Here is a 113,898-nt window from a genome sequence, read left to right on the forward strand (position 1 = left end):
GCCTGAAGGAGCTGGAGAAGCAGAACGCGACCCTGAAGCGTCTGCTCGCGGAAGCGGAGCTGGAGAAGGCCGCGCTCAAGGAGCTGGCTGAGGGAAACTTCTAAGCCCGGACAGGCGCCGCGCCGCCGTCGATCACCTCAAGCGCAAGTTGCGGGTGAGCGAACGGATGGCGTGCCGTCTGGTCGGGCTGAGCCGCTCCGCGTACCGGCGACCGCTCAAGGGCGACACGGTCGCGGACCCGGATCGGGCGCTCAGGGAGTGGCTGCGCGCCTGGGCGAAGGACCATCCCCGCTACGGGTATCGGCGGGCGTATCACGACGCCCGCGCCGAGGGGTGGGTGGTGAACCACAAGAAGATCCAACGCCTGTGGCGTGACGAAGGGCTCCGGGTCCCGCAGCGGCGTCGACGCAAGCGCGTCGGGTCCTCGACCGTCGACGCGCCGACGGCGGACGCGCCGAACGTGGTGTGGGCGGTGGACTTCCAGTTCGACGCCGACGAGCACGGACGACCGATCAAGATCTGCTCGATCGTCGACGAACACACCCGGGAGTGCATCGGCGGGCTCGTGGAGCGCTCGATTACCGCCGACCGACTCACCGCCCACCTCGAGGACCTCGTCGCCGCCCGGGGCGCCCCGGCGGTGCTCAGGTCGGACAACGGGCCGGAGTTCATCAGCGAGGCGATGGCCGACTGGGCCGGCACCCGCACCGGCCTGTCCTACATCCCTCCGGGCTCGCCGTGGCGCAACGGGTACGTCGAGTCGTTCAACAGCCGGATCCGCGACGAGTGCCTCAACATCAACAGCTTCTACTCGCTGCTGCACGCACAGGTCATCATCGGCGACTGGAAGGACGAGTACAACCACCACCGCCGGCACTCCTCGCTCGGCTACCTAACCCCAGCCGAGTACGCTCGGCAGTGCACCCATCAAATGGAAACCGGCGACTCACAGAACGTCCGGACCGAATGAAGGGGGCGGCTCACACCCATTTCAGCCGCAAGAGCGCTTGGTTCGAGGCTCGCACATCAGTCACGGAGAGTTTTCTTATGCGCGCTCAGCGACTCCTCCTCTTCCTGCCCCTCCTGCTCGTGGCCACCGGCTGTTCCGGTCAGGAGGGACCGGGGCCGTCTAGCTCCCAATCCTCATTGTCCTCGTCTTCTTCGGCGGTGTCGCCGACGCCCGCCGCCTCGGAGAGCCCCATGCAGCTGACGGCCACCGAGACGTGCGAACAGCTGGCAGGCAACCGCGGTGGTCTGGCGTTAGACGTCCTGGACTTCAGCGTGGACTTCTACATGGAAGACCTCGTCATGAGCGATAGGGATCGTCGCGTGGCGGGGTTGGTGGAGCAGGGCGATCAGCTGCGCGCGGTCGCCCATCCCAAGTATCGCGACACCTTGGACCGTCTGATGGCCGAGCCTGAGGAGATCCAGCGCATTGTGAAGTCGGGCGGTGGCAGGTACACGATGCCAATGCAGGACATCGTGCAGTCTGTGACCGGTGCAGCCACCGACTGCTACCAGCCCGGTGAGGAACTCAACAGGTTCGTTGAGAACATGACGCCCATCATTAACCGCATCCCGGAGTATGCGGCGCTGGAGGTGGACGGCGCGTCCGGGGGCGCATCCTCCACGCCGGCTGCATCGTCGACCTCGACCCCTACTGCGGGGTCTGCTCCTGCATCGGAGCCCACGCCCACCCCTGAGCCCACGCCGACGCTCTCGGAGGAGACGGAAGCGGCAGCCGAGCATGAGGCCGGGGATGTGCCGATGGAGTACCAGTCGGCGCTTCGCAAGGCGTACAGCTACGAAGAGAACATGGACATGTCCAAGATGGGCATCTATGGCCAGCTGGTCTCCGAGTACGGTGAGCAGTTCTCACCAGAAGCGGCGCAGTACGCGATCGACAACATGACGGACGTGGACTGGAATGCCAATGCGCTGGCCAAAGCGAAGAGCTATCAGGAGATGATGGACATGTCGCCGTCTGCGATCTACGACCAACTGGTCTCGGAGTACGGCGAGGAGTTCACGCCCGACCAGGCGCAGTACGCGATCGACAACCTGTCCCAGTGACGCCCGGCCATGCCCGGCGCGTTGAATGAACGCGTCGGCAACGGTGTCGCCAGGTGGTCCACCCGCCGCCCGCATATTCTGGTCCTCCGCAGCCCGCGGAGGACCAGAATATGCGGGGCTGTGTTCCGCCTGACGCAGGGCCGGGGTGATCTCTAGCAGCGGCGCCAGGTCTTAGCGTCCCGAGCGCCAGATCTTCGCCATCTTCTCCGCCGCCGCGGGGTCCACCGAGGCCCCCAGAAGCTGTCCATGCGGGGTCGGGGCAAGTCGCCGTTCGCGGTGGAACAGCTCAGAGTGGTTGATGTCCTGCACGCCGCGGTTCCACAGGTGCAGTTTGGACTCGTAGGTGAAGCTGCCCCTCATGGATGCCAGCCGCTGGGGGTCGGTGACCCAGGCGTACTTGGACGAGTCGTTGAGCTGGTGATCGACAGCGCGTGTGACGGCGGCGGCGACCCAGTCGGCGAACTGCACGTTGGAGCTCAGCGAACTGTCCACGTGCATGGGCGGTTCCACGATGCACCGCATCTCCGGAAAGTCGCTGGCTCGGCTGAAGATGTGGGCATACATCGATGCAACGCGTTCGACTCGCGTCTTCTCATTGATTTGATCGATGATCACCATGAGGTTATGTCCGTGATGGTGGGCATGGCGGGCCAGACGGTTCAGAGTCTCTCGCATGGCGTCGGCTTCGCGTTTCTCGACGTCGAGGCCGATCTGCTTGGGCGTCCCACGCTGCTTCTCGTCGGCGTAGTAGAACAGCTTGCCGCCGTGGTCGACGACGACGGACCGCACGAGCGCATCGAACACGCGGAGCTGCTGCGGAAAGCGCGCGGGGGTATCCGGCCGGAACAGATTGGCCCCCTTGAACTCCCACCGTCCGGGGTGTTTCGCTCGGTCGATCTCCGAGGCGAACAGCTGACGCTTCAGTGCGGTGAACTTCGCTCCAAAGCCTCGTGCGGCAGACTCCGGCATGACGAATCCGGCATAACCGAAGGCTGGGCTTGTCCGGAAGCGAGGATGGTCCGGGCCGACGTAGGCGCCCGGCTCGCCGATCTCGTCGATGTACGCCAGCAGCATCTGACCATTGTGCAGGGCACAGCGGACACTGCAGACAAGCGCAGAGGCCCACGCAAGCGTGGGCCTCTCGAATTGGTGCTCGGGGCACTGTCTCAGCCCTAGCTACCACACGCGAGCGTACTCGCGCGCGCAGAGCATAGGCAAGTGTGGTTGTGTATGATCCGTCGCCCTGTCGGGTCGCTGCGGGGTCGGAATGGGTCCCGTCCAGCGGCCCGCCCCCACCATTCGAAGGACCCCATGACCACCCCCGCCACGCGCGGCGCTGCCTCGGCGCCCCACCGCTCTCCCCGGAACCTCTCGAACTTCGTGTGGGGGATCGCGGATCAGCTCCGGGGCGTGTTCAAGCCGAACCAGTACGGCACGCTCGTTCTTCCGCTCACCATCCTCCGCCGTATGGAGGCGGTCATGGCCCCGCACCGGGAGTTCTTCGCGGAGCTGGCGGCCAAGGGGCATCCGGACTTCGTCCTGGACAACCTGGTGGAGTCCCGCACGGGCCTGACGTTCTACAACCTCAGCCCCTTCACCCTGGACCGCATCCTGCAGGAGCCGGACCTGCTCCGCACGAACCTGCTGGCCTACGTGGACGGGTTCTCCCAGAACGTGGCGGACCTGTTCACCTACTACGAGTTCGACAAGACGGTCGCCAAGCTGGACGAGCACGACCGCCTCTTCCTGGTCCTGCAGCAGTTCGCCTCCATCGACCTCTCCCCGGATGCCGTCTCCAACGCGGAGATGGGGACCCTCTTCGAGGACCTGATCCGCCGCTTCGCGGCCGCCTCCAACGAGACCGCCGGTGAGCACTTCACCCCGCGCGATGCAGTGAAGCTCCTGGTGGACCTGCTCACCGCCAACGACGACGACGTCCTCACCGGCTACCCGGTCCGCACCGTCTATGACCCCACGGCCGGCACCGGCGGCATGCTGTCCCTGTTGGACGAGCGCCTGCGCCGCATGAACCCGAACGCGGAGGTCCGCCTGTTCGGGCAGGAGCTCAATGACCAGTCCTATGCGATCTGCAAGTCCGAGCTGCTCGGCAAGGGCCAGGCCGCGGACGGCATCGCTCGCGGGGACACCCTCAAGAACGACGCCCACCTGACCGAGCGCTTCGACTACGTCCTCTCCAACCCGCCCTACGGCGGCGACTGGAAGGCCTCCCGCACCGCGGTGGAGAAGGAGATCGCCGCCGGTGGCGCCACGAACCGCTTCCCGGGTGGCACCCCCGCCATCAGCGACGGCCAGATGCTGTTCCTGCAGCTCGTGGCTTCGAAGCTCCGCCCGGTCTCGGAGGGTGGAGGTCGGGCCGGCATCGTCCTCAACGGCTCCCCGCTGTTCACGGGCGGGGCGGGCTCGGGCCCGTCCGAGATCCGCCGCTGGCTGCTGGAATCAGACCTGGTGGATGCGATCGTCGCGCTGCCCACGGACATGTTCTACAACACCGGCATCGCCACCTACGTGTGGGTGCTGGACAACAACAAGTCGGCAGAGCGCCGCGGCAGGGTGCAGCTGATCGACGCCCGCACGTTCTTTACCAAGCTGCGCCGCAACGTGGGCTCGAAGAACAAGGAGCTGTCCAAGGCGGACCGCCAGCGCGTGCTGGACATCTACCGGGACTTCGACGCCCAGTCCGAGGACAACGCCGAGTTCTCCAAGGTCCTCACCGCGCAGGACTTCGGTTACCGGGAGATCTCCGTGGAGCGCCCGCTGCAGCTGCGTTTCGAGGTGGAGGACGTCACCATCGCGGCGGCGCTGGCCACCAAGCCGGTGGACAAGCTTCCCGACGATGGCCGCTCGGCTCTCGAGGCCGCCCTCGCTTCCCTGCGTGGCCGGGTCTGGGACCACCAGCCCACTTTCGTACTGGACCTGAAGAAGGCGCTGAAGGAGCACGGTGTGACCGCTGGCGCTCCACTGGTGAAGGCCCTGACCGGGGCGATCGGCGTGCACGATCCCGAGGCGGAGGTGGTGAAGAACAAGAAGGGCGAGCCGGAGCCGGACACCTCGCTGCGGGACACCGAACTGGTGCCCTTCGGCCGGGACATTCACGAGTACTTTGAGGCCGAGGTGGCCCCGCACGTGCCCGGCGCCTGGATCGACGAAGCGAAGACGAAGATCGGCTACGAGATCCCCTTCACCCGGCTGTTCTACACGTACGTGCCGCCGCGCCCACTCGAGGAGATCGACGCCGAGCTCAAGCAGCTCACGGCCGAGATCATCGAGCTGCTGCAGGAGGTGGAGCGGTGAGCTTTGCGAAGCTGCCGATCTCACGGGTCGCAGACGTCGAACTCGGGAAGATGCTCAAGACCTCCCCGAGTGACGGAGATGTGCTCATGCCGTATCTGAGGGCAGCTCATGTCCAGCCCGGAGGGCGTCTGATCGACCTGGGCGACGAACAGAGCATGTACTTCTCCCCGAAGGAGGCTGCGGCGCTGACGCTGAAGGCCGGCGACATGGTCGTGGTCGAAGGCGGCGCCGGCTATGGCCGGTCTGCCGTCTTGGAGCGCGACTACGACGGCTGGGCATTTCAGAACTCAATTCTGCGAGTCAGACCACGACCGGGACGAGCAGATGCCAGGTTCCTGTCCTACGCGCTTCGGACGGCATTGGACTGTGGCGAGATCGATCTCTTCGTCAACACTGCGACGATCCCCCACTTCACGGCAGAAAAGGTCTCGCGGTTCGTCCTGCCCATGCCGGCCGCAGAACAACAGGGGCGGATCGCAGATTACCTGGACCGCGAGACCGCCACGATCGACGCCCTGATCGAGAAGCAGTCGGAACTCATTCGTCTGTCAAAGATGCGTCGTGTGCTGATGATTGACGCTGTGCTCGAAGAGTCTTGGTCATCGAGCCCTCTTACCAGTATCAAATCGTTGACCAGAACTCATGGCCTCGTCGATGGGGACTGGGTAGAGAGCAAGGACCAGGATCCCGAGGGTAGGGTTCGACTAACGCAGCTTGCTGACGTCGGCGACGGCTTCTTCCGTGACAGGTCTGATCGATGGGTGAATGACGAGACTTTCGATCGATTGCGGTGCTTCGCCTTGAATGCTGGCGACATTCTGATTGCTCGGATGCCTGATCCGATTGGCCGTGCGTGTGTTGTTCCAGCGTTGCCCTACCGGGCGATCACCGTGGTGGACGTAGCAATCTTGCGGCCAGTTGGACACGCTGATTCTCGCTACCTCGCATACGTACTGAACGGTTCTCGTGTGAGAGGCGCCTTTGAATCGCTTCAAGATGGTGCGACGCGACAGCGAATCACTCGAAAGAACTTGGACAGGACCTTCGTGCCCTTGCCGTCTCTCGAGCAACAGCGCGAGATCGCCGACCACCTCGACCGCGAGACCGCCAAGATCGACGCCCTGATCGCCAAGGCCGAACGCTTCATCGAGCTCGCCCAGGAGCGTCGCGCTGCGCTGATCACCGCCGCCGTCACCGGCCAGATCGAGATCCCCACGGAGGACTGACCGCCATGGCCATCCACAACGAGAGCGAGCTCGAGACCTACATCTGCGAGTACCTGGAGCAGCACGGCTGGCTCTACTCGCCCAACGATGCCAGCTACGACCGCAAGAACGCGATCTTCCCCGAGGACGTCCACACCTGGCTGGCCGAGAACCAGCCCGAGGACTACGCCCGCCTCGTCAAGCCGGACGCCCCGGCCTCCGCGCAGCAGGCGCAGCGGGACCAGATCACCACCCGCCTGATCGACGTGCTCAACAAGCCGCAGGACACCGGTGTCGGCGGCACCCTCAACGTGCTCCGCAAGGGCTTCAAGATCGGCACCTCCGCCACCCTGCGCATGGCCGAGCCGCGGCCGGCCACAAACCTGAACCCGGCCGCCGTCGCCTCCTACGAGCGCATGCGGCTGCGCGTGATGCGTCAGGTGCACTTCAACCCGGCCACCAACCAGTCCGTGGACCTGGTGCTGTTCGTCAACGGCCTGCCCGTAGCGACGATCGAGCTGAAGACCGACTCCACCCAGTCCATCGGCCACGCGAAGAAGCAGTACCGCGAGCGCAACCCGAAGGCCACGCCGCTGTTCGGGTTCGGCACCCGCGCCGTGGTCCACTTCGCCGTCTCCAACCGCGAGGTCTGGATGACCACCAAGCTGGCCGGGAAGGACACCTTCTTCCTGCCGTTCAACCAAGGCGACGACGGCCACGCCGGCAACCCGCTCAACCCGAACGGCGGTTCCTCCACGGCCTACCTGTGGGAGCGGATTCTCCAGCGGGACACCTGGCTCGAGATCCTCCAGAAGTTCGTCTTCCTCAAGAAGGAGACCGTGGAGGACGAGCACGGCCGCTCGCACCGGAAGTCCACGCTGATCTTCCCGCGCTTCCACCAGTGGGAGGCCGTCACCACGATGCTCGCCGCCGTCCGCGAGGAGGGCGCCGGCAAGTCCTACCTGATCGAGCACTCCGCGGGCTCCGGCAAGACCAACACCATCGCCTGGACCGCCCACCGCCTGCTCTCCACCTACGGGGCGGACGAGCAGCGGGTGTTCGACTCGGTCATCGTGGTCACGGACCGCACCGTGCTGGACGACCAGCTCCAGGAGGCTGTCCGACAGATCGAACGGACCTCCGGCACCGTGGTGGCCGTGGACCGAAAGAATCTTGGGGGAGAGGCCACCAGCAAGTCCGCCCTGGTGAAGCAGACCCTGCTGCAGGGCAATCGGATCATCGTGGTGACGTTGCAGACCTTCCCCGCCGTGCTTGAGCTCCTCAAAGGCGACTCGACGCTCGCCGGCCGCACCTACGCAGTGATCGCGGACGAGGCGCACTCCTCCCAGACCGGCTCCGCCGCAGCCAAGCTCAAGCGCGTGCTCACCCCGGACGAGCAGACCGACCTCGACGACGGCGGAGAGGCGGACACCGAGTCCATCCTCGCCGCCGAGGTCGCCGCCACCGGACGCCCGGAGAACATCAGCTTCTTCGCCTTCACCGCCACGCCGAAGGACAAGACCCTGCAGATGTTCGGCCGCCCCTCCGGCGAGTACGACGAGAAGGGTCAGGAGATCCCGGCATCCTTCCACCGGTACACCATGCAGCAGGCCATCGAGGAGGAGTTCATCCTCGACGTGCTGAAGAACTTCACCAACTACGACACCGCCTTCAAGCTGGCCCTGGCCGGACAGAAGGGCGAGTTCCGTCCCGAAGGCGACCGGGCCGCCGTCGGGAAGCAGACCACCGAAGTGGACCAGACCGAGGCGAGCAAGAAGCTCATGCGGTGGGTCAAGCTGCACCCGACGAACATCGCGCAGAAGGTCAAGATCATCGTGGAGCACTTCCGCGCCAACGTGGCCGGACTGCTCGATGGGCAGGCCAAGGCCATGGTGGTCACCGACTCCCGCGCCGCCGCCGTCCGGTACAAGCGTCAGATGGACCAGTACATCCAGGACATGGGGTACACGGACGTGGGCACCCTGGTGGCCTTCTCCGGCGAGATCACCGACGACGACTTCGGGCTCGAGAAGGTCACCGAGCGGTCCATGAACCCGTCCGTGACCGGCGACCTGGCCAAGGCGTTCGACGGGGACAGCTACCAGGTGATGATCGTGGCCAACAAGTACCAGACCGGCTTCGACCAGCCGAAGCTCTGCGCCCTGTACGTGGACAAGAAGCTCTCCGGCGTGCTGGCCGTGCAGACGCTGTCGCGCCTGAACCGTGCGGCACCCGGCAAGGACACCACCTATGTGCTGGACTTCGTGAACTCCGAAGATGACATCCAGGCCGCCTTCGAGCCGTACTATGCCGGCGCGAAGCTGGAGACGGTGACGGACCCGAACCTGATCCATGACCTGGGGACGAAGCTCGACGCCGCGGGCGTGTACGACTGGGACGAGGTCGACGCGTTCGCCGATGTGTGGGTGGCGTGGAAGCCGGGGAGCGGGCAGGAGGGCCTGCAGGCCGCGCTGGAGCCCGTGGCATACCGGTTCCGCAAGGAGCTGGCGCATGCGCGGATGAACCAGGACGAGACGCGCGTGAACGAGCTCGTGCTGGTGCGCAAGGACATGCGGTCCTTCGTCAGCCTCTACGACTTCCTCTCCCAGATCTACGAGTTCGGGGACACCGAGCACTACAAGCGGGCGCTGTTCCTGCGGCACCTGGTGCAGCTCGTGGGCGATCAGCCCGGCGGTGAGGAGCTGATCGACCTGAGTGATGTGCAGCTGGTGAGCATCCGGCAGAAGAAGACGTCCTCGGGGGACATCGGGCTGACCGGCGGGGCCGCGCTGAAGGGGACCACCGCTGTGGGAGGCGGGCAGGTGCGTGAGAAGCAGCGCGGGCCGTTGGAGGAAGTGATCGAGAAGATCAACGAGATCTTCGCCGGCGAAGGCGTGGATGCCTCCCCGTCCCAGCAGGAGGCGTGGGTCAGTGCCCTCGTGGCGCCGCTCATGGAGGACGAGAAGCTGCTGGGGCAGGCCGGAGCGAACTCGCTGGAGCAGTTCCTGGCGAGCCCGAACCTGGAACGGTCAGCGATGGGCGCCGTGTACGCGAATGAGGACGCCTTCGCGAAGATGACGGACATCGTGGGCAGGGGCGGGGACCCGTCCAAGATGATCGTTGCCGCGATCGGGGAGTACCTGTACTGGAAGGTGCGGAGCGAGGGGGCCGGGCCGGTGGACGTTGCCCATGGACGGTCCGCCGTTTTCGTTGACGAAACGGCCCCTTCGCAGGGCACTTCCGTCGATGAGAGGGCGAGTGCGACGCCGTCGCGCGTCCGGAAGGGGAACTGAGATGGCACACCCCAAGACACTGCAGGTCTTCCTGATGGACGGTGCACCCACCGGCCGGCTGAAGTGCACCCTCGACAACTGGACGGGCCTCGTCTATGTAGTGCCTCGGACCAATCTCAATGTGCGGCCGCGGCCTGAAGCGTTCGACTCGACGGGTGTGTACCTCCTGCTGGGCCAGGACGCAGACTCCGGCGACGACGCGGTCTACGTGGGTCAGGCCGTGGGCCGTGCCAACGGCAACGGGTTGGTGGGCCGCATCCAGGAACACGTTGCCAACGGCCGGCATGACTTCTGGAACCGTGCCATCCTTCTCACCACCCTGGGTAATTCTTTTGGCCCCACCGAAGTGACCTTTCTGGAGAACCACTTCTTCGAGCTGGCGAAGACAATCGGCCGCTATCGCGTGGACAACGCGAACACGCCCTCGGGCGGTAATGTGACTGAAGAAAAACGCGCCGAACTGAATGAGTACGCAGAAAAGGGCCAACTGGTCATCAGTGCGCTCGGGCACCGCGTCTTCGAAGAAGTCGATGAACAGCTAGACCCATCCTCAGCACCCCAGCCCGGGCAGCGGTTGGACGACACTGTCTACTCGATGTCGATCAACGACGGTAATGCCACGGGACGTCCGACATCTGAGGGTTTCGTGGTCTTCGCCGGGAGCCGCGTGGCCAAGGGCCTGAGGGACAGCGCCCCTGTCGGGGTGCGTGCCAACCGTGAGAAGCACCGGGAAGTGCTGACCCCGGACGGAGTTCTGACCTCAGATGCCCTGTTCAGCAGCTCATCCGCAGCGGCTAGCTTCATCGCCGGAGGAAGCATGAGCGGTCCTGCCTCATGGAAGGGCTCGGATGGCAGGAGTCTGGGCGAGCATGAGGCAAGAACTTCCGCTCTCGAGCGAGGCCTGCAGGCAGACGCTGGCGCTGTGGTGGACGCCCCCTCGGAGGGGTCATATGCAGACTGGGGCTCATGAGCTGGGTCAACGACGTCATCCCCCAGATCCCGTCGATCGTTTCGGCGGCCGCAGCCGCGGCAGCAGCGTACGCGGCGGGCCGGTCTGCGCGTCTGGCCGGACAGCAGGTCACGAACCAGCAGGCGCAGTTCGAAGCCTCCATGCAGCCTTACGTGTGGGTGGACATCCGCCCTAGGTGTTGTGGGTCATGAGGTTCTTGACACGAGGCACGGGCTGAGATGAGACGAGCGGGCTCCGCCCCGCAGGATGGGAATTGCGACATCCACTCATCCGCGGAAGGAAGCCCGCTCGTGACTCACGCTAACGCACCTCTGACCCCCACCGGCCGGCTGCGCATGGTCCACCGCCACCTGAACGACGGGATCCCGCAAGCACACGTGGCAGCCGAGTTCCGCGTGAGCCGGCCCACGGTGGCCACCTGGGTGGCCCGCTACCGCGCCCAGGGAGAAGCCGGCCTTCAGGACCTGCCCAGCCGGCCGCACCGTTCACCTGCCCAGCTCGATCCGGTCCTGGTCGCCCAGATCCACGCCCTGCGGCGGGAGCGCAAGTGGTCCGCCCGGCGCATCCATCACCATCTGGTCGGCGAGGGCCACCAGGTGTGTCTTCGCACCGTGGGGCGGTGGCTGCACCGACTCGGGATCTCCCGCCTACGGGACCTGACCCCGGCCGGAGAAGACCTGCGCCAACGACCCCAGAAGATCACCGCCCGCGGCCCGGGGCACATGGTGCACCTGGACGTGAAGAAAATCGGGCGCATCCCCGAGGGGGAGGCTGGCGTGCTCACGGCCGGGACTCCGAGAACGCGCGAGCGGCCAAACGCGGGCCTGGCCGACGGGTCGGGTACACCTACCTGCACTCGGCGATCGACGGGTACACCCGCCTGGCGTACACCGAGGCGTTGGAGGACGAGAAGGCGGTGACCACGATCGGGTTCTTCTGCCGGGCGAGGGCGTTCTTCGCCGCCCACGGCATCACCGTGGACCGGGTGATCACGGACAACGGCAACAACTACCGGGCCGTGGACTTCACCCGGAAGGTGGTCTCGCTCGGGGGCCGGCATCACCGGATCCGCCCCTACACCCCGCGTCACAACGGGAAGGTCGAACGCTACAACCGGCTGATGGTGGACGAGGTCCTCTACGCCCGCCCCTACACCTCAGAGCGGGCTCGGCGTGAGGCCCTTCAGGTGTGGGTGAATCACTACAACTACCATCGGCCGCATACCTCCTGCGGAGATGCTCCACCGGCCTCGTTGGCCCCGGTGCGTGTCAACAACGTCATGCCCTCCTACACCTAGGGATGAGGACGGCCAGCTGCTCGTATTGGTGGTGGGTAATTCAGGACCTACCGTGGCGACCAACGTGCGGATTTGGGTGGATGAGGATGTCCCACACGCTCCTCGGCATCGGGAGCACCTCCAGCGGGCACTTGACCGTTTCAATTCCGGTCACGCATCGCTGCCTCCAGGGCGCAGCCACTCCTGGGGACTCGGGACCGCTGTGGAAATCCTGAACGATCCAGAGGTGGATCGACGGATCACGGTCACCATTGAGGCCGACGGACCGTACGGGCCAGTGGAGGCCCTGAGTTACCGAATCGATCTCAATGACTGGCGTGAGACGTCTGTGCAGGCCCGAGGCAGTATGTACCGCCTAGAGAAGGCGCTGCAATCGATGGAGAAGGCGCTCGTCAAGACGCTGCGGAAGTAATCTCGCAGGCCGGGAAGGGCTTGCGGCCCCTGTCCCCGTCGCAAGAGTGGCGCCTTCCGTGGCCTCACCTATCACGGTCGGGACGTCTCCTGTTGACCACTGGCTCGCTCCGCCGCGAAAAACATCCCGGGGCCACCTCCACGCAGCCGAGCGTGGCGACGCCGGGCGGTACGGTGGCCAGCAGCCAGGAGACACGATGCATCTCCCGTGGGCACTGAAAGGCCGTCGGCGGAGGAGTGAACCTGTCCACACCCGTGCCCCACAGGGGCTGCTTGTGGGATAGACTGGTTGCAACAGAGCCCCCGCCAAGCTTCCCGTTGCAGGCCCCGTTCCAGCGACGCAGCTCAAATGCGCGGGGGCCGTGTTCGTCTCGGAGGAGCACGTGAAAGATAGCCGCAAACCCTGGATCTCCTACGCGCAGCAGGTCGACCTGCTGCGCTCCCGGGGGATGGAGATCGACGACGTCGGCGCAGCCCATGAAGAGCTCCGAAGAGTCGGCTACTACCGGCTCTCCGGGTACTGGCGCTTCTTCCAGCACGACCCTGCGTTCGGAGACAACCGTTTCCGAGACGGCACGCGATTCTCGGAGATCGCCTCTCTGTACCGCTCGGACGAACAGCTTCGTGAGCAGTGCGGCATGGCGGTCGCAGAGGTGGAGGTGGCTCTCCGCACGTCGTTCGCCCACGTGATCGCAGAACGGCATGGGCCGTACGGCGTCTTCCTGAAGGCTGATTCCTACACCCAGCCTCCGGCACGCCAGGTGCCCGTGGACCAAGCGATTCGGGATGACCTGGATCGTGCTCGACAGGCTTTCGTGGTCCGTCATCGAGCCGATGCCTATCGCGACCTGCCGGTGTGGGCCGCCGTCGACGTCCTGTCCTTCGGCACCCTCTCCAAGGCGATCGACTTCGTCCGAGATGAGGACGTTCGGCGCGGCGTCGCCGACACCTGGGGGCTCCGGCAGATGGGATTCTCCTCCACAGTCCGGAGCCTCGCAGTACTGCGGAATGCCTGCGCGCACCATTCGCGGCTGTGGAACACGGTCCCGCCGAATCTTCCCGACCTCGGCGTGAAGGCGAGGAAGATCAAGCGGCAATGGGGTCAGTACGAGAGCCAGAGCATGGTCCCTCTCCTGGCTGGCCTCGCCACCTACTCTGAGGCCGTGTCCGGCAGCACCTGGTTCCAGGAAAACGTCCAGGAGCTACTCGCAACGGGTGGCCACTTCGCCGAAGGCCTGCGCGTTCCTCGCCCATACGTTTCTGCCGACCGCTAAGGGAGTCACGGGCTACCCCGTCCACCCCACCCAGTACGCTCGCCCCATGAAGATCGGTCTCCGCAAGCCCAGCCTGAAGAAGTCCATCAAGGCCCGCACCACGGGCCGCGCCAAGCGCGCGATCAAGCGCAAGGTCATCCCCGGCTACGGCCGCAAGGGGATGGGCTGGCTGCGCGATCCGAAGCGCGCCGCCTACAACGCCGTCTACCGGCGCACCACGGTCGGCCTGGGTGACGTCCTGAAGATGTTCAAGTGACCTCCACGCCCTCGCGGACCCGGCCGGGGGCGGCCCGCTGAACACGCGCCGCCGGCCTGGCCGCTCACGGCCCGGTCCGCGGCCCCCGCTCACCGGCCCACCTCTCACCGGCCCGCGAACGCCTCCACCCGCCGCACGGCCTCCGGGTGCTCGGACGCCGCCGCGATCGACGCCGCCTCCTGCCGCACATGCGCGCGCAGCGCCTCGACGTCGGCCCCGCGCGCCAGCGCCTTCGTCGGCCCATAGGTGTGCGCCGGACCGGCCACCAGATCGTCCTCGAGCTCCGCCAGACGCGCCGCGAACGCGCCGCCGGCCACCGCCTCGGTCGCCAGGCCCCATGCGACGGCCTCGGTCCCGTTCAGGCGCCGCCCGCCGAGGAGCAGCTGCGTCGCGCGCACCGGCCCGAGCACCCGCGGCAGCCAGTAGGACACGCCCGTGTCCGGTGTCATCCCGAGCGCGGAGAACGCCGTCACCAGCTGCGCGTCCTCGCGCACCAGCACGACGTCGCCGCCCAGCATGAGCCCGAGCCCCGCCCCGGCGGCCGTCCCGTTGACGCCGGCCAGCACCAGCAGGCGAGAGCCCGTCAGCGCCACCGCGACCTCGCCCGCCGCCTCGCCGAGCTCCTGGATCATCGCGCGCCGCTCCGGCCCGGCAGGCGCGGCGGCCATGGCCTGGACGTCCCCGCCGCCGCAGAAGATCCGCCCGGCGCCGGTCAGCGTGAGCACGTGCACGGACTCGTCCGCCTCGGCCTTGGCGATCGCCGCGAGCACCTCGCGCGCCATCGTCAGTCCGAGCGCGTTGCCCTTCGCGGGCCGGTTCAGCGTCAGCCGCACGACGCCGGGCCGCGTCTCGACGAGGACGGCGGGGGCGTCGTCGGAGGAAGAAGGGGTGGGTGCGGTGCTCATGTCAGCTCCTGGGGTTGGCGGGTGCGGTGCACGGGTGCCGGCCGCGAGGACGGCCGGCCGGGCATGGGGTGGGTGCGCGATCCGAAGCGCGCCGCCTACAACGCGGTCTACAAGCGCACCACGTTCAGCGTCTGGGACCTGTTCCGCTGAGTCTGTTCCTCACGCGGGCTGGTCCGCCTCGTCCTCGTCATGCTCCTCCACGCTGCGGATCAGGGCCCGCAGGAACGCGGCCGCGCCGGCGAGCTCGGCCGGGGTGAGGCCCTCCACCGCGGCGAGCATACTGCGGTGCATGGCGCCCAGGGTGGCGCGGACCTCGTGGTCCGTCTTGGCCGTCGGCTCCACCACCACGGATCGGCGGTCCTGTGGGTGGGGCGCCCGTCGGGCGTAGCCGTCTCGGACCAGTCGGTCCACCAGGGCGCTGGCGGAGGCCGGGGTGATCTCCAGGGCGCTGGCCAGATCCCGCTGACGGACCTTGTGGCCGCGTCGGTCGGCCCGCAGCAGGTAACGCAGGGCTGACAGGTGGGTCTCTCCCATCCCCATGCTGTTCCGGGTGCGGGCGCGCATGCGCCGTTCGGCCTCCCGGTAGCGTCGCAGCAGGTTGAGCACGTCCACAGGTTCGATCTCGCGGGCGCCGCGGGTGTACCAGTAGCCCGACGTCGGTTCGCCATCCGTGCTGGTCAGCGTGGTGTGCTCCTCACCCATGCGCTCTTGAACCTCCCTGTTCACGTCACCCCGAAAATTTGGTTAGTCTTCCTAACGCATAGTTAGACTAACATTTTCCAGGTCACGGCGATCTCTGTGAGGGGGCGCCCGGGCCGCGGCGAGAGGAATGTCATGACAGCAACGCTGGAGGCCCCCCAGGCCATGGGGCGGACCCTGTCCGCCGTCCCGCCCGTCCTCGAGTCCCCGGCGCCGCAGCCCGCCGCCTTCCGTCAGCGCTGCGCCCTCCTGGCCATGAGTGCCGCGCGGGCCGTCACCGTGTTCCCCGAGGTCGCTGAGGCCAGGTTCGCCATCACCGGCACCCCCTCCGCCCCCGCGCTGGAGGTGGACTGCATCCTGCGGGACGGAGAGGACACCGCGGCGGTCATCGAGACCATCACGGTGCACCTCGTCGAGGACCTCGAGGAGCTGCTCGGCGCACGGTTCCACGAACGTCGGCTGGAGCTGGTCGTGGACCGCAGCCTGCCCCGGGTGGGCGTGGGGGTCGTCTCCGCGCCCTGAGGGAGGCGCTCACGCGAACGCGCTCATCCCGGTCAGGTCCCGGCCGAGGATCAACGCCTGCACGGACTCGGTGCCCTCGTAGGTGTGCAGCGCCTCGACGTCGGCGAAGTGCCGCATCACCCGGTGCTCGAGGAGGATGCCGTTGCCGCCGAGCATGTCCCGGGCGATCTGCGCCACCCGCCGCGCGCCCCGCGTGCAGGCGTACTTCAGCAGGGACGCCTGCTCGTCGCGCAGTAGCCCGGCCGCCTGCAGGCGGGCCACGGCCACGCAGCGGGTCTGCATCGCGGTCACCTCGTCCAGCATCTGCGCGAGCCGTTCCTGCACCATCTGGTGCGCTCCCAGCGGCTTGCCGAACTGCTCGCGCTGCCGGGCGTAGGCCAGCGCGGCCTCGAACATGGCGGTCGCGTGGCCCAGCGCGGACCAGCCCACGTTCACGCGGGTGGCCACCAGCACGCGCGCGGCGTCCTTGAACGTCGCCACGCCCGGCAGCCGCGCGTCGTCGCCGACCCGCACGTCGGTCAGCGTGATCTCGGCCTGGTGGATCGCCCGCAGCGCGCCCTTGCCCGTGATCACCTCGGCCTCGTACCCGGGCGTGGACTGCTCCACCACGAACCCCTTGACCTGGCCGTCCTCGGTGTCCCGCGCCCACACGATCGTGATGCCCCCGGCGGCCCCGTTGCCGATCCACTTCTTGGCGCCGTTCAGCACCCAGCCGCCGGCGCCGTCGGGCCGCGCGGACGTCTCGAGGGACACCGAGTCCGAGCCGTGCAGCGGCTCCGTGAGCGCGAACCCGCCCGGCAGCGTGCCGCGCGCCACCGGCTCGAGGTACCGCTCCTTCTGCTCCGGGCCGGCGCAGTGCACCAGGGCGCGCAGCACGAGCCCGCCCTGCACGGCCGCAGCCGCGGCCATCGACCCGTCCGCCCGGGAGATCTCCATCGCCACCAGGCCCGCGGCCAACGGCGACATCACCGGGTGCCCCGGCACCTCCAGCCCGTCGGTGAGCAGGTCCAGCTCGCCCGCCCGCGCCACCAGGTCCAACGGGTACTCCGCCCGGTCCCAGTGCCCGTCGATCCGCTCGAGCACCTCCCGGCCGTAGGCACGGGCGCGGTCCCAGTGCGCGCGGTCCTCGTCCGTGGCCTCCCCGAACGCGTCCAGGTAGTCGACGTCCAGGGGCGTGACGACGTCGTAGGTCGGCTTCTGCGTGCGCGTCACCGGGCCTCCTGCGTCCGCTCGGCGCGCAGCGCGCGCTTGAGCAGCTTGCCCGACTGGTTCCGCGGCAGCTCCGCCACGAAGTCCACGCGCTTGGGCACCTTGAAGCCCGCCAGCCGCTCCTTCACGTGGGCGCGCACGGTCTCCGCGGTCAGCTCGGCGCCCTCCTTGAGCACGACGACGGCGGTCACCGCCTCGATCCAGCGCTCGTCCGGCAGGCCGATGACGGCGACCTCGGCCACCTCGTCGAGCTCGTAGATCGCGTCCTCGACCTCCCGCGGGGCGACCAGCACGCCGCCCGTGTTGATGACGTCCTTGATGCGGTCCACCACCTGGATGTAGCCGGCCGCGTCCTGGGTGACCTGGTCGCCGGAGCGGAACCAGCCGTCGTCGGTGAACGCGTCCGCGGTGGCGTCCGGGCGGTTCCAGTAGCCGGAGAGCAGCTGCGGCGAGCGGTACTGGATCTCGCCGGGCTCGCCGGGCGCGGCGGGGGCGCCGTCGGCCGTCATCACCCGGGCCTCCACGTGGAACACGGGGCGGCCGCATGAGGCCGGCCGCGCGTCGTGCTCCTCGGGGCGCAGCACGGTGCACAGCGGGCCCAGCTCGGACTGGCCGAAGCAGTTGTAGAAGCCGATGCCCGGCTGACTCTGACGGAGGCGCTGCAGCACGGTCACCGGCATGATCGAGGCCCCGTACTGGGCCTTGTGCAGCGAGGAGAGGTCACGCGTGGCCAGGTCCGGATGGTTCGCCAGCGGCACCCAGACGGTGGGCGCCAGGAACAGGGAGCCGATGTGCTCGGTCTCCACGAGCTCGAGCATCCGGGGGATGTCCGGGGCGGCCAGCAGGCGCACCGTGGCGCCGAGGCTCAGGTAGGGGAGCAGGAACACGTGCATCGCGGCCGAGTGGTACAGCGGCATGGCCACCAGGGGGCGGTCCTCGGCCGTGAAGTCCAGCGCGATGATCGCGGAGAGGTACTCCGCCACAAGCGCCCGGTGGGACATCATGGCGCCCTTGGGGGTGGAGGTGGTGCCGGAGGTGTAGAGCAGCTGGGCCAGATCGGTGGCCGACACCTCCGCCTCCGGGGCGGCGGAATCCAGCGCCTCGTCTTGGGCGGTCTGAAGCACGGAGGGCTCGGCGTGGCCCGCGGGGAGCATGGTCCACACGTGCCGCAGAGCCGACGCGCGGCCCTCGGCCCGGACCTGGTCGACCCGCTCGAGCATGCCGGCGTCGGCCACGAGCAGCTCCGCGCCGGAGTCCTCGAGGGCGTGCGCGAGCTCGCCGCCCTTGAGCGCGAAGTTCACGGGCACGTGCACGTAGCCGGCCGTGACGCAGGCCAGGAAGAGCAGCGCGTAGGCGTCCGAGTTGGTGGCGTAGGCGGCCACCCGGGTGCCGGCCGGCAGGCCGGTGTCCTGGAGGCGGCGGGCCACGCGGTGCGCTCCGTCCCGGAGCTGGGCGTAGGTCCAGTCGCGGTCCTCGAAGCGCAGGGCGACGGCCTGCGGGGAGCGGGCGACCGCGCGCGCGAACACGCGGCCGATCGTGTCCTCCGGGGCGGGGGAGAGGTGGGCGGCGGTGTCGGTGGGGTGGGTGATCTGGTCGGGCATGGGAACCTCCGGGGGATGGGTCAGAGACGTTCGATCACGGTGACGTTGGCCTGGCCGCCGCCCTCGCACATGGTCTGCAGGCCGTAGCGGCCGCCCGTGCGCTCGAGCTCGTGCAGCAGGGACGTCATCAGGCGGGCGCCGGTGGCGCCGATGGGGTGGCCCAGGGCGATCGCCCCGCCGTTGACGTTGACCTTCGCCGGGTCCGCGCCGGTCTCGGTCAGCCAGGCCAGCACGACGGCGGCGAACGCCTCGTTGATCTCCACGAGGTCCATGTCGTCGATGGTCAGGCCCATGCGGTCGAGCGCGTACGCCGTCGCCGGGATCGGGGCGGAGAGCATCATGACGGGGTCGGCGCCGCGGGCGGAGAGGTGGTGGATCCGGGCTCGCGGGGTGAGTCCGTGACGACGCACCGCCTCCTCGGAGGCGAGCAGGAGGGCGGCCGCGCCGTCGGACATCTGCGACGCCGACGCTGCCGTGTGCAGCCCGCCGGGGACGATCGGGTCGAGCGAGGCGATCTTCGCGGCGTCCGGGGTGCGCGGCCCCTCGTCCGCGGTGAGGCCGGCGACGGGCAGGATCTCGCGGTCGAAGCGACCGTCGGCCTGGGCGGCGAGCGCGCGCTCGTGGGAGCGCACCGCGAACTCCTCCAGGGCGTCACGGTCCAGGTTCCAGTGCCGGGCCATCATCTCGGCCCCGCGGAACTGGGAGATCTCCTCGTCCCCGTAGCGGGCGGCCCAGGACTCGGAGCCGGTGAACGGGTCGGGGAAGCCGAGCTCGCGGGCGGCCGTGTTGGACCGGGAGAGCGGGATCGCGGACATGGACTGCACGCCACCGGCGACGACGAGGTCCGCCGTCCCGCTCATGACGGCCTGCGCGGCGTAGTGGACCGCCTGTTGGCCGGAGCCGCACTGGCGTTCGACCGTGGTGCCGGGGACGTCCTCGGAGAGCCCGGCCGCGAGCCAGGCGTTGCGCGCCACGTCCATGGCCTGCGGGCCGAGCTGGTCGATGCAGCCGAGGATGACCTCGTCGTACTCGGCCGAGTCGATGTCCTGGCGGGCGACGAGCTCGCGCAGCGGCGCGGCCGCCAGGTCGAGGGGATGCACGCCGGCGAGCCCCTTCCCTCGGCGACCCACGGGGGTGCGGACGGCGTCGATGATGTAGGCCTCGGGCATGGGGGGGCTCCTCCGGACGGCGGGGACGTGACGCCGATCACGCTATTGCTTGGACGTCCAACGATCAAGAGTGTGACGGGATCCGTCGTGGCGGCGTGGGCGTGGCGGAGGGCGCCGTTTCGTCAACGAAAGCGGCTCGGGGCGCGCCGTTTCGGCCACGAAAGCGCTGGGGCGGGCGTCGCCTCGCCCTGGTCAGGACCCCTGCCCCGGGCCTACCGTGAGGGCCAGCGGCGCGCACCCGTGCCGCCGAGACGAGAGGAGCCGGCCATGGCCACCCCGCACACCCCCGACCCCCAGGACGCCCGGCGCGCACGCGAGGCGACGGACGAGACCTCCGGGGTCGCGTTCGACGGCGACACGCCCCCAGCCGAGGGCGCGGGCGTCGGCCCGGACAACCCGGGCATGGACGTGGAGCAGACCGGCGAGCGCTCGGCCGGCAAGATCGTCCTTGGGCTGATCACCGCCCTCGTGGTCATCGGCGTCCTGCTGTTCATCCTGGGCCGCGTCGCCGGCCTCGGCTGAGCCGCGGCGCAGACCCCTCGGGCACGCCACCGGCCCACCACGACCACGGGGCGGGCACCGATCCGTCGGTGCCCGCCCCGTGCCGTGTCCGCTCCGCGGTGATGGTGTTCAGCGGCGACTCCGCACCGTCGCAGCGGTCAGAAGCCGCCGCCCACGGTCCGGCGTCCGCCCGCCGTGCGTCGGCCGGCGGCACCGGACCGGCCGCGGGAGGCGAGGGCCCCGCCGAGCAGCCCGCCCAGCAGGCCGGTGCCGAGGCCGCCCGTGGACCGGGCCGAGGGTCCGAAGCCGCCCCGGTACGCACCGGAGCCGCGTCCGCGCGTCGTGCCCCCGGCGCCGCGGCGCGAGAGCTCACGCAGCGCCAGACCGCCGAGCGTGCCCAGGAGGGCACCGCCCAGGCCGCTGGAGCGGCGTCGCTGAGAGCGGGCCTGTCGGCCGAAGTCGGGGGACCGGCCGATGTGCGCACCGATGGTGGGTCGGCTGGAGCGGCGGCCGCCGCCACCGAGGGTGCGGGTGATGCTGGAGAGGATGCCCATGGTGTCCTCCTCGGACGTCGTGCCAGCCACTCGTGCGTGGCCGGTCGGGTGCGCCTCAACCTAGGCGTCGACCCCCGCACGGTGTCCAGACCGGGCCTCCTCATGCATCGAGGCGGGATATCCACCCCACGGCCGCCCGCGGCAGCCGGATGAGGTCGATATCCCGCCTCGAAACGCGCGGGCGGGGGCGTCAGTCCTGGAGCGGGGAGGTCTTCGGCTCGTCCCGCCAGAGGGCCACGTTCCGCGCCTCGGGCAGGTCGGAGAGGTGGAAGCCCGGATCCATGCCCGCCTTGAGCTTGCGCTCGTAGTCCCGGAGCAGCTTCACGGCCAGCCCGCCCAGCGGGATGATCGCCACGAGGTTGATGGTCGCCATGAGGGCCGCGAACGTGTCCGCGAGGTTCCACACCAGCGCCACGGAGCCCAGCGCGCCGCCGACCACGCACACCAGCACGAGCACGCGGAACACGGTGATGGCCGGGCCCGCGTGGCGGCCGGCCAGGTACCGGATGTTGGCCTCGCCGTAGTAGGTGTTGCCCAGCACGGAGGACCAGGCCAGGAAGAAGATGATGACGGTCAGCGCCGGGCCGGCCCACGCGCCCACGGCCTGCTGGAGCGCACCCTGGGTCACCTGCATGCCGAGCGCCTCCCCGCGTCCGTAGGCCGGGTTGGAGAGCAGGACGACGAACGCGGTGGCCGAGCACACGATCAGGGTGTCGAAGTAGACGCCCAGGGACTGCACGAAGCCCTGCTTGGCCGGGTGGGAGACGGCCGCGGTGGCGGCGGCGTTCGGGGCGGAGCCCATGCCGGCCTCGTTGGAGAACATGCCGCGGCGCACGCCCTGCATCACCATCGTCATGCCGACGGCGGCGCCCGCGACCTCGCGCAGGCCGAAGGCGTGGCCCACGATCAGCGCGATCATGCCCGGGACCTCGGTGATGTTGACGACCATCACGATCAGGGCCAGGAAGATGTAGAACGTGGCCATCACGGGGACCAGCACGTTGGTCACGGCCGAGAGCCGGCGCACGCCGCCGAAGATCACGAGGCCGGTGAGGGCGGCCAGGCCCAGGCCCACGATCCACGCGGTGGTGGAGGACGCGCCCCAGTTGGCCTGCACGGACTCGGAGATCGAGTTGGACTGCACGGCGTTGAACACGAAGCCGTAGGTCACGGTGATGGCGACGGCGAACACGGCCGCCAGCCACTTCGCGCCCAGACCGTCGCGGATGTAGTACGCGGGCCCGCCGAAGTAGCCGTCCGCGCCCTTCTGCTTGTACAGCTGGGCCAGCGTGGACTCGACGAACGCGGTGGCGCCGCCGATGATCGCCAGCAGCCACATCCAGAACACGGCGCCCGGGCCGCCGATCACGATCGCGATCGCCACGCCGGCCACGTTGCCGGTGCCCACGCGCGAGGCCGCCGAGATGGTGAAGGCGCGGAACGGGCTCACGCCGTCGTTCTCGAATCCGGTCTGGGACTTGGCCGTCACCGACCGCAGCATCTCCGGGAGCATGCGCACCTGCACGCCCACGGTCCGGATGGTGAACCACACCCCGGCCACGAAGAGCAGCGCCATCACGACGTACCAGTACTTGTCGTTCAGGGCCGTGATGGCCGCTGTGATCTGTTCCACTGTCGCTTCCACAGCCCCACCCTAGAGGCTGGGGCGGAGGACGGGGAATCGGGGCCGGGGTCAGCCGGCGGCGGCGTCGTCCTCGACGCGGAGCTGGATCAGCTGCCCCATCCGCTCGGGCAGGTCCCCCTCGGGGGTGCCGACGCTGGCGTGGCGGGCGGCGGCCCGGGCGAGGTCGTCGGCCAGTTCGTTGCCGTGCACGCCCACGTGGCCCTTGACCCACGTGGTGTCCACCTGGACGTCCGCGGCCTGCGCCAGGTCGACGGCGGCCAGCAGGCGCCGCAGGGTGCGGCGGATGCGCTCGCCCCGGGCGCCGCCGAGGGTGAGCCGCTCGCGGCGGGCGGCGTTGAGCAGGGCCAGCGCGGCGCGCGAGTCCGAGTGGATGGTGACCCGGCCGCCGGGGGTGCCCGCCCACGCGCAGATCACGTGCCCCAGCACGAGCGCCTCGAGTTCCACCTCGAGCGGCATCGTGGCCCCGGCCACGGCCTGCACGGCCCACATGCTCGGCCCGGCGACGGCGGCCGCCCCGCCGATGCGGGAGCCGCGCAGCACGGAGCCGTCCACGTACACGTCCGTCACGTCCGCCTCGTCCGCGAACGTGAGGCTGTGGGTCACCCCGGGCAGGTTGCGGCGCAGGAAGCGGTCCGTGCGGCGGCGGGAGAGGAAGACGCCGGAGGAGCGGCGCAGCGCGTCCTCCTCCTCCTGGGCGGCCTCGATGGCCTCGAGCGGGATCCGGGCCGCGCCCGTCTGGGCGACCGTCTCCGGGTCCACGTCCGGCAGCAGGTAGCTGGAGCGCTGCGTGCCCACGGGGGACTCGTCGAGCCGGTAGGAGACCACGCGCGTGTCCACGGGGGCGAGGACCTCGAGCAGGGAGAGCAGCTCGGCGTCCCGGTCCGAGCGCAGCCGCACGATCACCGGGCGCTCCGGTGGCAGGTCGACGGTGACGGTGGACCAGAAGACGCTCAGATGCGCCGTGCCGACCATCCCGGTGTAGACGTGGCCGCGGACGTCGTCGCCGAGCTCGCGCAGCTCGAGCTCGCGGGCCACGTAGACGATGCCCCCCGTCGTCGGATGCAGGTCCAGGCGGAGGGCGGGGCCGTGGTCCACGCCGGGCAGCATGGCCAGCGGGCTGGCCACCACGCGGACGCCGTCCCGGCGGATCCGGGTGCGCGGCGGGGAGGGGCGGGGGACGACGGGGCCGGTGCGCGTGAGGTCGACGCCGTTCCGGTCCCGCGGGGTGCCCCGAGGCCGGCGGGCACGGACCACGCGCAGCGGGCGGTGCTGCTCCTCCGCCTTGGCGCCCGGGCCACGGAAGTCCCAGCCCACGTCGACGAGCGCCGCGGGGTGTGCGGGCTCGACGTCGTGATGCAGCGTCCGGTCCACGACCGTCCGCGGGTGGTTGATCCGTGCTCCCATGGCTTCGCCGGCTGTGTCGAAGGGGACCGCGCCGGAACTGTGAGCCGGGTCCGGCGGGCCATGCTGGTCCTGTGGCGGTCGGGCGGGATCGCCGTGGACGAAGGGGACGACCCGTCCCGACCTGTTCTGCTCTGGGCGACCTTACCGAGCGTACCTGTGAGGAGGCAGGTCTCCTCTCCTCGGCCTCCCGCGCGGCCGCGTCGGACGAGGCGTCAGAGCGGGTCCGTGCGGTGCCGCTGCACGTCCGGGCCGGTCGGCACGCCGAGCGCCTGCGCCTGCGCGCGCTGCTGCCGCAGGGACACGGTGCCCAGCAGCAGCGCCAGGGCCCGCTCCCCGTCCTCCGGGGTGTCCGCCGCCTCGGTGAGCAGACGGTGCAGGCCGAGGCCGCCCAGCCCGAGCGCGAGGGCGGAGAGCACCACGTCCGCCCCGTCCCGGTGCCGCAGCAGGGCGGCCTCCGCGGCCTCGGCGCGGCCCGCCAGGTCCGTGACGCGGCGGGCGCGCACGGTCTCCTCCGCCTCGGCGACGATCCGGTCCGCCACCCGCGCCAGCAGCGACTGCTTGTCCGGCACGTGCCAGTACAGCGCGGAGGCCTGCACGCCCAGCACCCCGGCCACGCGCCGCATGGACAGGTCGCCCATGCCGAAGTCCTGCAGGATCCCGACGGCGGCGTCCACCACGTCCTGGGCGGTCAGCCGGGGGCGGGGTGCGGGCGGGGTCATGCCTGAGAGGCTACCGCCGGGCCGTCCTCCTCCGCCGCGATGCGTCCCCCCGCACCGAGGCGCACGGTGCGGTCGGCCATCACGGCGGCCTCCGCGAGGTCGTGGGTGACGACGACGCCGGTCGTCCCCGCCGCCCGCAGCACCGCCCGGATGTCCTCGGCCAGGCGCCGGCGCAGGTCCGCGTCGAGCGCGGACAGCGGCTCGTCCAGCAGGAGCACCCGCGGGGCCGGGGCCAGCGACCGGGCGAGCGCCACGCGCTGGGCCTGCCCACCGGAGAGTCGCTGCACGGGCCGGTCCGTGAGCTCGGTCAGGCCCACCAGGTCCAGCAGCTCGGCCACGCGTGCCCGCCGCCGGGCCCGGTCCCAGCCGGCGGACTCGAGGCCGTACGCCACGTTCCGGCCCACGGTCCGGTGCGGGAACAGCTGCCCGTCCTGGAACACCATCCCCACGCCCCGGCGGTGCGTCGGCACCGCCGCCACGTCCCGCCCGTCGAGCTCCACCGTGCCCGCCACGACGTCCTCGAGCCCGGCGATCCCGCGCAGGATGGTGGACTTGCCCGAGCCGGAGGCGCCCACGAGCGCCACGATCTCCCCGGCGGCCACGTCCAGGTCCGTCCCCCGCACGGGGGTGGAGCCGTCCGGATAGCGGATCGCCACGTCCCGGAGCCGGAGGGAGGCCCCCGTCGTCGTCGGCGTCATCACAGACCTCCCGCCCCGGCCGGGCCCCGGGGGCGCAGCCGCTCGCACACCAGCATGATCCCGGCGCTCAGCACGGCCAGCACCGTGGCCGCCGCGAGCGCCATCCCGTAGTTGTCCGCGCCCGGCCGGCCCAGCAGCCGGGCGATCAGCACCGGCAGGGTGGGCGCGGACGGGCTCGCCAGGAAGCTCGTGGCCCCGAACTCGCCCAGGGACACCGCGAACGCGAAGCCCGCGGCCACACCCACGCCGCGCGCGAGGAACGGGCCGTCCACCGTGGCCAGCACCCGCCACGGGCCCGCCCCGAGGGTGCGCGCGGCCTCTCGCAGCCGCGGGTCCACCGCCGCGAGCACGGGCACGAGCGCCCGCACCGCGAGCGGCAGTGCCACCACCGCCTGGGCCAGTGGCACGAGCACGCCCGAGGCCGCCAGCTCCGGGAACGCGGCCCGCAGGGACACGACGAAGCCGAAGCCCACGGTCACCGCGGACACCCCGAGCGGCAGGAGCAGGGCGCCGTCGAGGGCCCGCTGGGCCACCAGCGCCGCGCGTGAACGGAAGGGCCGGGTCAGCAGCAGGGCCAGCGGCACGGCCACCACGAGCGTCACGAGCGTGGCGTCCACGGCCACCCGCAGGGACTGTTCGAGCGCCTGGGCCGGCGTCGACCCGCCCACGAACCCGCTGCCCGCGCTCGTGGACAGCAGCCGGTAGTTGCCCAGCCCCCAGCCGTGGCGGGTGTGGAAGGAGCGCACCACGAGCGTCAGGATCGGCGCCACCACGAGCGCCACCACCGCGAGCATCACGGCCACCGGGACCGCGTCCGCGCGCGTGAGCCGGGCCGGCGGCGTCTCCCGCAGGCGCAGCGCCCGCTGGGTGCGCGCCGCCGTCACGCCGGAGACCACGACGGCGGCCAGCACCACCGCGAACTGCAGCACGGAGAACACCGCCGCGGTCCGCAGGTCCAGGTAGACGGAGGTCTGCACCCAGATCTCCGACTCGAGCGTGCCGTAGCCGGGCCGGCCGAGCGTCTGGACGATGCCGAACGCGGACGCGCAGAACAGGAACACCAGCGCCGCGCTCGCGGCGATCGCCGGGGCGAGCTGGGGCAGCGTCACGGTGCGGAACGCCCGCCACGGCGAGGCGCCCAGGGTGCGGGCGGCCTCGGTCTGGCGCGGGTCGAGCGCGTTCCACAGCGCGCCCACCTGGCGCACCACCACGGACACGTTGAAGAAGACCATGGCCAGCACGACGGCGGTGGTCGTCTGGTCCAGCCCGGTGAAGCCGAGCGGTCCGCCGGGGGCGAGCAGGGCGCGGAACGCGACGCCGACCACCACCGTGGGCAGCACGAACGGCACGAGCACGAGGGCGCGGAGCACGGCCCGCCCCGGGATGCGACGCCGGTGCAGCACGAACGCGGTCGGCAGGCCGAGCGCCACCGAGACCACCGTGCCGGCGGCGGCCATGCCGAGCGTCTGGCCGAGGATGCGCCACGTGCGCTCGCGGGCGAGGGTCTCCCTGAAGGCGGTGAGGTCCACGGCGCCGGTGAACGCGTCGGCGTCGCCGCCGATCCCGCGCCAGAGCATGGCCGCCACGGGCCACGCGAAGAAGACGAGCAGGAAGGCGACCGGCAGGACGGCGGCCACCAGCCACCACGGGCCGAGCCCGTCCCCCCGGCCGCGGGCCCGCCGGCGCGGCAGGTCCGTGCCGGGGGCCGCGACCTCGGTGAGCGCGGACATCAGCGCCGGGAGGCCTCGGCCAGGGCGGTCCACTCCTTCAGCAGGTCCTCGCGGCGCTCGTCGATGCGGGCGGGGTCCGGGGTGATGGCGTCCTCGACGAGCGGCGCGTTCTGCGCCCACTCCTCGGGCAGCTGCACCGACTCGTCGATCGGGTACATGTACATCGACTCGGGCAGGGCGGACTGGACCTCCTCGGTGAGCATGAAGTCCACGAACGCCTGCGCGCCCTCGGGGTTCTTCGCGCCCTCGAGCACGCCGGCGTACTCGACCTGCGGGGTACAGGAGTCCTCGATCACCTCGGTCTCGGGGGCGAACGCGGGGGAGGAGGAGTAGGAGAGCACCACCGGGAACCGACCCTTGCCCTCGCCGCCGGAGAAGTCCGAGTTGTAGGCGTCGGACCAGCTGTCGGCGACCTTGCCCCCGTTCTCCATCAGGCCCCGCCACCAGTCCTGCCAGCCGTCGTCGCCGTACTTCTCCGTGGTGGCCGCGAGCAGCGCCAGGCCGGGGGAGGAGGCCACGGGGGAGGTGGCGACCGTCAGCTTCGCGTACTCGGGGTCGTCGAGCTGGTCGATCGAGGTGGGGGCCTCGACGTCGTGGGCCTCGAACCATGCCGGATCCGTGTTGAAGCACACCTGGCCCTGGTCCACCGGGGTCATGCGGTCCTCCACCATCCGGTCCTGTGCGGAGGCGGGCAGGTCCTGCGGGGTGTATTCGGCGACGACGCCCTCGCGGACGAGGCGGTGCGCCGAGTGGTCCTCCACGCCGTAGACGCCGTCCACGGTGGGCTCGTCCTTGGCCAGCAGGAGCTGGTTCACCACGCTGCCGGCGTCGCCGGGGGCCGTCGTCTTCAGGGTGTAGCCGGACTCCTGCTCGAACTTCTGGACGAGCTCCTGGGGCAGGTTGAACGAGTCGTGCGTCATGATCGTCACCGTCGTCGGCTCGCCGCCGGCGCCGGCGGCGGACGACGACGCCCCGTCGCCGGACGAGCCGGACACCGAACAGCCGGTGAGGGCGAGGGCGGCCACTGAGAGGGCGGCGAGGGCGCGGTGCGGGGTGCGGGACATGGCGGTTCTCCTCTGGGACGGCAGAGGGGCCGGGACGAGGCCGCCACCGGAATCCCGGGACGACGTCGACCGGGAGACTCGACTTCCTTCGCCGGTGCGGACCGGAGCAGGTTCGAGGGTCTGCGGCGGACCGCACTCTCAGCGCCGCGCGGGCGCTCCCCTGTCGATGTGGACTGGTCCCGACCCTACCCCGTCCGGCCCGCGCATAGACTGCCCGCGTGAGCGCCGCACAGCCCGCGGGGGTGACCCCGCCGCCCGCCTCGTCCAGCCCCGCCTCCGACTGGGACATCCGCCGCCCCCACCGCATGTGGCCGCGCATGCTGGTGATCGTCCTGACGCTCGCGGGCCTGGTGCTGGTGGTGCAGTTCTTCCAGGGGATCGCCTCCATCGCGGCGCCTGTGTTCCTGGGGCTGAACCTCGTGATCGTGGCCTACCCCCTGCAGGCCTGGCTCATCCGCCGGGGCCTGCACCCCGTGCTCGGGGCCGCCACCACCGTCCTGCTGGTCGTCGCGGTGATGGCCGTGTTCGGGGGCATGATGGTGTGGTCCGGCCTCGAGCTGGTGGCGGAGCTGCCCAAGTACGCGGACCGCTTCCAGCAGATCGTCCTGGACGTCTCGCACTGGCTCAACGAGCGCGGCGTGACCCCGGACATGGTGTCCCAGCAGCTGGCCTCGATCGACATGAGCGCCGTCACCGGGACGGCCGTCAGCGCCATCACGAAGATCGCCACGAACGTCTACGCGGTCTTCGGCCTGCTCGTCACCGTGATCATGGGCATGTTCTTCTTGGCCATGGACTCGATGGACGTCGAACGCCGCGTCCGCCTGCTCAGCACCGCCCGCCACGAGTTCGGCCACGCCCTGGTCGAGTTCGCCCAGGGCGTGCGCCGCTACTGGGTGGTCACCACGGTGTTCGGCCTGATCGTGGCGGTGCTGGACGTGATTGCCCTCATGCTGATCGGCGTGCCGCTCGCGCTCGTGTGGGGCGTGCTCAGCTTCCTCACCAACTACATCCCGAACATCGGCTTCATCATCGGCCTGCTGCCGCCGGCCGTCCTGGGCCTGGCGGCGGGCGGCTGGTCCGACTTCCTGTGGGTGGTGGTCAGCTACTCGGTGCTGAACTTCGTGCTGCAGTCCGTGATCCAGCCCAAGGTGGCCGGCGACGCGATCGGCGTGATCCCCACCGTCAGCTTCCTCTCCCTGCTCTTCTGGGCCTGGGTCCTCGGCCCGCTCGGCGCCATCCTCGCGCTGCCCTGCACGCTGCTGGCCAAGGCCGTGCTGATCGACGCCGACCCGAACGCCCGCTGGATCAACGCGCTCATCGCCTCGGACCTGAAGGGGATGGAGCGCCGTCAGTCCTCGCTCCTGGAACGGCTGCGCCCGGCGGCCTGGCGCTCGGACGCGCACGGGAAGGACGAGGACCGCGCCCCGACGGACGGCGGGGACGACGACGGCCCCGCGACCGACGAGGTCACGGGCGGGGCTGGAGCAGCACCAGGTCGTTGAGCGCGCCGGCCAGCCGCAGCAGCGGCGGGGCGGGGAACGACAGCTGGGGCAGCCCCGGGTGCAGTGCCGCGCACGCGGCGGCTGCGGCCTCCTCGCCCGCGGCGTCCTCGAACGCCGGCCGCAGCACCGCAGCGCCCAGCGGCAGCGTGTCCAGGAGGGAGCGGGGGCCCCGCTCGGCCGGGTCGTACGCGGCGGGCTGCGCCGCCCCGGTCACCGTGCGCACGCGCAGGGGCCGGCCGGCGGCGTCGTCGGCGCCCTGCAGGAAGCGCAGCGCCGCCGCCGCGTAGGGGTGCTCGGGGTGGAACCGGTCGCCGCGCCAGTGCACGGCGGCCTCGCCGTCGCCCCCCAGCCGCACCCACGAGGCCAGGTGGCCGGGCCCGCCCCACGGCCCGGTGTCCGGCCGCGGTGCCGGCGGCACCCACAGCACCCGGGTGATCCCCAGCAGGGCGGCGAACTCGGCGGCCACCTGGCCGGGGGTCCACGCGCCGTTGATCCGCCCGTCCAGCACGGGGTCCGCGGCCACCACGGCCGTCCCCTCGCCGTCGCTCACCCAGGCCCCGCGCGGGGCGCGCAGCAGGGGGGTGAGCAGCGGCAGTCCCGCCGCCTCCGCCACGGCCGTCGCGGCCGCGCCGTCGAGCGGCCCGGTCCCGGTCAGTCCCGCGGCGCTGCGCCAGGCGACGGCGGCCAGGCCCTCGGGGCGGCGGACGAAGCTCGGCCCGGTGCGGCCCAGCAGCGGTGAGCCCACGGGCGCGCGCAACAGGTCCACCTCCGGGGGCACCAGCCGCGCCGCCCCGGCGTCGCGCGGGTGGGCGAGCACGGTGACCGGCAGCACGGCGGCGAGCGTCTCGGCCAGGCCCACGACGGCGTCCCGCGTCTCCTCCAGCAGCGTCGGCACCGGGTGGCGGTGGGGCAGGACGAGCCAGGCCCGCTCGGGCGGGTCCTCGGGTCCGGGCACGGGCACGACGAGGTCCCGGCGCTCCCGCGCGTCGGTGGGGGCGGGGTCGACGGCGGCCATGGCGGACGGGCTCCTGGGAAGACGGCGGCGACGCGCGGGCGCGCGGCGAGGGGATGTCCATCGAGCATAGGCGTCTGACAGGAAGCCGCGGCGGTTTGACCTGTGACCCGGAACACGTGCAGAGTGCGGCCATGACCGCGATGTTCTCCGCCCAGGACCATGACGATCTCGACCGGGTCCTCGGCGCGACCGGCGGGATCCCCGACCCCGCCGACCTGCACGCCCTCGCCGACGATGCCGTCGTGCAGGTGCGGCGCTGGCTCGCCGAGTCCCGGGACCACGAGGCCGACTTCGCGGCCCGCCAGCTGGCGGGCGCCCTGAAGGAGCCGGGCGGCCTCGACTTCATCGTGCGCTTCGTGGACCACGTGGTCCGCCCCGAGGACCCCGCGATCGCCGCCCGGGCGCTGCGGGAGCTCGCCGGCCGCGCCCCCGGCTTCCTGCCCCCGGCCCTGCGCGCCGTCCTCGGCGTCGGCGGCCGCGCCGCCCCGCTCGTGCCGCGCATCGCCGTCCCCACGGCCCGCCGCGTGCTGCGGCACATGGTCTCCCACCTGATCGTCGACGCGCGGGACCGACAGCTCGGCAAGGCCATCGCGGCCCTGCGCGACGAGCACACCTGGCTGAACATCAACCTGCTGGGCGAGGCGATCCTCGGCCAGGGCGAGGCGGACCGCCGGCTCGAGGGCATCGCCGCGCTGATCCGCCGCGACGACGTCGACTACGTGTCCGTGAAGGTCTCTGCCGCCACCGCCCCGCACGCGCCCTACGCGTTCGACGAGGCCGTCGCGGACATCACCGAGCGGCTCACCCCGCTGTTCGAGCTCGCCCGGGATCGGGACACCTTCATCAACCTGGATATGGAGGAGTACCGCGACCTCGACCTCACGCTCAACGTGTTCACCGCCCTGCTCGAGCAGCCGGGCCTGCGCGACTACGAGGCCGGCATCGTGCTGCAGGCCTACCTGCCGGACGCGCTCGCGGCCATGGTGCGCCTGCAGGAGTGGGCCGCGCGCCGCGTCGCCGCCGGCGGCGCCCCGGTCAAGGTGCGCGTGGTCAAGGGCGCCAACCTGCCCATGGAGCGGATGCAGGCCTCCCTGACGGGCTGGCCGCTGGCCACGGTGGGCTCGAAGCAGGAGGCGGACACCAACTACAAGCGCGTGCTCAACTACGCGCTCACCCCGGAGCATCTGGCCCACGTGCGCATCGGCGTGGCCGGGCACAACCTCTTCGACGTCGCCCTGGCCCACCGGCTGATCGAGCGCCGCGGGCTCGACCCGGCCGCGGTGGAGTTCGAGATGCTGCTCGGCATGGCCACCGGCCAGGCCGCCGCCGTCCGGGCCGACGTCGGCGCCCTGCTGCTCTACACGCCCGTGGTGCGGCCCGAGGAGTTCGACGTGGCGATCTCCTACCTCGTGCGCCGCCTCGAGGAGGGCGCCTCCCCGGAGAACTTCATGTCCGCCGTGTTCGACCTGGACGCGGACGCGGACCTGTTCGCCCGCGAGGAGGAGCGCTTCCGCGCCTCGCTGCGCCACCTGGACGCGGCCGTGCCCCGTCCGAACCGCCTCCAGGACCGGTCCCGCGGGGAGGACGGGCCGACCCCCGCCCCCGTGGACGGCTTCGCCAACACCCCGGACACGGACCCCGCGCTGCCCGGCAACCGGGAGTGGGCCCGCCGGATCCTCGCGGCCGTCCCGGGCTCGGACCTCGGGACGGACACCGTCCGCGCCCACCGCGCCACCACGGCCGACGACGCCCGCGCCGCCATCGCCGCCACCGCCCACCCCGGCGCCCGCTGGGGCGCGCTCACCGGCCACGAGCGCGCCGACGCGCTGGACGCCGTCGGACGGGCCCTGCACGCCGGCCGGGCCCGCCTGCTGGAGGTGGCCGCCGCCGAGACCGGCAAGACCCTGGACCAGGGCGACCCCGAGGTCTCCGAGGCCGTGGACTTCGCGCACTACTACGCGCGCCTGGCCCGCGGCCTGGACGCGGTGGAGGGCGCTCGCGCCGTGCCCGTCCGCCTGACCCTGGTGATCCCGCCGTGGAACTTCCCCGTGGCCATCCCGGTCGGGGGCGTCCTCGCCGCGCTCGGGGCCGGCTCGCCCGTGGTGTTCAAGCCGGCCCCGCAGTCCGAGCGGACGGGCGCGGTCGCGTGGGAGCTGATCGTGGCCGGGCTGCGGGACTCGGGCCTGTTCGACGACGGCGGCCCGCTCGCCGGGCACGACCCCGCGGACCTCGTGCGCCTGGTGACGCTGGCGGACGAGGACGAGGCGGAGGTCGGCGCGGCGCTCGTGACCGACCCGGCCGTCGAGCGGCTCATCCTCACCGGCAGCTGGGACACCGCACGGCTGTTCAAGGGGATGCGCCCCGACCTGCACCTGCTCGCCGAGACCTCCGGCAAGAACGCCGTGATCGTGACCCCGTCCGCGGATCTGGACCTGGCCACGAAGGACGTGGTCCAGTCCGCGTTCGGTCACGCCGGCCAGAAGTGCTCGGCGTCCTCCCTCGTGGTGCTCGTCGGCTCCGTGGGCACCTCCGAGCGCTTCCACCGGCAGCTGCTGGACGCGGCCTCGTCCCTGCACGTGGCGCACCCCGTGGACCCGCGCGCCGAGATGGGCCCCGTGATCGAGGCCCCCGGCGAGAAGCTGCGTCGCGGGCTCACCGAGCTCGGCCCGGGGGAGCGGTGGGCCCTGCGTCCGCGGCAGCTGGACGAGACGGGTCGCCTGTGGAGCCCGGGCATCCGCTCCGGCGTCCGCCCCGGCGCCGACGCCCACCTCACCGAGTACTTCGGCCCCGTGCTGGCCGTGATGACGGCCGAGACGCTCGAGGAGGCGATCGGGATCGTGAACGCCGTGGATTACGGCCTCACCTCCGGGCTGCACTCGCTGGACCGGGAGGAGATCGACGTGTGGCTGCGCGGCGTGCGCGCCGGCAACCTCTACGTGAACCGCGGCATCACCGGGGCCATCGTGCGCCGCCAGCCCTTCGGCGGCTGGAAGCGTTCCGTCGTCGGCCCCACCACGAAGGCCGGCGGGCCGCACTACCTGCATGGCCTCGTGGACTGGGAGGACGCGCCCACGTGGGCCGGGGGAGAGGGACGGCCCGGGGCCGAGGCCGACGGTGCGGGCGCATCCTGGCTCGAGACCGCCCGCGCCCTCGACACCCACGCGTGGACCACCGTGTTCGGGGTGGCCACGGACGTCTCCGCGCTCGAGGCCGAGCGGAACGTGCTGCGTCACGTCCCCACCCCGGTCCTCGTGCGCCGGCACTCGGGGCCCGCCGACCACCTGCTGCGCATCGTCTCCGCCGGCCTGCGCGCCGGGGCGCCCATGACCGTGAGCCTGCGCCCGACCCCCACCGCGGAGGGGCCCGATACGGACGGACTCTCGGCCGAGGCCGTGCGCGGCCGGGTGGAGGAGCTGGTCCGGTCCGTCCGCACGGAGGGTGCCGGCACGTCCGCGCCGGTGGACGTCGTCGTCGAGGATGACGCCGCGTTCCACGACCGCGCCCGGCGGCTGGCCCTCATCCCGCCCGCAGCGGAGGGCGGCGGCGACGCGCGGATCCGGCTCGTCGCCGACTGGACCGGCGACCGGGAGGCGGCCGAGGCGGCGCGGAGCGCGCTGCACGCGGCGCTCGGCGACACCCCCGACGTGGCGGTCTACGCTGGCCCCGTGGTGAGCGCCGGCGAGGTGGAGCTGCTGCCGTTCCTGCACGAACAGGCCGTGTCCGTGACCGCCCACCGGTTCGGCACGCCGGACCATCTGACCGAGGGGGTCCTGTGACCCCGAGGAGGAACCTCCGATGCATCTGATCCCCCGCACGATCTGGGTCGTCGCCCGCGCGCGTCGCCGCCCGCGCGCCGGACTCTGGGAGCCGACGACGCTGCCGATGCGCGCCCTGCCCACGGACGTGGACATGGCCCTGCACGTCAACAACGGCCAGTACTTCGGGCTGTTCGACCTCGGCCGCTTCGACGCGATGGTTCGCACCGGCCTGTGGGACGAGATCCGGCGTCGTCACTGGACGCCCGTGGTGCAGGCCGAGCAGATCGCGTTCCGCCGCTCGGTGACCCTGGGGCAGCGGTTCGACGTGGAGACGCGGATGATCGGCCTGGATGAGCGCGCGGTGTGGTTCGAGCAGCGCGTGGTGGTCGACGGCGACGTCGCGGTGCGCGCGTACATCTGCACGCGCCTGCGCAAGAAGGACGGCCGCCCCGTGGAGAACGACGAGGTCCGGGCGATCGCGGCGGCGGCCGGCCACGACCTCGCGGGGGAGCCGACGCTGCCGGAGTGGCTGCACGAGTGGCGGCGCAGCGTGGCCCTGCCGTCGGCCCGGACGCCCCTGCCCCACACGTGGGACCTCGACACAGTGCGGCGAGGATGAACGTTCGAGTGATATAGGGCACGATGGTCGGGTGAACAACAGACTCCTGATCGTCGCGACCCTCTCGCTGGCCGCGCTCGTCGTCGTGCTGGTGGCCGCCATCGGCGGCGGCGCGTGGTGGGTGCTGGCGGTGCTCCTGGTGGCGCTGCTCGTGCTCGCCGTGTGGGACATGACCCAGAAGCGGCACGCGATCCTCCGCAACTACCCCGTGCTCGGCCACATGCGGTATCTGCTGGAGTCGATCCGCCCCGAGATCCAGCAGTACTTCATCGAGCGCAACTTCGACGGCAAGCCGTTCGACCGGGACACCCGCTCGATCGTCTACGCCCGTGCGAAGGGACTGGACAGCCACAAGGCGTTCGGCACCGAGCGGGACACCTCGGAGATCGGCTACGAGTTCCTGTTGCACTCCACCGCCCCGGTCAACCCGCCGGAGGAGCCCCCCACGGTGCGGATCGGCGGCCCGGACTGCCGCCGACCCGTGGACATCTCGCTGATGAACATCTCGTCCATGTCCTTCGGCTCCCTCTCCGCCAACGCCGTGATCGCCATGAACAAGGGCGCCGGCCTGGGCGGGTTCATCCACGAGACCGGCGAGGGCGGCCTCACCAAGTACCACCGCGGCAACGGCGCGGACCTGTTCTGGGAGATCGGCTCCGGCTATTTCGGCTGCCGCAACGAGGACGGCACCTTCAGCCCGGAGAAGTTCGCCGAGAAGGCGCTGCTGCCCGAGGTCAAGGGCATCACCATCAAGATCTCCCAGGGCGCGAAGCCCGGCCTGGGCGGCATGCTGCCCAAGGAGAAGATCTCCCCCGAGATCGCCGAGGCCCGTGAGATCCCGATGGACAAGGACTGCCTGTCCCCGGCGTCCCACTCCGCGTTCCGCACCCCGCGCGAGATGGTCAGGTTCATCGAGCAGCTCCGTGAGCTCTCGGACGGCAAGCCGATCGGCATCAAGTTCTGCGTGGGCTCCCGCGTGGACGTGCTGGCCATGACCAAGGCCATCTGGGAGGAGCGGATCGCCCCCGACTTCATCATCGTGGACGGCTCCGAGGGCGGCACCGGCGCCGCCCCGCTCGAGTACTCGGACCGCGTGGGCACCCCGCTGACCGAGGGCCTCATGCTCGTGCACAACGCGCTCGTGGGCACCGGCCTGCGCCACATGATCAAGCTCGGCGCGGCCGGCAAGGTCGCCACCGGTTCGGACATCGTCAAGCGTCTGATCCAGGGCGCGGACTTCACCATGTCCGCCCGCGCGATGATGATGGCCACCGGGTGCATCCAGGCGCAGAAGTGCCACACGAACGAGTGCCCCGTGGGGGTGGCCACGCAGGACCCGCGTCTGATGCGCGCCCTCGACGTGGAGGACAAGGGCAACCGCGTCTTCAACTACCACCGCCTGACCGTGCGCGAGGCCGTGCAGATCATGGCGTCCATGGGCCTGACGCATCCGTCCCAGCTGAACACCCGCATGCTGCGCCGCCGCGTGGACCACCTGAGCACCCGCTCGTACGCGTCCATCTACCACTGGCTGCGCACGGACGAGCTGCTCAACGACCCGCCCGCCGGCTGGGCCATGGACTGGGAGGAGGCGGACGCGGACCACTTCGGCGAGCACGCCCGCGTGGACTACCTCACCGAGCGCGACCCCGAGTGGCGCTCCGAGCTGCTGATCCCGGGCCGCAAGGCGGCCGGCGCCCCCGTGCAGGGCTCCCCCATCTCCGGGACGGGCTCCACGCTGGTCGACGCCCGGCGGGCCGAGTCCGTGCCGCTGACCACGTCGCCGATGCCGCGCGTCAGCTCGCTGGGTGAGGGTGAGTCGCTGTCCCCGCACGGCGGCCGTCGTCGGGCCCCGCAGGACCCGGCACCCGCCGCCACCGCCGGCGAGACGCCCACCGACGAGAATGAGGGCCTGCCGGCGGAGGCCGGCGAGCGGCCCGAGCGCCAGGACGGCGAGGAGGTCACCCAGCGGGGGACCACCGGCCGCGTCGAGGGCGAGCACCGCGGCGAGGGCCGCGTCGGCTGACCCGTCCCCGCAGTCACCACCGCTTTCGAGGCGGGAAATCCACCTCACACGACGCCCCCGGGCGCCCATGAGAGAGATTTCCCGCCTCGTCGCGTGAGGGGTCGTAGCCTGGGGCCGTGACCCCGCCCGCCCCCGCCGCTCGCCGCCCCTCCGCGGCCCTGCTGTGGGTGCTGCTGGCGGCCATGGGCGCCGGGCCCCTGTTCAACTACGGCGTCTCCGCCTCCTCCACGGTCGTGATGGAGCGGCTCGACGTCACCTCGGGCCAGCTCGGCACCGTGATGACGGTCGTGTTCGCGGCGGCCGCCGTCACCTCGCTCGGCCTCGGCCGGGCCGCCGACCGCCTGTCCGCCCGCGCACAGCTGAGCATCATCTTCGGCGGCACCGCCGCGGCGCTCGTGCTCGGCGCCGTCGCCCCGTCCCTGCCCGTGCTGTACGCGGCGGCCGCCGTCGCGGGCGTCACGCAGGCCATCTCCAACCCCACCACGAACCGGATCATCCGCACCGTGGTGCCGCCGGAGAGGCGCATCGGGTGGGTCGGGGTGAAGCAGTCCGGCGTGCAGGCGGCCCAGCTGGTCGGCGGCCTGTTCTTCCCGGCCGCGTCCCTCGCCCTCGGCTGGACGGGCGCCGCGCTGGGGGCCGCGGTGCTCATCGGGGCGCTCTGGGTGCTCGCGCTGGTCGCCGCCCCGCCGCTGCCCGGGGCGCCGCCGCCGGCCACCGGCCCCGTCGGCGGGCGACGACGGCGGGACACCTCGCCCCTGCCGGCCACGGTCTGGTTCTTCGCGGCGATCGCGTTCCTCACCGGCCTGGGCATGCAGGCCACGAACACCTACCTGCCGCTGTTCGCCGTCGAGACGCTGGGGATGACGCTCGTGGCCGGCGGCGCCGCGGCGGCCGTGTCCGGGGTGGTCGGGGTGCTCTCCCGGATCGGGTGGAGCCGGCGGATGAGCTCCGGAGACCGGCCCACCACCCTGCTGACCGTGATCTGCTTGGGTGCCGTGGCCGGCGTCGCGGTGTTCCTCGCCGCGGACCTGCTGGACCTGCCGGCCCTGCTGTGGGTGGGCGCCGCGGTGCACGGCCTGACGGTGCTGGGCGCCAACGTGGTGATCAACGCGGGCCTGCTGAGCGAGGTGCCGGCCGAGCGGCTCGGCCGTGCGACCGGGGCGAACTCGATGGGCATGTACGCCGGCTTCGCCCTAGGCCCACTGCTGATGGGCGTGCTGCGCGACGTCACGGGCGACTACCGGGCCGGCTTCGCGCTCGTCGCGCTCGGATATCTGCTGGCCCTGGGCGTGGTGCAGCTGCTGCGTCGCCACGTGGGCCGGCGGGGCGCGGCCTGACGCGCAGGGCCAGGACGAGACCCACCGCGGAGGACCGCGCCTCAGCGACATCACCGCAGTGCTGCCCTGCGGCGATGTCGCAGCGCCGCGGTCGAACGGGTATACGGCGGAGTGCGGCGCAGTGCGCGGCGGGGCGTGCGGAAGCGCACACGACGACGCCCCCGGTCCGTGCGGACCGGGGGCGTCGGAAGCCGTGCGTCAGGCGAAGATCAGAGCTTCGTCACGTTGGCGGCCTGGAGGCCCTTGGGGCCGTCCTGGGTCTCGAACTCGACGCGGTCGTTCTCCTGGAGCTCCTTGAAGCCCCCGCCCTGGATGGCGGAGAAGTGCACGAACACGTCCGCGGAGTTGTCCTCGGGGGCGATGAAGCCGTAGCCCTTCTCAGCGTTGAACCACTTGACAGTACCGACAGCCATGATGGTGTCCTTTCGATGTGCCCCCGCGGTGCGGTGGCGGTGTTGGACCGCGGCCCGGATGTGGGACGCGGGTGAAGCGGCGAGACTGAACCGCTTGCCCAACACTCATCGACGCCGGCGATGCCGGGCTGACGAGCAGTGAAGATGGCGGGATACAGCTTGATCAACTTCAGGCTCCATCATTGCACGGATCTCGCCGACCGGGAACCAGGGGCCCGATTGTTCACCTAGAGTTCGCTCAGAGCGCGCGCAGGCCGTGGAAGAGATTGCGGTGCAGGGCGGCCGGGGGAGCGGCGTCCGTGTGATCCGCGAAGGCCGTCACCTCGAGCAGCACCACCGTGTGGTCGCCCGCCGGGACCTCGGCGTGCACCCGCGTCTCGAGCCAGAGCGAGGAGCCCCCGATCAGCAGGGCGTCGTGCGGGCTGCGGTGCACGTCCAGACCGGCGAAGCGGTCGCCCTCGCGGGAGGCCAGCTGGCGGCACAGCGGCGTCTGGTCCGCCGCGAGCAGGGAGACGCCGATCGCCCCGGCCCGGCGCAGGCGCGGCCAGGTGCGGGAGCTGTTCTGCGCGGAGAAGGACACGAGGGCCGGCTCCCAGGAGATGCCCACGCCGAAGGAGGAGGAGACCATCACCTCGGGGACGCCGTCGGCGAGGCCTGCCAGCGCGACGACCCCGGTGGGGAAGGCCGAGAGGCCGGAGCGGAGGTTGCCGAGGGACAGGTCGGTGTCCCACGTGGCGGTGTGGGGTTCGTGGGTCAGGGTCATGGCGCGCGTCCTCTTCCGATGACTGGCGCGGCTCCGCAGAAGGCGGGAACGCGGATCGCCCGGATCCGCGGAGGCGCGGTACTTGCCCGTCGGGGTGTCCGAGGGGCCGAATCATCACCTGGAGCACCCCACTACTGCGTGAGAGGGTTGCCGTCCCGCCGGCCAGGGCCGTGAATGACGGGAACTCGTGATTCTGGGGATCAGCCTACGGAGGGGTCCGTGGGGTGGTCAAAGCGCGGCGGTCGCGCGGCGTCATCCGAGCTGCCCGATGTGATGCTTGACACACCGCGCATCGCCAGCCAGGATCAAGCCACTCGAGAGGGGGGCTCGAGACCGCAGCCCGCGGCCCCGCAATCGGTTCTCTGAGAGGGATCGGATCATGCGGATGGACATCGAGAAGAAGCGTGCGGCATTGTCGGCCGCCGTGGTCGTCGCGGCTCTCCTCGGTATCGCCATCTCGGGATGCTCCGCTTCCCCGGGCAGCGTCTCCTCCACCGCGAAGGCATCCACCGCTGCGGCGTCCTCCGTCACCGTGACGTCAGCGGCCCCCTCGGCAACCCGGTCGGCCTCCGCCACCGGTTCGTCCGCGTCGTCACCCGCCGGTGAAGAAGCACTCCCCGCCGCGCTGTTCGAGGAGGACGGGATGACGTTGGTCGAGTACACGCGCCGGCATCCGGATGCGGGCTATCTCGACCCGGAGAAGGAGTCCGTCCTGGAGGAGGCGGTCGGGACGGGCACACAGCAGATCACCGTGGACGCTCAACAGGGTGCAGTCCTTCGGGTCATCGTGCTGTGTCCTTCGGATGCCACCGGTGAGACGGAGATCCTGACCTCACGGGGTGGCGGGGGAACGAAGACCTGGATGGCCGGATCGGAGGCGCTGTGCGGCGGCTGGTCGGCGGCGACTCCCCCCGTGGATGAGGCGGGGCCGATGACGTTCACCGTCACGGTGGACAACGACAAGCCGTTCCGGATGGTGCTGACCGCACCCTCCGCATGAGGCCGCCATCACGACGGCGGATGACGGCGCGGGGAGGACTGAGACGCTCAGCGTCGGTCGCGGCCGCGCAGCGCGTCCAGCTGCCGGCGGTCCCGCTTGGTGGGCCGGCCCGCGCCGCGCTCGCGGTACGGCACCGCGAGCAGCTCACGCGGCACGGGCGGCGGGGAGTGGTCCACGTACTGCTGCCGGGCCACGGGGGCGCCCACCCGCTTGGCGATCAGCCCCGTGACCTCGAGGATCCGCTCACCTCCGTCCTGGCGCACCCGCACCCGGTTCCCGACGACGACGGGCGTCGCCGCCTTCACGGGCTCGCCGTCGATGCGCACGTGGCCTGCGCGCACGGCCGCCGTGGCCGCGGACCGGGTCTTGTACAGCCGCACGGCCCACAGCCACGCGTCGATGCGGACGCCGCTCACGCCCGCCCCCTCACGCGAAGCGGGCGCGGATCGCGGCGCCGTGCGCGGGCAGGCGCTCGTCCTCGGCCAGCACGCCGATCCCGTCCGCGACCTCCTTGAGCCCGGTCTCCGTGTAGCGGATGCGCTGCTGCAGGCGCAGGAACGTCACCGTGTTCAGACCGGAGGAGTGCCGGGCCGTCCCCGAGGTGGGGAGCACATGGTTGGACCCGGCCGAGTAGTCGCCCAGCGGCACGGGGGCGTGCGGGCCCACGAACACGGCGCCGGCGTTGCGGATGCGCCCCACGAGGGCCTCGGGGTCGCGCGTCTGGATCTCGAGGTGTTCGGTGGCGTAGCGGTCGGAGACCTCCACGGCCTGGTCCATGTCCCGCACCAGCAGCACGCCGGACTGGGGGCCGGTGAGGGCCTCGCGGATCTGGTCCTCGTGGAACGCCCCGGGCACCTGCGCCTCGATCGCCGCCAGCACGTCCCGGAGCAGGTCCTCGGAGTCCGTGATGAGCACGGAGGCGGCCAGCGGGTCGTGCTCGGACTGGCTGATCAGGTCCGCGGCCACCCAGTCGGCGCGGGCGGTGCCGTCCGCGATCACGGCGATCTCGCTCGGCCCGGCCTCGGCGTCCACGCCGATCACGCCCTGCAGGGCGCGCTTCGCGGCGGCCACGTACACGTTGCCGGGCCCCGTCACCAGGTCGACGGGCGCGCAGAGCCACCCGCCGTCGTCGTCCTGGATGCCGTGCGCCAGCATGGCGACGGCCTGGGCGCCGCCGGCCGCGTAGACCTCGTCCACGCCCAGCAGCGCGCACGCGGCGAGCACGGTGGGGTGGGGCAGGCCGCCGTGGTCCCGCTGCGGGGGCGAGGTCACCGCGAGGCTCCCCACGCCGGCCGCCTGCGCGGGCACCACGTTCATCACCACCGAGGAGGGGTACACGGCGCGGCCGCCGGGCACGTACAGGCCCACGCGGCCCACGGGGGTCCAGTGGTTCTCCACGACGGCGCCCTCGCCGAGCTCGACCGTGGAGTCCTGGGGGTGCTGGGCGTCGTGCACGAGCCGGGCCCGGCGGATCGACTCCTCCAGGGCGGCGCGCACCCGCGGGTCGAGCCCGGCCAGGGCGGCCTCGAGCGCCTCCGCGGGCACGCGCAGGGCCGGCGGACGGACACCGTCGAACCGCTCGGCCAGGTCCAACAGGGTCTGCTCGCCGCCGTGGCGGACCTGCTCGATGATCGGGGCGACCACCGGCACCACGGAGGACACGTCCACGTTCGCCCGCGGGATGATGCGGGACAGGTCCGCGGTGGCGGTGTCGAGCGGGCGCAGGTCGGTGACGGAGAGCACGGATTCCTCCAGGGGGGGCGGCGGCGGGCCGGCGGGACGGGGCGCGACGACGGCCGGGCCCGGACCGCGCGGACGGTCAGGCTCCATTGTGCTCTTCTCCGGGGTGCGTCCGGGGGCGGGTGTCAGACTGTCGTCATGGTCTTCCCCGCGCTGCCCGCCCTCGCGACCCCGCCCCTGCTGACCGCCCTGGACCGCCTCCTGGCGGGCGAGACCGTGCCGTCCGGGGTGGAGGGGGACATCCAGGACGGGGCGGCCGCCACCACCCGGGCCTTCGGCGTGGAATGGGGGACGCTGCTGACCGTGCTGATGGCGTTCGCGATCGGCGCGGCGGTCGTGTACCTGGCCCTGCAGGTGGCACGCGTCGTGCTCGTGCGCCGCCCCGCGTTCCAGCACGGCGCCGCGCGGCTGAGCCTGCCGGCCGCCGTCGCCGCCGGCCTGCTGGCCTCCCGGATCTGGCTCGGGGTCATGGCCGAGGAGCAGACCTGGTACCGGCCGGCGTCGTTCCTGATGCTCATCGCCGTGGCCGCGGCGGGCGCGTGGGCCGCGTGGCGCCTGGTCGGCGTGATCGAGGCGGGGATCCTCGGCCGCTACCAGGAGACCCGCGTCGAGCACCGCCGCGAGCGACGCATCCGCACGCAGACCATCCTGATCCGGCGCATCCTCAACGCGGTGATCGTGGTGGTGGCCGTCGCCGTGGTCCTGCTGGGGGTGCCCGAGGTGCGCTCGCTCGGGGCCGGCCTGCTCGCCTCCGCCGGTGTGATCTCGGTGATCGCCGGCCTGGCCGTGCAGTCCACGCTGACCAACGTGTTCGCCGGCTTCCAGCTCGCCTTCACGGACGCGATCCGGGTGGGCGACGTGGTGGACATGGAGGGCGTGTTCGGCACCGTCGAGGAGATCACCCTGTCCAACGTGGTGCTCAAGCTCTGGGACGGCCGCCGCATGGTCTACCCGTCCTCGCACTTCACCACCCAGCCGTTCGAGAACTGGACGCGGGTGGGCGCCGAGGTCTCCGGCGTCGTGGAGCTGGACGTGGACTGGCGCGTGCCCATGGATGCGCTGCGCGCACGACTCACCCAGCTGCTCGAGTCCACGGACCTGTGGGACGGGCGCGAGCACGCGCTGCAGGTGACCGACGCGACCGGCGGCGTCGTGCGCATCCGCGCCGTGGTCTCCGCCCGCAACTCCGGCGACCTCTGGGACCTGCGCTGCCTCGTGCGCGAGGACCTCGTGGCCTTCCTGCGCCACGAGCACCCCGAGGGCATCGTGGTGCAGCGCATGGTGGACCGGCACCCCGCCCACGACGACGCGGCGCCCGCCTCCGAGGGCTCCGACGCGGCGGCCCGCGGTGGCGACCGGACGGGCGAGCCGGGCCCGGACGGCTCCGGGGTGGCGGCCCGCGAGCCGCGCCCGCGCACCGCGCCGCTGCCGCGCGTCGACGGCGCCGATCCGCGCCCGGACACCCTCACCACACCGCTGACCCGCGTGGGCGACCACTCCGGCCTGTACACCGGCTCGATGACGGCGGTGCAGCGCAACCGCGAACTCGCCGGCCCGGGCGAGGAGGCGTTCGCCGAGCGGCGCGCGCAGCAGGCCAAGCAGGCGGCGGAGGCCGCGGCGGCGGACGAGGCCGGGCGGCGCAGCGGCACCGGCTCCCAGGCGGCCGGCCCCCTCGACGACGCCGTCACGCGCCGCCGTCAGGACGACGAGGACTGAGGCCCGGCGGGAGCGCTCAGCGCTCGAGCGTCGGGTCCCCGGGATCGACGGGCGTGAGCCGACGCCGCTCGGCCATCGGCTCGGACGCGGGCAGGCCGTGGGTGCCCGGGTCCGTCTCGGCGACGTGGCTCACGGCCTCGGGCGTGTGGTCCCCGTACTGCCGGTACTCCTTCACGCACAGCACCGGCTGATCGATCTCCTGCAGCAGCTCGTCCGAGACCGATCCCATGACGAACCTGCCGAAGCCGCCGCGGCGGCGCACGCCGATGACCACGATGGACGGGTCCAGCTCCGCGGCCACGTCCTTCATCTCCTCCACCGTGGACCGGCCACGCGCGTACTGACGGAACTCGGCCGTCACGCCGGATGCGTCCAACCGGGCCTGCACGCCGCGCTGCTGCTCCTCCGTGACGAGGGACTTGGTGCGGTGCTCGCCGCCGGGGCCCGCATTGACCACCACCACGTGCTCGCCGGTGGAGCGGGCGATGTCCAGGGCAGTGTCCAGAGCGGCGTCCGCGGCCTTCGAGGGGGCGTAGCCGACGAGGATGGTCATGGGGTGCCTCCGCGGGGTCGAGGGGACGGGTCTGAGGTCAGCGTAGTGCGGACCGGGCCCGCGGCGGAGGGGCTCAGCCCTCGCGCAGGTGGCGCAGGTGCGCGGCCACCGTCTGGACGGCCACGCGGGCCACGGTGCCGGTGAGGCCGGGGTAGATGCGCGGGGCCAGGTCCTCGGGTGTGATCGTCGCCGCCTCGGTCTCGGGCAGCGCGGCCAGGGCGGCGCGGATCTGCTCCAGGCGGCCCTCGCGGTGGTGCCGGTAGTCGCGGGCGACGACGTCCAGCGGCTCCGGCACGGGCCCGTGCGCAGGCAGCACCGTGAGCGGGCCCGCCGCCTCGAGGCGGCGCAGGCTGGCCAGGTAGTCGGTGAGGGTGCCGTCCGGGTGGTCGAGCATGGTGGTGCCCGAGCCGAGGATGGTGTCGCCCGTGATGACCGCGCCGTGCGCGCCCGCGTCCGGGACGGCGAACGAGTAGGAGTCCGAGGTGTGGCCCGGGGTGTGCCACGCCAGCACCGGGGTGCCGGCGACGTCGATCCGTTCGTCCGGCGTCAGGACGGCGGCCCCGCCGCGGCACCAGTCCGGGTCCGCGGCGCGCACGGGGGCGCCCGTGGCCGCGTGGAACGCGTCCACCCCGCCGGTGTGGTCGGCGTGCCGGTGCGTCACCAGGATGAGCGCGATCCGGCGCCCCTCGGCCGCCGCACGGACGCGCTCGAGGTGGGCGGCGACGTCGTCCTCCGGGCCCGGGTCCACCACGACGGCCGCATCCGAGTCCGGTGCGGCGACCACGTACGTGTTGGTGCCCGCGAGGGTCATCGGGGAGGGGTTCTGGGCGGTCACGCAGCGCACCAGCGGGGCGGGCGTGGGGCCGGGTGTGGCGGTGGTCGTCGTCATAGGCTCGAGTGTATGGAGAACCAGCAGACCGGCCAGGCCGCGGACCGCGGCACCATCGACACGCGCGAGGGACTCACGGGCAACTACGTGCAGTCCGGGGCGGAGTTCACGCGGGACACGAACTACATCGCGGACCGGATCGTGGCGGACCCGGAGGCCGTGCGGGCCCTGCCCGTGGCCGAGCCGTCCACGGTCGGCCGCGTGGGCGGCGGGCTCACCGAGGGGGCCGAGGCGTGGCCCGTCGAGGCGGGCCGCTACCGGCTCGTGGCGGCGCGGGCGTGCCCGTGGGCGAACCGGACGATCATCGTGCGGCGCCTGCTCGGCCTGGAGGACGCGATCTCGCTGGGCACCCCGGGGCCGACCCACGACGAGCGCTCCTGGACCTTCGACCTCGACGAGGGCGGGAAGGACCCCGTGCTCGGCACCGAGCGGATCCAGGAGAACTACTTCACGCGGTTCCCCGACTACCCGCGGGGCATCACGGTGCCGGCGATCGTGGACGTGCCGACGGGCGGCGTCGTGACCAACGACTACCCGCAGATCACCCTCGACCTCTCGACGGAGTGGACCGCGTTCCACCGCGACGGCGCCCCGCAGCTGATCCCCGACGCCGGGCCGGAGCGGGACGAGATGTTCGAGGTGATCGAGCGCGTGTTCAACGAGGTGAACAACGGCGTGTACCGGTGTGGCTTCGCGGGCTCGCAGGAGGCGTACGACGCTGCGTACGAGCGGCTGTGGACCGCGATGGACTGGCTCGAGGAGCGCCTGACGACGCGCCGCTTCCTGATGGGGGAGCGGATCACCGAGGCCGACGTGCGGCTGTTCACCACGCTGGTGCGGTTCGACCCCGTGTACCACGGGCACTTCAAGTGCAACCGGAACAGGTTGACCGAGATGCCGGCGCTGTGGGGCTACGCGCGCGACCTGTTCCAGACCCCGGGCTTCGGCGACACGATCGACTTCGCGCAGATCAAGGAGCACTACTACGTGGTGCACGAGGACATCAACCCGACGGGCATCGTGTCCGCGGGCCCGGAGCTGGCGAGCTGGCTGAGCGAGCACGGGCGTGAGGCGTTCGGCGGGGACCCGTGGGGCGGCGGCACCGCACCCGGGCCCGTGCGCGAGGGCGAGCGCGTGGACCCGGAGCACACGCCGCTGCGGTGAGGTCGCTCGGCCCGGCCCGCAACGCGGGTTGAGTTATCGAGGGTGGCGCGGCTGAACACCCGCGATAACTCAACCCGCGTTGCCAGAACTCGATAATTCTGGCTGGGGGTGCGCGACGACGTCGGCGTCCCCGGAGTTCAGCGGCGGTAGGGGGACGTGTGGATGCCCTGTTCTCGCGCTACGTTCGAGGCCCACCCCAGATACCAGTCGAGCACGTCCACCGACTCGGCCGCCGCCCGGTTAACGGATTCTGGGGAACCACCCTGTACGACGCGTTTGATCGGCACTTCCATGAGTTTGCCCGTGCGAGTACGAGGGACGTCGGGGGCCAGGATCACCTCGTCCGGGACGTACCGTGGAGACAAATCTGTTCGAATCTTGCGAATAATCTCGGCTCTGAGCTCTTCATCCCCAGGTGCCCCCTCTCCCGGAACCACGAAGAGTGGCATGTAGTACCCGCCTTGGCCCAACTCAGCGCCGATGACCATGGAGGCGGCAACACCCGGCACAGAGTCGACGATCTGCGTAATATCAGAGGACCCCATCCGGATGCCACCGCGGTTGATCGTCGAGTCCGACCGTCCGTGGATGACGAATCCGCCGCCCGGGATCTTGGTCGCCCAATCGCCCTGCCGCCACATTCCCGGGATATCGGCGAAGTAGGCGTCATGCAGGCGGCTGCCGTCGTCATCGGCCCAGAATCGGACAGGCATCGAAGGCATTGGCTCCCGGACGACTAGTTCACCGAACTCGCCCTCGATGCTGTGTCCGTTCTCGTCCACGATATCGGCTGCGACGCCGAGATACGGGGCCATGAGCTCCCCCTGGTAAACCGGGCAAAAGGGATTCGACCCGATGATCCCGGTGCATACATCCGTTCCCCCTGAATCGGACCCGAGACGCATGTCAGGGTTGATATTGGCATACAGCCAGGCCCATGTGGAGTCAGGTAGTGGCGAGCCCGACGAGAACAAGAATCGGATCTCGGACAAATCTGCCTTGAGGAATTCAGTAGCCCCGGACCGCTCGAGTAGCGAAAAGAGAGCTGCGCCGGCTCCAAGAACGCTGACATGTTCCGATGCGCAAAGCCGGAGGGTTTGCGCCGCGTCCGGATAAGTGGGGGATCCGTCGTAGGTCACTACGGTCGCGCCGCGGGAGAGTGTGTTCACAGCGAGATTCCACATAACCCAGGTCGTGGCTGCAGGGAAGTACACGCGGTCGTCGGCGCCAATGTCGAATTGTAGTCCGTTGGCCTTCAGCATCTCCAAGGTGATGCCTCCGTGCGAGTGGACGATTCCCTTTGGGGCCCCCGTTGTTCCAGATGAATAGAGGATCCATAAATCGTGGGAAAAATCCACCCGTTCAAACGTTGGTTCTTTCTCATCCGCGACAATGTCATTCCACGATGTCGTGGGAATGGAGAGATGTTTCTTGAGGTCAGGGACGCCAGCGTGGCGGTCGACAAGCACGTGGTGCTCAACGGTGGGCAGAGACTCGAGCAGCTGTGGCAGGACGGGGATGGAATCACGATAGGAGCCGTTGTAGTGGTAGCCGTCGCCTGTGATGAGGACTCGTGGTTCGATCTGTGAGAAACGTTCCCTGATTCCAGGCACGCCGAAGTCAGGGTTAACGACAGACCACAACGCCCCAATGCTCGCTGTAGCGAGGAGGGCGATGATCGCCTCGGGGGAGTTTGGCAACACAGCGCAGACGCGGTCACCAGGGCGCACGCCGATCCTTCGTAGCCAGGCGGCAGCCGCGCCCACCTGGCCGCGGAGTTGGGCCCACGTCCAACTACGACGACGACCCGTCTCGTCTAGTCCCACCAGCGCCTCTTTCGCTGGGGAGCTGTCTGCGAAACGCAAGATGTTCTCCGCGTAATTCAATTTCGCGCCGGGAAACCACTCTGTGTCAGATATCGAGGATCCCGTCCGGACAGGTCCGGGGCCCCGATGTCCGACGACGTCGAAGTAGCTCCAAACGGACTCCCAGAAGTCGTCGAGATGGAGCACGCTCCAGGCGTGGAGGCTCACGTAGTCGTCCTGTTCAATGTTATGCATTCCAGTCGTCCATGCACGAAAACGGTGGAGTTCGGAATTGGCGGTCATCTCCGGCGTAGGAGTCCAAAGCCGGTGTCGGTTCGATGCGGTCATGGTGACTTCCTTCGTGGGTCGGAAATGTGGACGGGAGAAGGGGTAACACCCGGGCCCTTCACCAACCCAGCAGCGGGGCGATAGCGAAGATTGAGCCGCAGATGACAATCAGGACGAACATGGCCGTCATACAGAACCCCCAGATGTCCTTAAGCTGAAGGCCAGACAAGCCAAGAGCGGGGAGGACGAAGAACGGCTGCAGAAGGTTGGTCGTCATGTCACCAACGGAGACGGCATTAACGATCATCGCAGCGGAAATATCCATTCCAGCCGTGGCCTCGAGCATGACGGGCCCTTGCAGTTGCCATTGGCCGCCGGCCGATGGGACGAAGATGTTGAGCAGCATCGCGGAGATGTACGTGAGGACGGGCATCGTCTGCTCCGTCGCGATGGATGCGAACCAGCCCCCGATCGTCTGAATGAGGCCGGCTCCACCCATCATCCCGATGATTCCTGCATAGAAGGGAAATTGGAGGACGATCCCGGAGGCCGCGCCGATGCCATCCGTAATGCATTCTGCATAGCGTGTGGGGCTGCCGTGGAGCGCGATTCCAACGATCAGGAAGGCAAAGTTGATGATGTTGAGTTCGAGGTTGAAGCCGTTCTCTAGAAAGTAGAGCACGATGGCCGTCAGGCCGCCGCAGGCAATCAAATAAGCGAGAATGCGGCTGTGGTCCAATCTTTCTGCTATTGTTGTGGATGGGGTTTGCTCCTCTTTTGGGTCGTCGGGTGACGAGGATGTCGGAGTTGGGGTCGGATCCGAGCCCTTCGTCCGTCCCTGAGCTCCAAACGGCACTACCTCTCCTGGCCGAGGGGCCATAATCATGAAAGCGATGACCACGCCGATAAAGCCGAGAATGGCACACAGGATCATCGTCGGGCTGAATAGAGTCTGGGTTACGGGAATAAGGCCGATCTCATCTTCAAGAGAGTGGCCGGGCGTGTTCACCAGCAGTGGCGCGGTCAGCGTCAGAGAGATCGGCTGACTTGCGATCACAGCGGCATATGACCCTGCGATGAGCAGCCGGAAGTCCGCCGCGTCTAGACGTTTCGCGATGGCGATGGCGACCAGGGTGCCCCCTACAAATCCGAGACCCCAGCTGATGAACCCCATAACTGCTGAGACTGTCATGGTCAGGGCGAGTGCCGAACGCTGCGTGCCCGGGATTGCGGCGAGGCGGTCAAGCGCGCGATTGACGACAGGGGCTTTAGCTAGGGCATACCCGGTGACCAGGATCAGGACCATCTGCATGCCGAAGGCAAGGAAGCTCCAGAATCCCGAGTACCAGTATTGGGTCATCTTTGGGAAAGATTGATGCCCGAGGGTCATCCCCATGAGCAGGGTGAGGAGGGTCAGAATGAGTGCGAAGATGAACGCGCTCGGGAGATACCGTTCCACGAGTGCGTTCAGCCCGCGAGAGATGGTGCGCATGAGATGTCCTCTGGCCGACGATATCAGAATGTGATGGGCGTCACGTTGTGTGGAAGCATCTCAAAGCCGATCCCTGCCCTGCAATGGAAGTCCTACAGGATGTTGAAGCGGGTTTTGTGGGATTCACAAGTCCGAATCGGATCCTCAGTCGCCCTTCCTGCGTGCTGCCAACTCGATTGCCCAGGCAAGGGCTATCAGACCGTCCAGGTCCCGCATGTTGGTGCCCGTGAGTTCTTCTAGGCGCGCAGCCCGGTACCGCAACGTGTTCGGGTGGCAGTGCAGGGATTCCGCAGCCGTGGAGAAGTTGAAGTGGTGGGCCGCGAGGGTCCGGAACGAATCCAAGAGCGTCGACCGGCTCGCTTCAGGGGCTGCCCACAGACGGTGGAAGCGTTCCATGTAGTGCCGCGTCAAGGGGCATTCTGAACTAGCCGCGATCCGCCATGAAACGTCGCTCAACGTATGGGTTCCAGGGTGCCGTGCGGGTGATGTGTCGGCCACTGCCCTAGCGAGTGCTATTGAGTTGTGAAGCTCAGGCACGGGGGCGAGCTCGCCAAAGGATACGGACGCCCCCGGTGGAGCCGTGAAACGTCGCCCCACCACTCCTTCAACGCGTCCGTGCTGGACGACGCAGAGTCCTTGGCCGGGACCGATGAGTTTGCTAATTGATTCGCGAAGCTGGTGGTCCTGCCCGAGCTGACCGTCTTCACGCTTGGCGACGAACCCGCGGTACGTCAGCCGGAGGCTCAGCAGGCCTCGGGTAGAGGTTTCGTCCAGCGGGTTTGGCTTAGGCCCACGCTCGGCGAGGGCTCGGAAGAGGTCCACTTGGAAGCGATAATCGTCGGCTGCGACTTGGAGGGCGTGGTGCCGGTATTCGTTGACCAGGGAAGTGGTGTATGCATCGCTGACCATCCAAATCTTTCGGTACGCATCGAGTCGCTCTTCAGTGGTGGCGCGTTCCTCTTTCATCAGTCGGTCGAGGTGGTCCGCGATCCGTCCCATCGAGAAACGAAAGGAGGCCATCAGGTCCTCGACGGGGACCCCCGAGTCAAGCCGGGCACGGCTGATTTGGGCATAGTTCGTCATAGTGTCCGCGTCTGGCGGCGATCCGGCGAGAACACATTCCCGACTCATGCGCATGTTCTGGTCGAAGGACGACGCGAGCAGGGCATCGGTCACAGGCGCGTATGACGGATACTGCGCCCGGACTTCGTCGATGACCTCCTTGAGGGCCTCGTATGGGTCGTCGATCAGTCGGGTGAAGGCTCGTACGGCCGGGGTCGTCATGACTCCATCTTCCTCCGAAGAACATATGAAACACCCTGGGTTTCATCCCGGGGTTAGGTCACGACCGGTGCTGGGCCCCGGGCGCGAGCGTGGGCAGCTTCGAGTCCCGTTGGGCTCGGTAGCCGTCCCCCTTGTGGAGACGGGCCGTGTGCCCTCGGCGCCCCCAGCTCATCGTGGCTAGTTTCATGGCTACGCTCGATCTCCAGGTGTGAAGCGCCCTGGGTCTGATGTAGACTCCCGCTATTTGATTCCGACCAGCTGTTCGCGGTCGGCTTCGACAGCATAGAACGTGTCCTCGAACTCGGCGGGTGGGACGTCGCCGAGGTAGCCGTGGAGGCGTTGCGTGTTGTGCCAGTGCACCCACCCGAGGGTCGCGAGCTCGAGGTCCTCGACCGTTCGCCAGGGGCCTGGCCGTGCGGGTCCGCGGACGAGTTCGGCCTTGTAATAGCCGTTCACGGTCTCGGCCAGGGCGTTGTCATAGCTGTCCCCGACGGTCCCGATCGACGGTGTCGCTCCGATCTCGGCGAGGCGTTCGCCGTAGCGAATGGAGGTGAATTGAGACCCCGCGTCGCTGTGGCAGCGCAGGTCCTCGTGGCGAGCGCCGCGGGACCAGCGGGCCATCTCGATCGCGTCGAGGACCATCTCGGTGCGCATGTGTGACGCGCACCGCCACCCTACGATCATCCTGCTGAACGCGTCGACGATGAAGCAGACGTACGCGACGCCGGCCCACGTCGGCACGAACGTCAGGTCGGTGACCCAGAGCCGGTTCGGGGCAGGCGCGGTGAACTCCCGCTTCACGAGGTCCAGGTGCCGCGCCGACGCCGGGTCCGGCCGGGTGGTCTTGACCCTCTTCGACCGCCGCGCACCCTCGATGCCTGCAGCGCGCATCAGCCGGGCGGTCTGGTCTCGGCCGATCATGATCCCCGCCCAGCCGGCGGCTTTCCAGAGCTTGCGGATTCCATAGACGCGGTAGTTTCCTCTCCCAGAGCTCGACCAGCTGCGGGATCAGCTCCTCGTCCCGCACCGCGCGAGCCGAGGGGGCGCGGGTCTTGGCGGCGTAGTAGCTGCTCGGAGCCACCTGCAGCAGCCTGCAGATGAGCTCGACTCCGAGCCGGCGACCGTCGACCAGGTCATCCTTGTTCGCGTCGATGAACGCGACTACTTCCGGTAGTGGCGGTCGAGCTCCGCCCCGAAGAAAGACGCAGCACGCTTGAGGACCTCGTTGGCCCGCCGCAACTCCCGGACCTCTTGCTCCAGTTCACGCACCCGCCGCGCCTCAGCGCTGCTCACGCCAGAGGTGACGCCGTCGTCGATGTCGGCTTGCTTGACCCACATCCGCACGGACTCGACCCCGTATCCGAGCTGCGTCGCGACCCGCTGCACAGTCCCATGCTCGGTCCCCAGCTCGACACGCAGCGTCCGCACCATCCGGACCGCCGCGGCCTTCTCCTCCGGCGAATACCGACGCGTCGTCGGCTTCCCCGCTGTCTGCTCTTTCGGCATAACTCCATCCTCGTTTCCAAGGTCAGGAGTCTCCAACAAACCCAGGGCGCTTCACGTTGGCGTGCGGTGCGGGGGTCAGTCCCAGAGCCCCGGGCCGTCGGTCCACTGACGCAGGGTGACGCGGCGGATCGTGCGCAGGTGGGTGCGCATGGCCTCGCGGGCGGCCTCCGCGTCTCCGGACTCCACCGCTTCCACGATGCGCGCATGCTCATCGAGCTCGACGTCCGACTCCATGTGCGCGTTGAGACCGCCGAGGACGTGATGGGCCCGGGCCGTCTCATCGAAGCACCGCTCCAGCGACGTGGACAGGCGCCCGTTCCGTCCGAGCAGGGCGAGGGATCGGTGCAGGTCGGCCGCGTGTCGCATCCGCTCCAGGGGATCGGTGGCGACGCCCTGGTCCGCGAGGAGGGTGCGCAGACGGGCCACGCCCGCGGCATCCGCGTACCGCGCCGCCTCGGCCGTGGCGTGCGGCTCCAGGAGCATGCGCAGATCGAGCACCTCGGCGAGGTCCTGCGGCGTCATCGTGGCGACGAGATACCCCTTCTTCGGCAGCACGGTCACGAGGTGCTCGGCGGCGAGGACGTGGAGGGCCTCGCGGACAGGGGTCTTGGACGTCGCGAAGCGGGCGGCGAGCTGGGGCTCCACGAGCACCTCGCCGGGACCGATGGCCCCGGTCAGGATCAGGCCCCGCAGTTCGGAGAGCACCCGTTGACCGCGAGGGGTCCGGGCTGCACCCGGCGCTGAGGTGTCCGGTGCTGGGGCGCCCTGGGCCGGACCGTCGCGACCGTCGTCGCTCCGCCCACCTGTCCCGTCATGCATGTTGTGGACTGTATCACCGTGCTGATAGAAAGATATTTCATGGACACCACTCGATCCGCGGTGAGCCCCCGCACCCCGGAGCCTCCTGCCGACTCCCGCCCGGGCCATTCCCGCCGCATGACCCCTGGCGTGCGTCGCGCCCTGACGGCGGCCGTCACGGGCACGCTCATCGAGTGGTATGACTACGCCCTCTATGGGGCCGCCGCCGGCCTCGTCATCGGCCCGCTCTTCTTCGCCGGTGTCGGCTCGGGCGCATCGCTGGCCGCCTTCGCCACCTTCGCGGTCGGTTTCGTGGCGCGCCCGCTGGGCGGGGCACTCATCGGCCATCTCGGCGACCGCCATGGTCGCCGCCCGGCCATGCTGCTCACGATCCTCATGATGGGCGTGGCCACCGTCGGCATCGGCCTCCTGCCCACTGCGACGGCGGTCGGCGCCCTGGCACCCGTGCTGCTGGTCCTCCTGCGGCTGCTCCAGGGCATGGGGGCCGGCGCCGAGCTCGCGGGGGCCATGACGCTCGTGGCGGAGTTCGCGCCGCCGGCCCGCCGCGGCCTCTACACCTCCTTCGTGCTGGCCACACCGCCGGCGGGCATCGCCCTGGCCACCGCGGCGTTCCTGGGGGTGGCCTCCCTGGGCGACGAAGCACTCTTGGCAGGCGCCTGGCGCTGGCCGTTCCTCGCCTCGGCCGTGCTGTTCGTGCTCGCCTGGTTCATCCGCCGCAGGCTGGACGAGACACCGGAATACCGCGAGGCCCAGCGCCGCGCCGCCGAACGGGGCGAGCGGGAGAAGACCCCCGCCGTCGAGCTGGTCCGCACGCGGGGGCGGGCTCTCGTGGTGGGTTTCCTCTCCATCACGGGCCACAACGCACTGAACTACGCCATGGCCGTGTTCGCCCTCTCGTTCCTGACCTCCGCGTCGGTGGGCCTGACCAGGCCCGAGGCGCTCGGCGCCGTGACCCTCGGGTCCCTGGCCGGCGTCCTCGCCACCCCCGTCGGCGGCTGGGCGGCGGACCGCTTCGGCGCGGGCCGCGTGCTGGCGCTCGGCTCCCTCCTGGGGGCCGGGTACGTGTTCGTGCTGTTCGCAGGCATGGCCAGCGGTTCTGCTGTGACGGCGGGACTGGCCATCGCGGGTGGCTACGCGTTCGTCATCGCCCTGACCTCGGGCGCGCAGGGTTCCTTCCTGGCCGGCCTGTTCCCGCCCCGTCAGCGCTTCTCCGGCATCGGCATCGCCCGCGAGGCCAACGGCGCCGTCATCGCCGGATTCACCCCCATGGTCGCCGCGTGGCTTGTCGGGCAGGCCAGCGGTGCCTGGTGGCCGGCGGCGTGCTTCGTCGCGGCGTGCTGCCTGACGTCCGCCGCCGCCGTCGTCCTCTGGCTCCGCGCCCGCCCCGCCACGGAGCACTGAGCCGACGTCCGCCGTCGCCCCTCCGATCCACCGACACTGAAAGGACCCCATGTCCCGCCCCTCCCGCCTCACGCCGCTGACCCGCCGCCTGCCCGACGTCGCCGAGCTCGCCCCGCTGATGCGGTTCGCCCCGCCCGGGCTCGGACGCCAGGCCCGGCTCGCCCGGGCGGCCGACGTCGCGGACCTGCGCGCGATCGCCAAGCGTCGAACCCCGGCTGCCGCGTTCGACTACGTGGACGGCGCCGCCAAGCGCGAGATCACCGCGCGCCGCTCCCGCGAGGTCTTCGACTCTGTGGAGCTGCTGCCGCGGATCCTGCACGGCGTGGCCGCCCCGGACCTGTCGGTCGAGATCGCGGGAGCCCGGTCCGCGCTGCCGTTCGGGATCGCGCCCACCGGCTTCACACGCTTCATGCACGCCGAGGGGGAGGACGCGGGCGCCGCGGCCGCGGCCGCCGCGGGCATCCCGTTCAGCCTCTCCACGATGGGTACCCGCTCGATCGAGGAGACGGCGGCAGCGTCCGGCGACGGCGACCGGTGGTTCCAGCTCTACCTCTGGAGGGACCGCGACCGCGCCCGCGACCTCATCGAGCGCGCCGCCGCGTCGGGCTACGGCGCCCTGCTCGTCACCGTGGACACGCCCGTGGCCGGCCAGCGGCTGCGCGACGTCCGCAACGGCATGACCATCCCCCCGCGGCTGAGCGCCAAGACCGTCGTGGACGCCTCGTACCGTCCCGAGTGGTGGTGGAACTTCCTGACCACGGACCCGCTGACCTTCGCCTCGCTCTCGGACTCCGCCGGCGATCTGCCCAGCATCATCAACGGGATGTTCGACCCCACGCTGAGCCTGCGCGACCTCGAGTGGATCCGCTCGGTGTGGCCCGGCACGCTGATGGTCAAGGGCATCCTCACGCGGGAGGACACGAGGCGGGCGCTCGACGTCGGCGCGGACGGGCTGGTCGTGTCCAACCACGGCGGCCGGCAGCTGGATCGGGCGCCGGTCTCCCTGCAGGCGTTGCCCGCGGTGCGCGAGGAGGCCGGGGCGGACGTGCCGATCGTGCTCGACTCCGGCATCCTGACCGGCGAGGACATCGTGGCCGCCCTCGCCCTGGGCGCCGACTTCACGCTCATCGGCCGGGCGTACCTCTACGGGCTCATGGCCGGCGGCCAGGAGGGCGTGCGTCGCGTGATCGAGCTGCTCGCGGAGGAGGTCGAGGTCGCGATGTCCCTCATGGGCGCCGCGACGACGGCGGACCTCACCCCCGCCAGCGTCCGCGCGCCCTGGCTCGAGGGCTGAGCGCCCCATCGCACCGCCGCGCTGACGTTGCTCAGCCCGGCCCGGTCCGCAACGCCGGTTGAGTTATCGCGGGTCCCGGGCTGGGGCACCCGCGACAACTCAACCCGCGTTGGTGTGTGGTGCGGGTGAGCGCCAGCAGGACGCGCCGAGGATTGTTGAACAATCCCCCCTCATGCCTCAAGATTGTGTGACCGGCACCTCAGCCGGGCCCGATCCGAGAGGACTGCACTGTGTCTCACGCGCCGCAGATCGACCTGAACTCCGACGTCGGCGAGTCCTTCGGCTCGTGGACGATGGGGGACGACGCCGCCATCATGCCCTCCGTCTCCTCCGCCAACGTCGCGTGCGGCTTCCACGCGGGCGATCCCTCGGGGATCGCCCAGACCTGCCGTGACGCGGTCGCCGCCGGCGTCACGATCGGCGCGCACGTGGGCTACCGCGACCTCGCCGGATTCGGCCGCCGCTTCCTGGACTGCACGCCCACCGAGCTGGCCGATGACGTCCTCTACCAGATCGGCGCCCTCGACGCGCTCGCCCGCGCGGCCGGCGGCCGGGTCCGCTACGTGAAGCCGCACGGCGCCCTCTACAACACGATCGTCCGTCACGAGGCGCACGCCCAGGCCGTCGTCGACGGCGTCAAGGCGTTCGGCTCCGACCTCCCGCTGCTGCTCCTGCCCGGCTCCGTCGCCCTGGACAAGGCGGCCGCTGCGGGGCTGCGCGGCGTCGCCGAGGCCTTCGCGGACCGCGGCTACAACCCGGACGGCACGCTCGTCTCCCGCCGCGAGCCCGGTGCGGTCCTCCACGACGAGGACGACGTCGCCACCCGCATGGTGCGCCTGGCCACCGAGGGCGTCGTCGCGGCGGTGGACGGCACGGACGTGCGCGTCGACGCCGAGAGCATCTGCCTGCACGGCGACACACCCGGCGCCGTGGCCATGGCCGCGGCCGTGCGCCGCGCGCTCGAGGGCGCGGGCGTGGCCATCAAGGCCTTCGCATGAGCGCCCCACATCACCCCGCCGCCGAGCCGCCGGCCCGCCCGATCCGCTGGGTCGGCACCCAGGGCTTCCTCGTCGAGTGCGCCTCGCTCGAGGACGTCATGGCCGTCCACGCCCACCTCACGGCCCACCCGGAGCGCGGCCAGCGCCAGGTCATGGCCGCCGCCGCGACCGTCCTGGTGACCTTCACCTCGCAGGCCGCCGCCGAGCACGCCGCACCGCGGGTCAGCACTCTCACCCCCGACGCCGGTGAGCTGACGGGGGGCCGCGTCGTCGAGATCCCCGTGGTCTACGACGGTGAGGACCTCGCCGAGGTCGGCCGGCTCACCGGGCTCGGCGTCGACGGCGTCATCCGGGCCCATAGCGAGGCCGACTGGTTCGCCGCGTTCGGCGGCTTCGCGCCGGGGTTCATGTACTGCGCCTCCGAGGCGGCCCCGTTCGAGGCGCCCCGCCGCAGCTCGCCCCGCACGGCCGTCCCCGCGGGCGCCGTCGCCGTCGCCGGGGCCTTCTCTGCCGTCTACCCGCGCACCTCGCCCGGCGGCTGGCAGCTGCTGGGGCACACCACCGCGGCCCTGTGGGACCTCGGCCGCGAGCAGCCCGCCCTGCTGCAGCCCGGCGACCGTGTCCGCTACGTCCCCGTGCGCCCGACGGCGTCCGTCACCTCCGGCACGGACGCGGCGGTCGACGCCACCCCGCCCGCCGACGCCGCGGCCGGCCTCCCGTCCGTGGCCGGCCGCCGCGGCGTCACCGTCGTGGACCCGGGGCTCCTGACCCTGGTCCAGGACCTGGGCCGCCCGGGCCTGGGCGACCTCGGCGTCGTCGTGTCCGGCGCGGCCGATCGGGACGCGGCGCGCCAGGCGAACCGGCTCGTGGGCAACCGCTCACGCGAGGCGGTGCTGGAGACCGCCCTGGGCGGCCTCACCCTCACCGCGCACGGCCACCAGGTGATGGCCCTGGCCGGCGCCGAGGCCGGCGGGACGATCACCGCGGCCGACGGCGCCACGCGCCGGGTGCCCGCCCGCACGCCGTTCGTCGTGCTGGACGGCCAGACGCTGACGGTGGACGAGCCGGTCGGCGGCCTGCGCGTGTACGTGGGCCTCCGGGGCGGGATCGACGTGCCGCCCGTGCTCGGCAGCCGCTCGACCGACACCCTGTCCGGGCTCGGCCCCGCCCCGCTGACGGCGGGGGACCGCCTCGCCCGCCGCGTCGGCCCGGATGCGAGGGGCGCCGCCGGCGCCTCCGCCGCGAGCCCGACCGCCGCCGGCGCCCCCGCCTCGGCGGAGGCCGGCGTCGCGACGGTGGGGGACCCGGAGACCTCGCTGCGCCCCATGCCCGCGCCCGGCCAGGTGGCCGTGCTGCGCGTGGTCCCCGGCCCCCGCGACGACTGGTTCGGCGAGGCGGGCCTGGAGCGCCTGTTCACGCAGGACTGGGACGTGAGCCAGCAGACCGACCGGATCGGGGTGCGCCTCACGGCCCCCGACGACGGCGCGCCGCTCGAGCGCGTGCGGGAGGGCGAGCTGAAGTCCGAGGGCGCCGTGCGCGGCGCGCTGCAGGTGCCGCCCTCGGGTGAGCCCGTCCTGTTCCTCTCCGACCATCCGGTCACCGGCGGCTACCCGGTGATCGGCGTCGTGGCCCGCGCGGACCTCAGCCTGGCGGCCCAGCTGCCGCCGGGCGCCCGCGTCCGCTTCGTCCCCCATCCCCGCCCCGGCGCCGAGACCGTCGTCGACTCCGCATCGCCCTCCGAGGAGACCCCCGCATGACCACCACCCCCGCCGCCCGCCCCGTCACGCGGGTGCTCATCGCCAACCGCGGCGAGATCGCCGTGCGCGTGGCCCGCGCCGCCCGCGACCACGGCATCGCCTCGATCGCCGTCTACTCGGATCCGGACGCCGACGCCCTGCACGTGGCCGTCGCGGACGAGGCCTTCCACCTGCCGGGCGCGTCCTCGGCGGACACCTACCTGAAGATCGACGCGGTCCTCGACGTCGCCCGCCGCGCCGGCGCCGACGCCGTGCACCCGGGCTACGGCTTCCTCTCCGAGAACGCCGACTTCGCGCAGGCCGTGATCGACGCCGGGATGACCTGGATCGGCCCGTCGCCGGACGCCATCCGCGCCCTCGGCGACAAGATCACCGCCCGCTCCCTCGCCCAGCAGGCGGGCGCCCCGCTCGTGCCGGGTTCGGACGGCCCCGTGCCGGACGCCGCCGCCGCGCGCGCGTTCGCCGAGGAGCACGGCCTGCCGATCGCCATCAAGGCGGCCTTCGGCGGCGGCGGCCGCGGCATCCGCGTGGTGCGCGAGCTCGGCGACGTCGAGGACGCGTTCGAGGCGACCGTCCGCGAGGCCGTCGCCGCGTTCGGCCGCGGCGAGTGCTTCGTGGAGCGCTTCCTGGACCGCCCCCGCCACGTGGAGGCCCAGGTCCTCGCCGACGAGCACGGCCACGTGGCCGTGCTCGGCACCCGCGACTGCTCCCTGCAGCGCCGCAACCAGAAGCTCGTGGAGGAGGCCCCGGCGCCGTTCCTCACGGACGAGCAGCGCGAGCGCATCCACACCTCCGCCCGCGAGATCTGCCGCGCCGCCGGGTACACCGGGGCCGGCACGGTCGAGTACCTCGTGGCCCCGGACGGCCTCATCAGCTTCCTGGAGGTGAACACCCGCCTGCAGGTGGAGCATCCGGTCACCGAGGAGGTCTTCGGCGTGGACCTGGTGCGCGAGCAGTTCCGCGTCGCCGCCGGCGAGCCGCTGAGCATCCCCGAGGACCCGACGCCGCGCGGCCACGCCCTCGAGTTCCGCCTCAACGCTGAGGACCCGGCGTACGGCTTCCTGCCCGTGCCCGGCCCGATCGACGCGTTCGAGGCCCCCACCGGCCCCGGGGTCCGCATGGACTCGGGCGTCCGCACCGGCTCCGTGGTGCCGGGCGAGTACGACTCCCTGCTCGCCAAGCTCATCGTGTGGGGCGAGGACCGCGCCCAGGCCATCGCCCGCGCCCGCGACGCCCTGGCCGAGCTGCGCATCGACGGCGTGCCCACCGTGGTGCCGTTCCACCGCGCCGTGCTCGAGCAGGACGCCTTCACCTCGGGGGACCGCCTCGGCGTCTACACCACGTGGATCGAGTCCGAGTTCGCCGAGCCGCTGGCCGAGTCCCCCTACCTGGGCGCCGAGGTGCCTGCGGGCGGCCGGACTGCCGTCACCGTCGAGCTGGACGGCCGCGCCGTGCGACTGGGCCTGCCCGCCGATCTCTACGCGGCCCTCCTCGGAGGCGGCGGCGCGGGTGCCGCGGCCCCGGCCGGCGCTGCCGGCGCCGGGAAGCCCGACGACGACGGCACCGTGGCCTCGCCGGTCACCGGCACCCTGGCCTCGTGGAAGGTCGAGGACGGCGCCGAGGTGGCCGAGGGTGACACGGTCGCGATCGTCGAGGCGATGAAGATGGAGACGCCGATCCGTGCCCCGCGTGCGGGCCGGATCCAGCTCCTCGTGGCCGAGACCCCGGCCTCGGTGACGCGCGGCCAGGCGATCGCCCGGCTGGGGGCGTGAGGGTGCCGGCGCGCGGCGGTGTCACCGGGGAAGGCATCGTGCCCGGCGCCGGCGGCGGGGAGTCCGCCCCGGCCCCGGCTCCCGTGGCCGCGGCCGCGCAGCTGCGGCAGCGGATCGCGGCGGCCGGACTCGTGCCGGGGGAGCGGCTGGGAGAGGTGGCGCTGGCCGCCGAGCTCCAGGTCAGCCGCAACAGCCTGCGCGAGGCGTTCACCATGCTGGCCTCGGAGGGCCTCGTGGAGCGACGGCCGCACCGCGGGGTGTTCGTGGCGGCGCCGGGTCCGGAGGACGTGCGCGGGCTGTACCGCACGCGTCGGGTGATCCAGCTCGGCGCCCTCGAGCACGGAGAGCTCACCCCCGGCGCGGCGCGCCACCTGCGCTGTGCCCAGGACCTGCTCTCGGGCGGCCCGGACACCCCCGCGCGGGTCCTGGGCGACGCCAACCATCGCGTCCACGTCGGTATCGTGGACCTGGCAGGCGCCCCCGAGCTCACGCGGCTCATGGCGTCGGTGCAGGCCCGCGTGCGCCTGGCGTTCCACCCCATGGACGAGCAGACGCGCCTGCACGTGCAGTTCGCGGACCGCAACCGGTGGATCGTGGAGCGGCTGCTGGCCGGCGACCTCCCCGCGGTGCACGCCATGTTCGGCGACTACCTGGACGAGGCGGAGCAGTTCGTCCTGGCGCACCTCGCCGCCGTGGGGGACTGACCGCCTGCCCGGGCCCTGACGGTCACGGGACCTGGAACATCCGGTCCGGCAGGTCCGTGATGAGCATGTGCCCGGGCGCGTGCGTGATGGCCAGCGGCGGGCGGGACTCCATGATCGCCGCCTGCGGCGTCACCCCGCACGCCCAGAACACGGGCAGGTGGCCCTGCGGGACCTCGACGGCGTCGCCGAAGTCCGGTGCCGACAGGTCCGTGATCCCGAGGCCGGCCGGGTCGCCCACGTGCACGGGCGCGCCGTGCACCGCGGGGTAGCGGGAGGTGATGCGCACGGCGTCGGCCACACGGTCGGCGGGGATGGGGCGCATCGAGACCACGAGCGGGCCCGAGAGGCGGCCCGCCGAGGCGCAGCGCCGCGTGGTGCGGTACATCGGCACGTTCACACCGGCGTCCTGGTGGGCCATCCGGATGCCCTCGGCCACCAGGGCGGACTCGAAGGTGAACGAGCAGCCGATCACGAACGTCACGAGGTCGTCCCGCCACACGTCGAGCAGATCCGTGGGGCGGTCCGTCTCGACGCCGTCGCGGTACACCACGTACTGCGGCACGTCCGTGCGGACGTCGCCGTCCAGCGCGGGGCCGTTGACCTCGCCGGCCTCGAACACGCCGAGCAGCGGCAGGGCCTGGGGGTTGCGCTGGGCGAAGAGCAGGACGTCGTAGGCGTGGTCCTGCGGGATCGAGACGAGGTTCGCCTGCGCGTAGCCGTCGGCGATCCCCGAGGTCGGCCGCACGAGCCCCGCGCGGAACCGCTCGCGGGCCTGCGCGGGGGTCGTGGCGCCGTCCAGCGGCGGCAGCGGCGTCGTCGTGGTCATCTCAGGCACCGGTGATCATCTCGACCATGGGGATGAACCCGCGCACCGCGATGAACACGGAGACGATCCACGCGAGCGCGCCGATCACGAGCAGCCACCCGGGGTAGCGGTAGCCGTGCAGCAGGTCGCGGCGGCGCCAGGCCACGTACAGGAGGGCGGCGAAGCCGACCGGCAGGATCATGCCGTTGAACGCGCCGGCGAACACGAGCAGCGTCTGCGGGGCCTGGCGCAGCGCCAGGTAGAGGGCGGTGCAGACCACGATGAAGGCGACCGTCAGCAGGTTGCGGGTGCGGGCGCTGGTGGTGGAGCGGGTGACGAAGCTGATCGAGGTGTACGACGCGCCGATCACGGAGGTGACGGCGGCGGCCCACAGGACGATGCCGAACATGCGCAGGCCGATGTCGCCGGCGGCGGCCTGGAAGGCGGAGGCGGCCAGGTTGTCCTTGGACAGCACCGCCCCCGAGGCGACGACGCCGAGGATCGCCAGGAACAGGAGGGCGCGCATCAGGCCGGTCACGAGGATCGAGGCCACGGAGCTGCGGGTGATGTCCTGGACGTCGTCCACGCCCTTCACTCCGGAGTCGATCATGCGGTGGGCACCCGCGTAGGTGATGTAGCCGCCGATGGTGCCGCCCACGAGGGTGACGATCACGAAGAAGTCGACCTCCTCCGGCATCACGGACTGGCGCAGGGCCTCGCCCACGGGCGGGGCGGAGGTGATGGCCACGTACAGCATCAGCAGGATCATGACGGCGCCGAGCGCCACCACGATCCGGTCCAGGGCCACGCCGGCGCGCTTGGAGAGGAAGATCAGCAGCGCGATGAGCGCGGAGACGCCGCCACCGATCAGGGGGTCGACGCCGAGCATGGCGTTCGCGCCGAGGCCGGTGCCGGCGATGTTGCCGATGTTGAAGACCATGCCGCCGAGGAACACGAGCGCGGCGAGGACCCAGCCGAGGCCGGGCAGGACGCGGTTCGCCAGCTCCTGGGCGCGCATGCCGGAGACGCCGATGACGCGCCACACGTTCATCTGGACGGCGATGTCGATGAGGATCGAGACCAGGATGGCGAACGCGAACGCGGCGCCCATCCGGACGGTGAACGTGGCGGTCTGCGTGATGAAGCCGGGGCCGATGGCCGAGGTGGCCATGAGGAACATGGCGCCGAGCAGTGCGGTGCGCCGGGTGGCGCTCGCGGCACGGGAGTCCGTCTTCGGTGCGGTGCCCGAGGGGGTCGCGCCGTCCGGCCCGGCGTGGGGGATGTCTGCGTGGGACACGGTGGTCACCTTCGTCGAGGGCGCCGGGCGAGGTGACGGGCGTCACGAGGCGCTGGGGGAGACGGTAGCTGTTGTTGAACAATCCTGGCAACAGCGAGACCGGGTGTCGTGGCGTCCCCGTCCGAAGGAACGCCTCACCTGTCTGGCGCGCCCCGCCCGGCGCCGCGAGCATGGAGACATGTCGCACACGTCTGAACAGTCCTCGCCCCTGGCAGATCAGCTCCCGCCGGGCGGTCCCGACGAGCCGCACGCCACCGGCGGCGTGCATGCCCGCCTCAACTGGCTCCGCGCGGGCGTGCTCGGTGCCAACGACGGCATCGTGTCCGTCGCGGCCACCGTCGTCGGTGTCGCCGGTGCGACGACGGCGTTCACCCCGATCCTGCTGGCCGGCGCCGCGGCCGTGGTCGGCGGCGCCTTCTCCATGGCGCTGGGCGAGTACGTGTCCGTCTCCTCGTCCTCCGACTCGCAGAAGTCGCTGATCGCCAAGGAGCGCCGTGAGCTCGAGGAGGATCCCGAGGGCGAGCTGGAGGAGCTCGTGCAGCTCTACGAGGCGGACGGCCTGAGCCGGGCCACGGCCGAGGCCGCCGCGCGGGAGCTCACCGAGAAGGACGCGCTCGCCGCGCATCTGCGCATGGAGCTGGGCATGGCGGAGGAGGACGTCGTCAGCCCGTGGGCCGCCGCCGGAGCGTCCTTCCTCGCGTTCCTCGTGGGCGCGCTGCTGCCCTTCCTGACGGTCGTCCTGGCGCCGGTGGGCCTCCGCGTCCCGTTCACGTTCGGCGTCACCCTCGTGGCCCTCGCCGTCACCGGCTGGGTCGGGGCCCGGCTCGGCGACGCGCCCGCGCTGCGGGCGGCCGTGCGCGTCGTCCTCGGCGGCGCCCTGGCGCTCGGCCTGACCTTCGCGGTGGGCTCGCTGCTGGGGGCGTCGGTCGCCTGATCCACGCCGGAGGGGTGGGCCGGCCCAGCGCCCGTGGCCGCGCCGAGCCGTGACGAGCGGAGCGGCCCTGGGGGCCGAGGACCGTGCGCATACCACAGGCGCCCCCCGCCGAGTTGAAGCGACGCCCACGGTTCGCGTAAGGTGGGACGGCGCACGCCGCGTTGTTCTCGTCGTTCCATCGGTCAGGTGACCGGGCGGACGGCGGGTCGGAAAAGCAACGCGCTCCCGCAGACCGGATCCCGGGACGTCCTCAGGACGGACCGGGGCTCACCGTCCACACCAGCGATCCCATAAGGAACTTCGGTTGGCTCTCACCCAGCCTGGTCCCCCTTTTCGAGAAGTCGCAGTAAGAGTGCGGTGTCCACACCCGGGGCGGGGCTCACAACAGGTGTCCGCGGACAGGTCCGCGGCTCGCCGCCATGCGGGTTCCGCCCGTCCTTTTACTACTACTTGCCACGAGGAGTGATCATGGCAGCTCACTGCCAGGTAACCGGGGCTGGGCCGGGATTCGGCCACAGCATCTCCCACTCGCACCGTCGCACCAAGCGCCGGTTCGACCCCAACATCCAGAAGAAGACCTACTGGGTCCCCTCCCTGCGCCGCAACGTCACCCTGACGCTGTCCGCCAAGGGCATCAAGACCATCGACGTGCGCGGTATCGACGCCGTCGTGGCGGACCTGATCGCGAAGGGAGTGAAGCTCTGACATGGCCAAGGACAAGGACGTTCGTCCGATCATCAAGCTGAAGTCCACCGCCGGCACCGGGTTCACCTACGTGACCCGCAAGAACCGCCGGAACAACCCGGACCGCATCACCCTGAAGAAGTACGACCCGGTGGTCCGCAAGCACGTCGACTTCCGAGAGGAGCGCTGAGATGGCCAAGAAGTCCAAGATCGCCAAGAACGAGCAGCGCAAGGCCATCGTGGCCCGTTACGCCGAGAAGCGTCTCGAGCTGCGCAAGACCCTCGTGGACCCGAACGCGTCGGACGAGGCCCGCGAGGCCGCCCGCCTGGGCCTGCAGAAGCTGCCCCGCGACGCCTCCCCGGTCCGCGTGCGCAACCGCGACGCCATCGACGGTCGCCCCCGCGGCACCTTCCAGCGCTTCGGCATCTCCCGCGTGCGCTTCCGCGACATGGCGCACCGTGGCGAGCTGCCCGGCGTGACCAAGTCCTCCTGGTGACCTGAGGCCCGGTCTCCGGGCGCTCGGCACCACCGCGACGGCGGCGTCCCTCCTCAGGAGGGGCGCCGCCGTCGTCGTGCCCCGGGGATGAGGGCCACCCGGGTCACGGGAAATCGCGGATTCTCGCGGTTCAGGGGGCGATTCGCCCGCGGAGAGGTGGTACGTTCACAACTGGCAGCCCGGTCCGAACGGCCCGGGAACCGTAACCGACGTCCCATAGGGAGGACCCATGGCCATGAACCGCAAGGAACTCGTCGCCGCCGTCGCCGAGCGCTCCGGCAACACCCAGGCCGCCGTCAGCGATGTGCTGGACGCCCTCTTCGAGGTGTTCACCGCCCAGGTCAAGAAGGGCGAGAAGGTCTCGATCCCGGGCTGGCTGGCCGTGGAGCGCACCGAGCGCAAGGAGCGCACCGGCCGCAACCCGCGCACCGGCGAGGAGATCACCATCCCGGCCGGCCACTCCGTGAAGGTGACCGCCGGCTCCAAGCTCAAGGCCGCCGCCTCCGAGTGATCCCGGTCGCGGTGCGGGTCCCCGGACCCACGCCGCAGGCCGCAGGACGGGCGTCCCACCCTCGGGTGGGGCGCCCGTCGTCGTCTGCGGGCGCGTAGGATGGGCGGACGATCGTCCGGCCGACGTGGGCCGGGGCCGTCAGGAGAGGAGTCGTGGCATGCGCAGCGCCGTCGCCGCCGCTCCGTGGGCCCCGTCCGGCCTCGAGGACGCCCCTCCGCGCGTCGTGCGTGGGCCGGCCCGTCTGGCCCGGGGCTGGGCCGGGGCCCTGGCGATGACCGCCCTGGCCGCGCTGTTCCACACCGCCGCCGAGCCCGGCCACGGGTTCCCCGAGGTCGGCGTGGTCGCCTTCGCGGCCGTCCTCGCCGCCCCGCTCTGCACCGCCCTGGCGGGCCGCGCCCTCTCGCTGTGGCGCACCGCCGCCGCCGTCGCGATCGCCCAGGGGCTGTTCCACGTGCTCTACGGGCTCGCCGCCGGCGGCCACGCCGTGGCGCCTGCCGCCGGCGTCGACCCCGCCCACCTCGGCCACGCCCGTCCCGGCGCCGGGGCCCTCCTGGCACCGGGGGAGGCCCTGTCCGGCGCCCCCGCCGGCCACCTGACCGACCTGCGCATGCTCGCGGCCCACGTGATCGCCGCGGTCCTCACCGTGCTGGTGCTGCGGCGCGGTGAGGCCCTCGTGCTCACCATCGCCGAACGCGTGGTGGCCGTCGTCTGCCCGCCGCCGGCAGCGCACGGCCCCCTGCCGACGCCGGCCCGCCTCCGTGTCCCCGTCCCGCCGGTGCTCCGGCCGGTGACGTCCCTCGCCCTCCTCAGCTCTCCGGGGCGGCGCGGCCCGCCGTTCGCCCTCGCGGCCTGAGGACGCCGGCTCCGTCCGCGTCTCGAGCCCCGACCGCGCCCGACGACCCTTCGGAACGGTCCGCCCGCGACTCCCGTCCGGGACCGCGGCAGACCCGTGAGGACACCACCATGCATCACCAGACCACCCCTGTCCGCCGCGCCGCTCGCGCCGCCGTCGGACTCGCCCTGCTGCCCGCCCTCGTCGTTGCCGGGGCCGCCCCCGCGGCCGCGCACGACGAGCTCATCCGCACCGCCCCCGCCGTCGACGAGACCGTCACGACGGCGCCGTCGGAGGTCTTGCTGACCTTCAGCGGTGACCTGATCGACGGCGAGGGCATTCAGAACCTCCTGCAGGTCCGCGACGCCGACGGCAATCAGTGGCAGTCCGCCGCCGGCACCGTGGACGGCCCCATCTTCTCCGCGCCGCTGTGCGAGGGGCTGCCCAACGGCGACTACGAGGTCGCCTACCGCGTCGTCTACTCGGACGGGCACTCCGAGGAGCGCTCGTTCGACTTCGCGGTGGACGACCCGGCCGCACCGGCCGCCGGCACCGCGCCCCAGGGCTGCGGCACCGCCGTCGCCGGGGCCTCCCCGGAGACCACGGCAGGTCAGGGCGACGCCGCCTCGGCCGCGGCGACCGCGCAGGCGGACGCCTCCGACGCCGCGCAGCCCGCGGACTCCGACGCGCTGCCCGCCTGGGTGTGGGCCGCCGGCATCGCCGGCCTGGCCGTGCTCGTGGTGGCCTTCCTCCTGATGGGCCGCCGCGCCCGCGCACTCGGCCACCTCGACGACGGCCGCTGACCTCCGATCCCCGGCCGGCCCCCTGACGGGACCGGCCCCGCCCTCGCGCGCCTGCACGCCCCGCGCGTCGTCGCGCGCCCGCCTGACAAGGAACCCCACAGACATGACCACCACCTCCCCCCGCGCCCCTCGCCGCCTCGGCGCCGCCGCCGTGCTCGCCGTCGCCGCCCTCGGCCTGACGGCCTGCGCCGGAGACGACGCCGGCTCCGCCCCGAGCGCGTCGGACGCCTCGAGCGTCGCGCCGGCCACGGGCGCCGCCCCGGCCTCGGATTCCTCGTCGGCCGCGTCCACCGCGGACGGCCAGGCCGCCGGCCTCACGATCACCGACCCGTGGACGAAGGCCACCGAGGAGGGCATGACCGGCTCCTTCGGGATGCTCGAGAACTCCTCGGACCAGGACCTGCACGTCGTCGGCGTCCGCTCGGAGCTGGGTGAGACGGTCGAGCTCCACGAGATGGTCTCCGGTGAGGACGGCCAGATGGTGATGCAGCGGAGCCCCGACGGCTTCACCGTGCCCGCGGGCGGGAGTTTCGAGCTCGCCCCGGGCGGCAACCACGTGATGTTCATGGGCCTGACCGACCCGATCGAGCCGGGTGAGGACGTGACCTACGACCTCGAGCTGGAGGACGGCTCCACCCTCGAGGTCACCTCCGTGGTCCGGCCCTTCACCGGCGCCAACGAGTCGTACCACGGTGGCGAGTCCCACGAATCGGAGGACCATGCCGACCACTGACCCCGCCGTCCGGCCGGACGACCACCACGGGTCGGGCGGGCGCGAGGGCGCCCGTCCGGCCCCGGGGGGCCCCTCCCGCCGCGGCCTGCTCCTCGGGGCGGGCGCGGTGGGCGGCGGCCTGCTGGGCACGGCACTCGGCTATGGCGCCGGCCACGCGTCGGCCTCGACCGCCCCGGGCGCGTCTACCGCGCCCGGGGCGGGGGCCTCGCCGTCCGAGGTCATGGGCGACACCGGCATCGAGGGCGACGTCGGCCGGGCCGGCTGGGCCGAGCCCGGCGGCCAGGCCGCCCGGGTGGCCGTCAGCTCGCCCGTGGGCACGGACACCGTGCCGTTCCACGGGCCGCGCCAGGCCGGCGTCGACACCCCCGCCCAGGCCCACGCCGTCTTCCTCGCCCTCGACCTGCGCGAGGACGCGGACCGGGTGCGCATCGAGCGGATGCTGCGCCTGCTCACCGACGACGCTGCGCGCCTGACCCAGGGCCGCGCCACGATCGCCGACACCGAGCCGGAGCTCGCCGCCGCCCCTGCGCGGCTCACCGTGACGTTCGGCTTCGGCCCGGAGCTCGTCCGCCGCGTGGCCCCGGACCGGGCCCCGGCCTGGCTGCGCCCGCTGCCGGCGTTCGAGCAGATCGACCGCCTGGACCCCGCGTTCAGCGACGGCGACCTGCTGCTGCAGATCTGCGGCGACGACCGGATGTCCGTGGCCCACGCCCGGCGCATGCTCCTCAAGGCGGCCCGGCCGTTCGCCACCGAGCGCTGGGTGCAGGAGGGCTTCCGCTCCGCCCGCGGCGCCCACCCCACCGGCACCACGATGCGCAATCTCTTCGGGCAGGTGGACGGCACCGGCAACCCGGCGGCGGACACCCCGCATCTCGACCGCGTGGTGTGGGGCGTGGGCGCCGAGCAGGTGGGCGTCACCCCGTGGATCACGGACGGCACGTCCGTGGTGATCCGGCGCATCGAGATGCTCATGGACACCTGGGACGAGCTCGACCGCCCGGCCAAGGAGAAGGTCATCGGCCGTCGCCTGGGCACCGGCGCCCCCCTCACGGGGGAGCAGGAGCACGACGAGCCGGACTTCGACGCCGTCGGCCCCACGGGCTTCCCGGTCATCTCGGACATCGCGCACCTGCGGCGGGCCCGCGGGGAGGAGCCCGAGTACGGGATGCTGCGTCGCGGCTACAACTACGACGACCCGCGCGGGGCGCTGGAGGCGGGCTCCGGCCTGATCTTCGCCGCCTACCAGGCGGACGTGGGCCGACAGTTCGTCCCCGTCCAGGCCCGGCTCGTGGAGTCGGACCACCTGAACCTGTGGACCGTGCCCGTCGGTTCGGCGGTCTTCGCGATCCCGCCCGGCTGCGCCGAGGGCGGGTTCGTGGGGCGACGCCCTGTTCGCCTGACCCAGGGCCCGACGACGGCGGGGCCGCTCCCGTCGTCGTCGGGCGTCCGCGTGCTTTGAGAGGATGGACCCCATGTCCGCCGCCACCGCCCCCGCCCGGGGCAGCCACCCCGCCGAGAACGACGACGCCGCCCGCCCCGGTCCGTCGGGGCCGGTCGGTGTGCCCCGGTGGATCTGGGTGCTCGTGGCCGCCGCGGGCGCCGCCGGCCTCGCCGCCGCCGGCTGGCTGACCGGTGTCACCGCCGCGCGCCAGCTCTCCGACCCGGGGTGGATCACCCGCTGGGGCGTGCCCGTGGGGGAGCTCGTCTCCAACCTGGCGATGTCCCTGACCATCGCCGCGCTGATCTTCGCGGCCGGGGTCCTGCCGCCGCACGCGGCGGGGACGGAACGGTGGCACCGCTCCGCCCGGCAGCGGCGCGAGGACGCGGACGCCACACCGCTGCCCGAGCACCCCGCGTTCACCCGCGTGATGCGGATCGCCGCCGTCAGCGCCGGCGTGTGGACGGTGGCCGCGCTGGCCGTCGGCGTGCTGTCCTACTCGGATCTCGCCGGCATCCCCGTCACGGCGGGGCAGGGCTTCACGGACGGCCTGGCGGCCTACGTGGTCGGCATCTCGGTGGGCCAGGCGTGGTTCTGGGTCACCGTGATCGCCGCCGTCGTGACCACGTTGGCGATCGCCGTCCGCTCCCACAACGGCCTGTTCTGGACCGGCATCCTGGCGATGCTCGCCCTCGTGCCCCTGGCCCTGATCGGGCACGCGGCGGGCGGTGACGACCACACCGGCGCCGTGAACTCGATCGGCCTGCACCTGCTCGGCGTCGTCGTGTGGGTGGGCGGACTGCTCGTGCTCGTCGCGATCTCGGACACCCTCGTGGGGCCCAACGGGGCGCAGGGGCGGGGCCGCAGCCTGCGCCGGCAGGGCCCGGCGCCCCTGCTGCACACGGTCCTGACCCGCTACTCCGTGCTCGCCGGGCTGGGCCTGGTCACGGTGGCGCTGTCCGGCGTGGTCAACGCGTCGATCCGCATGGACGATCCGGCCCAGCTGCTGAGCCCCTACGGCATCCTCGTGTCGGCCAAGTTCCTGGCGGCCCTGGGCCTCGGCCTGATCGGCCTGCTGCACCGCCGGTGGGTGATCCCCCGCCTCGACGCCGGCCCGGACCGTCCCAGCCCCGCCCCCGCGCGTCGCCTGCTGTGGCAGCTCATCGCCGTGGAGGCCGTGATCATGGGCGCCGTCATGGGCGTCTCCTCCGTGCTCTCCCGGACGGCCCCGCCCGTGCCGGAGGAGCTCGCGCCGGACGCCTCCCCGGCCCGCATCCTCACCGGCTACGAGCTGCCGCCGGCCCTCGAGGGCGCCCGGTGGATCACGATGTGGCGGTTCGACTGGCTGTGGGTCGCGATCATCGCGTTCCTGACCCTCTGGTACCTGCGCTCCGTGTGGCAGCTGCGCCGCCGCGGCGACCGCTGGCCCGTGCTGCGCACCGTCGCGTGGCTCGCGGGCCTGGCCGTGCTGCTGTGGGCGACCTCCGGGTCCCCGGCCGTGTACGGCCGCGTCCTGTTCAGCGCGCACATGGTGGGCCACATGACGCTGACGATGCTCAGCCCCGTCTTCCTCGTCCTGGGCGCGCCGATCACCCTGGCGCTGCGGGCCCTGCCGTCCCGCACGGACGGGACGCGCGGCCCGCGCGAGTGGATCCTGTGGATCGTGCACTCCCCGTGGGGGCGGTTCATCACGAACCCGATCGTGGCGGGGGTCAACTTCGCCGGCTCGATCCTGGTGTTCTACTACACGGACTTCTTCCGGTTCTCGCTGGAGACCCACGTGGGCCACGAGTTCATGAACGTCCACTTCCTGCTGACCGGGTTCCTGTTCGCCCTGGTCATGATCGGCTCGGATCCGCTGCCGCGCCGGCCCCCGTACGCCCTGCGGCTCGTGCTGCTGATGGCCACGATGATCTTCCACGCCTTCATCGGCGTCGCCATGACCTCCTCCACCGGCCTGATGCAGGCGTCCTGGTTCGGCAACATGGGCCGCGACTGGGGCCCCACCGCCCTCGAGGACCAGCGCATCGGCGGCGCGGTGATGTGGGGCATCGGCGAGTTCCCCACCGTGATGATGGCGGTGATGGTGGCCGTGCTCTGGTATCGCAGCGACCGCAAGAACGCGGTCCGGCTGGACCGGCAGGCCGACCGCGACGGCGACGCGGAGCTGCGCCGCTGGAACGAGATGTACGCCCGCATGCACGGCACCCCGGTCACCGACGCCCCGAGCGGCGCCGAGCCCGTGGCCCGTGACTCCTCCACCGGCCCCGAGGAGGCCCGTGATGTCCGCTGACCTCCTCCCTCCCCTCGGCCGCCCGGCCGCGCCCCGGCGTGGTCGGCTGCGCCTCGCGGCCGCCGTCGCCGCCGGCCTGCTGGCCCTGACGGGCTGCAGGGCCGGGGACGGCGATCCGGCCGCCGCGTCCGCGCCCGCGGACGGAGTCCACGGCGACGCCGGCACCGCGGCGCCCACGGAGTCGGCGGCCCCGGAGGGGCTCGGCCTGGGCGACCGTCAGGACGAGCGCATGGCGCAGGCCGCGGCCGAGCGTGCGGCCACGTTCGGCTTCGTCCGGCAGCGGGCCGCCACGGCGGAGGAGATCGACGCGGCCCGCGAGGACTCCCGGGACCGGCGCGCGGACGCGGACCGGACCACCGTGCAGCCGGCGCAGTGCAAGGCGCCGCTGACCGCCCTGGACTTCTCCCCGATCGCCCTCGACGAGGCCGAGGCCACGCGCGTGGACGTCGGCGCCGACACCTTCACGGGCACGGGCACCGTGGAGGTCGCCCGGCTCACGGGCCAGGGCCGCCAGGACGTCGAGCGCCACATCCAGACCGTCAACGCCCTGCGCGCCGACTGCCGCGAGATGACCATGACCGTGCAGGAGGGGGACGCGACCGTCGACTACCGCCTCGAGGTCTCCGACGCGCCGCTGTCCGACGGCACGCCGGCGCAGTCCGCCCTCGTGTGGGAGCGGACCGTGGCCTCGGAGTCCGAGCCCCAGCTCACGGCCCAGGTGCTCACCGCCGTCACCTCCGACGCCGTGGTGATGGTCTCCTTCGTGGGCCGGCCCGAGGCCGGGCGCAAGGAGTTCACCCTCATCGCCGAGGAGATGCTGGCCGCCGCCCTGGCCGCCGACTGAGCCGGACCCGCCCGGCGGCGTCGTCTTTCCCCCTGTGACGCCGCCGGCGTCCGCTCACGGCTGACGCGTCCGGGGCGTGCGTCATGATGGTGGACATGACCGCACCGCAGACCCCGAACCCCGCCCCGACCGCTGACGCCCCCGCCGCCGTGCCGCGCGCGGCCACCCGGGTGCGCGCGTCCGAGCTCGTGGGCCGCGGCTGGCTGAACACCGGCGGCGAGCAGGTGAGCCTCGAGGACCTGCGCGGCAAGGTCGTCCTCCTCGACTTCTGGACGTTCTGCTGCATCAACTGCCTGCACGTCCTGGACGAGCTGCGCCCGCTCGAGGAGGAGTTCGCGGACGTGCTCGTCACGGTGGGCGTGCACTCGCCCAAGTTCGAGCACGAGGCGGACCCGGACGCGCTCGCGGCCGCCGTCGAGCGCTACGCCATCGAGCACCCCGTGCTGGACGACCCCGAGCTGACCACGTGGCAGGCGTACTCGGCGCGCGCGTGGCCCACCCTCGTGGTGGTGGACCCGGAGGGCTACATCGCCGCGCACCTGTCCGGAGAGGGGCACGTGGCCGGGCTCTACGGGCTCGTGCGCGAGCTCGTGGCCGAGCACGAGGCCAAGGGCACGCTGCACCGCGGCTCGGGCCCCTACGTCCCGCCCGCCCCCGTGGCCCGGGACCTGTCGTTCCCCGGCAAGGCCGTGTCGCTCGGCGGCCGCGGCTCCCGCCCGGGCACGTTCCTCGTCTCGGACACCGGCCACCACCGCCTCCTGGAGGTCGCCGAGGACCTGACCACGGTGCTCCGCGCGTTCGGCGGCGGGGACCCCGCCACGGCGGACGCGGGCCAGGCCGAGCTCGCATTCCCCACGCCCGGGGAGAAGGGCCACGCGGACGGCGGGCCGGACCAGGCGCTGTTCAACGAGCCGCAGGGCCTGGCGCTGCTGCCCGAGGACGTCGCCCAGCGCGTCGGCTACGACGTCGTCGTGGCGGACTCCGTCAACCACCGGCTGCGGGGCCTGCGCCTGTCGGACGGGCACGTCAGCACCCTCGCCGGCAACGGCGTGCAGAAGCTCATCGACTCCGAGCGCGCCAAGGAGGCCGCCGCCGTCGACGACGAGGGGGACGTCGCCGTCGACCTCGCGGACCTGCCCGGGGAGCCGACCGCGATCTCGCTGTCCTCCCCGTGGGACGTCGTGTGGCACCCCGCCCTGGGGCGTGTGGTGATCGCGATGGCCGGCACGCACCAGCTCTTCGACTTCGACCCCGTCACGAGCGCGCTCGCGGTGCACGCGGGCACGGCGCTCGAGGGCCTGCTGGACGGCGAGGCCGGACGGGCCTGGTTCGCGCAGCCCTCGGGGCTGTCCGTGGGCGCGGACGGCACGCTGTGGGTCGCGGACTCGGAGACCTCCGCGGTGCGCTGGGTGCGGACCGGGGAGGACGGGGGCCGCGAGGTCGGGACCGCCGTCGGGGCGGGCCTGTTCGACTTCGGCCACGTGGACGGGGAGGCGGACCGCGCGCGCCTGCAGCACGCGCTGGGCGTCACGGCCCTGCCGGACGGCTCCGTGCTGATCGCGGACACGTACAACGGCGCGATCCGCCGGTACGCCCCGGCCGGCGAGGACGCCGCGGGCCGGGCGGTCCCGGCCACGGTGACCACGGTGGCGCGCGGGCTGCTCGAGCCCTCGGACGTGCTCGTGGAGCACGACGCGGACGGGAACGACACCGCGATCGTGGTGGTCGAGTCCAACGCCCACCGGCTCACGCGGCTGGCGGTGCCGGAGGAGTTCCTCACCGTGGACGAGGGCGCGCGGCAGACGCAGCGTCCCCGCACCCCGGTGGTGGCCGGTGACCTGGACCTGACGATCGGCTTCGCCGCGCCCACGGGGCAGAAGCTGGACGACCGCTGGGGCGACCCCACGCAGCTGAAGATCTCCTCCTCCCCGGAGGAGCTGCTGCTCGAGGGCGCCGGCACGTCCACGGGGCTGCACCGGACGCTGCGGCTGAACCCCGAGGTCGAGGAGGGCGTCCTGCACATCACCGCCCGGGCCGCCGCGTGTGACGGGGAGAAGGGGCAGCCCATCCCGGACCACGCCGCCTGCCACCTGTACCAGCAGGACTGGGGCATCCCGGTCACGGTGCACACCCCGGACCGGGCCCCGGAGGGCGCCGAGACCCGCCTGGACCTGGACCTGCGCGGGATACACTGAGCGCGTCGTCCGCCCCCGACCCCGAAGGCTGCGCCCCACCATGACCACGCTCATCGTCACCTCGTCCGCCCACGGATCCACGCGAGAGATCGCCGAGCGGGTCGCGGAGGTGCTGCGCACGTCGCAGGCCGTCCCGACCGTGGTGGAGGACGTCAAGGGCGCCGCTGCGTGGCTGGCCACGGCGGACGCGGTGATCGTCGCGGCCCCGGTCTACACGGGCTCGCTCGCCGCCGACGCCCGGGCGTTCCTCGACACCCGTCGGGCCGAGCTGGCGGACCTGCCGCTCGTGATCCTGGCCTCCGGCGGCGCGCCCGAGCTGGCCCGGCCGGTGCGGGAGAAGCTCGAGTCCTACGGCCCGCGCGAGGTGGCGTACTTCCGCGGGGCGCTCGTCGAGGAGCGCCTGGGCCGGCTGGAGAAGCTCAAGCTCAAGCTCTCCCGCAACGAGCACTACGGCGACTTCCGCGACTGGGACGCCATCGAGGCCTGGGCCAAGACCCTCTCCGGCGCCGGCGTGCGCTGACCTCACCCGCCGCGCTCGTCGACGAGACGGCGGAGGCGCCTCCGCAGACGCTGTCGTTGAGGAAACGGCGCCGGAGGCTCTCGTGTCCGCAGCGGAGGCGAGCGGTTAGCCTGGCCGCATGTCCCCATCCGCCCGTCGCCCCGCCGCGTCCTCCCGCCCCGCCCGGCCCCGCCCGACGACGGCGCCCCTCGCCCTGCCCGACCGGCCCGGCTGGGTGCGGCTCGCCGCCGGTGCGGTGGTCCCGGGCGTCGTCGCGGCCGTCGCGGCGCTCGCGGCCCTGCAGGTGTTCGTCCTCAACCCGTTGGCCGCCGCGCCCGGCGACCGCGGCCTCGGGAGGATCTACGCGGACCTGAGCGCGGCGGGCCAGCTCGGCGTCCCCTTCGTCCTGTCGGCCGTGATCCTGGCGGCCGGGCTCGGTGTGGCCGCGATCCTGTGGTTCCTCACGTGGCGTCGCGAGGAGGTCGACCCGCTGGCGGTCCTCGCCCTGGGCCTCGCCTCGCTCGTCGCCGCGTCTCCGGCCTACTTCATGGCCTCGTTCGGGCCGGGCATGGCGCTCGCGGACACCTACGGCATCGGCGGGGGAGACCACAGCCCGTGGGCCTGGCCGATCTACGTGGTCAGCGTGCTGGCGTTGGCGGGGCTGGTCGCCGTCGTCGTGCTCCTGCTGCGCGGTCCGGCCGGCGGACTCGGCGCCCCGCGGCGCCGGGCCTAGGCTGGCGGGACCGACCTGACCACGACCCCTCCAGGAGGACGCACATGACCATCCGCGCCGGCATCGTCGGATACGGGAACCTCGGCCGCAGTGTGGAGAAGCTCGTGAAGCTCCAGCCGGACATGGAGCTGGTGGGCATCTTCTCGCGCCGCACCGGCCTGGACACGGACACGCCCGTGCTCCCGGCGGAGCGGGCCGCCGAGCACGCCGGGGAGATCGACGTGCTGTTCCTCTGCCTCGGCAGCGCCACGGACATCCCCGAGCAGGCGGCCGGCTACGCGCGGCACTTCACCACCGTGGACACCTACGACAACCACCAGCTCATCCCGCGGCACCGCGCCGAGATGGACGCCGCGGCCCGGGAGGGCGGGCACGTGGCGATGATCTCCACCGGCTGGGACCCGGGCCTGTTCTCGGTGAATCGGGTGCTGGGCGCGGCGCTGTTCCCGCAGCCGCAGCAGAACACGTTCTGGGGCAAGGGCCTCTCGCAGGGCCATTCCGACGCCGTCCGGCGGGTCCCCGGCGTCCGGCGCGGCGTGCAGTACACGATCCCCAGCGAGGAGGCGATCGCCGAGGCCCGCGCCGGTCGGGGCGCCGAGATCACCGGCGCCTCCGCGCACGTGCGTGAGTGCTACGTGGTGGCCGACGAGGCCGACCACGCGGCCATCACCGAGGCCATCACCACGATGCCGGACTACTTCGCCCCGTACGAGACCACCGTGCACTTCATCTCCGAGGAGGAGTTCGAGCGCGACCACCAGGGCATGCCGCACGGCGGCCACGTCGTCACCTCGGGCGACCTCGGCGGCTCGCGCAGCGCGGTCGAGTTCGTGCTGGAGCTGGAGTCCAACCCCGACTTCACCGCCGCCGCGCAGGTCGCCTACGGCCGTGCCGCCGCGCGCCTGAAGGCCCAGGGGGAGACGGGGGCGCGCACCGTGCTCGAGGTCGCTCCGTACCTGCTCTCGCCCACGGGGCTGGACGAGCTGATCCGCCGGGACGTCTGAGCCGCGGCGAGGCGCCCGGCGCGTGGCACCGGGCCGGGCGCCGCCGTCGTCGGCCTCAGGCCAGCAGCAGGGCGACGGCGATCATCGCCGGGATCGCGACGATCGTGGTGACCAGGATCGTGTCCTTCGAGACGCGCAGGCCCGTGTCGTAGCGGACGGCGGTGACGAACACGTTCTGTGCGGTGGGCAGGGAGGCCAGGACGACGGCGACGAACACGTGCCGCGCATCCAGACCGAACACGAACTGCGCGAGCAGCCAGGCCAGCAGCGGATGCACCACCAGCTTCACCGCCGAGGCGAGCAGCACGTCCGCGCGTCGCCCGCCGGCCCGCTCGAGCGGCCGCGAGCCGACCAGCGACATGCCGAACGCCAGGAGCATCGCCGGGATGGACAGTCCGCCGATGAGCTCCACGGACTCCATGAGGGGGCCCTGCAACGACCAGCCGGTGAGGGAGAAGACCAGGCCGGCCACCGAGCCCAGGATCAGGGGGTTGGTGACCGTGTGGCGGACCTGGTCGGCCACGGCGCGCCCGGGGGAGCGGCGCACCGCCCGGCGCCGGCCCGCCGTCGTGCGTCGTCGGGCCTCGCGCGCGGTGGCGGCGTCCATCGCGGCCACGTAGAGCGGCGTGTAGATCGCCAGCTGGAAGATGAGCGCCGGGGCGGCCAGGGCGGCGTCGCCGAGGACGTAGGCCGCGATGGGGATGCCGAGGTTCGCCGAGTTCACGAGCGAGGCGCTGAGCGCGGACATGATCCGCTCCGAGGCCGACCTGCCCTTCAGCAGCGGGACCGTCACCGCGAGGTACAGTGCGGCCGCGGTGAACGCGGACAGCGTGGCCACCCACAGCTGGGGGCCCAGCACGGCGCCCACGTCCGCGCGGGAGAGCGTGACGAACAGCAGGGCCGGGTTGCCGATGAAGAACGCCGCACGGGAGAGCACGGTGCGGCCGTGCTCGCCGAGCACCCCCGTGCGCCCCACCAGGACGCCCACGAGGATGATCACCCACACGACCGCGAAGCCGGAGAGCACCTGGGTCACGGACGGGCCTCCACGGGTCGGGGTGGGGCGGTCCGCGGCGGGGTCAGGTGCATGGCGCGATCCTACGCGGCGGGCTTCGGCTAGCCTGGATCACGACGGCGGCGCCCACCGCCGAGCGCGCCACGCGGCCCGGCCCCGCGCGGCAGGGCCCGGCGGCCCGGCGCGAAGGGGAGCGGATCCTCGGGCCCACCGCACGCGACGGACGTCGTCCCCGACCCGCGGCGCGGCATGGCCGGGAGCGCGCCGGCGAGGATGCACCATGACCCGTCAGTCCGACCTCAAGACCCTGATCCGTGCCCGCATGGCCGTCACCGGTGAGCGGTACACCGCCGCGGCGGCGGCCCTCGCTGACGAGTGGCAGTCCGCCGAGCGCTACCACGCGACCGTGCTTGCCCGCTTCTTCGACGGGGACCGGCTGCGCTCCATCCCTGCGCGTCGCAAGCCGCGGGTGGCCGTCCTTCTCGAGCTGTTGCGTCGCTTCAGAGCGGGCCGCGCCTACGCGGAGGCCGAGGTCAACGACCTGCTGCGCCCCGCCCACGAGGACGTGGCCACGCTGCGTCGCGAACTCGTGGACTACGGGTTCCTCGCCCGCGCCGACGGCGTCTACCGACTGGCGGACGCCGGGCCCGACCTCGACCCGCGCTTCGCCGCGGACCTGCCGGTCGACCTGGAACGCCGGCTGCGCGAGATCCGCGCGGGCCGTTGAGGGGAGCGGGACCCCGCACGTCGACCTGGAACGCCAGCGGTCGCCATGACGCCGGAATGTGGCCGTATTCCGACGTCTTGCGTTCCCGGTGCGGCCGTGGCGGGGCGACGTGGACCGACACGGCCCCGGGTCCCTCGCGTGAGGGGCCCGGGGCCGTCGTCGTGGTGTGGAGCGGGCGACGGGAATCGAACCCGCGTATCTTGCTTGGGAAGCAAGCGCTCTACCATTGAGCTACGCCCGCGCAACCGCTCAGCTTCCGCCTGCGGCGCGGGCACCACCATACACCAGCCCGGCCGGTGCACCGGCCCCGCGTCGTCATCGAGCCCCGCGGACCCGTACGTCAGTGCACCGGGTCCGCTGCGGCGACCTCGCGCGCCCGCACCCGCCGCGTCGCCGCCCGGGCGCGCGAGCGACCGAACGCGTCCGCGTACCGCGTGAGCACCGGCCCGGCGATCACGATGGAGAACTCCCCGCGGATGGTCAGGGCCGCACCCGCGCGCCAGCGGCCGGCCACGCCGTTTCCCGAACGAAAGCGCACCAGGGGCCGCCGTTTCCCGAACGAAAGCGCGCCGGGGGCCGCTGGTAGAGTCCGAACCGCGCCCGGCCGCGGCCGGACGCGTCCGGCAGCCCCTGTCCCGGAAGGACGTCCCATGCGCGACACCACGGCCGACGCGGCCCAGGTCCCCGCCCGCCCCGACGACGCGGCGGTGTACCGCTACCTCGCGTTCGGGGAGGCGGACCGCCCCTTCCTCGTCGGCGGTCCCCGGCCCGCACCGCTGGCCCCCGCCGCGACGCCGTCCCCGGTCGCCGACCTCGAGTCGGTCCGCGCCGCGATCCGCGCCCACGGCGGCCCCCTGGCCTCGACCGCGCACGTGTGCGGCCGCCCCGCCCCGACGCCTTCGGCCGCCGACGCGCCCCGCGGCCTGCGCGGTGCCGCGCGCACCCTGACCGCGACCCGCCGCGACGTCGCCGCACGCCTGGCCGACTCCCGCGAGCGCGCCGACGTGCCCGTCGAGGCGCTGCTGAACTCGGCCTTCGTCGACGCCCACGCGGACGAGCGCCCCGCCGATCGCGGCGTGCCGCGCGGGCGGCTCGCCGGCCTGGTGGACGCCGTCCTCCCGCCGGCCCGCCACGCGGACGACGACGCCGCGGCCGGCCTGCTGCTCGCCCTGCGCGAGCCGGTCCGCGAGGTGTTCGCCTCCGACTCGTTCGCCGCCCGCCCGTACGCCGACGCGCCCACCGTCCGCGCGCTCTTCGAGGACTTCCTCGCCCACCCGCGCCGGCACGACCCCGAGCGCTTCTGGCGCCTGCTCAACCTCGAGCTCTGGCTGCGCGACGCGGTGGACGCGGACGCCGCCCCGGCCGGCCCCGCCACCGCGGTCGACGAGGCCCCCACCGCCCCGGCACCGGCCAAACCGGACCACGAGCCGAACCCGGGCAAGGAGCTCGACCTGGTCTCCGCCGAGGACGGCCGCCGCTACCGCCGCTTCCCGGTGCAGACCGGCCTGGTGGACCGGGACACGGACCTGCAGGCCTACCTGCGCGGCGAGATCGAGGACTTCTTCCGCGACCTGCCCGCGGACGCGATGCCGCAGGACGCCCCGTGGCACTTCTCCGTGTCCGAGAAGATCGTGGCCATCACCCAGGGTCGCTCCTACTACACGTGGGAGGTCCGCCCCTCCGTGGCCGCCCGCGTCCTCTCCCGCCTGGTCACCCGCACGCCCGCGGGCATCGGCCTGGGCGATCCCACCACCATGCAGCTGGCCATCCAGGAGGCGGGCCTGCCGCGCATCGTGCTCTCCGCGGCGGCCGGCGCCGCCGGCAAGGTCGCCGGCAAGCGCGGTGTGTTCTACAACGTGGTGGGCGGCAACGTCCGCGCGATCGACGGGCCCACCACCTACTCCACGTTCCCGGCCAACGTCTCGGCCAAGCTGCCGCCGGCCGAGCCGGACCGGGTGGCCGCCGAGGTCTCGGCGATGATCCGGGCGGCGGACATCCCGGCCTGGGCGAAGGCCTCCTTCGCCGGCACCGTCGTGATGGACGCCAACGACATCGGCCGCAACGCCCTCGGCAAGGACACCGCCGCGTCGGCCGCCGTCCTCGAAGCCGCCTTCGCGGACAACCCGCTGGGCCAGGGCCGCGAGCGCACCCCGCTGGCCGTCGTCGTGCGAATGGACTGAGCCGTGCTGCTCTCCGACCGCGACATCCGCGCCGAGCTCGACTCCGGGCGCGTCGGCCTGGACCCCCTCGACCCGGCGATGGTCCAGCCCGCGTCCGTGGACGTGCGCCTGGACCGGTTCTTCCGGCTCTTCGACAACCACCGGTACGCGCACATCGACCCGCGCCAGAAGCAGGACGAGCTGACCCGGCTGGTGGAGGTGGACCCGGACGAGGCGTTCATCCTGCACCCGGGGGAGTTCGTGCTCGGCTCCACCTATGAGCAGGTCACCCTGCCGGACGACCTCGCCGCCCGCCTCGAGGGCAAGTCCTCGCTGGGGCGGCTGGGCCTGCTGACGCACTCGACCGCCGGGTTCATCGACCCCGGGTTCTCCGGGCACGTCACGCTCGAGCTGTCCAACGTGGCCACGCTGCCCATCACGCTGTGGCCGGGGATGAAGATCGGCCAGCTGTGCTTCTTCCGGCTCTCCTCGTCGGCCCAGTCGCCGTACGGCACCGGGGCCAACCAGAACCGGTACCAGGGTCAGCGCGGGCCCACGGCCTCCCGGGCGCACCGGGACTTCCACCTCACCCGCATCGAGCGATGACCGACGTCGCGCTCCCGCCGGTCGCCTCCGCCGCCCCGCGCCGCCAGGTGGCCGCGTGGGCGCTGTGGGACTGGGGCTCGGCCGCGTTCAACGCGGTCATGGTCACCTTCGTGTTCGGCACCTACCTGGCCTCGGACGCGTTCGGGCCGGACGAGCGGGGCACGGCCTGGCTCTCGACGGCGATGGCGGTGGCCGGCGTCGTCATCGCGGTCACCGCGCCCGTGCTGGGGCGTCGGGCGGACGGCGCGGGACGGCGCCGCCTCTGGCTGGCGCTGACCACGGGCGCCGTGATCGCGTGCACCGCAGCTTGCTTCTGGGTCACCCCGGAGGAGTCCTCCCTGCTGCTGGGCGTCACCCTGATCGCCCTGGGCACGGTGTTCTTCGAGTTCGCGGAGGTGCAGGTCAACGCGATCCTCGTGCACATCTCGACGCCGGCCACGATCGGCCGGATCTCGGGCATCGGCTGGGGCGCGGGGTATCTCGGCGGCATCCTGCTGCTGCTGATCGTGTTCGTGGGCTTCGTCTCGGGGGACGCGCACTGGTTCGGCGTCACGGAGGACGCGGCGCTGAACATCCGGGTGGTCGCGCTCGTGGCCGCCGCGTGGTTCCTCGTGTTCGCGATCCCCGTGCTGGTGGCCGTGCCGGACCCGGCCCCCGCCCCGGCGGCGGACGGCGGGCCGCGCCGTGAGTCGGTGCTGGGCTCCTACCGCGAGCTGGGGGCCACGCTGGCCCGGATGTGGCGCGAGGACCGGAACACGCTGTGGTTCCTCGTGGCCTCGGCGGTGTTCCGCGACGGCGTGGGCGCGGTGTTCGTCTACGGCGCCATCCTGGGCACCACGGTCTACGGGCTGGCGGCCTCGGACGTGATCCTGTTCGCGATCGCGGCCAACGTGGTGGCCGCCCTGGGCGCCTTCGTGGGCGGGCGGCTCGACGACGCGGTCGGTCCGCGCCGGGTGATCCTCGGTTCGCTGGCCGCCATGGTCCTCGTGGCCGGGGCGCTCTTCTTCGCCTCGGGCACCCTCGCGTTCTGGGTCGGCGGGCTGGCGCTGTGCCTGTTCGTGGGCCCGGTGCAGTCGGCCTCGCGCGCGTTCCTGGGCCGGCTCACCACGCCGCGGACGGCTGGCGAGGTGTTCGGGCTGTACGCCACCACGGGCCGCGCGGTCGGGTTCATCACGCCCGCGCTCGTCACGCTCGCGCTCGCCCTGCACCCGGACAACCGGGTGGTCATCCCCGTGATCGCCGTCGTGCTCGTGGCCGGTGGGCTGCTGTTCGCCCGGGTCACGGAGCCGATCACGCGGAGCGCGGAATCGGTCCGCTGACCCCGGGTGGGGCGCATCCCTCCGTTAGGCTGGACCGGACCCTCGCCCGTGCCTGACGAAGGGACCGCATGCTCGTCATCCTGACCGCGCTCTTCGTCGTCGCGCTCGCCGCCCCGGTGCTCTTCCGGTGGACGGGACGTCAGGGGTTCTATCTGCTCGCCGCCGCTCCCGCGGCGGGCTTCGTTTGGCTGCTCACTCAGCTGCCGCACGTGTTCGCGCTGCAGGAGGCGCTCGACGCCGGCCGGCCGGTCCCGGCCTCGGCGGCGCGCCTGGACCGCGCCGTGCCGTGGGTGCCGTACCTCGAGACCGAGCTCGCGTTCCGCATGGACGTGCTGGCCGCGTTCATGTCCCTGATCGTGCTGGGAGTCGGCGCGCTGGTCCTGGCCTACTGCGCCCGCTACTTCCGGGAGCACGAGCCGCGCAACGCGGTGTTCGGCGGGCAGCTGCTGGCGTTCGCCGGCGCGATGTTCGGGCTCGTCACCACGGACGACCTGATGGTGCTCTACACCTTCTGGGAGATCACGTCCGTCCTGTCCTTCCTGCTGATCGGCTACTCGGGCCACCGCATCTTCGCCCGCCGCTCCGCCATCACCGCCCTGATCGTCACCACGTTCGGCGGCCTGGCCATGCTCGCGGGCCTGATCATGCTGGCCCACTTCGCCGGGTCCTGGCGGATCTCCGGGGTCCTCGAGGCCGCCCCCGCCCTCATGGCCGACGCCGGGCTGCGCGGGCTGCTCGAGGTCGCCGTCGCCCTGGTGCTGATCGGCGCCCTCACGAAGTCCGCCCAGGCCCCCTTCCACTTCTGGCTGCCGGGCGCGATGGCCGCGCCGACCCCCGTGTCCGCGTACCTGCACGCGGCGGCCATGGTGAAGGCCGGCGTCTTCCTCGTGGCCCGCCTGGCCCCGGAGTTCCACGGCCTCGCCATGTGGCAGGTCCTCGTGATCGGCGTGGGTCTGTGGACCCTGCTGCTCGGCGGCTGGCGCGCCCTGCGGCAGACAGACATCAAGCTCGTCCTCGCGTATGGCACGGTCTCCCAGCTCGGCTTCCTCATGGTGGCCAACGGGCTGGGCACCCGCGACGCCGCCATGGCCGGCCTCGCCATGCTCCTGGCCCACGCGGTGTTCAAGGCCCCCCTGTTCATGGTGGTCGGCATCATCGACCACGAGGCCGGCACGCGCGATCTGCGCCAGCTCTCCGGGATCGGCCGCCGCCACCCGGCCCTGGCCGCCGTCGCCGTGGTGGCGGGCCTGTCCATGGCCGGCCTGCCTCCGCTGTTCGGCTTCGTGGCCAAGGAGTCCGTCCTGGAGGGCCTGGCCGCCCACGGCGTGGCGCACGCGGACGTGTGGGGCTGGACGCCGCTCGTGCTCATGACCGTGGGCTCGGTGCTCACCTTCGCCTACACGTGGCGGTTCCTGTGGGGCTCGTTCGCCGCCAAGCGGGACGAGGAGGGGGCCGCGGTCCCCGTCACGCGCTTCCACACCCGCGTCACCACCCTCGAGCTGGCCCCGGCCGCGCTGCTCGCGCTCGCCGGCCTGGTGCTCGCCTTCCTGCCCGGCCCGGTGGAGGGGATCATCACCGCCCACACGGGCTCCCTGCCGCCGCTGGACCCGGAGGAGGCGCCGGCCTACCTGGCCCTGTGGCACGGCTGGACGCCCATCCTCGCCCTCTCCGCGGGGGTCTGGGTGCTCGGCGCGCTGCTCGCCCTCGGCCGGCCGGGAGTCGAGGCGTTCCAGCGCCGCGTCGAGTTCCCGGTCGACGCCCTGCGCACGTACCGGAAGATCACCGGCGCCCTCGACGAGGTCGCCATCTGGGTCACGGGGCGCACCCAGACCGGCTCCCTGCGCCGCTACCTGGGCATCATCCTGGCCACCGCGTTCCTGCTGCCGGCCGCGTTCCTGCTCTTCCCCGTGGGGCGCAGCGAGCGCACGCTGGCCACCTCGTTCCTCTCCGCGGACGTCGCCTGGTTCCAGACCCCGGCGCAGCTGGTCGTGGTGCTGATGATCGCCGTCGCCACCGTCTTCGCCGTCCGCGCGCGCCGCCGCTTCAAGGCGATCATGCTGGTGTCCGTGACCGGCTACGGCGCCGCCGCCCTGTTCGCGATGCGCGGCGCCCCGGACCTCGCGATCACCCAGGTGCTCGTGGAGACCATCATCCTGGTCACCCTCATCCTGGGCCTGCGCGTGCTGCCGCCGGACTGGTACGACCGCCGCACCGGCTCGCGGCGGCTGGGCCGCCTGGCCGTGGCCGTCGGGTTCGCGCTGACCATGATGTGGATCGCCGCCACCGCGCTGGCCGCCCGCACGGCGGAGCGGATCTCGCTGCCCATGCCGGAGCTCGCCTACACGGACGGCTACGGCACGAACGCCGTGAACGTCACCCTCGTGGACATCCGCGCGTGGGACACGTGGGGCGAGATCACGGTGCTGGCCGCCGCGGCCACCGGCGTGGCCTCCCTGATCTTCCTGCAGCACCGCGACGGGCGCACCCGCAGCATCGACGACGTCGCCCCCGGCTCCGTCGGCGACTTCGGCGCCGACTCCTCGCTCGGGGCCCGCGAGCTGTCCGTCGTGCGCAGCTTCGCTGTGGACGATCGCAAGGGCCAGTGGCTCGTGGCCGGCCACACGATGGCCCCCGAGCGGCGCTCGATCATCCTCGAGGTCGTCACCCGCTTCATGTTCCCGATCATGATGCTGCTCTCCGTCTACCTGCTGCTGGCCGGGCACAACACCCCCGGCGGCGGCTTCGCCGGCGGCCTGCTCGCAGGCCTGGCCCTCACGCTGCGCTTCCTCGCCGGCGGCCGGTACGAGCTGCAGGAGGCCTCCGTGATCCCGGCCGGGCCCATGATCGGCCTGGGCCTGGCGATCGCCACGCTCACCGGGATCGCCCCGCTCTTCTTCGGCGGGCAGATCCTGCAGTCCTATGTGGTGGAGTTCACCGACCTGCCGCTGTTCGGCGACGCCCTCAAGCTGGTCTCGGCCACGGCGTTCGACATCGGCGTGTACCTCGTGGTGGTCGGGCTCGTGATCGACGTGCTGCGCTCGCTCGGCGGTGAGGTGGACCGCCGGGGCGAGGAGGCCCGCCGCGCCCGCCTGCGCGCCGCGGCCCGCCGTCGCCATCCGCGCATGCCCACCCCGTCCACTCCGTCCACCCAGGAGGCCGCCCGATGATGACCGTCGACCTGGCCCTGCTCCTGGCCATGGGCGTGATGTTCGCCGGGGGCATCTACCTCGTGCTCGAGCGCAGCCTGACGCGCATCCTGCTCGGCATCGTGCTGATCAACAACGGCGCCATCATGCTGCTGTTCCTCTCCTCGGGCGGCACGGGCCTGGCCCCGCTGTTCGTGCGCGGACGGGACCCGCACGAGTACGCGGACACGCTGCCGCAGGCGCTGATCCTCACCGCGATCGTGATCGGCTTCGCCGTGATCGCGTTCCTGACCGCCATGATCTACCGCTCGTGGCTGCTCGTCCGCGAGGACGAGGTCGAGGTGGACGCGGAGGACGTCAAGATCGCCCGGATGCCCGCCTGGGACGCGGAGGACGACGCGGAGCTCGTGGAGGAGTCCTCCGAGTTCCTGGACGACGCCGCGGACCCCAACGCCCACTACGAGCACGCGACGGAGGCACGGCCCCAGGTGCAGCACGCCACGCCCGCCCCCCAGGCGCCCACCGGATCCGGGGCAGCGTCCCGCGGCCGCCGTCCCGAGGGCGGGGAGCGCGCATGAGCATCGGCACCCTCCCCCTGACCGACCTGGCCCCGCTGGCCGTCATGCTGCCCGTGCTGGGCGCGGCCGTGACCTTCATGCTCGTGCGCCGCCCCCGCGCGCAGATCACCGTCACGGTCTCCGCGCTCGTGCTCACCCTCGTGCTGGACGCGCTGCTGCTGGCCGCGGTCTGGGACACCGGGGTCGCGGCCGTCCACCTCGGCGGCTGGCCGGCCCCGCTGGGCATCAGCCTCGTGGTGGATCGGCTCTCGGCCCTCATGCTCGTGGTGTCGGCGCTGATCACCCTGGCGGTGCTGCTGTACGCCTCGGCGCAGGGGCTGATCAACCGGGACGAGGGTGGGCCGGTCTCGATCTTCCACCCCACGTTCCTGATCCTCGTGGCGGGCGTGTCCAACGCGTTCCTCGCCGGCGACCTGTTCAACCTCTACGTGGGCTTCGAGATCCTCCTGACGTCCTCCTACGTGCTGCTGACCATGGGGGGCACCGCCCAGCGCATCCGCGCGGGCGTCACCTACGTGGTGGTCTCCGTGCTCTCCTCGGTGGTGTTCCTGATCGCGATCGCGATGATCTACGCGGCCACCGGCACCGTGAACATGGCGGACCTGGCCGTGAAGCTGGGCGAGCTGCCCACCGACGTGCAGATGGTCCTGCACGTGCTGCTCCTGGTGGGCTTCGGCATCAAGGCGGCCGTGTTCCCGCTGTCCTTCTGGCTGCCGGACTCGTACCCCACCGCGCCCGCCCCGGTGACCGCGGTGTTCGCGGGCCTGCTCACCAAGGTGGGCGTGTACGCGATGATCCGCACCGAGACGCTGCTCTTCCCGGGGGAGCACGTCAACGCGCTCCTGCTCGTGGTGGCCGCGCTGACCATGGTGGTGGGCATCCTCGGCGCGCTGGCCCAGACGGACATCAAGCGCATCCTGTCCTTCATCCTCGTCTCCCACATCGGCTACATGATCTTCGGCCTGGGCCTGGCCACGGAGGCGGGGCTGGCGGCCACCGTGTACTACGTGGCCCATCACATCACCGTGCAGACCGCGCTCTTCCTCGTCACGGGCCTGATCGAGAACCGCGCCGGCACAGCGAACATCGACCGCCTCGGGTCCCTGGCGAAGGTCTCCCCGTTCGTGAGCGTCCTGTTCCTCGTGCCCGCGCTCAACCTCGGCGGCATCCCGCCGTTCTCCGGCTTCCTCGGCAAGGTCGGCCTGCTGCGCGGCGGCGTCGAGCAGGCCACGCCCCTGGCCTACACGCTGGTGGGCGTGTCCCTGCTCGTGTCCCTGCTGACCCTGCTCGTGGTGGTGCGCGTGTGGACCCGCGCGTTCTGGCGCCGCGTCGAGGACGTGGAGCACCCGCCCGCCCAGCTCGTGGCCGCCTACGAGCGGGCCGTCGCCCGTGGCGAGCGCCCCCGCCCGCTCGAGCCGGGCCTCGTGCTGCCCACCACGGCGCTCGTGGGCCTGACGCTGGTGTTCACGGTGGCCGCCGGTCCGCTGTTCGCGCTGGCCGACGAGGCCGCCACGGACATGCTCGACCGCTCGCCCTACATCGCGGCGGTGCTCGACGACGCCGCGGCCGAGCGGGCCGCGGCCACCCTCAGCGTCGACCCGACGGAGGTGCACGATGCCCGGAAGTGACTCCGCCCGCCGCGGCGTGGTGCGCCCCGACCGGATCCGGGGCATCGTGGCCCAGTGGCCGCTGATCCTCGTGATGGTGGCCGTGTGGTGCGCCCTGTGGCAGGACTTCGCTCCGCACGTGGCCCTGACCGGCCTCGCCTTCGCGCTGCTGATCATCGGGCTCTTCCCGATGCCGAGCATCCCGTTCAGCGGCCGTCTGAACCCCTGGTGGTCCCTCGTGTTCACGGTGCGGTTCCTCGTCGACGTCGTGCGCGCCTCAGTCAACGTGGCCGGGACGGTGCTGCTGCGTGGCCGCCGCGCCCGCGGCTCGATCGTGGGCGTCCCGCTGCGCAGCCACGACGACCTCATCATCACGCTCGTCAGCCACGCCCTGGCCCTGGTGCCGGGCTCGATCGTGCTGGACGTGGACCGGGTCCGCTCCGTCCTGTACCTGCACGTGCTCGACGCGACCACGGACGAGGACGTGGCGGGCTTCCGCGCCAAGGCCCTCGACGTGGAGGCGGGCATCATCCGCGCCGTCGGCACGCGTGAGGACCTCGAGCTGGTCCGCCGCTTCCCGAGTTCGGCGCCCCCCGCCGCCCGCCCCCCGAAGGAGGAGGCCTGATGGACCCCATGGACCTGGCCACGTGGGCCGGCGGGGCGCTGCTCGTGGTCGGCGCCGTCGGTGCGCTCTACCGGATCGTGCGCGGCCCCTCGCTGCTGGACCGGGCGGTCGCCACGGACGTGCTGCTCGTGGTGTTCTCCGGGATGCTCGTCCTGGAGATGGCCGTGCACCGCCACACCCACCATGTGGTCCTCGTGGTGCTGGCCGCCACCGTCGGCTTCGTCGGCTCGGTGACGGTGGCGCGCTTCGCGGAGGACCGGCGCCCGGACCACTCGCTCGAGGACCAGGCGCGCGTGCCCGGCACCACGGACGTGCCGGGCGGGGAGGAGGGCCGATGACCGACACCGCCACGCTCCTGGACTGGCTGGCCGCGTTCCTGCTCGTCAGCGGTGCCTTCTTCTCCCTGGTGGCCGGCGTGGGCCTGTTCGTGCTCCCGGACCTGCTGGCCCGCATGCACGCCGCCGCCAAGCCGCAGGTCCTCGGCCTGCTGCTCATGCTCGCCGGGCTGGCGATCGAGTGGCGGTCGTGGGTGTGGCTGCCCGTGCTGTTGCTGGCGTGGGTCACCCAGATGGTCACGGCCCCGGTGGCCTCCCACCTGGTGGGCCGTACGGGCTACCGCACCAAGCACGCCCGCCGTGAGCTGTTGCACCGGGACGAGCTGGCCGCCGTCGTCCGTCGCGCCGAGCCCCCGGCGGACCCCGGGCCGCGCCGCGCCGGCGCCCGGCCGCGCGGGCGCCGCTGACACCACCCCGCATAGCACGACGGCCGCCGTCCGGATCCCTCCGGGCGGCGGCCGTCGTCGTGGTGGTGGCGGGGCGGCTCAGACCTCGTGGTCCACGCGGTGCGCGGTGGACTCGGACACCTTGCGGATCGCGGCGCCGGCGCCGCGCTGGCCGGCGACCTTCAGCAGCGCCGCGACGCCCGCGGAGATGAACGCGAAGGACAGGGCCTCGATGAGGGGCAGCGTCTCGTCGGCCGCGTCGTTCGGGGCGCTGTGGCCGGTGACGAGCCGCCAGCCGCCCGCCACCACGCGGGAGCCGACGATGCCGCCGACCAGCGTGATGCCGGCGGACAGGGCCTTCTGGGCGAGCGTGTTCATGGTGCGCCTTCCGTGGTCGGGGATCTCACGTGCGGTTGCGGCCGCGGCCGACGACGCCGGACGGGCCGGTCCCCAGCCTAGCCCGCGGTGGGCACCGGGTCGCCGCTGACGTGCCGGCCGGGGTCGCCGTCGGCGTCCAGATGGGCCTGCAGCATGCCGGTGAGCTCGTGGTCCACGGGGATCTCGACGCCGTCGACGGCGCGCACCGGCAGGACGCCGCGCACCGAGGAGACGAGCCAGACGCCCTCGGCGCCCTGGAGGTCCGCCGGGACGAGCGGGCCGTAGCCGAGCTCCCAGCCGTCCGCGTGGGCGGCCGCGAAGATCACGGCCTGCGACGTGCCGGCGAGGATGCCCTTCTGGCGCAGCGGGGTGAGGAGGCGGCGGACGCCGTCCTCCCCGGTGCGCACGATCAGCACCGTGGAGGTGGGGCCCTCGAGCAGGTAGCCGTCCGCGCTGGTGAAGACGACGTCGTCGGCGCCGTGCGCGCGGGCGTAGCGCAGGGCGGCCATGTTCACGGCGTAGGAGAGGGTCTTCGCGCCGGTGAGCAGCCACGGGGAGCGCTCGGGGGCCTGCGAGTCGATGCCGCGGTCCAGCAGCAGCACCCGCAGCCCCCGCTGCCGCTCCTCGTCCTGGATCGCCGGGGCCGGGCTCAGCAGCGCCCACGCGGTGGGCGTGGGCACCGCGCCGGGAGCCGCGTCCGGGCCGCGGGTGACGGTCAGGCGCACGGCGAGACGGTCCCCGGGCGCGACGTCGTTGGCCTCGGTGAACGCCCGCAGGCCGAGCGCGACGGCGGCCTCCCACGCCGCCGCCTCGGGGGCGGCCAGCTGCAGGGCGGCGGCGGACGCGGCCAGCCGGCCGAGGTGGGCTCCGAGCTTGCGCATGCGCAGGGTCCCGAGCCCGTCGGCGACGGCGAGCGCCGTCTCGAAGATGCCGTCGCCGCGCGTGACCCCCTGGTCCGTGACGCTCAGGTGCGGGACGGCCGGGTCCGCGAGCCGCGGGGCGGGGGCGCCGTCCGCGTCCGTCTCGAGCAGGACGAGGACGGGCGAGCCGGCGGCGGGGGAGAAGGCGGTGGGACGCATCCGCCCAGGATAGACGCCCGCCCCCGGCCGATCGGGGCCGGGGGCGGGCATCAGTCGGGGGCGGTCAGGCCCGGTGGGCGCCGCCGTCCGGGGCGGGGACGGAGGGCTGCGCCGGGGCGTGGGCGCGCTCGAGCTGGGCGCCCTCCACGTCCACGTCCGGCATGATCCGGTCGAGCCAGCGCGGCAGCCACCACGCCTTCTCGCCGAGCAGGTGCATCAGCGCCGGCATCAGGAGCAGGCGCACCACGAACGCGTCCAGCAGCACGCCGAAGGCCAGGCCGAAGCCCATCGGGCGGATCATCGCGTCGTGGGCGAAGATGAACCCGCCGAACACGGAGATCATGATGATCGCCGCGGCGATCACGACGGCCCGGCCCGAGCGCAGGCCGGTCAGCACGGCCTGGCGGGCGGGCAGGCCGTGGGCGTAGGCCTCGCGCATGCCGGAGGCGATGAACAGCTGGTAGTCCATGGCCAGGCCGAACAGCACGCCGATCATGATGGTCGGCAGGAAGCTGAGCACGGGGCCGGGGTTGTGGACCCCGAACACCGAGCCGAGCCAGCCCCACTGGTAGATGGCCACCACGCCGCCCATGGCGGCGAACATGGAGAGCACGAACCCGCCGGTGGCGATCAGCGGCACCAGGATCGAGCGGAACACCAGGACCATGATCAGCAGGGACAGGCCCACCACCACGCCCAGGTAGAGGGGCAGGGCGTCGGAGAGCTTCTCCGAGACGTCGATGAACCCGCTGGTCATGCCGGCCACGCCGAGGTTGGAGGCCTCGCCGGCCGGCTCGGTGGCGCGCAGGTCGCGCACCAGCTCCTCGGTGGAGACGGCGTTCGGGCCCTCCTCGGGCAGCACCTGGAACATGGTGACGGTGCGGTCCTCGTTGAAGCCCGCGGGCACCACGGCGTGCGCGTGCTCGAGGCCGGCGAGCTGCTCGCCCACCGCCAGGCGGGCGTCCTCGGCCGCGTCCTCGTCCAGGCCGGCGGGCAGGTCCACGGTCACCACGAGCGGGCCGTTGTAGCCCTCGCCGAACTTCTCGGCGGTGAGCTCGTACGCAACCTGCGAGTCGGAGCCCTCCGGCTCGGACCCGCCGTCCGGCAGGCCCAGGCGCATCGAGCCGACCGGCAGGGCCACGAGCACCAGCAGGGCGACGGCCGCCAGGGCCGAGGCGATCGCGGCCGGGGTGGACATGGTCGAGCGGCGCCCGGCGCGGCGCACGGCGGCGGAGCCCTCGGCGACGGAGGCGGGACCCTCGTCGGCGAGGCGGGCCCGCTCCTTCTTCGAGAGGATCCGCATCCCGGCCAGGGAGAGCAGGGCCGGGGTCAGGGTGACGGCCACCAGCACGGCCACGGCCACGCAGACCGCGCCCACGGTGCCCATCAGGCCCAGGAACGGGATGCCGGTGACGTTCAGGCCCACGAGGGCGACGATCACGGTGATGCCGGCAAACACCACGGCGTTGCCGGAGGTGCCGTTGGCCAGCGCGATCGACTCGTGCAGGCCCGTGCCGCGACGCAGCTCCTGGCGGTGCCGGTTGACGATGAACAGCGCGTAGTCGATGCCCACGGCCAGGCCCAGCATCACCCCGAGCACCGGGGTCACGGAGATCATCTCCACGGCGGAGGAGAACGCGAGCGCCCCGGCGGCGCCCACGCCCACGCCCACCAGCGCGTTGACCAGCGGCAGACCCGCGCCCACGAGGGTGCCGAGCATGACCACCAGCACGATCGCGGCGACCACGAGGCCCACGACCTCGCCCGGGCCGAGCAGGGAGAGCACGGTGGCGTTGAGCTCCTGGGAGGGATGCACGGCGACGCCGTCGATGTCCGCGCCGGTGAGGGCGCCGGTGACCGCCTCCTTGTCCTCGGCGGTGACGTCCAGGGTCGGCGTGGTGAAGGTGACGATCCCGACGGCGGTGCTGCCGTCCTCGGACACGGTGCGGAAGTCCTCCGCGAGGGCCAGGGTGCGCTCGCCGCGCTCGGCCTCGACGCGGCCGTCCTCCAGCTCGGCGCGGCCGTCGGCGAGGTCCGCCTCGGCCTGGTCCAGGCGCTCCGCGCCGGCGGCCAGCTGGGCCCGGCCGTCCTCGAGCTCGGCGACGCCGCGCTCGTACTCGGCCCGGCCCTCGTCGATCTTCTGCTGCTGCGCGTCGAGCTCGGCCTCGGCCGCGTCCAGGGCCTGCTGCCGTCCCGCGGCCACCTGCTCGCGGCCGGCCTCGAGCTCGGCCTCGGACTCCTGCAGCTGCTGCCGGCCGGCGGCGAGTCGGGCGGCGCCGTCGTCGGCCTCGGCCTGGGCGGCCGCGAGCTGTTCGGCGCCCGCGTCGGCCTCGGCCTGGGCGGCCTCCAGCTGGGCGCGGGCGGCGTCGGCCTGGTCCTGACCGGCCGCCAGCTGTGCCTCGGCGGCGGCGAGCTGCGCCTCCTGGTCGGCGAACTGCTCGGTGACCTGCTCCGCCGGGATGCCGGCGGCCTCGGCCTCGGCCAGTGCGGCGTCCCGGGCCTGCTCGAGCTCGGCGCGGCCCGCGGCCAGCTGCTCGGCCCGGGCGTCGAGCTCGGCCTGCCCGGCCTCGAGCTCGGCCCACCGGGCGTCGAGCTCGGCCTGCGCGGCCTCGAGCTCCTGACGCTGTGCGTCGAGCTTGGCCTGCCCGGCCTCGAGGCGCTCCGCCTGCTCCTCGAGCTCGGCGCGGCCGGCGTCGAGCTGCTCCTGGCCTTCGGCCACCTGCTGCTCGGCCTCCCGGAGCGGGGCCAGGGCCTCGGCCGGCAGGGCGTCCAGGCCACGCTCCTCGAGGTCGGCGCGCGCGGCGTCGAGCTTCGCCTGCCCCTCCTCCAGCTGGGCGGCGGCCTCGGCCAGGCGCTGCTCGGCCGCGTCGGCCTCGGCCGTGCGACGCTCGAGCTCGGCCCGGCCGTCCTCGATCTCCTGGCGTCCGTCCGCGAGGCGCTGCTCGCCGTCGGCCAGCTCGGTGCGGCCCTCGTCCAGCCGGGTGCGGGCGTCGTCCTGCTGGGCCTGGGCCTCGAACGGGTTCACGACGCCCTCCACGGCCGGCTGCTCGGCGACGTCGTCCAACAGGGCGGTGATCTGCTCGCGCTGGGCGTCGGTCAGGGGGGAGCCGTCCTCGGTGGTGAACACGACCTGGCCCCTGCCGCGGGAGGCCTCGGGGAACTCCTCCTTGAGGCGGTCCGTGACCTGGGCGGTGGGCGTGCCGGGGATGGTGACGGTGGAGGAGAGCGTGCCGCCGAAGGCGAGGAACCCGCCGACGGCGAGGGCCAGGGCGAGCACCCAGGCGAGGATCACGAGGAGGGGGCGGCGGGCGGCGCCGAGGCCGAGACGGTAGAGCAGTGTAGCCATGGGAAGGGGAGGTCTCCGTGCGCTGGGGTGGGACGCGGCCGGACGCGGCGCGCCGCCTCCGATGCTACACCTAAGCGGAGCGAACCGCTCCGGTCCCAGCGCGGGCGCCCGACCGGCCCGCACGCAGACCCCGACGCCCCCGGCCCCGGGCACCGCCGCCGTCAGGCGGAGGGCAGACGCAGGATCAGGTCCGCCGCGGCGCGCGGGGCGTGCCGGGCCAGGTAGTCCTCCTCCTGTGCGGCCCAGCGGTCCCAGTGCGGGGCGAAGGTCTCACCGTCCCGGGCCAGCGCCCGCGTGCGTCGCGCGGGGGTCTCGAGCTCGAGCCACACCGCCAGGTCGAGCAGCGGTCGGGCGGCGGTGCTGAGCGCACCCACGCCCTCGCACACCACGACGTCGGCCGGCGCGGTCCGCCGCGGCGGGCCGGGGGCGGCGCGGTGCCAGTCCCACGTGGTCCAGGTCGCCGTGCCCCGCTCCCGCAGCGCGCGCACGACGCCCGGGTAGGGGCCGTCGTCGTCCACCGCGGCGGCCAGCCCGTCCCAGCCCCGGTACATGGACTCGATCTCGATCACCTCGACGCGCGCGAACGGCGCGATCCGGGCCGCGAGCGCGGCGGCGAGGACGGTCTTGCCCGACCCCGAGCGGCCGTCCAGGCCGATGAGCGCCGGTCGGGTCACGGGTCCTCCGGGGCGGGGTCCGTCAGTGCGGCGGTGGCCGCCTCGAGCACCCGCACCGCGGCCCGCAGCTCCGCGGCGGAGAACCCCTCGAGGGCGGCGCTCAGCCGCTGGGACATCGGTTCGAACGCGCGCTGTCCGTCGCGGCGGGCCGTGTCCGTGTGCTCCACCAGCACGCGCCGCCGGTCGCCCTCGTCCCGGTGGCGGCGGACGTGGCCCGCGGCGGCCAGGCGGTCCACGAGGGCGGTGGCCGAGGCCCGGGTGAGGTGCAGGTGGGCGCCGAGGTCCGAGGCCGTGACGGGCTCACCGGCCGCCGCGCGGGCCATCAGGTACGCGAGGGCTCTGAGGTCCGTGCGGTGCAGGCCGACGCCGCGGCCGGCCTCGTCGACGGCGTGCTCCGCGCTCTCGCTGAAGACGCGCAGGGCGTGGACCACGGCGAGGTGCTCCGCGGGGGCGGAGGGGGGCTGCGTGGTCATGGCCGGGAGTCTAGCCAGCCCCCATGGTTGTTTGATCATCGAACCATCCCCTACGCTCGGGGCATGCCCACCCCGCCCGACCTCTCCGCCTTCCGCACCCCCGCCGCCACGGGGCGTCCCCCTCGGGGGCTGCGGCTGGGCCTGGCCGCGGCGCTGGCCGTGGTCTGGTTCGCCGTGCTCGGCCTGGGCGGCCCCGTGTTCGGCAGGATCGGCGACGTCTCCTCGAACGACCAGGCCACCTTCCTGCCGGCGTCGGCCGAGTCCACCCGCGCGGGACAGGAGGCGGCGGCGTTCCAGGACGGCGAGGCCGTGCCCGCCGTCGTCGTGGGCCCGGCGAGCACCGCGGACCCCGCGGCCGCCTTCCCCGCGCTCGCGGACCTCGCGGGCCGGTTGGGCGAGGTGCCGGGCGTGACCGACGTCGCCGGCCCGATCCCCTCCGACGACGGCGCGGCGGTGCAGTTCCTGGCCTTCGTCGACTCCTCGGCCGGGGCCGAGCGGCCCGTGGCCGACGTGGTGGCCGACCTGCGGGAGGTCGTGGCGGACCCGGCGGCCGCCGACCCCGCCCTCGCCGGCACCGTGGCCGCGGACACCGAGTGGCACGTGGGCGGTCCGGCGGGCCTGGTCGCGGAGCTGGGCGGCGCGTTCGCGGGCATCGACGGGCTGCTGCTGCTCGTGGCGCTCGCGGTGGTGTTCGTGATCCTCGTGGCGGTCTACCGCTCCGTCCTGCTGCCGGTCCTCGTGCTCCTGACGGCCGTGGCCGCGCTCTGCGGCGCGATCGTGGCCGTCTACGGGATGGCACTGGCGGGCTGGATCCAGCTCAACGGCCAGGCCCAGGGCATCCTCTCGATCCTCGTGATCGGCGCGGCCACCGACTACTGCCTCCTGCTCGTGGCCCGGCACCGCGAGGAGCTGCTGGTCCGGGCGGACGTCGGGGAGGCGCTGCGGGCCGCCGTGCGCGGGTCCTTCGGCGCGATCACCGCGTCCGCCTCGACCGTGGCCCTCGCCCTGCTGATCCTGATGGCCTCGGACCTCAACTCGACGCGCTCCCTCGGCCCCGTGGCCGCCACGGGTGTGGCGTTCGCGTGGCTCGCCGCCCTGACCCTGCTGCCGGCGCTGCTGCGGCTGACCGGGCGTGCCGCCTTCTGGCCCACGATCCCGTCCCCCGAGCGCGCTCGCCGTCGCGCGCAGCGCAGAGCCGCCCGGGGCCGGGCCTTCACCCCGCCGCTCGACGGCGCGGGCCGACCCGTCGCCGGCCTCGAGGAGGACCACGGGGTGTGGACGCGGGTGGGCGCCGTCGTCGCGCGCCGGCCCCGTCTCGTCTGGGTCGCCACGACGGTCGTGCTCCTCGCCCTCTGCGGCGGTCTGCTGCAGCTGCGCGCGGACGGCGTCGCCCAGGAGGACGTGCTGCTCGGCGACTCCGACGCCCGGCAGGCCCAGGCCCTGCTGAGCGAGCACTTCGACGCCGGCGCGGGCGCCCCCGCCCAGATCCTCGCCCCGGCCGGGGACGCGGAGGCGGTGCTCGCCGCCGTCGCGGAGGACCCCGGCGTGGCCGAGGCCGAGGTCACCACGGACGCCCCCGAGGCCGCCGCGGGCCCACCCCCGGGCGTGACCGACGCGGAGGGCGGGGCGGGCGCCGCGTCCGCGCCGGAGCCGCAGCCCCGCGTGGTGGACGGCCGCGTGCTGGTCTCGGCCACCCTGGCGGACCCGGGCGAGTCCCTTGCCGCGCAGCAGACCGTGGCCCGCCTGCGCGACCGGCTCGCGGACCTCCCGGCCACGGGCGAGATCCTCGTGGGCGGCCCGGCGGCCCAGGCGCTGGACACGAACGTCACCACGCAGCGCGACCTGCGGGTCGTCATCCCGCTGATCCTCGCGATGCTGCTGGTCATCCTCGCGGTGCTGCTGCGCTCGCTCCTGGCACCCGTGCTGCTCGTGGCGGCCACCGTGGTCAGCTTCGGCGCGGCCCTGGGCGTCTCGGCCCTCGTGTTCCGGCACGTGTTCGGCTTCGAGGACGCCGACCCCACCGTGCCGCTGTACGGCTTCGTCTTCCTCGTGGCGCTCGGGATCGACTACACGATCTTCCTGATGACCCGGGCGCGGGAGGAGACGCCGCGGCACGGCACGCGGGCGGGCGTGCTGCGCGCCCTCACCGTCACGGGCGGGGTCATCACCTCGGCCGGCGTCGTGCTGGCGGCCACCTTCGCCGCGCTCGCGGTGATCCCGCTGATGTTCATGGTGCAGTTGGCGTTCATCGTCGCGTTCGGCGTGCTGCTCGATACGCTGATCGTGCGCTCCCTGCTGATCCCGGCGCTCGTGCGGGACATCGGCCCGAAGGTGTGGTGGCCGGCGAAGGTCGACTGAACCGCGCAGGAGGGAGGGGCCCGACCGTCAGTGCGGTCGGGCCCCTCCGGTGCACGGGCGCCTCAGGGGCGCGCGGTCACTTCTTCTTGGACTTCTTCGCGTCCGACTTCTTCGTGCGCCCGGCCTTCGGGGCGGGCGCGGACTGGGCGCCCTTCACGCGGCCCGCGGCGGCGGCCTCGGTGGTGGTGCCTGCGCTGCTCAGCCGGCCGTCGTCGGTGGTCAGGAACGAGCGCATGAACCACTGGAACAGCTCGAGCTGGGCCACCTGGTCGATGAGGATGTCCTGCGTGACCGGGTCGAGGTCCTCGGTGGCGTCGATCGCGGCGCGGTGGTCCGTCACGACGCCGTCGTAGACGAGGTCCAGCGCGGCCAGGTGCTCCAGGGTCGACGCGCGGCCCAGCGTGTAGTCGTCCCACGCGCGGGCGGCCACGAGTGCGCCCGGGGTGCCGGCGGGGGAGACGCCCAGGGTGGCGATGCGCTCCGCGAGGACGTCCACCATCCCGCGGACCAGCTCGATCTGGGGGTCGAGCATCTCGTGCACGCCGATGAAGCCGGGGCCCACCACGTTCCAGTGGGCGTGCTTCAGGGTGAGCTGCAGGTCGTTGAGGGCGTGCAGACGGCCCTGGAGGATCTCGGCGGTGCGTCGGCCCGTGCTCAGCGACAGGCCCGGGACGGTGTACTCGGCGGCGTTCTTCTCGGCCATGGTGGTGCTCCTTCTCCGTTGGGGTGGGCGCGCCGTCGGCGACGCCCCGTGATCCGCCATCCAACCGCGTGAGGTCGTCGTGTTTCCAGGTCTGAGCGGCGTGCGCGGGCGGGTCCGGAGCGGATCCGCGGCGCCGGGAATGGATCGCGGACGGCCCGCGTTGACCCCCGCAGAAGCAGAAGTGAGTGAAGTCGACTCAGGTTCACTTGACAGTCCACCGACCCGGTGGCAACCTGAGTCATGAAGGCTCAAGTCCCTGTGGCGTCGGTGCCCCCGGCCCGCGGGTCCGGCCCCCGCTTCACCGTCAGACAGGAAGGACCCCACCATGTCCCGTGCAGTCGGCATCGACCTCGGCACCACCAACTCCGTCGTCGCCGTCCTCGAGGGCGGCGACCCGGTCGTCATCGCGAACGCCGAGGGCGCCCGCACCACCCCGTCCGTCGTCGCGTTCTCCAAGGGCGGGGACGTCCTGGTCGGCGAGGTCGCCAAGCGCCAGGCCGTCAACAACCCCGAGCGCACCTACGCGTCCGTCAAGCGCCACATGGGCACCGACTGGACCACCGAGGTGGACGGCAAGAAGTACACCCCGCAGGAGATCTCGGCCCGCACGCTGATGAAGCTCAAGCACGACGCCGAGGAGTACCTGGGCGAGAAGGTCACCGACGCGGTGATCACCGTGCCCGCCTACTTCAACGACGCCGAGCGCCAGGCCACCAAGGAGGCCGGCGAGATCGCGGGCCTGAACGTCAAGCGCATCATCAACGAGCCCACCGCGGCCGCGCTGGCCTACGGCCTGGAGAAGGGCAAGGAGGACGAGCTCATCCTGGTCTTCGACCTGGGCGGCGGCACCTTCGACGTGTCCCTGCTCGAGGTCGCCAAGGACGAGGACGACTTCGCCACCATCCAGGTGCGCGCCACCGCCGGCGACAACCGCCTCGGCGGCGACGACTGGGACCAGCGGATCGTGGACTGGCTGCTCCAGCAGGCCAAGTCCAAGGGCGCGGACCTGTCCAAGGACAAGATCGCCCTGCAGCGCCTGAAGGAGGCGGCGGAGCAGGCCAAGAAGGAGCTCTCCTCGGCCACCTCCACCAGCATCTCGCTGCAGTACCTGTCCGTGACCCCCGAGGGCCCGGTGCACCTGGACGAGCACCTCTCCCGCGCCAAGTTCGAGGACCTCACCAAGGACCTGCTCGAGCGCACCCGCAAGCCGTTCGAGGACGTCATCAAGGAGGCCGGCGTCAAGGTCTCCGACATCGACCACGTGATCCTCGTCGGCGGCTCCACCCGCATGCCCGCCGTGTCCGAGCTCGTGAAGGAGCTGACCGGCGGCAAGGAGCCCAACAAGGGCGTGAACCCGGACGAGGTCGTCGCCATCGGCGCGGCGGTGCAGGCGGGCGTGCTCGCCGGTGAGCGCAAGGACGTGCTCCTGATCGACGTGACCCCGCTGTCGCTGGGCATCGAGACCAAGGGCGGCGTGATGGCCAAGCTCATCGAGCGCAACACGGCCATCCCGACCAAGCGCTCCGAGACGTTCACCACGGCCGAGGACAACCAGCCCTCCGTGTCCATCCAGGTCTTCCAGGGCGAGCGCGAGTTCACCCGGGACAACAAGGCGCTGGGGACCTTCGAGCTGACCGGCATCGCCCCGGCCCCGCGCGGCATGCCCCAGATCGAGGTCACGTTCGACATCGACGCGAACGGCATCGTGCACGTCTCCGCGAAGGACAAGGGCACCGGCACCGAGCAGTCGATGACCATCACGGGCGGCTCCTCGCTGTCCCAGGAGGACATCGACCGCATGGTCAAGGACGCCGAGGCCCACGCGGACGAGGACAAGAAGCGCCGCGAGGCCGCCGACCGCCGCAACCAGGCGGAGCAGTCCGCCTACTCCGTTGAGAGGCTCCTGCAGGACAACGGCGACAAGCTGCCCGAGGACGTCAAGACCGAGGTGCAGGCCGACGTCGACGCCCTGAAGGCCGCCCTGGAGAAGCAGGACAACGACGACGAGGTCGCCGCCGCGTTCGAGAAGCTCCAGGCCTCCCAGGTCAAGATCGGCGAGGCCCTCTACGCCCAGCAGGGCGCGGAGTCGGCCGACGCCGGCGCCGAGTCCGCCGCCCCGCAGGGCGACGATGAGGACATCGTCGACGCCGAGGTGGTCGACGAGGACGACGAGAAGAAGGCCTGACACCCCGGGGCCGGGGCGGGCGTCCACGCCCGCCCCGCCCGGAGGCCCACGACGCCGGCGGGCCGGCCCGGCAGCGCCCCTGCCGGGCCGGCCCGCCGGCCTTCCCGCACCACCCCCGCGCGGCGGACCCGCCGCGCCCACCCGCTTCGAAAGGACACACCATGAGCGCCGACCAGCAGCGTCCGCACGGCTCCTCCGACGCCGAGCGCGGCTCCGAGGAGGAGCCCATCGTGTTCAACGACCGTCGCCGCATCGACCCCGAGACCGGTGAGCCCCGCGTCTCCGCCGAGAGCGCGGCCGAGCAGGCCGAGGACGGCGACGCCCTCGCCCAGGCCGAGCGCATCCTCGACGAGGCCGGCGCGGAGGCCGGGACCGAGGCGCCGCAGCCCGCGGCCTCGGACCGCGAGGCCGAGCTCGAGACCGACCTGCGACGTCTGCAGGCCGAGTTCGTGAACTACAAGCGTCGCGTGGACCGCGACCGCGACCTGGCCAGGGACGCCGGCGTGCTCAAGGCCGTCACCGCGCTGCTGCCGGTGCTCGACGACATCGACGCCGCCCGCGCCGCCGGCGACCTGACGGACGGCCCGTTCGCCGCCATCGCGACCAAGCTCGACACCGTCCTGGCCGGCCTCGGCCTCGAGCGCCACGACCAGGCGGCGCTGGCCGGCGTCGAGTTCGACCCGGCCCTGCACGAGGCCGTGATGCGCCAGCCGCACGCGGAGGTGCCCGCGGACCACGTGGTCCAGGTCTTCCGCAACGGCTACGTCCGGGACGGCCGCGTGCTGCGCGCCGCCCAGGTGATGGTCTCCGCCGGAGACGAGTGACCCCGTCGGCCGGCGGCCCACCCCGCCGCCGGCCGACCCCCTGACCGATGCACACGAGAGGAGGCACCATGGCCTCGCAGGATTGGATGGACAAGGACTTCTACGCGACCCTGGGGGTGTCCAAGGACGCCTCCGATGCGGATGTGAAGAAGGCCTACCGCAAGCTCGCCCGCACCCACCACCCGGACCAGAACCCCGGGGACGAGGCGGCCGAGAAGAAGTTCAAGGAGATCTCGGAGGCGTACGCCGTCCTGAGCGACCCCCAGGAGCGCCAGGAGTACGACGCGATCCGCGCGATGGGCGGCGGCGCCCGGTTCTCCGCCCCGGGCGGTGCCGGCGGCGGCGGCTTCGAGGACGTCTTCGGCGGCATGTTCGGCGGCGGGGGCGGCCCCCGCACCACGCAGTCCGAGCCCGACCTGTCGGACCTGTTCAGCGGGATGTTCGGCGGCGCCGCCGGCCAGACCGGCGGCTTCGGCCCCGGCGGCTTCGGCGATGCGGGGTACGCACGGCCGCGCCCCACGAAGGGCGCGGACCGCACCGCCACCACCACGATCTCCTTCCGCGGCTCGATCCAGGGCACCACGGTGTCCCTGCGCGGCCCGGACGGCGAGACGATCGAGGTGAAGATCCCGAAGGGCATCCGCGACGGCCAGAAGGTCCGTGCCCGCGGCAAGGGCTCGCCCGGCCCGGCCGGCCGCGGCGACCTGCTGGTCACCGTGCACGTGCGCGAGCACGAGTTCTTCCGCCGGGACGGGGACGACCTGCGGATCACCGTGCCCGTCACCTTCCCCGAGGCCGCCCTCGGCGCCACGATCGAGGTGCCGACGCTGGAGCGCCCCGTGAAGGTGAAGGTGCCGGCGGGCTCCCAGTGTGGCCGCGTGCTGCGCCTGAAGGGCCGCGGTGTCGAGCGCGGGAAGACGACGGGTGACCTGCTCGTGGAGCTGCGCGTCACCGTGCCCACCACGCTCAACGACGACGCCCGCGCCGCCGTCGAGGCCCTGCAGGCCGCCACTGCCGGCGACGATCCGCGGCGGGAGCTGGCCCGGAAGGCAGCCTGGTGAGCGCCCGCGACGGCGCCGCCCGTGCGGACCGGGGCCGCGAGGGGGGTCCCGACCGGCACGCCCCGGTCTTCGTGATCTCCGTGGCCGCCGAGATGGCGGACATGCATCCGCAGACCCTGCGCCAGTACGACCGGCTCGGCCTCGTGGTCCCCGCCCGCCAGGACGGACGGCACCGCCGCTACTCCCTCGCCGACGTCGAGCGGCTGCAGACCGTGCAGACCCTGAGCCGCGAAGGCATCTCGCTGGAGGGCATCCGCCGCGTGATCGCGCTGCAGCGCGAGGTCGAGCAGCTGCAGGACACCGTGGTCGAGCTGGCTGCCCAGGTGGACCGCCTCCACCACGCCTCCCGCCTGGCCCGCGTCTTCACCGTGGGCTCCGGCGGTGACGTCTCGGCCCGCTACGCCGACCGGATGGCCGTCCGCCGTCACGCCGCGGCACGGGCCGGGGCGGACACCGCGGGCGAGGCCTGCCCGAGCGGCCTGCGGAGGCTGCCCTCCGGCGTCGCAGGCCTCCGACGGGTGCCCACGTGGCAGTCCGAGCAGGACTGAGCCGGGCGTCGTTCGGGGCGGCCGCGCGGTCCCGCGTGCAGGAGCGGCTGCGCGCCGACATGGCCCGGCGCGACGGCCTCGGCCGGCAGGCCCGGAGCGCCCTGGACGGGATCGTCCACGCCCTCAAGCCGGAGGGCATGGACCCGCACCTGCCCGCCCGGCATCTGCTGGACTACGTCCTCGAGGGCCCGGACGGGCCGCGCGCGGTGGTCGCCGCGGGGGACCCCGCGACCGCCACCCACCTGACCTGGCTCGTCTCTGGCATGGGCATCCGCCCCCAGACGGCCATGTGGGGGACGGCCCGGGAGGCCGCCCACCTCGCCGCCGCCCAGCGCGCCGCCGGCGCACCCCGCCCCGTCGTCATCGGGTGGCTCGGCTACCCCGCACCCACGCCCTGGCGGGTGGTGCTCGACGGCCCCGGCCGGCGCGGCGGCGCGATGCTCGCCGCGGATGTGCGGGCCTGGTGGGAGTTCCTGCGCCACGGGCCGGGGGAGGACGACGATGTCGCCCCGGCCCTGCGCGCCCGCGGGACCGCCGTGCACGGGGCCGTGGAGGCCCACTCGTACGGCTCGCTCGTGGCCGCGCACGCCCTGCGCCTGCTCGCGGACCGGGGCCTGCAGCCCGACGACGCGGAGGCCCCGTGGCCGGCCGAGCGTCCCGTCGAGGCCCTCGTGGTCTCGGGCACGGTCGGCCTGCCCGCCGCCCTGGCGGCCCGGGCCGCGCACCTCGGCCTGCGGTCCGGACGGACGTTCCGTGCCCTGGCCCCGGGCGACCTCCTCGCCCGGGTCGGCCGCACGGTGGGCCGACGTCGAGACTGGACGGACGCCGCCGCGCTGCCGGTGGCCCCGCGGCCCGGTCTGGCGGGGGCCGCCGTCCGCGGCCACCAGACGGCCCGCTGGTCGCCGACGGCCCCCGAGGACGCCCCGAGGGGCTACCGGGACGTCGGGTCCGTGACGCTCGCGGCGACCGCCCGGGTGACCGCCGGCCTGCCGCTGCCGCCCGTCCCGGACGGTGCCGACCCGGCCGGGCCGGTCGCCCCGGCCTGAGCGACCCCGTCGGGCCCCGTGCTCAGCGCCGGCGGTACGCCAGGTCGAACACGAGGCGCCCGGCCCGCTGGGACTTCGCCTCGAAGCTCGTGATCGGTCGGCCCTCGAACCGGGGCGCCCAGCCGCCGTCGTGGTCCACGGGGTCCGCGGCCGCCGCGCCGGCCCGTGCCTCGCCCAGGCCGGCCCGCAGCGGGCGCTCCTCCTCGGCCGCGCTCTCCCAGCCCGCGGGCAGCGGCTGGGCACCCACCTCGGTCTCCCTGCCCTCGCGGCGCACCCGCGTGAGCGGGGAGTCCTCGCCCGCGGCGCGCCCGGGGAAGAGGTTCTCGAACCCCGGGTGCGCCTCGAGCACCTCGCGCATCTGCACGGCGTAGCCCGACCAGTCCGTCGCCAGCCGCAGCACCCCGCCGGGGGCGAGCACCCGCGCCACGCGATCGGCGAAGGCGGGGGAGACCAAACGGCGTTTGTGGTGCCGCTTCTTGTGCCACGGGTCCGGGAAGAACACCCACACCTCGGAGACGGAGCCGGGCGTGAGCAGGGCGTCCAGCAGCTCGGGCGCGTTGGCCTCCACGGCGCTGACGTTCTCCAGGCCCTGCTGCTCCACGCGCGTCATGAGCGCGGCCAGGCCGGGCACGTAGACCTCGACGGCGAGCACGTTCCAGTCCGGCCGGTCGGCGGCGGCCTGCGCCGTGGACTCGCCCAGCCCCGAGCCGATGTCCACCAGCAGGGGAGCCTCGCGCCCGAACACCCCCGCCCAGTCCAGTCGGGCCCGGGCGTCCACCGAGGTGGCGCCGCGGCCGCGGGGCACGTCCACGAGGACCCGCTCCGCCTGGCGGTCCCACACCGCCTGTCGCCCCGCGTTCAGGCGCGCGCCGCGCCGGACGAAGGAGACCGGCTCCCGTCGGACGAGGGCGGGGTCCTTGTCCCGATTGTGGTCGTGCGCGTGGACGCGCTCGGCGGGCGGCGGCACGGCGTCGGGGCCGGGTGCGTCCGGGCAGGGGCGGGGCAGGTGCTCAGTCATCGCCCCGATCCTGCCACGGCCGCGCGTCGACGGTGCAGACCGCGGCCGACGACGGCGCCCGGCGCCGGGGTCAGGGGGTGCTGCTGGAGCGGTCCCCCGACGTGGGCGACGCGGACGCGGAGGCCGTGGTGGCGGTCGGCTCGGGTGCGGACTCGGTCGGGTCCGGCGCAGGGTCCGTGGCCGGCGCGCTCGTGGACGGACCGGACGCGCTCGTGGACGGACCGGACGGGCTCGGGGACGTCGGGGTCGGGGACGTCGGGGTCGGCGTCGCGGAGGTCGGCGTCGGGTCGGGGGTGCTCGGCGTCGGACTGCCGGATCCCGTGCCCGACGGCGAGGACGAGGTGGGGGTCGACGTCGGCGAGGACGGCGTGGCCGAGCGGGTGGGCGCGGGGGCCGAGGAGGACGGGGCCGTGCTGCTCGGCACCGGGGTGCTCGCGCTGGGCGTCGGGGCCGCCGTGTCGGCGGGCGCGGACGGGGGCGGCACGGGTGTGCCGGTGGCCTCCTCCGTCCACGAGGACGTCTCGGGCTCCGGCTCGGGGGCGGGCTCCGGCTGCTGCTCCTCGGGGGTCGGGGTGGAGCGGTCCGGCAGACGCAGGTCGGCGGGGGCGGAGGCGGCGTCCGCGGCGACGTGGCCCAGGTCGGACAGCCAGGCGGTCGCCGTGTCCCGGGGGATCCGCACCGTCAGCACGCCCGCGGCGGCCGGCGCCATGGACGCCTGGTCCGCCTCGAGCATCAGGCTGCCGTCCGGGAGGAAGACCACCGCGTCCCACACCCGGCGGTTCTCCACCTGCTCCGGGGCGTCGACCGCCGAGTCCAGGCGCGAGCCGATCACGTCCGGGTCGTTGGCCATGCGCTGGCGCACCTCGGTGCGGAACGCGTCCCAGCCGTCGGGGGTGAAGAGATCGGCGGTCTCGAGCACGCGGTCCTCGCGGGCCGAGTACCAGATCACGTGCGAGGTGGACACGGAGTCCGTGCCGCGCCGCTCCGTGGCGAGCAGGCGGGCCGCGGCGATGTCCTCCGCCACGACGGCGAGCTGCGGCTGGATCTCCAGGCGGGGGTCCGCGCTCGGGTCGGTGTCCCGGCGGTACTGGTCGATCTGGTCGCGCACGGCCCCGGCCATGGCGTCCGTCCAGGCCGGCGCCCCGGACACCTGCAGCCACGCCCCGTGGTGGTCCGGGTCCTCGCCCTCGAGCACGGCGACGCTCGCCTCCGGCACCCGCTCGAGGTCGTGCGAGGGGACCTCGACCGTGAACGGGGCCATGTCCATGGACGGCAGGGCGGAGGCCGCCGTCGTGGCGGGCGCAGGCTCAGGCTGCGGCTCGGTGCGGGCACAGGCGCTCAGCGTCACCAGGGCGACGGCGGCCAGGCCGAGGGCCGCGCGGCCACGGCGGGGGGAGGGCAGGACGGGGTGCATGCGATTCACTTCCGGTGGTCGGAGGACTCCAGGATGGCCTCGACGCGGGCGGCCATCTCGTCCGCGGTCGGCGGGCGCCAGTCCGGGTCGTTCCGGCGGCGGGCGTCACGGCGCAGGCGCAGGACCACCCAGATCGCGAGGAAGGCCAGGATCAGGACCAGGACGATGTTGGAGAAGACGTCCGCGTACTCGGAGACGACGTGGAACCGCTCCCCGAGCGCGTAGCCGCCGTAGACGAAGATCGCGTTCCAGATCAGGGAGCCCAGCGCCGTGAACAGGGTGAACTTCGCGAGGTTCATCCGCTCGATGCCCGCGGGGATGGAGATCAGGGAGCGGAACACGGGGACCATGCGGCCCAGGAACACGGTCCAGTAGCCGTATCGGATGAACCAGCGCTCGGTCTTGGCCACGTCCTCCATGTCCACCAGCGGCATGCGGTCCGCGAGGCGGTACATGCGGTGGCGGCCGAGCCACGCGCCGAGGCCGTAGAGGGCCAGCGCTCCGACGATCGAGCCGACCGTCGCCCAGACCAGCGCGGCATGCGGGCTGAAGGCGCCGCCGGCCGCGGTGAAGCCTGCCAGGGGCAGGATCACCTCGGACGGGATGGGCGGGAAGATGTTCTCCGCGAAGACGGCCAGGCCGACGCCGATCGGGCCGACCGCCTCCATGATGTCCACGACGATGTTGCCGAGCCAGCCGTAGTCGGTGGGCGCGGCGGCGGCCACGGTCAGGGGTGCGACGAGGGGGAGCATGCGCCCCATTGTCCATCATCGACCGCCTCCGCGACGTGGTGGAGGCGCCGACGTCGTCCGCTCTGCGCGCACAGCCGCGCCTCCGGGCGGGCGGGAGCGGGCTGCCGTTGGTACTGTCGGAGGTGCAGACCGCTCACCGACCGTTCGCGCCACACCCCACTCCACGTGCGTGCCGCGGGCCCTACTGGAAGGAAGACTCCATGAGCATCGTCCAGATTCCGCTGCGCCTGGCCTCCGGCGCGTTCATCCTGAACTCCGGCCTGAACAAGCGCGGCATCTCCGCGGAGCAGGCCCAGGGCCTGCGCGACATGAGCGCCCGCGGCCTGCCCGCGCTGGCCAACCTGTCACCGGAGCAGTTCAAGAAGTTCCTCGTGACCACCGAGATCGGCGTGGGCTCGGCCCTGCTGGCCCCGTTCGTCCCGGGCTGGCTCGCCGGCTCCGCCCTGACCGCGTTCTCCGGCGGCCTGTTCTCCATGTACCTGAACACCCCGGAGATGACCGAGGCGGACGGCGTGCGCCCGTCCCAGGAGGGCACCGCCGTCGCCAAGGACATCTTCCTGGTCGGCTCCGGCCTGGCCATCGCCGCCGACTCCGTGGCCAACCGCCCCGGCAAGCGCCGCAAGGCCGCCAAGAAGCGCGCCGCCCGCATCGAGGGCGCCCGCGACGCCAAGGTGCAGGCCATCCGCGACGCCCAGGACGAGAAGGTCGCCGCGATCCACGCCGCCCGTGAGGAGCAGGTCGCCGCGCTGCGCGAGGCCCGTGACGAGCTGAAGAAGCTGCGCAAGAAGGCCTGACGCCTCCGCCGCATGCCTGAGGGGCCCCGCCCGGACCATGGTCCGGGCGGGGCCCCTCACGCATGTGCCCACCCACCGGGGCACGGCGGGCGGGCAGGCTCAGAGATCGATCTCGGTGGGGTGCAGCACGCGGCGCAGGAAGTCCTGGGTGCGCGGCTGCTGGGGGTCGGAGATCACCGCGGCGGCCGGGCCGGCCTCCACCACGACGCCGCCGTCCATGAACACGACCCGGTCGGCCACCTCACGGGCGAAGCCCATCTCGTGGGTGACCACGAGCATGGTCATGCCGTCGCGGGCCAGCTGACGCATGATCGCCAGGACGTCGCCGACGGTCTCGGGGTCGAGGGCCGAGGTGGGCTCGTCGAAGAGCATCAGCTGCGGGTCCATGGCCAGCGCCCGGGCGATCGCCACGCGCTGCTGCTGGCCGCCGGAGAGCTGGTCCGGGTAGCGGTCCTCGAGCTCGGCCAGGCCCACGCGGGCCAGCTGCCGACGGGCGATGTCCACCGCCTCGGCCTTGCCCCGCTTGAGCACCTTGAGCTGGGCCACGGTGCAGTTCTCCAGCACGGACAGGTGCGGGAACAGGTTGAACTGCTGGAACACCATGCCCACGTGCCGGCGCAGCACGTCCAGGTCCACGTCCTCGTCCGTGACCGTGAACTCACCGACCGTGACGACGCCCGAGTCGGGCTTCTCCAGCAGGTTCACGCAGCGCAGGAGGGTGGACTTGCCCGAGCCGGACGGGCCGATCAGGCACACGACCTCGCCGGGGGCGACGTCGAGGTCGATGCCGCGCAGCACGTGGTTGGCGCCGAAGGACTTGTTGAGGCCGGCCACGTGCACGCCGGCGGCGTCCGCGGCGGCCACCGCGCCGAAGGATCCGGTGATGGGGTTCTGCTGGGCCATCTCAGTGCCCCTTCTTGGTCGAACGGGCCTCGAACCGGCGGGCCAACAGGGACAGCGGCACGGTGATCACGAGGTAGAACAGGCCGGCCACAAGGATCGGCGTCATGCCGGCGTCGAGGGCGGAGATGCCGTCGCGACCGAACTTGGTGAGCTCGTACTCGTGCGCGGCCAGGCCGAGCACGTAGACCAGCGAGGAGTCCTTGGTCAGGAGGATGACCTCATTGGTGAGCGGCGGCAGCACGATGCGGAACGCCTGGGGGATCACGATGGTGACCATGGCCCGCCACGTCGGCATGCCGAGGGACCGGGCCGCCTCCATCTGGCCGCGGGGCACCGCCTGCAGGCCGGCACGCAGGGTCTCGGCGATGTACGCGGCCGAGACCATGCCCAGGGCCACCATCACGACGACGGGGATCGGCCAGGACACCCCGAACGCGAAGGGCACCCCGTAGCCGAAGGCGAGGAACACCAGCAGCGCGGGGACGCCGCGGAAGAACTCCACGTAGGCGGTGGCCAGCCACCGGTACGGGCCGAACGAGCTCAGGCGCATGAGCGCGAGCACGATGCCGCCCAGCAGGCCGACGACGAACGAGGTGACCGTGTAGAACAGCGTGTTGCCCAGCCCCACGAGGATCACGTTGGGGAACATCGGGGCCACGGCGGGGAAGTTCAGGACGTTCTCGGCGAGCGCGCCCCAGTCGATGAGGACGGCCAGGACGACGAGGGCGAGGACGAAGACGGCCGCCTGGATGATCAGGGACAGCCGACGACGGCGGCGCGCGCGGCCGGGCTTCATGGCCGGTGCCGGCGAGACGGGGGCCTGCGTGCTCATCGGTAGTCCTCCTGTGCCTGACCGAACCAGCGCTCCTGGAGCTCGGCCACGGTGCCGTCGTTGCGCAGCTCCTGCAGCGCGCGGTTCACGGCGGAGCCGAGCTGCGCCTTCTGCGGGCCGACCGCCATGCCGAGCTGCTCGCCCGTGGGCAGCGACTCGACCACCTCGAAGCGATCGTCGTCCTTGAGGGAGTAGAGCAACACGGACTGGTTGCCCAGGGCGGCGTCCACGGTTCCGGCCTGCAGGGCCTGGACCTGCATGCCGCCGTCCTCGAACTGCACGGGGCTCAGGCCGTTCTGCTGGGCGTATTCGTCGCCGGTGGTCGCGGCCTGCACGCCGATCCGGCGGCCCTTCGCGGAGTCGACGTCGGTGATGCCGGAGCCCTTCTTCGCGACCAGGACGAGGTCGTCGTCGAGGTAGGGGAGGGTGAAGGCCATGACGCGCTGACGGGCCTCGGTGATGGAGATCGACGAGGCGTTCACGTCGCAGCCGGTGAGCGAGGCACCCGACTCGATGGCCTCGAAGGAGGAGTCGATCACGTTCACCCCGAGGCCCAGCTTCTCCGCCACCGCCTCGACCAGCTGGATGTCGTAGCCGGTCAGCTCACCGTTCTCCTCGAACTCGAAGGGCGGGTAGGGGACGTCGGAACAGACCGTCAGGACGCCGGGCTGGACGAGGCCGTACGAGGTGCTCAGGTCGTCGTCGGACACGATGCCGGCGGATCCGGCGTCGCCGCCGAGGACGGCGCAGCCGGTGAGCAGCGCCGCCGACGCGGTGAGCCCCACGGCGCCGAGGAGGCGGGAGTGGATGCGGGTCATGGAGTGCCTTCTGTGCCGCCGTCGGGAGGACGGGCGTGCGGGTCGGAGGGAGCCGGCAGAGTGACGTGTTCCGCCGTGATTGGAGGTCATCGTAGTGCGTCGGGGGCCGTCGCGGGCGCCGGGAGACGACTCGTCGCCGCGGAGCGAGCCGATCGACCGGTGGCCCTGCCGCGACCCGCCTCCGCAGACGAAGGCTGGCCTCGCGCTGTGGGGATTGTCAGGCTGGGCACATCGTCGTCACCCGGTCTGAGAGGTCTCTCATCCTCCGCACCCCCGCCCCCGCCCGCCCCGCCGCCACCCTGTCCCTGCTCGCGGTGGGCGCCCTCGCGCTCGTCGGCTGTGCCGGGGGCGGCGGCGAGGCCTCGTCCTCCGCGTCGGCCGACGCGTCCGAGTCCGCCCCGGCGGGGGGCCGGCTCGGACCTCACGGCCGAGCAGGAGAAGCGCGTGGAGGCGCTCGAGGACGTCTTGCTCACCCCAGAGACCGCGCCCGACGGTGTGTTCACGGACATGGAGACCCAGGCCGGCGGCGGCGGGGAGCCGATCAGCACCAGCCTGAGCCTGACGGGCGTCACCCCCACGGGCGCCTGCGCGGACCTCATCGAGCAGATCAACACGCAGCAGGCGCCCGGGCTCGGCGGCGCGCTGGCCCAGTACGAGGTGGACCCGGCCGCCGTCACCGGCCTGGCCGGCTCCCAGGCCGGGGCGTTCGGCATGGTCGCGGTCACCGAGGACGGCACTGATCTGCTGGCGCCCTTCGGCGAGCTGGCCGACACGTGCGGCACGTTCGGCGACCCGGACGGCGTCGAGGCGGCCTTCACAAAGGTGCCCGGCGTGCCGGACGCGGCCCACATCGCTCTGGGGAACTCGGGCATGGACACGGCCCTGTTCACGATGACCGTCGGCGGCGTCACGGACGGGGACGAGCTCGTGTACCTCGGCATGGTGGGCCTCGACGAGGAGATCGCGGCCGAGACGCTGCGTGCCCAGGTCGAGGCGTTCGAGACCCGGGAGCGCTGACCCGTCAATCGTCGGGCCGAGGCGTCGGCTCGAGGCGGGCGCCGTCGTCGGACACCGGGTCCGCGTGGAACGGGCTGCCCGAGCTGACGTCCTCCGGGTCCCGCCGCCCCGACTCGACCGCGAGGAGGCGCCCCTCCTCGGAGAGCAGGGGTGTGGCGTCGATCGTGAGGTCCTCGCCGGCGCGCACGGCGTCGGCCACGAGCCGGGCCAGGCGGCGGTTGCGGGCCTCGTGCCGTTCGGAGGCCTCGAGCACTGCGGTATGCCGCGTCGCCAGCTGGATCTCGACGGAGGCGTCGATGCCGACGGCCAGCTGGCGGGCACGCAGCACCTCCGCGTCGAAGGCGGCCCCGGCCAACAGCACGATGCACGCCACCCACGCGAGGGCGAGCACGCCGATCGCGGAGTTGATCCGCCCGACCACGGCGAACTGGCCGAACCGGTCCGTGATCCAGCCCAGGGCCACGGTGGCGCCGAAGAGCAGGACCACCACGGCCACGGCGCCGAGCGAGAGCGGGCGGTAGCGGGGCTGCCGGACGTTGGGCCCCAGGCGGTAGGCGAGGGTCACGATCAGGGCGATCACCACGAGGATGACCGGCCACTTCACCACGTTCCACGTCTGGACCGTCTCCTCCGGCAGGCCGACGGCCTGGCCGAGGCGCAGGGAGAGGTCGCCGCCGACGACCACCAGGATCGTGATCAGCACGGCGCCGAGCATGAGGGCGAGCGTCTCGATGAAGACCACGAGGCGGAAGTGGAGGAAGGGCCGGCCCTCGCGGGTGTCGTGGATGCGGTGCATCGCCCGGTGGAACGCACCGACGGCGCCCGAGGCGGACACCACGGTGCCGACGGCCCCGAGGACGACGGCGCCGGTGCCGGGCCCGGCCGAGCCGAGGGTCAGGATCCATTCGCGGACGACGTCGGGCGTCAGCGACGGCCAGATC

99 protein-coding genes, 1 tRNA gene, 4 pseudogenes, 2 riboswitches and 1 other annotated feature (2 of these 107 cut by a window edge) are annotated in these 113,898 nt (G+C 72.5%); of the genes and pseudogenes, 61 read left to right on the forward strand and 43 right to left on the reverse strand.

Translation table 11 applies throughout. The features are described 5' to 3' along the window. Window positions 1-970 (forward strand): IS3 family transposase gene (locus OVA32_RS03465; protein ID WP_095694652.1). Its coding sequence is split into 2 segments (ribosomal slippage): window positions 1-90 and window positions 90-970, totalling 1,152 coding nucleotides; it begins 181 nt to the left of the window's first position; the frame shifts between segments, so codons are not numbered across the junction. A 230-nt stretch (window positions 971-1,200) separates the two neighbouring features. After that, window positions 1,201-2,073, forward strand: a complete 873-nt coding sequence (locus OVA32_RS03470; RefSeq protein WP_242821220.1) for an Ltp family lipoprotein — start codon at window positions 1,201-1,203, stop codon at window positions 2,071-2,073. 171 nt (window positions 2,074-2,244) lie between these two features. Here the strand turns inward: OVA32_RS03470 and OVA32_RS03475 are convergent, their stop codons facing one another. Then, entirely contained in the window at window positions 2,245-3,147 is a 903-nt protein-coding gene (locus OVA32_RS03475) for a DUF3800 domain-containing protein (RefSeq protein WP_267715248.1), read from the reverse strand. 237 nt (window positions 3,148-3,384) lie between these two features. Between OVA32_RS03475 and OVA32_RS03480 the strand changes: the two genes are divergently transcribed. The 9 genes and pseudogenes from OVA32_RS03480 (at window position 3,385) to OVA32_RS03520 (ending at window position 14,091) form a co-directional block, all read left to right on the forward strand. Beyond that, window positions 3,385-5,385, forward strand: a complete 2,001-nt coding sequence (locus OVA32_RS03480) for a type I restriction-modification system subunit M (protein WP_267715250.1) — start codon at window positions 3,385-3,387, stop codon at window positions 5,383-5,385. Beyond that, the gene (locus OVA32_RS03485; protein ID WP_267715252.1) at window positions 5,382-6,611 is read left to right on the forward strand and encodes a restriction endonuclease subunit S; all 1,230 of its coding nucleotides are present in this window, start codon (window positions 5,382-5,384) and stop codon (window positions 6,609-6,611) included. Before OVA32_RS03480 ends, OVA32_RS03485 begins: the two co-directional genes overlap by 4 nt. Before the next feature lie 5 nt (window positions 6,612-6,616). Continuing rightward, window positions 6,617-9,883 (forward strand): type I restriction endonuclease subunit R, encoded by a 3,267-nt coding sequence (locus OVA32_RS03490; RefSeq protein WP_267715255.1) that lies wholly within the window; start codon window positions 6,617-6,619, stop codon window positions 9,881-9,883. 1 nt (window position 9,884) lies between these two features. Beyond that, complete coding sequence (locus OVA32_RS03495; protein ID WP_049161110.1) at window positions 9,885-10,853, forward strand: GIY-YIG nuclease family protein; 969 nt, start codon at window positions 9,885-9,887, stop codon at window positions 10,851-10,853. Then, a complete protein-coding gene (locus OVA32_RS03500; RefSeq protein WP_267715258.1) occupies window positions 10,850-11,044 on the forward strand; it encodes a hypothetical protein in 195 nt (64 codons plus the stop codon). Before OVA32_RS03495 ends, OVA32_RS03500 begins: the two co-directional genes overlap by 4 nt. A 99-nt stretch (window positions 11,045-11,143) precedes the next feature. After that, window positions 11,144-12,150 (forward strand): annotated as a pseudogene (locus OVA32_RS03505) (IS481 family transposase). Window positions 12,151-12,202: 52 nt separating this feature from the next. Continuing rightward, window positions 12,203-12,562, forward strand: a complete 360-nt coding sequence (locus OVA32_RS03510) for a hypothetical protein (RefSeq protein ID WP_143740066.1) — start codon at window positions 12,203-12,205, stop codon at window positions 12,560-12,562. A 361-nt stretch (window positions 12,563-12,923) separates the two neighbouring features. Next, a complete protein-coding gene (locus tag OVA32_RS03515) occupies window positions 12,924-13,835 on the forward strand; it encodes an Abi family protein (protein ID WP_049161111.1) in 912 nt (303 codons plus the stop codon). Window positions 13,836-13,881: 46 nt separating this feature from the next. Then, a complete protein-coding gene (locus OVA32_RS03520; RefSeq protein WP_002857973.1) occupies window positions 13,882-14,091 on the forward strand; it encodes a hypothetical protein in 210 nt (69 codons plus the stop codon). A gap of 104 nt (window positions 14,092-14,195) precedes the next feature. Here OVA32_RS03520 and OVA32_RS03525 read toward each other — a convergent pair whose 3' ends face one another. Continuing rightward, on the reverse strand, window positions 14,196-14,996 hold the full coding sequence (locus OVA32_RS03525) for an enoyl-CoA hydratase/isomerase family protein (protein ID WP_267715263.1): 801 nt from the start codon (window positions 14,994-14,996) through the stop codon (window positions 14,196-14,198). Between the two features lie 21 nt (window positions 14,997-15,017). Between OVA32_RS03525 and OVA32_RS03530 the strand changes: the two genes are divergently transcribed. After that, entirely contained in the window at window positions 15,018-15,146 is a 129-nt protein-coding gene (locus tag OVA32_RS03530; RefSeq protein WP_255351296.1) for a hypothetical protein, read from the forward strand. A gap of 9 nt (window positions 15,147-15,155) precedes the next feature. Here the strand turns inward: OVA32_RS03530 and OVA32_RS03535 are convergent, their stop codons facing one another. Continuing rightward, on the reverse strand, window positions 15,156-15,698 hold the full coding sequence (locus OVA32_RS03535) for a MarR family winged helix-turn-helix transcriptional regulator (protein WP_267715267.1): 543 nt from the start codon (window positions 15,696-15,698) through the stop codon (window positions 15,156-15,158). Window positions 15,699-15,830: 132 nt separating this feature from the next. On the opposite strand from OVA32_RS03535, the gene OVA32_RS03540 reads away from it, so the two are divergent. Next, the gene (locus OVA32_RS03540) at window positions 15,831-16,217 is read left to right on the forward strand and encodes a hypothetical protein (protein ID WP_044658809.1); all 387 of its coding nucleotides are present in this window, start codon (window positions 15,831-15,833) and stop codon (window positions 16,215-16,217) included. Window positions 16,218-16,226: 9 nt separating this feature from the next. Here the strand turns inward: OVA32_RS03540 and OVA32_RS03545 are convergent, their stop codons facing one another. The 3 genes from OVA32_RS03545 to OVA32_RS03555 are packed head-to-tail and all read right to left on the reverse strand — an operon-like array spanning window position 16,227 to window position 20,196. Continuing rightward, a complete protein-coding gene (locus OVA32_RS03545) occupies window positions 16,227-17,429 on the reverse strand; it encodes an acyl-CoA dehydrogenase family protein (protein ID WP_095346981.1) in 1,203 nt (400 codons plus the stop codon). Further along, a complete protein-coding gene (locus OVA32_RS03550) occupies window positions 17,426-19,027 on the reverse strand; it encodes a fatty acyl-CoA synthetase (protein WP_192593680.1) in 1,602 nt (533 codons plus the stop codon). Before OVA32_RS03550 ends, OVA32_RS03545 begins: the two co-directional genes overlap by 4 nt. A gap of 20 nt (window positions 19,028-19,047) precedes the next feature. After that, a complete protein-coding gene (locus tag OVA32_RS03555; RefSeq protein WP_267715271.1) occupies window positions 19,048-20,196 on the reverse strand; it encodes an acetyl-CoA C-acetyltransferase in 1,149 nt (382 codons plus the stop codon). A gap of 267 nt (window positions 20,197-20,463) precedes the next feature. Between OVA32_RS03555 and OVA32_RS03560 the strand changes: the two genes are divergently transcribed. After that, window positions 20,464-20,718 (forward strand): DUF6480 family protein, encoded by a 255-nt coding sequence (locus tag OVA32_RS03560; protein ID WP_267715273.1) that lies wholly within the window; start codon window positions 20,464-20,466, stop codon window positions 20,716-20,718. Window positions 20,719-20,855: 137 nt separating this feature from the next. Here OVA32_RS03560 and OVA32_RS03565 read toward each other — a convergent pair whose 3' ends face one another. The 7 genes from OVA32_RS03565 to OVA32_RS03595 all read right to left on the reverse strand — a co-directional run bounded on the left by OVA32_RS03565 (window position 20,856) and on the right by OVA32_RS03595 (window position 28,511). Next, complete coding sequence (locus OVA32_RS03565; RefSeq protein ID WP_267715275.1) at window positions 20,856-21,251, reverse strand: hypothetical protein; 396 nt, start codon at window positions 21,249-21,251, stop codon at window positions 20,856-20,858. Between the two features lie 190 nt (window positions 21,252-21,441). Continuing rightward, window positions 21,442-22,884, reverse strand: a complete 1,443-nt coding sequence (locus tag OVA32_RS03570) for an alanine/glycine:cation symporter family protein (RefSeq protein WP_044658815.1) — start codon at window positions 22,882-22,884, stop codon at window positions 21,442-21,444. Window positions 22,885-22,944: 60 nt separating this feature from the next. Beyond that, entirely contained in the window at window positions 22,945-24,300 is a 1,356-nt protein-coding gene (locus OVA32_RS03575; protein ID WP_044658816.1) for an RNase H family protein, read from the reverse strand. A 212-nt stretch (window positions 24,301-24,512) separates the two neighbouring features. Then, entirely contained in the window at window positions 24,513-25,019 is a 507-nt protein-coding gene (locus OVA32_RS03580) for a TetR family transcriptional regulator (RefSeq protein ID WP_002857997.1), read from the reverse strand. Next, complete coding sequence (locus OVA32_RS03585; protein WP_036316162.1) at window positions 25,016-25,717, reverse strand: ABC transporter ATP-binding protein; 702 nt, start codon at window positions 25,715-25,717, stop codon at window positions 25,016-25,018. The genes OVA32_RS03580 and OVA32_RS03585 overlap by 4 nt, the downstream gene beginning before the upstream one ends. Then, complete coding sequence (locus OVA32_RS03590; protein WP_267715277.1) at window positions 25,717-27,447, reverse strand: ABC transporter permease; 1,731 nt, start codon at window positions 27,445-27,447, stop codon at window positions 25,717-25,719. Before OVA32_RS03590 ends, OVA32_RS03585 begins: the two co-directional genes overlap by 1 nt. After that, window positions 27,447-28,511, reverse strand: a complete 1,065-nt coding sequence (locus OVA32_RS03595) for a thiamine ABC transporter substrate-binding protein (protein WP_129867135.1) — start codon at window positions 28,509-28,511, stop codon at window positions 27,447-27,449. The genes OVA32_RS03590 and OVA32_RS03595 overlap by 1 nt, the downstream gene beginning before the upstream one ends. 66 nt (window positions 28,512-28,577) lie before the next feature. Further along, window positions 28,578-28,683: riboswitch (TPP riboswitch) on the reverse strand. Between the two features lie 46 nt (window positions 28,684-28,729). Here OVA32_RS03595 and OVA32_RS03600 point away from each other — a divergent pair. Beyond that, window positions 28,730-30,016: an AI-2E family transporter gene (locus tag OVA32_RS03600; protein ID WP_078025500.1), complete on the forward strand. Its 1,287-nt coding sequence runs from the start codon at window positions 28,730-28,732 to the stop codon at window positions 30,014-30,016. On the opposite strand, the gene OVA32_RS03605 is transcribed toward OVA32_RS03600, so the two are convergent. Further along, entirely contained in the window at window positions 29,982-31,031 is a 1,050-nt protein-coding gene (locus OVA32_RS03605; RefSeq protein WP_267715280.1) for an agmatine deiminase family protein, read from the reverse strand. The genes OVA32_RS03600 and OVA32_RS03605 overlap by 35 nt on opposite strands. Before the next feature lie 131 nt (window positions 31,032-31,162). On the opposite strand from OVA32_RS03605, the gene OVA32_RS03610 reads away from it, so the two are divergent. From OVA32_RS03610 to OVA32_RS03625, 4 genes are all read left to right on the forward strand, one after another. Next, on the forward strand, window positions 31,163-34,807 hold the full coding sequence (locus OVA32_RS03610) for a bifunctional proline dehydrogenase/L-glutamate gamma-semialdehyde dehydrogenase (protein ID WP_267715282.1): 3,645 nt from the start codon (window positions 31,163-31,165) through the stop codon (window positions 34,805-34,807). A 19-nt stretch (window positions 34,808-34,826) separates the two neighbouring features. Further along, window positions 34,827-35,408: an acyl-CoA thioesterase gene (locus tag OVA32_RS03615; RefSeq protein WP_250202894.1), complete on the forward strand. Its 582-nt coding sequence runs from the start codon at window positions 34,827-34,829 to the stop codon at window positions 35,406-35,408. Window positions 35,409-35,439: 31 nt separating this feature from the next. Further along, window positions 35,440-37,434, forward strand: a complete 1,995-nt coding sequence (locus OVA32_RS03620) for an FMN-binding glutamate synthase family protein (protein ID WP_267715286.1) — start codon at window positions 35,440-35,442, stop codon at window positions 37,432-37,434. Between the two features lie 116 nt (window positions 37,435-37,550). Beyond that, window positions 37,551-38,771: an MFS transporter gene (locus tag OVA32_RS03625; RefSeq protein WP_267715288.1), complete on the forward strand. Its 1,221-nt coding sequence runs from the start codon at window positions 37,551-37,553 to the stop codon at window positions 38,769-38,771. A 209-nt stretch (window positions 38,772-38,980) separates the two neighbouring features. On the opposite strand, the gene OVA32_RS03630 is transcribed toward OVA32_RS03625, so the two are convergent. Both OVA32_RS03630 and OVA32_RS03635 read right to left on the reverse strand, forming a co-directional pair. Continuing rightward, window positions 38,981-39,184, reverse strand: coding sequence for a cold-shock protein (locus OVA32_RS03630; protein ID WP_020628179.1), 204 nt, complete (start codon window positions 39,182-39,184; stop codon window positions 38,981-38,983). A 238-nt stretch (window positions 39,185-39,422) separates the two neighbouring features. Beyond that, window positions 39,423-39,947 carry a flavin reductase family protein gene (locus OVA32_RS03635; protein ID WP_020628180.1) on the reverse strand — a complete coding sequence of 175 codons (525 nt, stop codon included), beginning with the start codon at window positions 39,945-39,947 and terminating at the stop codon, window positions 39,423-39,425. Window positions 39,948-40,020: 73 nt separating this feature from the next. Beyond that, a riboswitch (SAM riboswitch) is annotated at window positions 40,021-40,140 on the reverse strand. A 192-nt stretch (window positions 40,141-40,332) separates the two neighbouring features. Between OVA32_RS03635 and OVA32_RS03640 the strand changes: the two genes are divergently transcribed. Then, window positions 40,333-40,947: a hypothetical protein gene (locus tag OVA32_RS03640; RefSeq protein ID WP_230282018.1), complete on the forward strand. Its 615-nt coding sequence runs from the start codon at window positions 40,333-40,335 to the stop codon at window positions 40,945-40,947. Window positions 40,948-40,994: 47 nt separating this feature from the next. Here the strand turns inward: OVA32_RS03640 and OVA32_RS03645 are convergent, their stop codons facing one another. After that, complete coding sequence (locus OVA32_RS03645) at window positions 40,995-41,363, reverse strand: RNA-binding S4 domain-containing protein (protein WP_095347005.1); 369 nt, start codon at window positions 41,361-41,363, stop codon at window positions 40,995-40,997. Between the two features lie 10 nt (window positions 41,364-41,373). Then, window positions 41,374-42,690 carry a histidinol dehydrogenase gene (gene hisD, locus OVA32_RS03650; RefSeq protein WP_101967519.1) on the reverse strand — a complete coding sequence of 439 codons (1,317 nt, stop codon included), beginning with the start codon at window positions 42,688-42,690 and terminating at the stop codon, window positions 41,374-41,376. A gap of 135 nt (window positions 42,691-42,825) precedes the next feature. On the opposite strand from hisD, the gene OVA32_RS03655 reads away from it, so the two are divergent. Next, on the forward strand, window positions 42,826-44,403 hold the full coding sequence (locus tag OVA32_RS03655) for a mechanosensitive ion channel family protein (protein WP_236601300.1): 1,578 nt from the start codon (window positions 42,826-42,828) through the stop codon (window positions 44,401-44,403). Between the two features lie 16 nt (window positions 44,404-44,419). Here OVA32_RS03655 and OVA32_RS03660 read toward each other — a convergent pair whose 3' ends face one another. After that, a complete protein-coding gene (locus tag OVA32_RS03660) occupies window positions 44,420-44,956 on the reverse strand; it encodes a universal stress protein (protein ID WP_020628186.1) in 537 nt (178 codons plus the stop codon). Between the two features lie 73 nt (window positions 44,957-45,029). Beyond that, window positions 45,030-45,845: an MBL fold metallo-hydrolase gene (locus OVA32_RS03665; protein ID WP_101967503.1), complete on the reverse strand. Its 816-nt coding sequence runs from the start codon at window positions 45,843-45,845 to the stop codon at window positions 45,030-45,032. Window positions 45,846-45,857: 12 nt separating this feature from the next. Between OVA32_RS03665 and OVA32_RS03670 the strand changes: the two genes are divergently transcribed. After that, window positions 45,858-47,009 (forward strand): glutathione S-transferase family protein, encoded by a 1,152-nt coding sequence (locus tag OVA32_RS03670; protein ID WP_267715296.1) that lies wholly within the window; start codon window positions 45,858-45,860, stop codon window positions 47,007-47,009. A 137-nt stretch (window positions 47,010-47,146) separates the two neighbouring features. Here the strand turns inward: OVA32_RS03670 and OVA32_RS03675 are convergent, their stop codons facing one another. The 5 genes and pseudogenes from OVA32_RS03675 to OVA32_RS03695 form a co-directional block, all read right to left on the reverse strand. Continuing rightward, on the reverse strand, window positions 47,147-49,162 hold the full coding sequence (locus OVA32_RS03675) for an acetoacetate--CoA ligase (protein WP_095354071.1): 2,016 nt from the start codon (window positions 49,160-49,162) through the stop codon (window positions 47,147-47,149). A gap of 58 nt (window positions 49,163-49,220) precedes the next feature. After that, window positions 49,221-50,594: a short-chain fatty acid transporter gene (locus OVA32_RS03680; protein WP_095354069.1), complete on the reverse strand. Its 1,374-nt coding sequence runs from the start codon at window positions 50,592-50,594 to the stop codon at window positions 49,221-49,223. Between the two features lie 144 nt (window positions 50,595-50,738). Further along, a complete protein-coding gene (locus OVA32_RS03685) occupies window positions 50,739-51,878 on the reverse strand; it encodes a helix-turn-helix domain-containing protein (RefSeq protein ID WP_041105294.1) in 1,140 nt (379 codons plus the stop codon). 240 nt (window positions 51,879-52,118) lie between these two features. Next, a pseudogene (locus OVA32_RS03690) lies at window positions 52,119-53,384 on the reverse strand (IS3 family transposase). Continuing rightward, window positions 52,951-53,085 (reverse strand) — a sequence feature (AL1L pseudoknot). Its footprint overlaps the pseudogene before it by 135 nt. Before the next feature lie 75 nt (window positions 53,385-53,459). Further along, window positions 53,460-54,089, reverse strand: coding sequence for a GntR family transcriptional regulator (locus OVA32_RS03695; RefSeq protein WP_041104485.1), 630 nt, complete (start codon window positions 54,087-54,089; stop codon window positions 53,460-53,462). A gap of 153 nt (window positions 54,090-54,242) precedes the next feature. Between OVA32_RS03695 and OVA32_RS03700 the strand changes: the two genes are divergently transcribed. The 6 genes from OVA32_RS03700 (at window position 54,243) to OVA32_RS03725 (ending at window position 62,129) form a co-directional block, all read left to right on the forward strand. Beyond that, window positions 54,243-55,604: an MFS transporter gene (locus OVA32_RS03700; RefSeq protein WP_080772582.1), complete on the forward strand. Its 1,362-nt coding sequence runs from the start codon at window positions 54,243-54,245 to the stop codon at window positions 55,602-55,604. A gap of 49 nt (window positions 55,605-55,653) precedes the next feature. Beyond that, window positions 55,654-56,898, forward strand: a complete 1,245-nt coding sequence (locus tag OVA32_RS03705) for an alpha-hydroxy acid oxidase (protein ID WP_052520079.1) — start codon at window positions 55,654-55,656, stop codon at window positions 56,896-56,898. Between the two features lie 230 nt (window positions 56,899-57,128). Then, entirely contained in the window at window positions 57,129-57,896 is a 768-nt protein-coding gene (locus OVA32_RS03710; RefSeq protein WP_101967505.1) for a LamB/YcsF family protein, read from the forward strand. Continuing rightward, window positions 57,893-59,653, forward strand: coding sequence for a carboxyltransferase domain-containing protein (locus tag OVA32_RS03715; protein ID WP_101967506.1), 1,761 nt, complete (start codon window positions 57,893-57,895; stop codon window positions 59,651-59,653). Before OVA32_RS03710 ends, OVA32_RS03715 begins: the two co-directional genes overlap by 4 nt. Beyond that, on the forward strand, window positions 59,650-61,425 hold the full coding sequence (locus OVA32_RS03720) for an acetyl/propionyl/methylcrotonyl-CoA carboxylase subunit alpha (RefSeq protein ID WP_101967507.1): 1,776 nt from the start codon (window positions 59,650-59,652) through the stop codon (window positions 61,423-61,425). Before OVA32_RS03715 ends, OVA32_RS03720 begins: the two co-directional genes overlap by 4 nt. 38 nt (window positions 61,426-61,463) lie before the next feature. Beyond that, window positions 61,464-62,129 (forward strand): GntR family transcriptional regulator, encoded by a 666-nt coding sequence (locus OVA32_RS03725; protein WP_233490686.1) that lies wholly within the window; start codon window positions 61,464-61,466, stop codon window positions 62,127-62,129. A 22-nt stretch (window positions 62,130-62,151) separates the two neighbouring features. Here the strand turns inward: OVA32_RS03725 and OVA32_RS03730 are convergent, their stop codons facing one another. Both OVA32_RS03730 and OVA32_RS03735 read right to left on the reverse strand, forming a co-directional pair. Then, window positions 62,152-62,964 carry a putative hydro-lyase gene (locus OVA32_RS03730; RefSeq protein WP_070709385.1) on the reverse strand — a complete coding sequence of 271 codons (813 nt, stop codon included), beginning with the start codon at window positions 62,962-62,964 and terminating at the stop codon, window positions 62,152-62,154. After that, window positions 62,957-64,240: an NRAMP family divalent metal transporter gene (locus OVA32_RS03735; protein WP_070709387.1), complete on the reverse strand. Its 1,284-nt coding sequence runs from the start codon at window positions 64,238-64,240 to the stop codon at window positions 62,957-62,959. Before OVA32_RS03735 ends, OVA32_RS03730 begins: the two co-directional genes overlap by 8 nt. A 169-nt stretch (window positions 64,241-64,409) precedes the next feature. On the opposite strand from OVA32_RS03735, the gene OVA32_RS03740 reads away from it, so the two are divergent. The 15 genes from OVA32_RS03740 (at window position 64,410) to OVA32_RS03810 (ending at window position 78,231) form a co-directional block, all read left to right on the forward strand. Beyond that, a complete protein-coding gene (locus OVA32_RS03740) occupies window positions 64,410-65,165 on the forward strand; it encodes a VIT1/CCC1 transporter family protein (RefSeq protein WP_210079022.1) in 756 nt (251 codons plus the stop codon). A gap of 468 nt (window positions 65,166-65,633) precedes the next feature. After that, window positions 65,634-65,870 (forward strand): 50S ribosomal protein L28, encoded by a 237-nt coding sequence (gene rpmB, locus OVA32_RS03745; protein ID WP_002858335.1) that lies wholly within the window; start codon window positions 65,634-65,636, stop codon window positions 65,868-65,870. 1 nt (window position 65,871) lies between these two features. After that, entirely contained in the window at window positions 65,872-66,039 is a 168-nt protein-coding gene (gene rpmG / locus OVA32_RS03750; protein ID WP_002858336.1) for a 50S ribosomal protein L33, read from the forward strand. A gap of 1 nt (window position 66,040) precedes the next feature. Next, complete coding sequence (gene rpsN, locus OVA32_RS03755) at window positions 66,041-66,346, forward strand: 30S ribosomal protein S14 (RefSeq protein WP_002858338.1); 306 nt, start codon at window positions 66,041-66,043, stop codon at window positions 66,344-66,346. A gap of 229 nt (window positions 66,347-66,575) precedes the next feature. Beyond that, window positions 66,576-66,857 (forward strand): HU family DNA-binding protein, encoded by a 282-nt coding sequence (locus OVA32_RS03760; protein ID WP_002858339.1) that lies wholly within the window; start codon window positions 66,576-66,578, stop codon window positions 66,855-66,857. A 157-nt stretch (window positions 66,858-67,014) separates the two neighbouring features. Beyond that, complete coding sequence (locus tag OVA32_RS03765) at window positions 67,015-67,710, forward strand: hypothetical protein (RefSeq protein WP_036316817.1); 696 nt, start codon at window positions 67,015-67,017, stop codon at window positions 67,708-67,710. A gap of 110 nt (window positions 67,711-67,820) precedes the next feature. After that, window positions 67,821-68,492, forward strand: coding sequence for a copper resistance CopC family protein (locus OVA32_RS03770; RefSeq protein WP_185194483.1), 672 nt, complete (start codon window positions 67,821-67,823; stop codon window positions 68,490-68,492). A gap of 103 nt (window positions 68,493-68,595) precedes the next feature. After that, entirely contained in the window at window positions 68,596-69,225 is a 630-nt protein-coding gene (locus OVA32_RS03775) for a copper chaperone PCu(A)C (protein WP_230259740.1), read from the forward strand. Then, window positions 69,212-70,684 (forward strand): Dyp-type peroxidase, encoded by a 1,473-nt coding sequence (locus OVA32_RS03780; protein ID WP_230259739.1) that lies wholly within the window; start codon window positions 69,212-69,214, stop codon window positions 70,682-70,684. The genes OVA32_RS03775 and OVA32_RS03780 overlap by 14 nt, the downstream gene beginning before the upstream one ends. A gap of 13 nt (window positions 70,685-70,697) precedes the next feature. Further along, a complete protein-coding gene (locus OVA32_RS03785) occupies window positions 70,698-72,956 on the forward strand; it encodes a cytochrome c oxidase assembly protein (RefSeq protein ID WP_230259738.1) in 2,259 nt (752 codons plus the stop codon). Next, the gene (locus OVA32_RS03790) at window positions 72,946-73,800 is read left to right on the forward strand and encodes a hypothetical protein (RefSeq protein WP_178329097.1); all 855 of its coding nucleotides are present in this window, start codon (window positions 72,946-72,948) and stop codon (window positions 73,798-73,800) included. The genes OVA32_RS03785 and OVA32_RS03790 overlap by 11 nt, the downstream gene beginning before the upstream one ends. A gap of 95 nt (window positions 73,801-73,895) precedes the next feature. Next, entirely contained in the window at window positions 73,896-75,995 is a 2,100-nt protein-coding gene (locus OVA32_RS03795) for an NHL domain-containing thioredoxin family protein (RefSeq protein ID WP_036384266.1), read from the forward strand. A 40-nt stretch (window positions 75,996-76,035) separates the two neighbouring features. Then, window positions 76,036-76,515: a flavodoxin domain-containing protein gene (locus OVA32_RS03800; RefSeq protein ID WP_036384268.1), complete on the forward strand. Its 480-nt coding sequence runs from the start codon at window positions 76,036-76,038 to the stop codon at window positions 76,513-76,515. Between the two features lie 118 nt (window positions 76,516-76,633). After that, window positions 76,634-77,227, forward strand: coding sequence for a hypothetical protein (locus OVA32_RS03805; protein ID WP_060774884.1), 594 nt, complete (start codon window positions 76,634-76,636; stop codon window positions 77,225-77,227). A 44-nt stretch (window positions 77,228-77,271) separates the two neighbouring features. Further along, window positions 77,272-78,231 carry a diaminopimelate dehydrogenase gene (locus tag OVA32_RS03810; RefSeq protein ID WP_036385002.1) on the forward strand — a complete coding sequence of 320 codons (960 nt, stop codon included), beginning with the start codon at window positions 77,272-77,274 and terminating at the stop codon, window positions 78,229-78,231. A gap of 55 nt (window positions 78,232-78,286) precedes the next feature. Here the strand turns inward: OVA32_RS03810 and OVA32_RS03815 are convergent, their stop codons facing one another. Further along, complete coding sequence (locus tag OVA32_RS03815) at window positions 78,287-79,267, reverse strand: AEC family transporter (RefSeq protein WP_060774885.1); 981 nt, start codon at window positions 79,265-79,267, stop codon at window positions 78,287-78,289. Between the two features lie 259 nt (window positions 79,268-79,526). On the opposite strand from OVA32_RS03815, the gene OVA32_RS03820 reads away from it, so the two are divergent. Further along, on the forward strand, window positions 79,527-79,973 hold the full coding sequence (locus OVA32_RS03820; protein WP_036317141.1) for a DUF2087 domain-containing protein: 447 nt from the start codon (window positions 79,527-79,529) through the stop codon (window positions 79,971-79,973). A 167-nt stretch (window positions 79,974-80,140) separates the two neighbouring features. Here the strand turns inward: OVA32_RS03820 and OVA32_RS03825 are convergent. Continuing rightward, a tRNA-Gly gene (locus OVA32_RS03825) sits at window positions 80,141-80,214 on the reverse strand. A gap of 99 nt (window positions 80,215-80,313) precedes the next feature. Beyond that, window positions 80,314-80,502, reverse strand: a pseudogene (locus tag OVA32_RS03830) (cation:proton antiporter); the annotation flags it as partial. Between the two features lie 121 nt (window positions 80,503-80,623). On the opposite strand from OVA32_RS03830, the gene OVA32_RS03835 reads away from it, so the two are divergent. From OVA32_RS03835 to mnhG, 9 genes and pseudogenes are all read left to right on the forward strand, one after another. Then, the gene (locus tag OVA32_RS03835; RefSeq protein WP_041104513.1) at window positions 80,624-82,153 is read left to right on the forward strand and encodes a hypothetical protein; all 1,530 of its coding nucleotides are present in this window, start codon (window positions 80,624-80,626) and stop codon (window positions 82,151-82,153) included. A gap of 3 nt (window positions 82,154-82,156) precedes the next feature. Beyond that, window positions 82,157-82,738 carry a dCTP deaminase gene (gene dcd / locus OVA32_RS03840; protein WP_041104515.1) on the forward strand — a complete coding sequence of 194 codons (582 nt, stop codon included), beginning with the start codon at window positions 82,157-82,159 and terminating at the stop codon, window positions 82,736-82,738. Further along, window positions 82,690-84,057, forward strand: a pseudogene (locus OVA32_RS03845) (MFS transporter); the annotation flags it as partial. The gene dcd and the pseudogene OVA32_RS03845, both read left to right, overlap by 49 nt. 68 nt (window positions 84,058-84,125) lie before the next feature. Continuing rightward, window positions 84,126-87,224 carry a Na+/H+ antiporter subunit A gene (locus OVA32_RS03850; protein ID WP_041104517.1) on the forward strand — a complete coding sequence of 1,033 codons (3,099 nt, stop codon included), beginning with the start codon at window positions 84,126-84,128 and terminating at the stop codon, window positions 87,222-87,224. After that, window positions 87,221-87,781, forward strand: coding sequence for an NADH-quinone oxidoreductase subunit K (locus OVA32_RS03855; RefSeq protein WP_144825195.1), 561 nt, complete (start codon window positions 87,221-87,223; stop codon window positions 87,779-87,781). The genes OVA32_RS03850 and OVA32_RS03855 overlap by 4 nt, the downstream gene beginning before the upstream one ends. Then, window positions 87,778-89,409 (forward strand): Na+/H+ antiporter subunit D, encoded by a 1,632-nt coding sequence (locus OVA32_RS03860; RefSeq protein WP_036383641.1) that lies wholly within the window; start codon window positions 87,778-87,780, stop codon window positions 89,407-89,409. Before OVA32_RS03855 ends, OVA32_RS03860 begins: the two co-directional genes overlap by 4 nt. Then, window positions 89,396-90,013, forward strand: a complete 618-nt coding sequence (locus tag OVA32_RS03865) for a Na+/H+ antiporter subunit E (protein WP_036383643.1) — start codon at window positions 89,396-89,398, stop codon at window positions 90,011-90,013. Before OVA32_RS03860 ends, OVA32_RS03865 begins: the two co-directional genes overlap by 14 nt. Then, window positions 90,013-90,351: a monovalent cation/H+ antiporter complex subunit F gene (locus OVA32_RS03870; RefSeq protein ID WP_036383645.1), complete on the forward strand. Its 339-nt coding sequence runs from the start codon at window positions 90,013-90,015 to the stop codon at window positions 90,349-90,351. The genes OVA32_RS03865 and OVA32_RS03870 overlap by 1 nt, the downstream gene beginning before the upstream one ends. After that, window positions 90,348-90,755 carry a monovalent cation/H(+) antiporter subunit G gene (mnhG, locus tag OVA32_RS03875; RefSeq protein ID WP_036383647.1) on the forward strand — a complete coding sequence of 136 codons (408 nt, stop codon included), beginning with the start codon at window positions 90,348-90,350 and terminating at the stop codon, window positions 90,753-90,755. The genes OVA32_RS03870 and mnhG overlap by 4 nt, the downstream gene beginning before the upstream one ends. 78 nt (window positions 90,756-90,833) lie before the next feature. Here the strand turns inward: mnhG and OVA32_RS03880 are convergent, their stop codons facing one another. The 5 genes from OVA32_RS03880 to OVA32_RS03900 form a co-directional block, all read right to left on the reverse strand. Continuing rightward, a complete protein-coding gene (locus tag OVA32_RS03880) occupies window positions 90,834-91,112 on the reverse strand; it encodes a DUF4235 domain-containing protein (RefSeq protein WP_036383649.1) in 279 nt (92 codons plus the stop codon). Window positions 91,113-91,189: 77 nt separating this feature from the next. After that, window positions 91,190-92,191 (reverse strand): aminotransferase class IV, encoded by a 1,002-nt coding sequence (locus OVA32_RS03885; protein ID WP_036383651.1) that lies wholly within the window; start codon window positions 92,189-92,191, stop codon window positions 91,190-91,192. Between the two features lie 64 nt (window positions 92,192-92,255). Further along, window positions 92,256-95,537 (reverse strand): MMPL family transporter, encoded by a 3,282-nt coding sequence (locus OVA32_RS03890; protein WP_144825197.1) that lies wholly within the window; start codon window positions 95,535-95,537, stop codon window positions 92,256-92,258. Window positions 95,538-95,698: 161 nt separating this feature from the next. Beyond that, window positions 95,699-96,211 (reverse strand): para-aminobenzoate synthase component I, encoded by a 513-nt coding sequence (locus tag OVA32_RS03895; protein ID WP_036317220.1) that lies wholly within the window; start codon window positions 96,209-96,211, stop codon window positions 95,699-95,701. Beyond that, a complete protein-coding gene (locus tag OVA32_RS03900; protein ID WP_036317223.1) occupies window positions 96,208-96,684 on the reverse strand; it encodes a MarR family winged helix-turn-helix transcriptional regulator in 477 nt (158 codons plus the stop codon). The genes OVA32_RS03895 and OVA32_RS03900 overlap by 4 nt, the downstream gene beginning before the upstream one ends. 63 nt (window positions 96,685-96,747) lie before the next feature. On the opposite strand from OVA32_RS03900, the gene OVA32_RS03905 reads away from it, so the two are divergent. Continuing rightward, window positions 96,748-99,042, forward strand: a complete 2,295-nt coding sequence (locus OVA32_RS03905) for an MMPL family transporter (RefSeq protein ID WP_036317226.1) — start codon at window positions 96,748-96,750, stop codon at window positions 99,040-99,042. Window positions 99,043-99,118: 76 nt separating this feature from the next. Here the strand turns inward: OVA32_RS03905 and OVA32_RS03910 are convergent, their stop codons facing one another. After that, window positions 99,119-99,745 (reverse strand): Dps family protein, encoded by a 627-nt coding sequence (locus tag OVA32_RS03910; protein WP_036317229.1) that lies wholly within the window; start codon window positions 99,743-99,745, stop codon window positions 99,119-99,121. Between the two features lie 325 nt (window positions 99,746-100,070). On the opposite strand from OVA32_RS03910, the gene dnaK reads away from it, so the two are divergent. From dnaK to OVA32_RS03935, 5 genes are all read left to right on the forward strand, one after another. Beyond that, window positions 100,071-101,930, forward strand: coding sequence for a molecular chaperone DnaK (dnaK, locus tag OVA32_RS03915; protein ID WP_041104534.1), 1,860 nt, complete (start codon window positions 100,071-100,073; stop codon window positions 101,928-101,930). A 161-nt stretch (window positions 101,931-102,091) separates the two neighbouring features. Further along, entirely contained in the window at window positions 102,092-102,754 is a 663-nt protein-coding gene (locus OVA32_RS03920) for a nucleotide exchange factor GrpE (RefSeq protein WP_036383663.1), read from the forward strand. A 68-nt stretch (window positions 102,755-102,822) separates the two neighbouring features. Next, window positions 102,823-103,815 (forward strand): DnaJ C-terminal domain-containing protein, encoded by a 993-nt coding sequence (locus OVA32_RS03925; protein ID WP_060973522.1) that lies wholly within the window; start codon window positions 102,823-102,825, stop codon window positions 103,813-103,815. After that, window positions 103,812-104,363, forward strand: coding sequence for a heat shock protein transcriptional repressor HspR (locus OVA32_RS03930; protein ID WP_020626477.1), 552 nt, complete (start codon window positions 103,812-103,814; stop codon window positions 104,361-104,363). Before OVA32_RS03925 ends, OVA32_RS03930 begins: the two co-directional genes overlap by 4 nt. Continuing rightward, entirely contained in the window at window positions 104,342-105,409 is a 1,068-nt protein-coding gene (locus OVA32_RS03935) for an alpha/beta hydrolase (protein WP_256598135.1), read from the forward strand. The genes OVA32_RS03930 and OVA32_RS03935 overlap by 22 nt, the downstream gene beginning before the upstream one ends. 22 nt (window positions 105,410-105,431) lie before the next feature. Here the strand turns inward: OVA32_RS03935 and trmB are convergent, their stop codons facing one another. The 3 genes from trmB to OVA32_RS03950 form a co-directional block, all read right to left on the reverse strand. After that, window positions 105,432-106,427, reverse strand: coding sequence for a tRNA (guanosine(46)-N7)-methyltransferase TrmB (gene trmB / locus OVA32_RS03940; protein ID WP_267715341.1), 996 nt, complete (start codon window positions 106,425-106,427; stop codon window positions 105,432-105,434). Window positions 106,428-106,497: 70 nt separating this feature from the next. Further along, complete coding sequence (locus tag OVA32_RS03945) at window positions 106,498-107,841, reverse strand: hypothetical protein (protein ID WP_267715343.1); 1,344 nt, start codon at window positions 107,839-107,841, stop codon at window positions 106,498-106,500. A gap of 5 nt (window positions 107,842-107,846) precedes the next feature. After that, window positions 107,847-108,593: a DedA family protein gene (locus OVA32_RS03950; RefSeq protein WP_036382290.1), complete on the reverse strand. Its 747-nt coding sequence runs from the start codon at window positions 108,591-108,593 to the stop codon at window positions 107,847-107,849. Between the two features lie 200 nt (window positions 108,594-108,793). Here OVA32_RS03950 and OVA32_RS03955 point away from each other — a divergent pair, with 200 nt between their 5' ends. Then, window positions 108,794-109,387: a hypothetical protein gene (locus tag OVA32_RS03955; protein ID WP_020626481.1), complete on the forward strand. Its 594-nt coding sequence runs from the start codon at window positions 108,794-108,796 to the stop codon at window positions 109,385-109,387. Between the two features lie 99 nt (window positions 109,388-109,486). Here OVA32_RS03955 and OVA32_RS03960 read toward each other — a convergent pair whose 3' ends face one another. Genes OVA32_RS03960 through OVA32_RS03970 form a run of 3 tightly spaced genes read right to left on the reverse strand, consistent with a single transcriptional unit; the run spans window position 109,487 to window position 111,940 of the window. Next, window positions 109,487-110,290, reverse strand: coding sequence for an amino acid ABC transporter ATP-binding protein (locus OVA32_RS03960; RefSeq protein ID WP_049148021.1), 804 nt, complete (start codon window positions 110,288-110,290; stop codon window positions 109,487-109,489). Between the two features lies 1 nt (window position 110,291). After that, window positions 110,292-111,122 carry an amino acid ABC transporter permease gene (locus OVA32_RS03965; protein WP_020626482.1) on the reverse strand — a complete coding sequence of 277 codons (831 nt, stop codon included), beginning with the start codon at window positions 111,120-111,122 and terminating at the stop codon, window positions 110,292-110,294. After that, window positions 111,119-111,940 (reverse strand): ABC transporter substrate-binding protein, encoded by an 822-nt coding sequence (locus tag OVA32_RS03970; protein WP_078026129.1) that lies wholly within the window; start codon window positions 111,938-111,940, stop codon window positions 111,119-111,121. Before OVA32_RS03970 ends, OVA32_RS03965 begins: the two co-directional genes overlap by 4 nt. Window positions 111,941-112,384: 444 nt before the next feature. Here OVA32_RS03970 and OVA32_RS03975 point away from each other — a divergent pair, with 444 nt between their 5' ends. Further along, window positions 112,385-112,957: a hypothetical protein gene (locus OVA32_RS03975; RefSeq protein ID WP_163720999.1), complete on the forward strand. Its 573-nt coding sequence runs from the start codon at window positions 112,385-112,387 to the stop codon at window positions 112,955-112,957. Window positions 112,958-112,961: 4 nt separating this feature from the next. On the opposite strand, the gene OVA32_RS03980 is transcribed toward OVA32_RS03975, so the two are convergent. Beyond that, a protein-coding gene (locus OVA32_RS03980; protein ID WP_163720998.1) for a YihY/virulence factor BrkB family protein crosses the window boundary here: on the reverse strand, window positions 112,962-113,898 show its 3' portion. Its footprint extends 245 nt past the window's final position; only the last 937 of its 1,182 coding nucleotides appear in the window; its start codon lies beyond the right edge, outside the window; the stop codon is at window positions 112,962-112,964.

Source organism: Micrococcus sp. SL257 (genome assembly GCF_026625585.1).
GTDB lineage: Bacteria > Actinomycetota > Actinomycetes > Actinomycetales > Micrococcaceae > Micrococcus > Micrococcus luteus.

Bases quoted from the DNA above. Each gene is read 5' to 3' on its own strand.
- OVA32_RS03470 (WP_242821220.1), top strand. From the start codon at position 1,201: ATGCAGCTGACGGCCACCGAGACGTGCGAACAGCTGGCAGGCAACCGC.
- OVA32_RS03475 (WP_267715248.1), bottom strand. From the start codon at position 3,147: ATGCTGCTGGCGTACATCGACGAGATCGGCGAGCCGGGCGCCTACGTC.
- OVA32_RS03480 (WP_267715250.1), top strand. From the start codon at position 3,385: ATGACCACCCCCGCCACGCGCGGCGCTGCCTCGGCGCCCCACCGCTCT.
- OVA32_RS03490 (WP_267715255.1), top strand. From the start codon at position 6,617: ATGGCCATCCACAACGAGAGCGAGCTCGAGACCTACATCTGCGAGTAC.
- OVA32_RS03495 (WP_049161110.1), top strand. From the start codon at position 9,885: ATGGCACACCCCAAGACACTGCAGGTCTTCCTGATGGACGGTGCACCC.
- OVA32_RS03500 (WP_267715258.1), top strand. From the start codon at position 10,850: ATGAGCTGGGTCAACGACGTCATCCCCCAGATCCCGTCGATCGTTTCG.
- OVA32_RS03520 (WP_002857973.1), top strand. From the start codon at position 13,882: ATGAAGATCGGTCTCCGCAAGCCCAGCCTGAAGAAGTCCATCAAGGCC.
- OVA32_RS03525 (WP_267715263.1), bottom strand. From the start codon at position 14,996: ATGAGCACCGCACCCACCCCTTCTTCCTCCGACGACGCCCCCGCCGTC.
- OVA32_RS03535 (WP_267715267.1), bottom strand. From the start codon at position 15,698: ATGGGTGAGGAGCACACCACGCTGACCAGCACGGATGGCGAACCGACG.
- OVA32_RS03540 (WP_044658809.1), top strand. From the start codon at position 15,831: ATGACAGCAACGCTGGAGGCCCCCCAGGCCATGGGGCGGACCCTGTCC.
- OVA32_RS03550 (WP_192593680.1), bottom strand. From the start codon at position 19,027: ATGCCCGACCAGATCACCCACCCCACCGACACCGCCGCCCACCTCTCC.
- OVA32_RS03555 (WP_267715271.1), bottom strand. From the start codon at position 20,196: ATGCCCGAGGCCTACATCATCGACGCCGTCCGCACCCCCGTGGGTCGC.
- OVA32_RS03560 (WP_267715273.1), top strand. From the start codon at position 20,464: ATGGCCACCCCGCACACCCCCGACCCCCAGGACGCCCGGCGCGCACGC.
- OVA32_RS03565 (WP_267715275.1), bottom strand. From the start codon at position 21,251: ATGGGCATCCTCTCCAGCATCACCCGCACCCTCGGTGGCGGCGGCCGC.
- OVA32_RS03575 (WP_044658816.1), bottom strand. From the start codon at position 24,300: ATGGGAGCACGGATCAACCACCCGCGGACGGTCGTGGACCGGACGCTG.
- OVA32_RS03580 (WP_002857997.1), bottom strand. From the start codon at position 25,019: ATGACCCCGCCCGCACCCCGCCCCCGGCTGACCGCCCAGGACGTGGTG.
- OVA32_RS03585 (WP_036316162.1), bottom strand. From the start codon at position 25,717: ATGACGCCGACGACGACGGGGGCCTCCCTCCGGCTCCGGGACGTGGCG.
- OVA32_RS03590 (WP_267715277.1), bottom strand. From the start codon at position 27,447: ATGTCCGCGCTCACCGAGGTCGCGGCCCCCGGCACGGACCTGCCGCGC.
- OVA32_RS03595 (WP_129867135.1), bottom strand. From the start codon at position 28,511: ATGTCCCGCACCCCGCACCGCGCCCTCGCCGCCCTCTCAGTGGCCGCC.
- OVA32_RS03605 (WP_267715280.1), bottom strand. From the start codon at position 31,031: ATGGCCGCCGTCGACCCCGCCCCCACCGACGCGCGGGAGCGCCGGGAC.
- OVA32_RS03610 (WP_267715282.1), top strand. From the start codon at position 31,163: ATGACCGCGATGTTCTCCGCCCAGGACCATGACGATCTCGACCGGGTC.
- OVA32_RS03615 (WP_250202894.1), top strand. From the start codon at position 34,827: ATGCATCTGATCCCCCGCACGATCTGGGTCGTCGCCCGCGCGCGTCGC.
- OVA32_RS03630 (WP_020628179.1), bottom strand. From the start codon at position 39,184: ATGGCTGTCGGTACTGTCAAGTGGTTCAACGCTGAGAAGGGCTACGGC.
- OVA32_RS03635 (WP_020628180.1), bottom strand. From the start codon at position 39,947: ATGACCCTGACCCACGAACCCCACACCGCCACGTGGGACACCGACCTG.
- OVA32_RS03640 (WP_230282018.1), top strand. From the start codon at position 40,333: ATGGACATCGAGAAGAAGCGTGCGGCATTGTCGGCCGCCGTGGTCGTC.
- OVA32_RS03655 (WP_236601300.1), top strand. From the start codon at position 42,826: ATGGTCTTCCCCGCGCTGCCCGCCCTCGCGACCCCGCCCCTGCTGACC.
- OVA32_RS03660 (WP_020628186.1), bottom strand. From the start codon at position 44,956: ATGACCATCCTCGTCGGCTACGCCCCCTCGAAGGCCGCGGACGCCGCT.
- OVA32_RS03665 (WP_101967503.1), bottom strand. From the start codon at position 45,845: ATGACGACGACCACCGCCACACCCGGCCCCACGCCCGCCCCGCTGGTG.
- OVA32_RS03670 (WP_267715296.1), top strand. From the start codon at position 45,858: ATGGAGAACCAGCAGACCGGCCAGGCCGCGGACCGCGGCACCATCGAC.
- OVA32_RS03675 (WP_095354071.1), bottom strand. From the start codon at position 49,162: ATGACCGCATCGAACCGACACCGGCTTTGGACTCCTACGCCGGAGATG.
- OVA32_RS03680 (WP_095354069.1), bottom strand. From the start codon at position 50,594: ATGCGCACCATCTCTCGCGGGCTGAACGCACTCGTGGAACGGTATCTC.
- OVA32_RS03685 (WP_041105294.1), bottom strand. From the start codon at position 51,878: ATGACGACCCCGGCCGTACGAGCCTTCACCCGACTGATCGACGACCCA.
- OVA32_RS03700 (WP_080772582.1), top strand. From the start codon at position 54,243: ATGGACACCACTCGATCCGCGGTGAGCCCCCGCACCCCGGAGCCTCCT.
- OVA32_RS03705 (WP_052520079.1), top strand. From the start codon at position 55,654: ATGTCCCGCCCCTCCCGCCTCACGCCGCTGACCCGCCGCCTGCCCGAC.
- OVA32_RS03715 (WP_101967506.1), top strand. From the start codon at position 57,893: ATGAGCGCCCCACATCACCCCGCCGCCGAGCCGCCGGCCCGCCCGATC.
- OVA32_RS03720 (WP_101967507.1), top strand. From the start codon at position 59,650: ATGACCACCACCCCCGCCGCCCGCCCCGTCACGCGGGTGCTCATCGCC.
- OVA32_RS03740 (WP_210079022.1), top strand. From the start codon at position 64,410: ATGTCGCACACGTCTGAACAGTCCTCGCCCCTGGCAGATCAGCTCCCG.
- rpmB (WP_002858335.1), top strand. From the start codon at position 65,634: ATGGCAGCTCACTGCCAGGTAACCGGGGCTGGGCCGGGATTCGGCCAC.
- rpmG (WP_002858336.1), top strand. From the start codon at position 65,872: ATGGCCAAGGACAAGGACGTTCGTCCGATCATCAAGCTGAAGTCCACC.
- rpsN (WP_002858338.1), top strand. From the start codon at position 66,041: ATGGCCAAGAAGTCCAAGATCGCCAAGAACGAGCAGCGCAAGGCCATC.
- OVA32_RS03760 (WP_002858339.1), top strand. From the start codon at position 66,576: ATGGCCATGAACCGCAAGGAACTCGTCGCCGCCGTCGCCGAGCGCTCC.
- OVA32_RS03765 (WP_036316817.1), top strand. From the start codon at position 67,015: ATGCGCAGCGCCGTCGCCGCCGCTCCGTGGGCCCCGTCCGGCCTCGAG.
- OVA32_RS03770 (WP_185194483.1), top strand. From the start codon at position 67,821: ATGCATCACCAGACCACCCCTGTCCGCCGCGCCGCTCGCGCCGCCGTC.
- OVA32_RS03775 (WP_230259740.1), top strand. From the start codon at position 68,596: ATGACCACCACCTCCCCCCGCGCCCCTCGCCGCCTCGGCGCCGCCGCC.
- OVA32_RS03780 (WP_230259739.1), top strand. From the start codon at position 69,212: ATGCCGACCACTGACCCCGCCGTCCGGCCGGACGACCACCACGGGTCG.
- OVA32_RS03785 (WP_230259738.1), top strand. From the start codon at position 70,698: ATGTCCGCCGCCACCGCCCCCGCCCGGGGCAGCCACCCCGCCGAGAAC.
- OVA32_RS03790 (WP_178329097.1), top strand. From the start codon at position 72,946: ATGTCCGCTGACCTCCTCCCTCCCCTCGGCCGCCCGGCCGCGCCCCGG.
- OVA32_RS03795 (WP_036384266.1), top strand. From the start codon at position 73,896: ATGACCGCACCGCAGACCCCGAACCCCGCCCCGACCGCTGACGCCCCC.
- OVA32_RS03800 (WP_036384268.1), top strand. From the start codon at position 76,036: ATGACCACGCTCATCGTCACCTCGTCCGCCCACGGATCCACGCGAGAG.
- OVA32_RS03805 (WP_060774884.1), top strand. From the start codon at position 76,634: ATGTCCCCATCCGCCCGTCGCCCCGCCGCGTCCTCCCGCCCCGCCCGG.
- OVA32_RS03810 (WP_036385002.1), top strand. From the start codon at position 77,272: ATGACCATCCGCGCCGGCATCGTCGGATACGGGAACCTCGGCCGCAGT.
- OVA32_RS03820 (WP_036317141.1), top strand. From the start codon at position 79,527: ATGACCCGTCAGTCCGACCTCAAGACCCTGATCCGTGCCCGCATGGCC.
- OVA32_RS03835 (WP_041104513.1), top strand. From the start codon at position 80,624: ATGCGCGACACCACGGCCGACGCGGCCCAGGTCCCCGCCCGCCCCGAC.
- OVA32_RS03850 (WP_041104517.1), top strand. From the start codon at position 84,126: ATGCTCGTCATCCTGACCGCGCTCTTCGTCGTCGCGCTCGCCGCCCCG.
- OVA32_RS03855 (WP_144825195.1), top strand. From the start codon at position 87,221: ATGATGACCGTCGACCTGGCCCTGCTCCTGGCCATGGGCGTGATGTTC.
- OVA32_RS03860 (WP_036383641.1), top strand. From the start codon at position 87,778: ATGAGCATCGGCACCCTCCCCCTGACCGACCTGGCCCCGCTGGCCGTC.
- OVA32_RS03865 (WP_036383643.1), top strand. From the start codon at position 89,396: ATGCCCGGAAGTGACTCCGCCCGCCGCGGCGTGGTGCGCCCCGACCGG.
- OVA32_RS03870 (WP_036383645.1), top strand. From the start codon at position 90,013: ATGGACCCCATGGACCTGGCCACGTGGGCCGGCGGGGCGCTGCTCGTG.
- mnhG (WP_036383647.1), top strand. From the start codon at position 90,348: ATGACCGACACCGCCACGCTCCTGGACTGGCTGGCCGCGTTCCTGCTC.
- OVA32_RS03880 (WP_036383649.1), bottom strand. From the start codon at position 91,112: ATGAACACGCTCGCCCAGAAGGCCCTGTCCGCCGGCATCACGCTGGTC.
- OVA32_RS03885 (WP_036383651.1), bottom strand. From the start codon at position 92,191: ATGCGTCCCACCGCCTTCTCCCCCGCCGCCGGCTCGCCCGTCCTCGTC.
- OVA32_RS03890 (WP_144825197.1), bottom strand. From the start codon at position 95,537: ATGGCTACACTGCTCTACCGTCTCGGCCTCGGCGCCGCCCGCCGCCCC.
- OVA32_RS03900 (WP_036317223.1), bottom strand. From the start codon at position 96,684: ATGACCACGCAGCCCCCCTCCGCCCCCGCGGAGCACCTCGCCGTGGTC.
- OVA32_RS03905 (WP_036317226.1), top strand. From the start codon at position 96,748: ATGCCCACCCCGCCCGACCTCTCCGCCTTCCGCACCCCCGCCGCCACG.
- OVA32_RS03910 (WP_036317229.1), bottom strand. From the start codon at position 99,745: ATGGCCGAGAAGAACGCCGCCGAGTACACCGTCCCGGGCCTGTCGCTG.
- dnaK (WP_041104534.1), top strand. From the start codon at position 100,071: ATGTCCCGTGCAGTCGGCATCGACCTCGGCACCACCAACTCCGTCGTC.
- OVA32_RS03920 (WP_036383663.1), top strand. From the start codon at position 102,092: ATGAGCGCCGACCAGCAGCGTCCGCACGGCTCCTCCGACGCCGAGCGC.
- OVA32_RS03925 (WP_060973522.1), top strand. From the start codon at position 102,823: ATGGCCTCGCAGGATTGGATGGACAAGGACTTCTACGCGACCCTGGGG.
- trmB (WP_267715341.1), bottom strand. From the start codon at position 106,427: ATGACTGAGCACCTGCCCCGCCCCTGCCCGGACGCACCCGGCCCCGAC.
- OVA32_RS03945 (WP_267715343.1), bottom strand. From the start codon at position 107,841: ATGCACCCCGTCCTGCCCTCCCCCCGCCGTGGCCGCGCGGCCCTCGGC.
- OVA32_RS03950 (WP_036382290.1), bottom strand. From the start codon at position 108,593: ATGCTCCCCCTCGTCGCACCCCTGACCGTGGCCGCCGCCGCGCCCACC.
- OVA32_RS03955 (WP_020626481.1), top strand. From the start codon at position 108,794: ATGAGCATCGTCCAGATTCCGCTGCGCCTGGCCTCCGGCGCGTTCATC.
- OVA32_RS03960 (WP_049148021.1), bottom strand. From the start codon at position 110,290: ATGGCCCAGCAGAACCCCATCACCGGATCCTTCGGCGCGGTGGCCGCC.
- OVA32_RS03965 (WP_020626482.1), bottom strand. From the start codon at position 111,122: ATGAGCACGCAGGCCCCCGTCTCGCCGGCACCGGCCATGAAGCCCGGC.
- OVA32_RS03970 (WP_078026129.1), bottom strand. From the start codon at position 111,940: ATGACCCGCATCCACTCCCGCCTCCTCGGCGCCGTGGGGCTCACCGCG.